The sequence below is a fragment of the Microvirga sp. jy35 genome, assembly GCF_056148915.1.
In genome coordinates this window covers 1-114,984 of sequence record NZ_JBWBEW010000009.1, presented here as the reverse complement: position 1 = coordinate 114,984, position 114,984 = coordinate 1, and the positions used below count along the sequence as shown (strand labels likewise).

Genomic DNA, 114,984 nt, shown 5'->3' with positions numbered 1-114,984 from the left:
TGATGATCATGCTCTTCAGAGGCTTCGCATGACGGCGCTTAAAGGCAAACGCATCCTCCTGGTCATCGGCGGCGGCATCGCGGCCTACAAGTCCCTCGACCTCATCCGCCGCCTGAGGGAACGGGGCGCCTCCGTGCGCTGCATTCTGACGAATGGAGCGCAAGCCTTCATCACGCCGCTTGCCGCCTCGGCGCTCACGGGCCAGCGCTCGCACACGGATCTCTTCGACCGGGAGGACGAGGCCGATATCGGCCATATCAAGCTCGCCCGCGATGCGGATGTTATCGTCGTGGCCCCCGCCACCGCCAACCTCATGGCGAAGATGGCAGGAGGGCATGCGGACGATCTCGCCTCGACGGTGCTGCTCGCCACCACCTTGCCGATCCTCGTTGCACCGGCCATGAACGTGCGCATGTGGCTGCACCCGGCCACCCAACGCAATCTTGAAACCCTGCATGCGGATGGCATCCATGTTGTGGGCCCCAACGACGGCGCCATGGCGGAGGCCGAGTTCGGCCCCGGCCGGATGGCCGAGCCTCTCGAGATCGCCGCGGCCGTCGAGCGGCTGCTGGCGCCCTTAGGCTCGCTCACCGGCAAGCATGTGATCGTGACGTCCGGCCCCACCCACGAGCCTATCGATCCGGTGCGCTACATCGCCAACCGCTCCTCCGGCAAGCAGGGCCACGCCATCGCGAAGGCCGCAGCGGAAGCTGGCGCGCGCGTCACCCTGATCTCCGGCCCCGTGACCCTGACCGATCCCGCCGGCGTGACCACCATTCATGTCGAGAGCGCCCGCGCGATGTTGCAGGCCGTGGAGCAGGCGCTGCCGGCCGATATCGGCGTCTTCGCCGCCGCCGTGGCCGACTGGCGCGTGGCCAATGCGGGCGAGCAGAAGATCAAGAAGAAGGACGGCGCCCTGCCGAACCTGTCGCTCACCGAGAACCCGGACATTCTCGCCACCATTGCGCGCCGCACCGACAGCCGACCGCCGCTCATGGTGGGCTTTGCGGCCGAAACCGAAAACGTGATCGAGCACGCCAAGCAGAAGCTCGCCAGAAAGGGCTGCGACCTCATCGTCGCCAACGATGTCTCGTCGGAGACGGGCGTGATGGGCGGCGACAGCAACACCGTGCATCTCGTGACGGCATCGGACGTGGAGACCTGGCCGACCCTGTCGAAAGCGGATGTCGCGAAGAGGCTCGTCGAGCGGTTGGGCGTAATGGTCGGAGGCGGCAAGCCATGAGCCATCGCCTGCGCATCCAGCGTCTCGCCCATGCCGCCGATCTGCCGCTCCCCCGTTATGAGACCGCCGGTGCAGCGGGCATGGATCTCGTCGCCGCCAACCCGTCCGACACGCCGATCGTCCTGCAGCCGATGCAACGCGTTCTCGTTCCCACGGGCCTTGTGTTCCAGCTGGAACCCGGTTTCGAAGCCCAGGTGCGCCCGCGTTCGGGGCTGGCCTTCAAGCACGGCGTCACGGTACTCAATGCGCCAGGCACCGTGGATGCGGATTACCGCGGCGAGGTGCAGGTGCTGATTGTCAATCTGGGTGCGGAGCCCTTCACCGTCACACGCGGCATGCGGATTGCTCAAGTCATCGTCGCGCCCGTCATCCAGGTGGAGCCTTGGGAAGTGGAGCAGGTCGACGAGACGCCTCGCGCCGCCGGCGGCTTCGGCTCCACGGGATTGGACTAGGGGAGCATCCGCCATGAACTTTCTCTCGCGCCGCTCGCTTCTCGCCATCGCCGCCGTCACGGACATCGCTCTCCATGCCCGGCCCATGCCGGTTTCGGCCAAGGCGCTGGCGGCCCGGCACAACCTGCCGCCGCGCTATCTGGAGCCGGTGCTGCAGGCTCTCGTGCGCCAGGGAATCCTCAAGGGCGTGCGCGGGCCGCGGGGCGGGTATGAACTCGCCCGCGAACGGCGGCGGATCACGGCCGGCGACATCGTGCGCATTGCCATGGCGGCCCTGGAGGAGGATGGCGCGTCGCCGATCCCTGAATCCCGTCTGGCCGAGGCTGTGGTCAGCCCCCTGGTCCAGCGCGGCACGGAGGCATTCCTGAGCGAGCTCGACAAGGTTACCATCGAGGACCTGTGCCAGAAGGCGCAGGCGGAATCGGCTGTCGAACCGGTTTCGGCGGTTGATTTCACGATATAGTATGTGGATTATACCAAATATCGACACCTGCTGCGGAAAAGGTTAAGGTTCCTCCGACCTGAAGGAGGATTTCATGGCTGACACTCTCAACACCTCGGGCGCCGAGACCAAGCCCGGACGCGGCCGCATCTACGGCTCCATCACGGAAACCATCGGCAACACTCCGCTCGTGCGCCTGAACCGGCTGCCGCAGGAGCACGGAGTCGATGCCGAAATTCTCCTCAAACTCGAGTTCTTCAATCCGATTTCGAGCGTGAAGGACCGCATCGGCGTCAACATGATCGAGTCCATGGAGGCTGCCGGTCACATCAGGCCCGGTGCGACCCTGATCGAACCGACCTCCGGCAATACCGGCATTGCGCTCGCCTTTGTGGCAGCAGCCCGCGGCTACCGCCTGATCCTGGTGATGCCCGAAACCATGTCGCTCGAGCGCCGCAAGATGCTGGCGTTCCTCGGAGCGGAGCTCGAACTCACCCCCGGTCCTCAGGGCATGAAGGGCGCCATCGCCCGTGCGGAGGAACTGCTGCGCGAGATTCCGGGTTCGGTCATCCCGCAGCAGTTCAAGAACCCGGCCAATCCGGAGATCCACCGCAAGACGACGGCCGAGGAGATCTGGAACGACACCAACGGCCAGCTCGATGCCTTCGTGGCGGCGGTGGGCACCGGCGGCACGATCACCGGCGTCGGCCAGGTGATCAAGCCGCGCCTGCCGGGCCTGAGGGTGATCGCCGTGGAGCCCGAGGACTCGCCGGTGCTGTCCGGCGGCCAGCCGGGTCCGCACAAGATCCAGGGCATCGGCGCGGGCTTCGTGCCGGACGTGCTCGACCGCTCCGTGATCGACGAGGTGGTGACGGTGGGCAACCAGACCGCCTTCGACATGGCGCGCAAGCTCGCCAAGCTCGAAGGCATTCCTGGCGGCATTTCGACGGGTGCCAATGTGGCGGCGGCCCTCGAGGTGGCCTCGCGTCCCGAGTTCAAGGGCAAGCGCATCGTCACGGTCGCGTGCTCATTCGCTGAGCGCTACATCTCGAGCGCGCTCTTCGAAGGGCTCTGAGCTCTTCATTCAGTGAGTCATCCAAGGGCGGCCTTCGGGCCGCCCTTTTTGTTTGCGCCGGGCCCAAGCGTAGCCAGAACTTCGCCCCGCCCGCCGGGTTCTCCTTGCACGCACGAGATTTGAACGATGTTTCAAGGAGTTCATCATGGTGGAACGCAAGGCTCCCCATTCATTAAAAGACCAGGACGCGGACCAGATCCGCAACGAGCAGCGCGGCGGCATCGACAGCCCTGTCGACCCGAACCGGGACGGCGGCGTCGAGGGCAATGCCACCTTGCGGCGCGTGTGGAGCCAGCCCGGCGGCGAGGCCTATGCCTATCGCCAAGGACAGACGGGCCAGACCAGCAAGGCCGGCCATGACGGCCATGACGAGCTCACCGCCGCTGAGACGCCTGAGGCCACCAAGCACCTGAGCGACGCCACCCTGTCGCCGGACGACAAGGACGCGACCGCCGAGGCCATCGAACGGATGACAGCCGTCAACGGCAAGAACGAAGGCTGACAGGAGAGCGTCATGGGCAATGCAGGCTACGGCAACCACACCGAAGACACGAAGAACTACGTCGACATCAAGCGGAGCGATCCGCGGGGTGATGAGCAGGCTGCACCTGACAAGCAGCCCGGCGGAAAGCAGCCGGCGGCGGGCCCTCACAGCAAGCCGTCGCTGACGAATCCGGATTCAACTCCGGGTACCGGCTCCCTACCGGATGTGGGCGACCAGGATGCGACCGATTCAACAAGCTCATGAGGGACAGGCAGCGATGACAGCACCCGACAAAAAATCGAACATGGCCACCGAGGAGGATATCAGCGCCCCCCGGTTGACCCCGCAGGGCCGCGAGAACCCCGAGGCCTCGGGCGAGGATTCGACTAATCCGATGGGCGAGGGCGCCAAGAAGGGACAAAGCGACAAGGCCGAGGGCTGAACGGGCTTCAGCCGGCACTACTGAGAGAGGCCATGCCGGCCTCTCTTATAATCCTCCGTCCCTTCCATAGACCCGAAAGCCTTCACGCTCGCAGAGACGGTCGTAGTAGCGCTCGACCTCACGCAGGCTGGGCCGCTCGAGCGGAATGCTTTTCCAGCGATGGATCGACAATCCGATGACGATGTCGGCGCAGGTGAAGGTTGGCCCGGCGATGTAGGCGCCGATGCGGGCGAGTTCCCGGTCCAGCACCTGAACGGCGGCGCAGAACGAATTCCACGATGAGGCGATCTGCTCCCGATCCTGAAAGTTCGGGTTCTTGCGCACCGTCGCCTGGAAAACATAGCGCCAGGTGTTGTTGAAGTCGGAGACCTGCCAGTCCATCCACTTCTCGACCTGCGCCCGTTTGGCGGGATCGGCGGGAAGCAGATCGTCGCGGCCTTCCCGCGCCGCCAGATAGCGGACGATGCTGTTCGATTCCCAGAAGAGCTGGCCTGCATCCTCGAGCACCGGGATCATGCCGACAGGATTGAGCTTCATAAACTCAGGGTCGGCAACAGGCCGCGTTCCGCCGCCCCAGTCGACGCGCTCGAAGGGGAGATCAAGCTCCGCGCAGGTCCAGAGCACCTTCCGGACGTTGATGGATCCCGCATATCCGTGGATCTTGAGCATGGCGCACCCGTGCCTCCGTTACAGCAACGCTTGTAGAGGGCGGCGCACGAAAACGCCATGTGGGATCGACAACGCATGAAAAAGGCCGCTCCGAAGAGCGGCCTTTCGATTGCTGCCTCAGGCGCTGCCCTTAGGCGCTCAGGGCTTCCTTCGAGCGCTCGGCGCGCTTGCGGTCGTTCGGGTCGAGGATCGCCTTGCGGATGCGGATCGACTTGGGCGTCACCTCGACGAGCTCGTCGTCCTGGATCCAGGCGAGCGACTTCTCCAGGGTCATGCGGATCGGGGGCGTGAGGCGCACCGCCTCGTCCTTGGAGGTCGTGCGGATGTTGGTGAGCTTCTTGCCCTTGAGCACGTTCACCTCGAGGTCGTTCTCGCGGTTGTGCTCGCCGATGATCATGCCCTGATAGACCTTCCAGCCGGGCTCGATCATCATCGGGCCGCGATCCTCGAGGTTCCACAGGGCATAGGCCACGGCCTCGCCGGAATCGTTCGAGATCAGCACGCCGTTGCGGCGTCCCGCGATCTCGCCGCGATAGGGCTCATAGGCGTGGAACAGGCGGTTCATGATCGCGGTGCCGCGGGTGTCGGTCATCAGCTCGCCCTGGTAGCCGATGAGGCCACGGGTGGGAGCGTAGAACACGAGGCGCTGGCGGTTGCCGCCGGAGGGGCGCATCTCGACCATGTCGGCGCGGCGCTCGGACATCTTCTGCACCACGACGCCGGAATGCTCCTCGTCCACGTCGATCACCACTTCCTCGATGGGCTCGAGGAGGTTGCCGGCCTCGTCCTTCTCGAAGACGACGCGGGGACGGGACACGGCAAGCTCGAAGCCCTCGCGGCGCATGGTCTCAATCAGGATCGCGAGCTGCAACTCGCCGCGGCCCGAGACGTAGAACGAATCCTTGTCGGTGGCCTCCTCGATCTTGAGGGTCACGTTGCCTTCCGCTTCCTTGAACAGGCGGTCGCGGATCATGCGGCTCGTGACCTTGTCGCCCTCGGTGCCGGCAAGCGGGCTGTCATTCACGATGAACGACATGGTCACGGTCGGGGGATCGATCGGCTGCGCCTGGATCGGGATGTCGTTCTCCGGCGCGCAGAAGGTGTCGGCCACCGAGCCCTTCACGAGGCCCGCGATGGACACGATGTCGCCCGCCTCGCCGATCTCGATGGGCTGGCGCTCGAGGCCGCGGAAGGCCAGGATCTTGGACACGCGGCCGGTCTCGACCACCTTGCCCTCGCGGTCGAGCACCTTGATCGACTGGTTCGGCTTCACGGTGCCGGAGGAGATGCGGCCGGTGACGATGCGGCCCAGGAAGGGGTTGGCCTCCAGAAGCGTGCCGAGCATGCGGAACGGGCCTTCCTCGGTCTTGGCCGGGGGCACGTGCTCGAGCACGAGGTCGAAGAGTGGGGCCAGGCCCTGATCGCTCGGGCCTTCCGGGGACTTGGCCATCCAGCCGTTGCGGCCGGACCCGTAGAGGATTGGGAAGTCGAGCTGCTCGTCGCTGGCGTCGAGGGCCGCGAACAGGTCGAACACCTCGTTGATGACCTCCTGATGGCGGGCATCGGGACGGTCGATCTTGTTGATCGCCACGATGGGGCGAAGGCCGATCTTGAGGGCCTTGGACACCACGAACTTGGTCTGGGGCATCGGGCCCTCGGCCGCGTCCACGAGAACGATGGCGCCGTCCACCATGCTCAGGATGCGCTCCACCTCGCCGCCGAAATCGGCGTGGCCGGGGGTGTCGACGATATTGATGCGGGTGTCCTTCCAGACGACCGAGGTGGCCTTGGCCAGGATGGTGATGCCGCGCTCCTTCTCGAGGTCGTTCGAGTCCATGGCGCGCTCTTCCACGCGCTGGTTCTCGCGGAAGCTGCCCGATTGCTGGAGGAGCTTGTCGACGAGGGTGGTCTTGCCATGGTCGACGTGGGCGATGATGGCGATGTTGCGCAGCTTCATAGGCTAGGACTTTCAAAGCAAAATGGCCCGGTTCGCGGCAAGCGTAGCCGCGCCCCTGGCTCGAACCGGGCGGAAATTCTGATGCGCTGCAATATAATGATAAGAGAGCGGCGGCAATAGGGCAGCTTGTCTTCTCTGCTTTAAGTAAAGGTCAGCGCCTTCGGGCCCGCGGCGTGAGCTGCGAGCCTGAAGGTTGATCGAGGGTGGCGCGTTGTGCAGCCCGGCTCGATGGGTGTGGTGGTAAGTGAGAGCCGAACTGCTCGTCACGCGCGGTTTGTTTCAGCGGACCTGGAGGCATGCCAGATCGGCCACCCGCGAGCACAGGCGTGCGAGACCTGCGGCGGGACCGCTCCTTGCCCCGTTCCTGCGACGCCTCGCGAGCGCGCCCCTCGACAGGAACAGGTCTGACAAACGATATAGCTGAGCTTAGCAGAACTGTCAAGAACAAAAAGAGAACATTACACTGCCCCACCGCGTCATGGCCGACCTTGAGCCGGCCATCCACGTCTCCAGTCCAAACCCTCTGACCTCATCCTGAGGAGGTCAGAGCAAGACAAGATGTGGATCCCCGGGACGAGCCCGGGGATGACGGTGCGGGTGGCAGTGGGGGTGTTACTCCCGACGAGCGCAGCCGAAGGGAAGGGAATCCCCCACGCGCTCAGCACTAGGGAATCTCCTCCCTCATCGGGGATGACGACCCCGCATAGAAACAGCCACGAGGTTCCTGACGGCGGAGGCACGGGCGGACCTGCTCCCGCGGTGCAAAGATCATCGGTCGGGGCATGGTATGTTGCGCGTAATGATTGAAGTCGCGAGGCGGGAGCCTAAATGGTTGACACTCCACGCCGCTCCAAAGCTCCGCATGCTCGACAGGACGACCTTGAACGCTTTCCGCATGCCCGAGCCTGGATGTCCCGCCGCGGCCAAGGCCGGGTCTGAAACCTGTCGTCGCGTCCTCCACATGGTGCCGGTCATCCGCCGGCTGCCCGACCGGCCGAGCCGGATCGGTGAACGGAAGGCCCGGACATCTCCGGCAGGCGGGCGCGATGCACGATAATCTCCCCTCCAGTTCGGACTTTCTGATCGGCGGCGGTGAGATGGGTGCGCTCATGCGGGCCCATGACTGGTCCGCTTCGCCGCTTGGCCGACCTGAATACTGGCCCCAGAGCCTCCGGTCCGTGGTGAGCCTGATGCTCACCTCGAAGTTTCCCATGTTCATCGCCTGGGGGCCTCACCTCACCTTTCTGTACAACGACGGCTACCGGCCGATCTTCGGCGCAAAGCACCCGCATGCCCTTGGACTGCCCTTCCAGGAGGTCTGGTCGGAGATCTGGCCGGACCTCGAACCGCTGGTGACCAAGGCGCTTGCAGGCGAGTCCACCTATCATGAGGACCTGCACCTCGTGATGGAGCGCAACGGATACCCGGAAGACACCTGGTACACCTTCTCCTACTCGCCCGTCCGCGACGAGACGGGCGGAATTGCCGGCATGTTCTGCGCCTGCACGGAGACCACGCAGGAGGTCAAGCTGCGCGCGGCCCTGAGGGAGGAGCAGGACCGGCTTCGGGAGCTCTTCAAGCAGGCTCCGGGCTTCATGGCCATGCTGCGCGGCCGGGATCAGGTCTTCGAGCTGGTGAACGATGCCTACCTTCAGCTGGTGGGGCATCGCCCCGACATCGTCGGCAAGCCGGCGCGCGAGGCCTTGCCCGAGATCGAGGGCCAGGGATTCTTCGAGCTGCTCGACAAGGTCTACACGAGCGGAAAGCCCTTCGTCGGCCGGAACCTTCGTGTAGGGCTTCAGCGGGAGCCAGGAAGCCCCGTCGATGAGCGCTTCGTCGACCTGGTTTACCAGCCCGTGACCGACGGTGAGGGGCAGGTCAGCGGCATCTTCGCCGAAGGCTACGACGTCACCGAGCGCGTGCAGGCCGAGGAGAGCCTGCGCGAGAGCGAGGCGCGGTTCCGCAACCTCGCCGACAACGCCCCGGTCATGGTCTGGGTGACGGAGGCGGATGGCCGCTGCACCTACCTGTCGCGCTCCTGGTACGAGTTCACGGGCCAGACACCTGAGACAGGATTGGGGTTCGGCTGGCTTGATGCCGTCCATCCGGAGGACAGGCAATGGTCGGGCGACGTGTTCCGCACGTCCAATGCCCGGCAGGGGCCTTTCCGCGTGGAATATCGATTGCGCCGGGCCGACGGCACCTACCGCTGGGCCATCGACGCCGCCGCTCCGCGCTTCGGCGAGGACGGCACCTTCCTCGGCCATGTGGGCTCGGTGCTCGATATCACCGACCGCAAGCAGGTGGAGGAGCATCGCGAGCTTCTCATCAACGAGCTGAACCACCGGGTGAAGAACACCCTCACCATCGTTCAGTCCATGGCGTCGCAAAGCCTGAAGCAGATGAGCGAGGAGAACCGCCCCAAGGTTCAGGCCTTCGAGGATCGCCTCTTCGCCCTGGCCCGCGCCCATGACGTTCTCACCCGGGAGAACTGGGAGGGAGCGGAGCTTCGCGAGATCATCAACGAGGTGGTCGAGCCCTATCTCCGGCAGAAGACGAAGCATTTCGAGATCGAGGGGCCGCGCCTTCGCCTGATCCCGAGAACGGCGCTCGCCATCGCCATGGCGATCCACGAACTGGCCACGAACGCCGCCAAATACGGCGCGCTCTCCGTCCCGTCCGGATGCGTCTTCATCACCTGGTCGGTCACGTCCGGGGCCGTCCCGCACCTGGAGCTGCGCTGGCAGGAGCGGGGCGGCCCGCCGGTCTCACCGCCGACCCGCAGGGGCTTCGGCACGCGGCTGATCGAGCGGAGCCTGGCCACCGACGTGGGCGGCGACGTCCGCCTGACCTACGAGCCCGCCGGGGTCGTGTGCGTGATGAACGTGCCGCCGGGCGATGAGGGCGGAACAGTGGAGAGCCACTCGCAACATCACACAGGAAGTTGAGATCGATGCGGGTCAGTATACCAGCAGGGCACCCGAGATTGATTGAAAGCGCCTCAGGGTAGGGTGATGACCTTTGTCTGGAGCTTCACCCGAGATTCAGGCGTAGGCAGCGGACGCGGTCCGCTCTCTCAAACCACGAAAAAGTCGTCGTATTTGAGAGACACTCCCTTCTTGATCTGAGCAAATTCGACGGCTGCTTTCGATCCCGAGCCATCAGGATCGTAGGATAGTACCCCGGTCTTCCTGTTGTAGACGATGTAATCGTCCTTATCTCTCGCCTTGTCGCTCACGATGAAGAAGTTCTTGTTCAGTTTGACTGGGCTTGTCTCGGAAGCTTTCTTCCCGAGTGCCTTCAAAGCCTTGTTGTTGAATATCTTGTCTTCGAACCAGATCGAATCCGCCGGGACATTGAAGTCTGTGATCTGATCGAAATTCACTTTTCGATCTGTCTTGGACGTGCCGAGCTTCGCATTGAAAACGAAGATGTCGCTGCCCCCGCCACCCGTCAGTGTGTCGTTTCCCAAGCCCCCATATAAAAAGTCTCTCGCATCGGTGCCGCTGAGACTGTCCTTTCCCTTCGTGCCTATAATTCGACTGTCGGGGGTAGGATAGAAAGGAACAGGATCCGTGCTTTCACGGACGTTCGTCACGTTGATGGTCAATGTTGCCGGGATGCCGTCCTGTACACCATCATTAGCAATGACGGTGACCGTGTGCCTCATTGCTTGCTCAAAGTCGATCGGCGCTTTGCCGGAAACGACCAGCTTGTCCTTGTCGATGAGGAATCGCCCTCCCGCATCATCAGTCAGCCTGTAGCTGATCGGATCCCCATTGGCGTCCGTGGCTTTAAGTGTGCCGACGACTGTACCGGCAGCGGAATTTTCCGTGACGGAATTGCCTACTAGATAAGGTTGAGTAGGCGTCCAGTTGTTTTCGGCGGTTACATAAAGGACAGCTTCCGCTTTACGAAATCCTTTGTCACGGGCTGTGATCGTAATACTTATATTCTCGTAGTGAACGAAATTCCCGGGAGTATAAGAAAGGCTTTTCACAAACTCATTGATCATTTCGGCTGTAGCCGATTGATTGAACGTAATACTTGCTCCATCGCCGTAGGCGGTTCTGTCAATCGACCCAATCAAGGAGCCCTTGTACATAAGCGATTGATCGAAGGAGTTGTCTAGAATCCTGAAGTCGGAACTATATTTGAAGTGGCTCATAGGGAAGAAGTAACCACTGCCGGACAGGACGATATCCAGAGAACTGATACGGCCCTCAGCATCTGAGACGTTGGCATTGCCATCAGGATCTAGGTGTACGCTTTCACCTTCGCGAACGTAAAAATGGCCTCCAAGGCCAGTGAGAACAGGTGATGCGTCGGTCCAGGTATTTGAACCCTCAATGATCGTATCGAAGCCTCTGTTATGGAGATCGGCTCGACTGGTCGTGGTTGAGACGGGGCCATTCAGGATGACCGTTTCCCCCTGCCGCTCGAAAGCTGCAATCTTAAGGGCAAGCGGCAGACTGTTGACCGTGACGGTCGCATTGTCTTCATCCAAATAGATTTGTCGAAGGCCTTCGAACGCCTTGTTGCTGAGATTGAGGTTCTTTCCCGTCAAATAGAGAGACACATAGTCGAAGGTTGTTGTCGCGTCAGAATTCCTGAACGACGACACACCTGTAAGCTGCTCTCCAGAAATCCGGACGGTTGCAAACTTGTTTGCTCCGCTTTCAACTACGATTTCGGAGAAGCCCGACAGCGTTACATAAGCAAAATCAAATGTGCCGCCACCGACAAGAACAAGAGTATCAGTTCCGGAGCCCTGCAGGGCGGAACCCGAAAAATTGGCGGCGGTGACTTCAATGCGGGCCATCGTTCCCTCACGGCAAAAGCAGTAAACGCCATGATGTAACATATAAGATTTGCAGTGTATATTGAGACTATGTCACAACCCTTAGCTATTGACATAATCTCACTTATGAAGGTGCGGCCGAACGTAGGTCAGCCGCAACCTCGGAGGCGAAGCTATGGTTTAGGCCTGAATATAGATTTACAGCCCCAGCTTCTTCTTGCGCTGCGCCAGAGTGCGCAGCCTGAGCGCGTTGAGCTTGATGAAGCCGGCCGCGTCCCGGTGGTCGTAGGCGACGGCGCCTTCCTCGAAGGTGACGAGGTCTTGGTCGTAGAGTGTGTAGGGGCTCTGGCGGCCGATGAGGTGGACGCCGCCCTTGTAGAGCTTGAGGGTCACTTCCCCGGTGACGAATTCTTGGGATCGGTCGATCATAACTTGCAGCATCTCGCGCTCCGGCGAGAACCAGAAGCCGTTATAGATGAGCTCGGCGTATTTCGGCATGAGCTCGTCCTTCAGGTGCGCAGCACCCCGGTCCAGGGTGATCGACTCGATGCCGCGGTGGGCCAGATGCAGGATAGTGCCGCCCGGGGTCTCGTACATGCCGCGGCTCTTCATGCCGACGAAGCGGTTCTCCACCAGGTCGAGGCGGCCGATGCCGTTGACCCTGCCGAGCTCGTTGAGCTTGGCCAGGAGATCGGCCGGGCCCATCTTCTGGCCGTCGATGGCGACCGGATCGCCCTTCTGGAACTCGATCTTGATAATCGTCGGCGTGTCGGGCGCGGATTCAGGCCCGTCGGTGCGCGAATAGACGTAGTCCGGCACTTCCATGGCCGGATCCTCCAGCACCTTGCCCTCGGAGGAGGCGTGCAGGAGGTTGGCGTCGACGGAGAACGGGGCCTCGCCGCGCTTGTCCTTGGCAATCGGGATCTGATGCTGCTCGGCGAAGGCGATCAGCTGCTCGCGGGAGCGCAAATCCCATTCGCGCCAGGGGGCGATCACGGTCACGTCGGGCTTGAGGGCATAATAGCCGAGCTCGAAGCGCACCTGGTCGTTGCCCTTGCCGGTGGCCCCGTGGGAGACCGCATCGGCGCCGACCCTCTCGGCGATCTCGATCTGCTTCTTGGCGATCAGCGGCCGGGCGATGGAGGTGCCCAGCAGATAGAGGCCCTCGTACTGGGCATTGGCCCGGAACATCGGGAACACGTAGTCGCGCACGAACTCGTCGCGCAGGTCCTCGATGAAGATGTTTTCGGGCTTGATGCCCAGAAGCTCGGCCTTCTTGCGGGCGGGCTCCAGCTCCTCGCCCTGGCCGAGATCGGCGGTGAACGTCACCACCTCGCAGCCATAGGTGGTCTGCAGCCACTTGAGGATGATGGAGGTGTCGAGGCCGCCCGAATAGGCGAGCACGACCTTGTTCACGCGCTTTTCAGCCATAGCGAAGGTTCCAGAGAGAAAGGGTGCCTGCGACTTAAAACGGAAGCCTTTGCCGCGCAACGGGCAATTCTCGAACCGTCATGCCTGGGCTGCATTCCAGCCCGGAGAGCCGAAGGCTGCCGTAACCTCACGGAATGTCCTAAGTCTTCTCCATGGAGCGAAAGGCCGGCCTCGGGAGTTGGCATGGTTCCCTCCGGGTTTTCTGGTTGCGAAGGACGCCCATGCACCGTCAGCCGGTTCTCGAATTCTGGTACGAATTCGCCTCGACCTATTCCTATCTCGCCGCCATGCGCATCGAGGCGGCGGCGGAAGCGGCCGGGGTGGAGATCGTCTGGCGGCCGTTCCTCCTGGGGCCGATCTTCAAGGCTCAAGGCTGGGACAACTCGCCCTTCAGCCTCTATCCGGCCAAGGGCCGATACATGTGGCGCGACATGGAGCGGGAGGCCGCTCGGCTCGGGCTGCCCTTCTACCGGCCTGCAACCTTTCCGCAGAACGGGCTCCTCGCCGCCCGTGTCGCGCTTCTGGGCTCCGACTGGGGCTGGATGCCTTCCTTCACCCGGGCCGTCTACACGGCCCAGTTCGCCGAATGCCGCGACATCGCCGACCCGCAGGTCGTCACGGACATCCTGACCGCCCTGGGCCTCGATGCCGAGGCCGTGCTGGCCGAGGCGGGGGCCGAGACCAACAAGATGCGCCTGCGCCGGATGGGCGAGGAGGTGCAGCCGCGGGGCCTCTTCGGCGCGCCCACCTTCTTTGCCGAGGACGGCGAGATGTTCTGGGGCAACGACCGGCTGGAACAGGCTCTCGACTGGGCCCTGACCCAGGCGCGGCGGGCTGAATGGCCGGGCTGAAGCGGTCATCGATTCAAAGGGTTGAAACCCTTGTGATCCGGGGCCAATTGGGTTAAGAGAACCCCCATCCGACAGGACAGTGACGGTTTCGAGTGTGAGGGTGCGTGTTCCGCGCCCTCGCGGCGTTCCGAAGAAATCCTGTCGGACCAAGCGTTTCCATCCGCTGATGATACGCCGGCCCGCTCGCATGAGCGGCATGCCCGGGACATGGCCCTGAAGGGGCGTCTCAGGCAGCGGCGGCTGGAAACGGCCCGTTAACACGAGCCGCCGGCGTTGCCCCTTGAACGAGGGCCATTCAGGAGAACCTATGTCTGCAGCTTTGCAACAGCCGAGCCGTGAAGATTTCGCGGCCCTGCTCGAAGAATCCTTCCGCACGAACGAGATCAGCGAAGGCTCGGTCGTGAAGGGCAAGGTGGTCGCGATCGAGAAGGACGTCGCGGTCATCGATATCGGCGCCAAGACCGAAGGTCGCGTCGCCCTGAAAGAATTTGCCGGCCCGAACCGCGACCAGACCGTGGTCGTCGGCGACGAGGTCGAGGTCTATGTCGAGCGCATCGAGAATGCCCTGGGCGAGGCCGTCATCTCCCGTGACAAGGCCCGCCGCGAAGAGTCGTGGGTGAAGCTCGAGAAGGCCTTCGAGGCCCAGGAGCGCGTCAACGGCACCATCTTCAACCAGGTGAAGGGCGGCTACACCGTCGACCTCGACGGCGCCGTGGCGTTCCTGCCGCGCTCCCAGGTCGACATCCGCCCGGTGCGCGACGTCACCCCGCTCATGGGCGTGGCCCAGCCGTTCCAGATCCTCAAGATGGATCGCCGCCGCGGCAACATCGTCGTGTCGCGCCGCACGGTCCTCGAAGAGAGCCGCGCCGAGCAGCGTTCCGAGCTCGTGGCGAACCTCGAAGAGGGTCAGGTCATCGACGGCGTGGTCAAGAACATCACCGAGTACGGTGCGTTCGTTGACCTCGGCGGCATCGACGGCCTGCTGCACGTCACCGACATGGCATGGCGCCGCGTCAACCATCCGTCCGAAGTCGTAACCATCGGCCAGACGGTGAAGGTGAAGATCATCAAGATCAACCACGAGACGCACCGCATCTCGCTGGGCATCAAGCAGCTGCTCGCCGATCCGTGGGAGGGCATCGCCGCCCGCTACCCGGTCCAGGCGAAGCTGAAGGGCCGCGTCACGAACATCACCGATTACGGCGCGTTCGTCGAGCTCGAGCCCGGCATCGAAGGCCTGATCCACGTCTCCGAAATGTCCTGGACCAAGAAGAACGTCCACCCCGGCAAGATCATCTCCACCTCCCAGGAGGTTGAGGTCGTGATCCTCGAGGTCGATCAGGTGAAGCGCCGCATCTCGCTGGGCCTGAAGCAGACGCTTCAGAACCCGTGGGAGGCCTTCGCCGAGAAGCACCCTGTCGGCACCGTCGTCGAGGGCGAGGTGAAGAACAAGACCGAGTTCGGTCTCTTCATCGGCCTCGAGAACGACGTGGACGGCATGGTCCACCTCTCGGACCTCGACTGGAACCGTCCGGGCGAGCAGGTCATCGACGACTTCAAGAAGGGCGACGTGGTGCGCGCCCAGGTTCTCGACGTGGACGTCGAGAAGGAGCGCATCTCGCTCGGCATCAAGCAGCTGGCCGGCGATCCCTTCGCCGAGGCCGGCGAGCTGAGGAAGGGCCAGATCGTCACCTGCGAGGTTCTCGAGGTGAAGGACGGCGGCCTGGAGGTGAAGATCGTCGACACCGACCTCTCCACCTTCATCAAGCGCAACGAGCTCGCTCGTGACCGCGCCGACCAGCGCCCCGAGCGCTTCGCCGCCGGCGAGAAGCTCGATGCCCGCGTGACGCAGTTCGACCGCAAGGCCCGCCGCGTCACCGTCTCCATCAAGGCCCTCGAGGTCGCTGAGGAGAAGGAAGCCATGGCTCAGTACGGCTCGGCCGATTCGGGTGCGTCCCTCGGCGACATCCTCGGCGCCGCCCTGAACAAGGCCGGCAAGAAGTAATCGAACTCCGCACGTCGGAATTCAATGGATCCCCGGGCCGCAAGCCCGGGGATTTTTTGTTTCAGGTGTCCGGCTCCTCTTTCCCTCCCCCTTGCGGGGAGGGGTAGGGGTGGGGGTGGTCCGATCGGGTGAGTGGCTGCTGAGGCAGGCGCTGTATCAGCCTCTGCACTGACTGAATGAAGCGCGCCACTCCGACTTTTCGACCCCCACCCGGCCGCTACGCGGCACACCCTCCCCGCAAGGGGGAGGGAAACACGTGCGAGCCATCGCGCGGGTTTTTTGTTGGCCCTCTGTCTTGCCGCCCTATCTGGCTTCGCAATAGGGTGCTGCCCCTCGCACCCGGTGCGAATCCAGCACGAGCCGATTTCGAGAGACGAACAGATGTCCATCGATGCCGAAGCCATTGCCGACCGCCGCCGCCTGCGCCGCAAGCTCTCCTTCTGGCGGGTGGCGGGATTCTCAGGCCTGATCGCTGCGGTTGCGGCCATCGGCTATGCCGCCGCCGACCGGGCCGGCTATGGGGCGATCCAAAACCAGATCGCCCGCATCTCCATCGACGGGGTGATCACCGGCAATCAGCGCCTCTCCGACCTGATGCGCCGGGTCGGCGACTCGAGCGCGGTCTCCGGGGTGGTAATCTCGATCAACAGCCCCGGCGGCACCACGACGGGATCGGAAGAGCTCTTCCGCAACATCCGCCGGCTCGCCGAGAAGAAGCCCGTGGTCACCTTCGTGGACGGAACGGCGGCCTCCGGCGGCTACATCACGGCGATGGCCACCGACTACATCGTGGCCCGCGAAACCTCGATCGTGGGCTCCATCGGCGTGCTCTTCCAGTATCCGGATCTCTCCGGCCTCATGGGCCAGGTCGGCGTGAAGCTGGAAGAGGTGAAGTCCACGCCCCTCAAGGCGGAGCCGAGCCCCTTCAAGCCCACCTCGCCGGAGGCGCGAGCCGCCATGCAGGCGGTGGTCAACGACACCTATGACTGGTTCAAGGCCCTGGTGCGCGAGCGCCGCCGCCTGAACGAGGGCGAGCTTTCCACCGCATCGACGGGCCAGGTCTTCAGCGGCCGTCAGGCCGTGCCCCTGAAGCTCGTCGACAAGATCGGCAGCGAGCGGGACGCGGTGGCCTGGCTCGAGCAGGAAAAGGGCGTGGCCAAGGACCTGCCGATTCGCGATTGGGAGCCGCGGTCGGATCGGGATCTCTCGGTCTTCGCCATGAGCGCGACCGTGGCGGACCTCTTCGGCTTCGAGCGGGTGGCCGAGGCCCTGCGCCGGACATCGGCCCATGCGGAGATCGCGCGGCTTGACGGCCTCCTGGCTGTCTGGCAACCTTTGGAAAAATAAAGCAACGTCAAAGATATAGCTCATCCATGATAAAATCCGAACTCGTGCTCAAGATCGCTGAGCAGAACCCGCATCTCTACCAGCGCGACGTGGAGAAGATCGTGAATGCGATTCTCGACACCATCGCGGATGCGCTGTCCCGGGGCGACCGGGTCGAGCTGCGCGGTTTCGGGGCCTTTTCGGTCAAGAAGCGCGATGCCCGCACGGGCCGCAACCCGCGCACGGGGGAGTCCGTTTCCATCTCCGAAAAGGTCGTCCCGGTCTTCAAGACGGGCAAGGAAATGCGTCAGCGTCTCAATGCCCCGGCTCCGAAGGTGATGAAGGCGGCGGCCGCCCAATAAGTCTCGCCAATAAATTTCGAGAGGTGTTCGTGATTCGCTTTCTGAAGGCGCTCATTCTCCTGCCGGTCGCCATCCTGATCGTCCTGCTCGCAGTGGCGAACCGGGCTCCGGTGACCCTGTCCATCGACCCGTTCTCCCAGGAAGCGCCGGAATTCGCGTTCCAGCTGCCCCTGTTCGCCGTCATCTTCGCGGCCGTGATGCTGGGCGTCCTGATCGGCGGCACGGCAAGCTGGCTCGCGCAGGGGAAATACCGCAAGTCCCGCCGCCGGCTGCGGCGGGAGACCCGGCAGCTGCGCTATGAGACCGAGCGGCTGAAGGCGCAGAGCCCCTCCACGAACACCTTGCCGGCGACAATCGTCCCCTCCCAGGCCCGCAGCATCTAAGACCATCTCCATCATGCGCGTCGTCACCTCTGCCGAGATCGATCGGGTTCTCACCTTTCCGGCCCTGATCGAGGCCTTGGCCGAGGCCTTCCGCGGCAGCATGGTCACGCCGGTGCGGCACCACCACGAGATCGAGCGTCCGGGGGGCCACGGCACGCTCCTGCTCATGCCGTCCTGGACCGGACCCGCGATGCAGGACGGCTTTCTCGGCGTGAAAATCGTCACGGTCTTTCCCGAGAACGGCGCCAGGAGCCTGCCCAGCGTGATGGGTTCCTATCTGCTGATGGACGGCAGCACGGGCGAGCCGGTCTCCGTCCTCGATGGCGCCCGCCTCACCGTCTGGCGCACCGCAGCCGCATCGGCGCTGGCGGCACGATATCTTGCCCGCGAGGATGCAAGCCGCATGGTCATGGTCGGAGCAGGTGCCCTGGCGCCCTTCCTCATCCGTGCCCATATGAGCCAGAGGCCTATCCGCGAGGTGGCGCTCTGGAACCACCGGCCCGAGAAGGCCGAAAGCTTGGCCGCGGAGCTCGCGCGCGAAGGCCTGCCCGTCACCCCTGCGACCGATCTGGAGGCGGCCGTGCGCGCGGCCGATCTCGTGTCCTGCGCGACGCTCTCGACCGCACCCGTCGTCAACGGTGCCTGGCTCAAGGAGGGGGCGCATCTCGATCTCGTCGGCGCCTTCAATCTCAGGATGCGCGAGGCGGACGACGAGGCCCTGCGCCGGGCTCAGCTCTATATCGACACGCCTGCCGCCAAGATCGAAGGCGGCGATGTGGCCGTGTCTCTCCAGAGCGGCGCGATCCCTGAGAGCCATGTGCGCGGCACCCTGACCGACCTTTGCCGCACTGCGCCACGCCGTGACCCTCAGGCCATCACCGCGTTCAAATCCGTAGGCACCGCGCTGGAGGATCTGGCTGCGGCGATGGTGGTGTGGCGCTCGCTGGCGAAATCGTTGTAAACTACCTCCTATGGATAACCTGGTGAAAATCTGCGGGCTCTCCACGTCTGAGACCCTCGATGCCGCCCTGAGCGCAGGCGCGGACATGGTCGGCTTCGTGCGATACCCGAAGAGCCCCCGCCACGTCAGCCTCAACCTCGGCCATCGTCTGGCCCTGCAGGCCAAGGGCCGGGCGCAGCGCGTCGTCCTTCTGGTCAATCCGGGTGATGAGGACATTGCCCAGGCGGTCGAGGCCATCAATCCCGACCTGATCCAGCTGCATGGCAGCGAGACGCCTGAGCGCGTGGCCGAGATCCGCTCCATGGTGAAACGGCCGGTCATGAAGGCCCTTGGCGTTGCGGAACCGTCCGATCTCCGGGCTCTGAGCCCTTATGCCGGCGCCGACCACATCCTGCTCGATGCCAAGCCGCCCCGCACGGCCGAGGCTCTGCCCGGCGGCAACGGGATCTCCTTTGACTGGCGGCTGCTGAACGGGCTTGACCCCAAGGTTTCCTTCATGCTGTCAGGAGGCCTCACCCCCGACAACGTGGCGGAGGCGATCCGGCTCACGAAGCCCAGGGCCGTCGACGTGTCGTCCGGGGTGGAAACCGGACCGGGTCTCAAGGATCCGGCCAGGATCGAGGCCTTCATCAGGGCCGCCCGGTCAGCATTCGCTGCTGCCCATCACTAGAATAGGACGGCACGTTCGCTTCCAGGCGTGCCTTAGCTCTTGAAGGCAGGACAGGCCGTGTCAGCTCAAGCCCAACCCAATTCCTACCGCACCGGTCCCGACGAGCGCGGACATTTCGGCCAGTTCGGTGGACGCTTCGTCGCCGAAACCCTGATGCCGAACATCCTCGAGCTGGAAAAGGCTTATGAAGCGGCGCGGAACGACCCGTCCTTCCACGCCGACATGGCGAGCTACTCGACCCATTACATCGGCCGCCCGAGCCCGCTCTATTTCGCCGAGCGCATGACCGAGCATCTTCGTGAAGTTTCGACGGCCTCCGGCCTATCGGGCGGCGCAAAGATCTACTTCAAGCGCGAGGAGCTGAACCACACCGGCGCCCACAAGGTGAACAACGTGCTGGGCCAGATCCTTCTCGCCCGCCGCATGGGCAAGAAGCGCATCATTGCCGAGACTGGCGCGGGCCAGCACGGGGTTGCCACCGCGACGCTGTGCGCACGCTTCGGGCTCGAATGCATCGTCTATATGGGCGCGGTGGACGTGGAGCGGCAGAAGCCCAATGTGTTCCGCATGAACATGCTGGGCGCCAAGGTGGTGCCGGTGCAGTCCGGCACCCGGACCCTCAAGGACGCCATGAACGAGGCCCTGCGCGACTGGGTCACCAACGTGGCCGACACCTTCTACTGCATCGGCACGGTGGCCGGTCCGCACCCCTATCCGGCCATGGTACGCGACTTCCAGTGCGTGATCGGCACCGAGACCCGCGAGCAGATGATGCAGGCGGAGGGCCGCCTGCCGGATTCCCTCGTCGCATGCATCGGCGGCGGCTCCAACGCCATCGGGCTGTTTCACCCGTTTCTCGACGACAAGGACGTGGAGATCTACGGCGTCGAGGCGGCCGGTCACGGCCTGTCGAATCTCCATGCCGCCTCGCTCTCCGGCGGCCGCCCCGGCGTGCTCCACGGCAACCGCACCTACCTGCTCATGAACCGGGACGGCCAGATTGCCGACGCCCATTCCATCTCCGCCGGCCTCGATTATCCGGGCATCGGACCGGAACATGCCTGGCTGCACGAGATGGGCCGGGTGCAGTACATCTCCGCCACGGACGACGAGGCGCTCGCCGCCTTCCAGCTCTGCTCGCGGCTCGAGGGCATCCTGCCGGCGCTGGAGCCCGCCCATGCGCTCGCTAAGGTGATCGAGCTCGCGCCGCAGAAGCCCAGGGATCACCTGATGGTGGTGAACATCAGCGGCCGCGGCGACAAGGACCTGTTCCAGATCGCCGAGCATCTGGGCAACCAGATCGTTTGACATAGGGCGAATCCCAAGCCCTCCTCCCCCTTGTGGGGAGGAGTTGGAGGTGGGGGTGTGAGCGATAGCCTATCAGGCTCTGGCGCCCACACCCCCACCCTTGATCCCTCCCCACAAGGGGGAGGGGAACGCGTTTCATCTCGCAGGTTTCGAACCTTTTCCCCGCATGCTAAAGACGCAGCCCATGACACAACGCATCGAAGCCCGCTTCCAACAATGCCGCCAGGAAGGTCGTGCCGCTCTCGTCACCTATGTGATGGCCGGCGACCCGGATCCCGAGACCTCGCTCGCAATCCTCAAGAGCCTGCCAGGGGCCGGGGCCGATATCGTCGAGTTCGGGCTGCCGTTTACCGATCCCATGGCCGACGGTCCGGCGATTCAGGCGGCGGGTTTAAGGGCGCTGAAGGTCGGCCAGGACACGGTCAAGACCCTTGAGCTCATCCGCCGCTTCCGGGCTGAGGATTCCGACACGCCCGTGATCCTCATGGGCTATTTCAACCCGATCTACGTCTACGGCGTCGACCGTTTCCTCAGCGATGCGAAAGAGGCCGGCGTCGACGGCCTGATCGTGGTGGACCTGCCGCCGGAGGAGGACGACGAGCTGTGCCTGCCGGCGCTCAAGGCCGGCCTTGCCTTCATCCGGCTCGCCACCCCGACCACGGACGACAGGCGCCTGCCGGCGGTGCTGACCAATACAGCGGGCTTCGTCTATTACGTGTCGATCACCGGCATCACCGGCGCCGCGACTCCGGATTTCGGCAAGGTCGCGACCGCCGTGGAGCGGATCAAGCGCCATACGCCCCTTCCCGTCGTGGTGGGCTTCGGCGTCAAGAGCGGGGCGCACGCGGCCGCGGTGGCGCAAGGCGCCGACGGCGTGGTGGTGGGCTCGGCTCTGATCGATGCCCTGAAGGGCACCCTCGATGCGGAAGATCGCGCAACGGCAGGCACCGTCGAGGCGGTGACGAAGCTGGTGAAGGAATTGAGCGAAGGCGTGCGCTCGGTGGCAAAGCGCGCCGCGGCCTAATACATAGCAACAAGGCCCCTCATCCTGAGGAGCAGCGAAGCTGCGTCTCGAAGGAGGGTCCAGAGAGCATGGGAGACGCCCTGATGCCCGGACAAAGTCCGGGACCTTGAGACGGTCGCTTAAGCGACCTCCTCAGGATGAGGGCTTCCGGTGTGCTCCTGACATGGAAGGGTAAGCGATGAACTGGATTTCCGAAGTCGTCCGTCCGAAGATCAAGACGCTCTTCAACAAGCGCGAGACGCCGGACAATCTCTGGATCAAGTGCCCGGAGACGGGCCAGGTGGTATTCCACAAGGACGTGGAGGCGAACCAGTGGGTGATCCCCGGCTCCAACCACCACATGCGCATCTCCGCCACCCAGCGCCTGCAGCTCATGTTCGACGGTGCCACCTGGCTCGACGTGGCCGTGCCGGAGGTTCCTGTCGATCCCCTGAAGTTCCGCGACGAGAAGCGCTATATCGACCGCCTGAAGGATGCCCGCGCCAAGACCGGCCAGCAGGACGCGTTCAAGGTGGGCTTCGGCCGCGTCGAGGACCTGCCCATGACCATCGCGGTGCAGGATTTCGGCTTCATGGGCGGCTCGCTCGGCATGGCGGCCGGCGAGGCCTTCATCAAGGGCGCCGAGACGGCCCTCGACAAGAAGACCCCTTACGTGCTCTTCGCCGGTTCGGGCGGCGCGCGCATGCAGGAGGGCATCCTCTCGCTCATGCAGATGCCCCGCACCACGGTGGTGATCCGCCGCCTGCGCGATGCACGGCTTCCCTACATCGTCGTGCTCACCAACCCGACCACGGGCGGCGTGACGGCGTCCTATGCGATGCTCGGCGACGTGCATCTGGCCGAGCCCGGCGCGCTCATCGGCTTTGCCGGGCCCCGCGTGATCGAGCAGACCATCCGCGAGAAGCTGCCCGACGGGTTCCAGCGCGCCGAGTATCTCAAGGAGCACGGCATGGTGGATGCGGTCGTGCATCGCCACGACCTCAAGTCGACCGTTGCCCGCCTGTCGCGCCTGTTCATGAAGGCGCCTTCTGCCAGCGCTCCTGTAGCGCCGGCAGACCCTGAGGTGACGGCCGCCGCGGCCGAGTGATTTGTTGTTGTCGCATGATCTTGCTGAAAAACCGCTTCCCACTTTTTCGGATCATGCTTGGAGCAGGGCGATGGATTCCTCCGATGCGCTGATCGGGCGCTTTCTCGCCCTGCACCCGAAGACCATCGACCTGTCGCTCGGGCGCATCCAGCGGCTGCTCGCCCAGCTCGGCCATCCCGAGCGCCGCCTGCCGCCGGTGATCCATGTGGCGGGCACCAACGGCAAGGGCTCGACCATCGCGTTCATGCGGGCGATCCTGGAGAGCGCGGGGCTCGCCGTCCACGTCTACACCTCGCCGCACCTCGTGCGCTTCCACGAGCGCGTCCGGTTGGGGAAATTCGGCGGCGGGCAGTACGTGACCGAGGACCGGCTCGTGGAGGCCTTCCGCCGCTGCGAGGCGGTCAATGCGGGCGAGCCGATCACCGTGTTCGAGATCACGACGGCGGCGGCCCTGCTCATCTTCTCCGAGGAGCCTGCCGACGTTCTCCTGTTGGAGGTGGGCCTCGGCGGCCGGTTTGACGCCACCAACGTCATCGACAGGCCGGCCGCCGCCGTCGTCACCCCTATCGGGCACGACCATGCGGAATATCTCGGAACGACGCTGAGAGCGATTGCCGGTGAGAAGGCCGGCATCTTCAAGCGCGGCTGCCCGGCGGTGATCGCGCCGCAGGATTACAGGGAAGCCGACCAGGCCCTGCGCGACGAGGCCGAGCGCATCGGCGCGTCTCCGCTCCTCGTCGGCCAGCAGGATTTCTCCGTGCATGAGGAGGGCGGGCGCCTCGTCTACCAGGACGAGAAGGGGCTTCTGGACCTGCCGCGGCCGAAACTCATCGGCCGCCACCAGTTCGTCAATGCCGGAACGGCGATCGCAGCGCTGCGCGCCGCGGGCTTCGAGCAGTTCGAGACCTCCGCCTTCGAGGCGGGGCTCACCCGCGCCGATTGGCCGGGCCGCCTGCAGCGCCTCAACCGGGGGCGCCTGCCGGAGATCGCGCCGTCCGGGTGCGAGATCTGGCTCGACGGGGGGCACAACCCCGATGGCGGCCGTGTTCTGGCCGCCGCCATGGCCGACCAGAGCGAGCGCTCGGACGCCCCCCTCGTGCTGATCGCCGGCATGCTCGGCACCAAGGATTCCCAGGCCTTCTTCAAGAACTTTTCCGGGCTGGCCCGGGAGGTGATCGCGGTGCCGATTGCCGGTCAGATCGCCGCGCGGCCTGCGGAAGAGGTCGCGTCCATCGCAGGCAGCGTGGGGCTCACCACCTCGATCGCGTCCAGCGTCGAATCGGCCCTCGCGTCGCTGCACAACTACGTCTGGGACCGCCCGCCCCGCGTGCTCATCTGCGGCTCGCTCTATCTGGCCGGCGAGGTGCTGGCGGCAAACGGGACATTGCCGGAGTAGCAAGCTGCCGGCTGGCCCGAGCTAATCCGTATCCAGCGCCGGATCGGGCAGGTTGTACCTGTCCCATAAGCGTTTCGGGATCGCTTCGCCGACAGAGAACTCGAAGCTCTGCACCGCCTGTCGGCTGCCGCTGAGCCCGCATCTGAACGTCAGGCCGTACCATCGTCGATGACTGCGGAAGGCTGCTCCTTCGGCTACGACAAGATTGTTCTCGATCTTCACATCCGCCTTTGCATAGGCGACGATCCGATCAGGATGAAACTGCTTGAGAGAGGCAGCGATCTGGGCCATCGCTTCAAGGCCGCAGAGCTGCTCCAGTCGCGTCTCCTCTTCGAAGAGAGGCAGCACTTCCCGCATCTTTCGGCTGAGGGGATGAGCAAGCGCGTCTCCGGACAGGATCTTGGTGGCGCGGATCGTGGTGCCTGGCCGAGCAGGGTCCTGATCGCCAACCCCAGCAGGGTTGGTGAGGGCCTGCACCTGCTCAGGCGTCCAGACCTCCACTGCAAGACCTTCCTGCAGAGGCGAGGGTGTGGGTCGATGATCAAAAGGCAGTGCGAAGATCAGAAGCAGGAGAGCATGCACGGCTGACGAGACAATGATCCCGTATGTCCCGACATGAGGGAGAGGCATCCACGTCGCCCAACGCCGTACGATCTCTGTAGACGACGCCTGCTCCAGAATGCCCTCATGCCATAGCCGAGCTTGGCCTTATCCGGATACATTGTAGCAGGAGTGCGGCAAGCACTGATGCGGACGGGACGTTGCCGGAGTCATGCGCCGTCATCCCGGGACTGCGCAGCAGAACCCGGAGTCCATAACCATTAACGATGCAGAAAGAGGCGCAACGCGGTTCGCCCTCTGCCGGTACGTCGGCGGTGATGGATCCCAGCCTGCGCGGGGATGACAGTGTTGAGCGGCTGGCGCTCCGTCCTGCTGACGATACTCAAAAGAAAAGGGGCCTTTCGGCCCCTCTCATCAACTCAAGATCGCAACTGGATCAGGCCGAGGCCTGGATCCAGCGGGAGAGCTCGCCCTTGGGGGCGGCGCCGACCTTCTGGGCGACCACCTTGCCGTCCTTGAACACCATCAGGGCCGGGATCGACCGGATGCCGAGCTGGGAGGAGATCTGCGGGTTCTCGTCCACGTTGAGCTTGGCGATCTTCACCTTGCCGGCCATCTCGTTGGAAATCTCTTCAAGAGCCGGGCCGATCATGCGGCAGGGGCCGCACCACTCGGCCCAGAAATCGACCACGACGGGCTCGGAGGATTGCAGGACGTCCTGCGCGAAGCTCGAATCGGTTACCTTTACGGTCGCCATACCATCACCTTTGACGTTGAACGCGACTCATCCCGAGCCGCCTGGCTATAGGGCCAAGGTAAGAACCGGCCTCGATGGAATCAAGCAAGGGCGCCGGCCCTCACGCCGCTTTGATGAGGGTAAGTGCCGATTCCAGCTCCGGTTCCATGAGCTCGTGGATCACCGGCCCCGAGGTCCAGATCAGGAAGGTGCGGATGCGCCTGTCGGGATAGATCTCGGCGAGCAGCCGCCGGTAGAGGGCGAGCTGCGCCACGTAGGAGCGCGGCGGCGGCTGGCCGGGGCGAGGCGGACGCGCCGTGGTCTTGAAATCGGCCACCAGCACTTCCCCGTCGAGCACGGCGAGGCGGTCGATCTGCCCCGAGACCATGAGCTCGCCCTCGCCTGTGAGCACGCGCCCGGCGATGGGCGCCTCCGCCCGGGAGCCCTTGCCGAACAGGGGCTTGAGGTCCGGATGGTCGAGGACGTCGAGGGCGTTGGCCAGGATCGCTTCCCGCAAGTCGCCGGCGAGCCGCGGTGCGCGGGCCTTCACGTAAGATCGCGCCATGCTCTCCCGGTGCTCCGGCGACAGGGCCGGCAGGCGCTCCAGCAGGGCATGGACCAGGGTGCCGCGCAGCCGCGCCTCGGGCGCATAGGGGCCGTCGCCGGGCTGGGTCATGCGGTCGGCGGCGCCCAGCGCGCTCGATGGGCGGATCGGGGGCAGGGGCTCGGGCTCCGGCGCCGCGGCTGTCAGCAGCCAGTCCGGCACGGCGATGGGATCGAGCGGCGCGACGTCCGACTCGGCTGCGAGCGTGCGGGCAAGCGGCGAGCCGTCGCGCCAGACGGAGATCGGACCATAGGGAGCCTTGTCGAGCTCCAGGCCGCCGGATTTCTCAATGAGCCCGTGACGGATCATCTCGCACCAGGCTTCCTGCGGCGATTCCTTCTTGCCCGTGAGATAGGGGGCGATCACCAGCCGGTCCTTGGCGCGGGTCATGGCCACATAGAGCAGCCTGTTGTGCTCCTCATGGCCCTTCGCGTGCAGGAGATCGCGGGCTTCGGTCATCACGCTCGAATCGGAATTCTTGCCCGGCGACCAGACCGGGATCCTGTCGCCCGATGCGGTCCGAAGCTGCAGCAGCGGCGGATCGCGGCCCAGCACCTCGCAGCCGTCGATGAGCACCACGACGGGCGCTTCCAGGCCCTTCGCCCCGTGCACGGTCATCACGCGCACTTCGTTGTTCACGGAATCGAGGTCGCGCTTGATGGTGTGGTCGGCGGATTCGAACCGGCTGAGGAAGAAGGTGAGCGAGGGCGTCTCCGTCATCTCGGATTGATGCGCGAAGCACAGGAACGCGTCGATGGCGTCGCCCGCTTCGCTGCCGAGCCGCGCCACGAGCAGCGAGCGCCCGCCGCGGGGGCCGAGCAGGGTGGCGAAGAAGCCGAAGGGGCCGTGGATGCGGGCGAGCTCGCGCCACGCGGACAACGCCTCGCATCCGCGCTTCGCCTTCGCGTCGCCGTTGTCCGCGTGGCGCATCAGCGCCGCATGCAGAGATTCCTCGTCCGGGCGGTCGGCTGCGATGCGGATGAGGTCGTCGTCGTTCAGCCCCACGAGCGGCGATTTCAGCGCCGTCGCAAGGGTGAGATCGTCATCCGGCAGCAGCGCCGCGCGGCCCGCCGCCACGAGGTCGAGCACGGCGATGTGCTCGCCGATGTTGAGCCGGTCGGCGCCCGCCACCGGCACGCCTGCTTCCTTCAGGGCGCGGATCACCGCCTCGAAGGCCGCGCCGCGCTTGCGCACCAGCACGAGGATGTCGCCGGCCTTCCACAGGCGGCCCATCTCGTCGCCTTTGGTGGTCCAGCATTTGACCGCCTGGGCGATGCGGCGCGCGACCACAACGGGCGGCGATTGCTGTTCGGGCTCGTCGACGGGCAGAACCCAGGCCTCGGGCTCCTCTTCATCGGCAGGGGTTTCGACGGGCCACAGCTCCACGAGGCCCGGCGCATGCGGACGCGCGCTCTCGTGCACGGTGCCCACCGCCTTGTCCTCGAAGGACAGCCCCTTGAAGTGCCGGTCGACCGCAAACGTAGCGTCCACGGCCGACAGCACCGCTTTTCCTGAGCGGAACGACATGGTGAGCGACACGTCCTCGAAGGCGAGCTCCGCCTGGCGCACCTTCTGCGACCAGCTGCGGCGGGTCGTCTCGAACTCCTGGGGGGCGGCGCCCTGGAAGCCGTAGATCGACTGCTTGGGATCGCCCACGGCGAAGAGCGTGCGCACGCGCCCGCCCGCAGCACCGGCGCCGGCGGTGAAATCCTCAGTGATCTTGCGCAGGATCTCCCATTGCTCCGGATTCGTGTCCTGCGCCTCGTCGATGAGCACATGGTCGATGCCGCGATCGAGCTTGTAGAGCACCCAGGCCGTGTCGCCGCGGGAGAGGAGCGCGAGAGTCTTGTCGATGAGATCCTGGAAATCGAGGGCGCCGAGGCGCATCTTGGCCTGCTCGACACGCGCGTGGATCTCGGATGCCAGGATGAACAATGCGTGCGTGCGCTCGGCCGCGCGGGCGGCCTTGCGCCTGTCGATGAGCGAGCACACGCGCTCCTGCTCGCGCAGCAGCTCGTCCTTCAGGCTCTCGCTCACATCCTTGGTGAGAAAGGCCGAGCCCTTGCGCGGCGTGCCGCCATCCGTGAGAAAGACCGACAGATAGTTTTCCAGCTTTTCGGAAAGATCCGTGGCTTCAGCCGCCGCAATGAGAGAGGCGGCGCGCTTCTGGTCGGTCGACTTTCCGCCGAGCAGCCCCTGGGCGACGGCAGGCCAGCTCTCCGGCTTGAGGCCGCCTTCCAGCATCGTGCGCTCAATGGTTTCGAGCGTCTCGTCGGGACCCAGCCCGAGTTCCCTGCGCAGCCGAGCAGGACCGGTCGGATCGTGCAGGAACGTCTTGCATTTCAGGGCCGCGCCGATGGCGGAGGAGAGCGCATCGCCCACGGCGTCGACGCTGATGATGTCGAGGGCCTCGGCCAGGGCCGGGAAGCTGCCGCTCGCCGCATCCGCCATCACGTTGGACGTGGCCTGCGCCAGCATCTCGTCGGTCTGGCTCTCGTCGAGCACGGCGAAGCGCGCCGGCACGTTGGCCTCGAAGGGCACAAGGTGCAGAAGCCGCTCGCAGAAGGCGTGGATGGTATCGATCTTGAGACCGCCCGGCGTTTCGACCGCCCGGGCAAAGAGCGTGCGGGCGAGCTTCACCTGTTTGCGAGTGGGCTTCTCGCCTTCCAGCTCCGTGAGTTCCTGGATGAGGCTTTCCTCGTCGAGGGTCACCCAGCGCCCGAGACGCTCGAAGACGCGGATCGCCATGTTGGCGGCGGCCGCCTTGGTGAAGGTGAGGCATAGGATGCGGCCCGGCAGCGAACCGGCAAGCAGCAGGCGCACGACCCGGTCGGTGAGCACCTTGGTTTTCCCCGCGCCCGCATTGGCTGACACCCAGGCGGAGGCGCGCGGGTTGGCGGCGCGGCGCTGCGCGTCCTTGGTGTATTGCGGGATGACGAGATCGGTGCTCATTCGAAGCCCTCGCCGCCGCCCGCGCTCGCGAGTGACCATTCCTTCACGCGCGCCAGATGATCGTATTCCGAGAAGCGCCGCGCATATTTCGGGAAGGGCCGCGAGAGATAGGCGGCCTCGCCCTTGGCGTAGCGCACGATCATGCCCTCGAAGCGGCGGCGATGCTCTTCCACGATCTCCGCCACGGAGCGTTCCTCTCCACGACCAGGCTTGATTTCACGCGGGTCGACAGGCGTGCGTCCGCCGGTGGTGTGGATGTAGACGAGGTCCGGAGTCTCCTTGGCCTTGGGCAGGCCTTTGAACGCGCCCTTCATCAGCATCATGGCTTCCAGTGTGAGCTGCGGCGAGAAGCCGGCATAGACTTCCCGGATGCCGGGCGGTTGGCCCGTCTTGAAGTCGATGATGGCAAAGCCGCCGTCGCGGCGATGCTCGATCCGGTCGGCGCGGGCGCGCAGATTGAAGATCGTGCCGTTCGGCAGCGGGATCGACAGGGACCCTGAGCGCTCTGCATAGACGTCGACCAGGGCAGGACGGCGCGCCTGCTCCCACACCACGAATTCGGTGGCAAGCCGCGTGAAGCGCGGCCACCATTCGGCATAGAGTTCGGGATAGGCCTCCGCGATCTCCGCGAAGGCGTCAGCGCCCAGCGCGAGCAGGATTTCCTGAGCATGAACAGGCAGGGTCTTCGGGTATTGCTGGGCGAATGTCCCGAGCACCTCGTGAATGATCGTGCCGCGCTCCGCCGCGCTCGGCGTGACGGCGATCGCATCGAGGGCATCGAGCTTGAGGATGTGGCGCGCGAAGATCGAGTAGGGGTCGCGCACCAGCGTCTCGATTTCCGTGACGCTCAAGGAACGTGGAAACAGCGCCGGATCGGGCTTCGGCCGCGGTCGGGCCAAGGGCGGCGCGGGCTCGGGCGTATCGAGGGTGCGGGCGAGGCGGCGGTAGTGTTCGCCCGCCTTCGTCATCTGCTCCCACGTGTCCTTGCCGGTGAAGGCCTTGAGCCGCTGCAGGAAGCGCGAGGGCACCATGGGCGAGCCGTCGCGCTTCTGCGCGCGGGTGATCACCACGTCATGGGTGCCGAGCGCCTGCACGAAATCGTGAGCCGTCTGGCCGATGCGCCGCTCCGGGGGCATCAGGCCCACGCGCGAGCGCATCGGCCGGTTGAGGAACGCATCCGTCACCGTGCGCGGCGGCCAGGTGCCTTCGTCCAGCCCGCCGAGCACCACGCGGTCGACGGAGAGCAGGCGCGCTTCGAGAAGGCCGAGGATCTTCAGGCGGCGATGGGTCGAGCGCGGCGAGGGGCTCAATGAGCGCTGCTTGGCGAGCGCGTTGAAGAAGGTGGGATAGTCATTGAAGCGGCCTGCGAGCGGATGGCCTTCCTCCGCGCGGATGTCGGAATGCTCCAGGTCGTCGAAGAGCGCGGCGAGCGCTTCCCTAGAGACGTCCTCGTCGGGTTCATCCGGGGCATCGTCGGGTCCGGTCCAGAGCCGTTCGACTGCTCGGCGATGGTGCTCCACCAGCGCCATGAGATCGAGTCGGCCCTCGCCGTGCGCGGCAGGCGTGAAGGTGTCGAAGGCGACGCCGAGGCGCTGAAGCAACTCGTCGGCGAGGTCCCAATCCGCGTCCGTCAGGCGCTTGCGCGGACGGGGCGCCCGTCGGTCGTTCTCGGAGCGCCGGCTGGCGAGCGCCGCGCGCATGCCCTCGATGCCGAGCGCGGGAGCAGGCCCGCGCAGCACGCCGATCTCGAGCACGCTTGCCGCGTGTTCCACGGTCTCCCGCGCAAGCCCGAGACGCACCAGGGGATGCGCGAGCAAAGCGAGCAGCCGCACGGGCCGCAAGTCGTCGGCCGCCGCTTCCGCAGCCAGGCGTGCGAGGCGTCCGGCCGGCGTGTCGGAGAGCGGAATGCCGGCGGAGTCTTCCACGCTCAGGCCCCAGCGGGCGAGCTCCGCCGTCACGCGCGCGGCAAGAGCCCGGTCGGGCGTGATGAGGGCTGCCGTTTGTCCCGGATGAGCGATGGTTTCGCGCAGGGCGATGGCGATGGACAGCGCTTCTTCGCGCTCGTCCGCCGCCTCGATAATGGCAAGGCCCTCGCAGCCGCTGTGGCTCATGGCAGCGCGCTCTTGGGCTGAGATCAGCGACCAGCGGTCCGTGGTGTCGGCCGGGCGCAGGGCTTCCGAGAGGAGATGATTGCGGGCTCTGGCAGCTTCCGGCAAGGCGCCCAGAATCGTGACGGCGGAGCGCGGGACGCGCAGGTGCCGGTCGAGAAGGCGGCGGAGCGAAGCCTGCGGGTGGCTGTGCACCGGATCGGTCTCGTCGTCGCCGTGGCCGCCGATGGTGGACCAGCTCTCCTCGTCGAGATCCGTGTCGAGGCCGGGCAGCACGATGGCGCCCTTGGGGAGCCGCGCGATCACCCCCATGAGGCTGGCGCTCGCCGGCACCGAGCCGGTCGAGCCCGCCACGATGATCGGATGCTCCGGACGCTCGCGGGTCAGGCGCCGCGCCTCCGCCTCGAGCAGGGCATTGCGCCGCTGTGCCGGGTCGCTCGCCTGCCGCTCGGCCAGGATCTTCGGCCAGTTCTCGCTGGCGATCTGCACGAAGTGGCGGGTGATCTCGAAATACTTCGAGTAGTCGGCATCCACGGCGAGTTCGAGGGCGTGCCAGTCGATGCCCTCGGTGGTGAAGGCATCCATCAGGGTCTCGAGATCGCCCGCAAGATTCACCGCATCAGCCGGCGAGGCCGGCACCATGAAGGGCACTTCGGGACCGAGCTGCAGGAGCGCACGGTCCACTTCCGCCGACCAGCGCTGCACGAGGCGCGTGAGGATGAGGCGGCGCTCCAGGGGCGGGATCGGAGGTTTTAGGCTCGCGGCCTCCTGCAGGGGCGTTCCCTCAAGCCCGGTCAGCTCGAACTCGGCCTCGTCCGTTTCGCCGAGCGGCACGATGCGCGGCAGGAGCTGCGCCCGGCCGTCGCCGCGTTCGGCGAGGAGCGCGATCAGCGCCCGGGTGGCGCGGCGGTTGGGAACATAGATGGTGATGTCGGCGAGAGCCGCGGGATCATCGGCTAGAGCATCGGACCCAAAAGTGGATTCCATTTTTGGGATCCATCCGATGCTCCCTTCCTTGATGAGCGCATCGTTCGGAGCGGACCCAGCGGGCCGCGTCAGCGAAAACCGGGACCACTTTTCGCTAGCGCGGCCCGCTGGGTCCGCACGATGCGCTAAGGGGCCGACGAGGCTGGCGTCGAACAGCGCGTCCACAAGGGTCGGCAGGAAGGCACAACCCGGAGGGATCGAAAAGACGCGCGATACGCTCGACACTACGAAACCTCATCGCTTGCCGGCGGCAAGGCACTGTTCGGCCTCGGCAATGGCCTGCGGCTCTCCAACATGCAGCCACTGCCCCTCCATGCACAAGCCGTAGAGGCGGTTCTTGGCGATGGCGCGGTCGTAGAAGGCGTTCGCCGAGAACGGCCCGTCCGGCGTGCCGTGAACCAATTCCGGCTTCACGATGGCGACGCCCGCGTAGGCGAATGGGGCGCTGTCATCGGCCCCGCGGCGGCGCAGACGGCCATCGGGATCCATGTGAAAATCGCCGTGGCCTTCGAAACCGATGCTTGTGGATAACGGGGCGACGAGCATCAGGATGTCCATCCGGGCCGGATCCCAGGCCCGCACGAGGCGCTTGAGATTGGGCTCCTGCCCTTCGATCCAGAGCGAATCGGAATTGAAGGTGAGGAAGGGATCGTCGCCCAGCAGGTGCAGGGCCTTCTTCACGCCGCCGCCGGTTTCCAGCAGCTCGCCCCGTTCGTCGGAGACGACGATGCGGGGCGTCTCGCGGCTGCTCAAATGCCCTTCGAGCATGTCGGCGAAGTGGTGGACGTTCACCACCACCGTGTCGATCCCAGCCTCGTGCAGCTTGTCGAGGGCGAAGTCGATCAGGCTCCGGCCCGCCACCTTCACAAGGGGTTTCGGCATGGTGGCCGTGATCGGCAGCATGCGCTTGCCGAGGCCTGCAGCCAGGACGATGGCTCTGTGGGGCGCACGCGGAGGGGTCTGGGACAAGGGCGGGCTCAGGATTCGGGAGGGGGTTCATCCACCGGCGGGATCAGCCGCGGCAGATAGGTCTCGTACCAGCCCTTGAGCTTCCCCAGGGCCGGATGGGCGAGGTTGCGGACGAGGTAGGCTTCGATCCGCGGCAGGTGCTTGAGGTAGTGCGGCTTGCCGTCCCGCCGGTCGAGGCGGGCGAAGATGCCGAGGATCTTGGTGGCGCGCTGGCCCGCCATGATGGCGTAGGCGCGGGCGAAGGCCGAGACGTCGAAGGCGGGATCGGCGGCTTTCCGGTCGCGGGCATAGAGGCCGATGAGCTTGAGTTCGAGTTCCGGCGGCACGGTCACGCGGGCGTCCTGCAGGAGCGAGGCGACGTCGTAGGCCGGCGAGCCCAGCACCGCGTCCTGGAAGTCGATCATGCCGACGCGCTGCAGGCCTTCGCGCTTGGGCAGCCAGATGAGGTTGGGCGAATGATAATCGCGCAGGGTCCAGGTGGCAGGCGCGGAGAGAACCTCGCCAAGAGTCTCGGTCCACAGATTGACGAACTCCGCCCGTACCGAACCCGAGAGCTGCGTGCCGATGATATGCGGCACGTACCAGTCGAGCAGGAGCTCCACCTCGATCAGGAGCGCTTCGAGATCGTAGGGCGGGATCGCATGATCGACGCCCTCGGCCACGGGCAGCACCTGCGGCAGGGTCTGGCCATGAAGCTGCGCAAGAAGGCGCGTGGCTTCCGCATAGCGGTCCGGGATCGGGCCGTTCTCGTCGGTCACGGGCTCGGCGCCGAGATCCTCGATAAGGAGCAGGCCCGCGTCCAGATCCTCGCCGTAGATGTAGGGCGCGCTGAAGCCCAAGGCCCGCAGGCCCTTGTCCATGGCGACGAAGGCATGAACCGTCTCGGCGAGCTTGGCGATGGTGGTGTAGGGCTTGCCGCGGCGCACGGCGGGTCCGACCGGTCGCGGCGGCGAGATCATCAGCAGCGCGGTCGAGCCGTCAGGCCTCACGAGGCGCTCGTAGGAGCGGATCACCGAGGCATCGCCCGTCATGGGACGACGGGCGGCATCGCCCCAGCCGCAGCGCTCCACGAGGTTGCGGTAGGCCTTCATGCGCTGAAGCCGCGACGCGAAGGCGCCCGTGCCGGTGAGCATGACGAGCCGGCCCTTGCCCTGGCCGCCGGGGACGAAATCGAGGCGGATGTCGAGATGCTCGGGCTTCAGCGCATCTTCGGCGCGCTCCGGCCATTCCACGAGGGAGATCGCGTTCTCCGTTGTCTCGTCCCAGCCCAGCTCCACCAGCTCATAGCCGCCGGACAGGCGGTAAAAATCCGCATGGACGATGGGGCTGCGCGGGCCGTCATAGACCTGCATCAGGGTGAAGGTCGGGCTCGGGACCTCAAGTTCCGGATCGCCTGCGAGAATGCGCACGAGGGCGCGGGCAAGCGTCGTCTTGCCGGCCCCGAGGCCGCCTGAAAGGGTCACGAGATCGCCGGCCTTCAGTTCCTCGGCCAGGATGCGGGCGAAATGCTCCGTCGCCTCGTGGTCGGGAAGCGTCACGATCCATGCGGCCTGGAAAAGTTCCTGCTCGGGCATGAGGGCCAATCCATTCACCATCGCTGTTCCTACTCGGCTGCGATGGGAGTTAGCGCAGATTGCGCGGATCGGCCATCGGACGGGGTCTCGTGCCGCTCGTTCGGGAAGACGCAGGTGACCGTGGTGCCCATGCCCGGCGAGGACGAGATGTCGATGCGCCCCCCATGCAGTTCCACGAAGGAGCGCACGATCGAGAGCCCCAAGCCCACGCCGCGGTGGCGGGTGCCGAGAGTATGGCTCTCGAACCGCTCGAAGATGCGTGCCTTGATCTCGGGCGGAATGCCGCGGCCCTGGTCCTTCACCTCGAAGACCACCTCGCCGCCACGCTTGCGGGCCGTGACCCGGATGGTCTGGCCGGGGGAGGAGAAGCCGACCGCGTTGGACAGGAGGTTGAACAGGATCTGGCGCACCCGCTTGCCGTCGGCTACAAACGTGCCGATGTCGTCCGGAGCGTCGATGACGAGGTTCAGCGAGGATTCGGCGAGACGATCCTCCAGCCCCCGCATCGCAGCCTCGATGGTGGAGCGGATGTCGACGATCTCGGGGCTGAGCTCGAGCGAGCCCGTATCGATGGATGCGAGATCGAGAATGTCGTTGAGGATCGCCAGCAGGGCTGCCGAGGAGCGCATGATGTGATCGGCATAATCGCGTTGGCGCGGATTGAGCGCGCCCACGGTCTCGTCGCCGAGAAGCTGCGTGAACCCGATGATGTTGGTGAGCGGGGAGCGCAGCTCGTAGGACACGTGGTGCACGAACTCGTCGCGCAGGCGCGAGGCGCGCTCCAGCGCATCGTTGCGCTCGGTCAGGGCGCGCTCCACGTTCACGCTCGCCGTCACGTCGGTGAAGCTCAGGAGCGTTGCGCCGTCGGGCAGGGGCTGCGCCGTGCAGTCCAGCGCAGAGCCGTCCTGCCGCTCGATGCGGCAGGAGAGGCCCATGCGCATGTCGGCCAGTCCCGCCACCGCGCCGCGGATGTCGATCCACGGCTCGTCGCGGGGCGCCAGCGGACGGCAGGCCTTGATCACCGTGTCGATATGCGGGTTCGCGGCCGTCATCTCGGCCGCGAGGCTCCACATGTCCGCGAAGGCGCGGTTGTGCAGCTTGAGGCGCCCGTCCGAGCCGAACACCGCGACGCCTTCCTTCAGGGTGTCGAGGGTCTCGCTCTGCACACGGGTGAGCGAGTGAACCTGGGAGGCAAGCTCGAAGCGCTCGCTCACATCGTCGAAGAGATAGGTCACGCCGCCCTGAGGATTGGGATTGACGACCACGCGCAGGGTCCGCCGGTCCGGCAGGTGCCACCAGGTCTCCTGCTGCTCGACGGAGCGGTAGCCCTGCAGGAAGTCGGTCTTCCAGGCACGGAAATCCGCCTGCTCGGGAAGCTTGCGTCCTGCACGCAGGCGGTCGAGAACCTCGCTGTCCGACGGGCGGGAGGCGAGAAACGCCGCGTCGAGCCCCCACAGGCGCTGGTAGGCGGAATTGCTGAAGATGAGGTTCTGCGCGCCGTCGAAGATCGCAACCGCCGTGGGCAGCTGATCGAGGGTGCGCACATGGGCGTCCATCTGGCGCTGCAGGTCGGTGCGTACCGCCTCCAATTCCGACACGTCGACCGCGATGCCGGCACTGCCGCCGGCGGTCGGGCGCTCGATCACATCGAGCACCGCACGGTGACCAGCCACCACGGCGGTGACGCGGCCCGAGTAGGTGGCGCCGGATTCGCGCTGGCGACGCGCCTCGTCCCGGGTCGGTGCGCCGAGAAGCTCGAGGGAGCGGCCGATCGCATCGTCGAGATCCTTGGCCTCGACCGAACGCAGATAGGCCTGGTTCGCCCAGAGAAGCTTGTCGTCCACATCGCGGATCCAGAGGGGATAGGCCACGTCGTCGAGCAGCATCGTCATGGATCGCAGATCGCTGCGCGCCGTGGCCAGCTGGCCCTGGACCTTCAGGAGCTCGGCCCGGTCGCCGGTCACGTCGCGCAGCCGCAGGATGGCCCGGCCGCCGATGGTGCGGCCTTCCACGTCGACGAAGCGATTGCCGAGGCAGCGTGCGGTGAGGCGAAAGACCTGCCCCCGTTCCTTGAGCTGCTCCAGGGCGCTCTCCACGGCAGCCGCATCGGCGGGGCTGAGCCAGGTGCCGAAGGCGAGCGCCCGCTGGGCGGGAGCGTTCTCACCGATGATGGAGGGATCGCCCTGGAAACGCGGTTCGCCGTCGCGCCCGTGCCAGCTGACGAGCAGCTGGCGCTCCGAGCCCATGAGCAGGGCCGCAAGATCGTCGGCGCCGCGAAGGGCCGCAAGTTCGTTCCTCAGGGAGCGCTCGACACGCGCCGCGCGCTTCTGCTCGCGCATCAGCAGCAGGGAGGTGGTGGTGGAGAAAGCCACGAGGCCCATGAAAAGGCCGAAAGAGACCGCGTTGTGCAGGTCGAAGCTGTTCAGGAAGCCGAGGAGGTCGGTGGCCTTCTCGGTGATGGGCGCAAGCAGGTCGTCGGCCAGGGCGGCGTGGGAGGTGCCGGCGAGCAGAATCAGAGGCAGGGACACACGGGCCGGCCCGACGAGATTGCTTGTCCCGTCTCCGCTGCGGTCGTGTCGCTCCCCGTGTCCGGCCATGCCGCTGCTGCCCTTCCCTTGCTGGCGGCCCGACAACCAGGCCAAGTTGGATCAATCCCCGGCTGCGTCTTCCGACGCCGCAGAGGTCAACCGTCTACGCATGAACGGAACTGCCGGCGCAGGTTCGATGCCGAAGCACAGCCGGTCGATTCGTGTTCACTCTAGACCACCCCCGACTCCGCCAGGAAGAGGGTTAACACCCGCTTAAACTTCCTTTGGAGAACCTGTGCGCAATTCGTCGAACCATATTGCAATCGGGTCACACACATGCCGGTGCGACACTCTGTCGATTCGCTTGCCGGCAGGCAAAGAAAAAGCCCGGCGGAGAGCCGGGCTTTCGATGGTTCATAAACGAGGGGCCGATCAGTAGCGGTAGTGATCCGGCTTGAACGGGCCCTGCTCGGACACGCCGATATACGAAGCCTGGTCGGGGCGCAGCTTGGTGAGCTTCACGCCGATCTTTTCGAGATGCAGGGCGGCGACCTTCTCATCCAGGTGCTTGGGCAGGGTGTAGACCTTGCGCTCGTACTTGCCCTGGTTGGCGAAGAGCTCGATCTGGGCCAGCGTCTGGTTCGTGAACGAGGCCGACATCACGAAGGACGGGTGGCCCATGGCGTTGCCGAGGTTCACGAGGCGGCCTTCCGACAGCAGGATGATGCGGTGCCCGTCGGGGAACTCGATCTCGTCCACCTGCGGCTTGATGTTGTTCCACTTCAGGTTCTTCAGGCCTGCGACCTGAATTTCGTTGTCGAAATGGCCGATGTTGCAGACGATGGCCCGGTCCTTCATCGACCGCATGTGGTCGAGGGTGATGACGTCCTTGTTGCCGGTGGCGGTGACGAAGATGTCGGCGCGGGGAGCCGCGTCCTCCATGGTCGTGACCTCATAGCCTTCCATGGCGGCCTGAAGGGCGCAGATCGGATCCACTTCCGACACCAGCACGCGGCAGCCGGCCTGACGGAGCGAAGCGGCCGAGCCCTTGCCCACGTCGCCGAAGCCCGCCACCATGGCGACCTTGCCGGCCATCATCACGTCCGTGCCGCGGCGGATGCCGTCGACGAGGGACTCGCGGCAGCCGTAGAGGTTGTCGAACTTGGACTTGGTGACCGAGTCGTTGACGTTGATCGCCGGGAAGAGGAGCTTGCCCTCCTTCTCCATGATGTAGAGGCGGTGGACGCCCGTGGTGGTCTCTTCCGACACGCCCTTGATGGAATCGGCAAGCCCGGCGAACCAGCCCTTCGGCTTCTCGGAGAGCAGGCGCTTGACCAGGGCGAAGAACACTTCCTCCTCCTCGGAGCCCGGTTTGTCGAGGAAGGCGGTGTCGCCCTGTTCGGCGCGCAGGCCGAGATGGACCAGCATGGTGGCATCGCCGCCGTCGTCTAGGATCATGTTGGGCATGCCGCCGTCGTGCCAGTCGAACAGCTTGGCGGTGTACTCCCAGTATTCCTGCAGGGTCTCGCCCTTATAGGCGAAGACCGGGATGCCGGCGGCCGCGATGGCGGCGGCGGCGTGGTCCTGGGTCGAATAGATGTTGCACGACACCCAGCGGATGTCGGCCCCGAGAGCCTTCAGGGTCTCGATCAGCACCGCGGTCTGGATGGTCATGTGGAGCGAGCCGGCGATGCGGGCGCCCTTGAGGGGCTGCTTCGGGCCGTATTCCTCGCGGACGGCCATGAGGCCCGGCATCTCGGTCTCGGCGATCGAGATCTCCTTGCGGCCGAACTCAGCCAAGCCGATGTCTTTGACGATGTAATCCTGTGCCATGATGGCCTCTCTTTCGCACCAGTTCCGGGTGAATTGGCGCCGTCTCTACCAGAGACCCGCGACAGAGGCAATCAAGATATAAAGATGTCTTTATATGTTTTTCGGAGAGCCTTCAGGACTATCATGCCGGGGCGAGCGGCAGCGAGAGCCCGGAATCCATAAACACCACGCTTCAAGAAGGGTGATGGGCCTTCCGCCTCTTCCTGCATCCTCAGCGGTTATGGATTCCGGGCTCCGCTGCCCGGCCCCGGAATGACAGTGGGGAAGCCGAGAGTGACCTTGAGCCTACTCGTCCTCGCCGAACCTGTTCGCGAGGAGATCGCCGATGGCCTGCAGGCAGGCCGATGCATCCGTTCCTGTGGCGGTGACCGTGATCGTGGTGCCTTGGGCGGCCGCGAGGGTGAGAAGGCCCATGATGGAGCGTCCGCCCACGGTTTCGCCGCAGCGAGTGACGGTCACGTCGGCATCAAAGCGCTCGACGGTCTGGACGAACTTGGCCGAGGCGCGGGCGTGCAGGCCGCGGCGGTTGATGATGGGCAATTCGCGCACCATGGCGCCATCAGGCACGACGACCGGCGGGCAGTCCTGATCGAGGGGCCTGTCCATGGCGGTTATTTTCCCGAGAGAACGCGTGAGGCGATGTTGATGTATTTGCGCCCCGCCTCCTGGGCATGGGACACCGCGTCGGTCAGGGGCTCCTCGTCGCGGACGCTGGCAAGCTTGATGAGCATGGGCAGGTTGATGCCGGCCACCACCTCGACGGAGCCGCCATTCATGCAGGACAGGGCCAGGTTCGAAGGCGTTCCCCCGAACATGTCGGTCAAGACCACAACCCCCTGGCCCGAATTGACCCGGCACACGGCGTCCATGATGTCCTTGCGCCGTGTCTCCATATCGTCGTCGGGGCCGATCGTGATCGTTTCAAGCTGCTCTTGCGGTCCCACCACATGCTCGAGCGCCGCCTTGAATTCCGTCGCGAGCTGCCCGTGGGTGACGAGCACCATTCCAATCATAATGTTACAGGTCCGAACGCTCCGAGAGCGGAGCCGCTATTTTGTGCACCGCGAAGCCAAGCGCAAGAGCAATGCGTGCAAAAGTTCATCACAGTGTCACGACCGTGTCGCAAACACCACTCAGGCAGGCTAGGGCGATGTCCGCCGAGACTGCTCCGGCCTGCATGCGAATGCGAGGGACCATGACGCCGCAGATGACCACGTGCCCGTCCTGCTCTTCCGGGTAGCGGGCCAAGTCCTCGCAGAGGTCGACCACGAGGCGGATCACGGCGGCCGGCTCATGGGGCTGCCGGACGATCCCGAGGCCGAACACCTCGATGCACCCGTCGAGCGGCTCCACCGGGTGGGCGACGAGGCGGCCGTGCCGGACCTCGATTCTGGTCTGGTCGTCGCTGACGAGGCGTCCGAAACGGCCCGCCTGGAAGGCGCGGGACACCACCTCTCGGGCTAGGGTCGACTTGCCGGAGCCCGATGCGCCGCGGATCAGGAGACCGGCCTCCCCGAGGAGCACGCAGCCGGCATGGATGGTCCCTGCGTCGGTCACGGCCCGCTCTTCTCCGCCTCGCGCCTGTCGCGGTCCTTCCCTCTCTTCCCCTGCTCCTTCCTGGCCCTGGCGCCCTCGACGGGAAGGCGGATGACGAAGCGGGCGCCGAGGCGCCGGGGCTCGCCGCTCTCATCGGGCGCTCCAAGGCGATTCTCGGCCCGGATCGTGCCCCGGTGAGCCTCAATGATCTGGCGGGAGATGGACAATCCGAGGCCCGAGTTCTGGCCGAAGCCCTGCTCGGGCCGGTCGGTGTAGAAGCGCTCGAAGATCCGGTCCAGCGCATCGGGCTCGATGCCGGGCCCGCTGTCCTCGACCAGAATCTCCACGTCGTTCCGGCGCCGGCGCATGGAAACCCGCACGGTTTCGTCAGGCGGCGAGAAGGAGCGGGCATTGTCGAGCAGGTTGTTGAAGATCTGTCCCAGGCGGCTGTCGTGACCGAGCACCAGGAAGGCGTCACGATTCTTGGCCGCGTTCTCGATGTTCAGCGTGATGAGCGGATCGTGCTCCTGGCGGCGCTCGTTGGCCACCGACACCACCGCCTCGAGCAGGCGCACCATGTCCACCGGCTCCGCATCGGCGCGGGCGAGCTCCGCATCGAGGCGCGAGGCGTCCGAGATGTCGCTGATCAGCCGGTCGAGGCGCTTCACGTCGTGCTGGATGATCGACAGGAGTCTCTGGCGGGAATCGTCGCTGCGGGCGAGCGGAAGGGTCTCCACGGCGCTGCGCAACGAGGTCAGGGGGTTTTTCAGCTCGTGCGCCACGTCCGCCGCGAAGCTCTCGATGGCGTCGATGCGGTTGTAGAGTGCTTTCGTCATGTCGCGCAGGGCGCCCGACAGGTGGCCGATCTCGTCGGCCCGGGCCGTGAAGTCGGGAATCTCCTGACGGGATTTCGTGCCCCAGCGCACCCGCTCCGCGGCCTCCGCCAGGCGCCGGACCGGGCCGGCGATGGCGCCGGCGAGGAACAGGGACAGGACGATCATCACCATTGCGGCGACGAGGAAGACCTGAAGCAGGGCGAAGCGCTCGGAGGCGATGATGGCGTCGATGTCGCCTTCCTGGGTCGAGAGCAGGAGAGCGCCCTGAACCGCGCGGAAGCGCTGGATAGGCACGGCCACCGACACGATGGTCTCGCCGCGGTTGTTGACGCGCACCTCGCTCGCCTGCTGGCCCGAATAGGCCTGCTGCACTTCCGGCAGGGACTTGCCGTTCACGGGTCCCGCTTCCTCCTGCACCGGCCGCTTGGTGCGCCGGAACATCTTGCGGATGCTGTTCCAGGTGCGCTCCATGGCGGTCATCGTGTCTTCCACGGTGGCCACAGGAGGAAGGTCCATGCGCAGGATGTCGCCGCGGGAATAGAACGACCTGGAATCGAGAAGCAGCATGCCCTCGCGGTCGAAGATGCGGGCGCGGGTCTTGGTCGGCGTCACCAGCCGTCTCAGGAGAGGCGCGACCCGCTCGGGGCTGATGGAAAACTCAAGCGCCGGAAAGGACTCGTCGCCGAACCGCTCAGTCTCGCCCGCCTGCATCTGGAGCAGCTGCTCCGGATCCAGGGTGATAGTGTTGGTCTCCACCGTCGCGGAGCTGGCGATGGCGCCGGCGATGATCTCGCCCTGCGTGAGAAGGCTCTGCACCCGGGCCTCGATCAGGCCCTCACGGAACTGATTGAGGTAGAGGAAGCCCACGAGCAGGGCCACGAGCCCGGCCAGGTTGAGCATGACGATCCGGCGCGTCAGGCTGGACGAGGCGCGCTGCACGAGCATGCGGCCGAAATGCTTCAGCCGGGTCAGGACGCCATGGGGAGCAGGCGGATCGTCGATGCCTGCTTCAGCGTGGATGGGATCAGCCTTCATGCCACTCGCTTGACCCATGCCCCGATGAAGGCATCGGGCCATGACGGTCTTCCCAGGTTGCGTGAGCATCGAACCCTAAAGCGGACACCGCTTCCGGGCCGATCCGATGCTCCCTCTTTCAAGCAGCGCATCGTTCTTCGCGGAAAGCAGGATCCCCCTTTTCCGCATGATGCGCCAGCGCCGTCAAAGCGTCAGGCTTCCTTGAAGCGGTAGCCTACGCCGTAGAGGGTCTCGATCATTTCGAAACTCTGGTCAACCGACTTGAACTTCTTGCGCAGGCGCTTGATGTGGCTGTCGATCGTCCGGTCGTCCACATAGACCTGGTCGTCATAGGCCGCATCCATGAGCGCATTGCGGCTTTTCACCACCCCGGGGCGCGTGGCGAGCGCCTGCAGGATAAGGAATTCCGTCACGGTCAGGGTCACCGGCTCGCCCTTCCAGGTGCAGGCGTGGCGCTCCGGATCCATCTTGAGCTGGCCGCGCTCCAGGGCTTTCGGATCGGCCTCCTTGGGGGCGCTCTGATCCTTGGGGGCGAAGCGGCGCAGCACCGCCTTCACCCGCTCCACCAGGAGACGCTGGGAGAACGGCTTCCGGATGAAGTCGTCGGCGCCCATCTTGAGGCCGAACAATTCGTCGATCTCCTCGTCCTTCGAGGTCAGGAAGATCACGGGAAGGTCCGATTTCTGCCGCAGACGGCGCAGCAGTTCCATGCCGTCCATGCGCGGCATCTTGATGTCGAAAATGGCTAGATCCGGCGGGGCGTGCTTGAGCCCATCCAGGGCGGAGGCCCCATCCGTGTAGGTCTGAATGCGGTAGCCCTCTGCCTCGAGGGCGATGGAAACAGAGGTCAGGATGTTGCGATCGTCATCGACAAGGGCGATCGTTGGCATGAACTCTTCCTTAGCTTGGCACGAACGAATGTCGGCTTTTTTGCCCCGTGTGACAACGCAGAAGGCCCAAAAACGTCCCCAACTGCGCCTTTCTCGTGGCATAAATATGGTTTTCCCCCAGGCGATGACCAGGGAGGTCCTGATAGTGGGGTCTAGGGATAGCCGCTTCAACCGGAGATGAACGCCCCTCGACGGACCGGGCAGGTTCCTCCGGGACACATGGCAGGCCGGTCTCTCGAGCGTGGGAGCGTCTGACTTTCCGCACGGGAAGTGTGTCAATCATACGAAAGAACTCTCCCAAAGCCGGAAAATCCTTGAAGATGGGGCTGTCGGACGTCTGGTTCTGACGAAAATAGAATGCAATGAAACGGCTTGAGTTGACGGGCTCGTCAGCTGACCTAAAGAAGGTTCTATGTTCAAGCGAGACGGCAAAGTTTCGGCCGCGTTGTTTGATCCACCCCATGTGACGGCATCGGACGGCGGCACATCCGGCTGCGCGATGACTGGCAATCAGGAGACATCTTCCGTGGAAAATATCGGCGTCTTCAACAGCGCGCAGGGCGCGGAGGTCTTCGGCCTCCGCAACCTCAAACGGATCTACTGGAATCTCGAGGCACCCGCACTATACGAACAGTCCCTCACCCGGGGCGAGACCAAGCTCGTGAAGGGCGGCGCGCTCCTGGCCGAGACCGGGATCCATACGGGCCGCTCGCCCAAGGACAAGTTCGTGGTGCGCGACGAGGCCACGGAAAGCACCGTCTGGTGGGATAACAACGGCTCCATCACCCCCGGCCATTTCGACACCCTGCTGGCCGACTTCCTGGCCCATGCCGAGGGCAGGGAGCTGTTCGCCCAGGACCTCTACGGCGGCGCCGATCCGTCCTATCGGGTCAAGGCGCGGGTGTTCACGGAATTTGCCTGGCACTCGCTCTTCATCCGCAATCTCCTGATCCGTCCCGAGCAGGGCGAGCTCGCCGATTACGTGCCCGGCCTCACCATCATCGACCTGCCGTCCTTCAAGGCCGATCCCGCCCGCCACGGCTGCCGCACTGAGACGGTGATCGCCTGCGACTTCAAGCGCAAGATCGTGCTGATCGGCGGCACGTCCTACGCGGGCGAGATGAAGAAGTCGGTCTTCACCTACCTCAACTACGTGCTGCCCTCGCAGAACGTGATGCCCATGCACTGCTCCGCCAACGTGGGCAAGGAGGGTGATGTGGCGGTGTTCTTTGGCCTCTCCGGCACCGGCAAGACCACGCTCTCCAACGATCCGAACCGCATCCTGCTCGGCGACGACGAGCATGGCTGGGCCCCTAACGGCGTCTTCAACTTCGAGGGCGGCTGCTACGCCAAGACCATCCGCCTCTCCCGCGAGGCGGAGCCCGAGATCTTCTCGACCACCGAGCGCTTCGGCACGGTGCTGGAGAACGTGATCGTCGATCCGACCACCCGCATCCCGGATTTCGACGATGCGTCGCGGACGGAGAACACGCGCTGCGCCTATCCGCTCGACTTCATCCCCAATGCGAGCTCCACGGGGCGCGCAGGCATCCCGAAGAACATCGTGATGCTCACCTGCGACGCCTTCGGCGTGCTGCCTCCCATCGCGAAGCTGACGCCGGCCGAGGCCATGTACCACTTCCTGTCCGGCTACACCGCGAAGGTGGCCGGCACGGAGAAGGGCGTGAAGGACCCGGAGGCCACCTTCTCCACCTGCTTCGGCGCCCCGTTCATGCCGCGCCACCCGTCCGTCTACGGCAACCTGCTGCGGGACCTCATCGCCAAGCACCATGTGGATTGCTGGCTCGTGAACACGGGCTGGACCGGCGGCAAGTACGGGGTGGGTCGGCGCATGCCGATCCGAGTCACCCGCCGCCTGCTCACCGCGGCGCTCGACGGCTCCCTCTCCCGCGCCGATTTCCGCCGCGACCCGTATTTCGGCTTCGCGGTGCCGACCTCGGTGCCCGGCGTCGAGCCGCACATCCTGTACCCGGTCAAGACCTGGCAGAACAAGGCGGAGTTCGCCGAGACCGCCAAGCGCCTGATCGACATGTTCAACGAGAACTTCAAGCGCTTCGAGGGGCACGTGGATTCCGACGTGCGCTCCGCAGGGCCGCAGATGTCGATCGCGGCCTGAGCCCTGGAGTTATCTCTTTCCTGAAATCGTGTAGAAGGCGGCCTCCGGCCGCCTTTTTCGTTTGGTGCCCCTATGACCGACACCCCTTCCGATCTTCTGGATGTCCTGTCCGCGAATCTTGGAGCCCGGCAGATCATCCGCGACCCGGCCGCCATGGAAGGCTACCTCGTCGAGAAGCGGAAGCTCTATCGCGGCACCGCCCTGGCGGTCGTGCGGCCCGGCAGCACGGAGGAGGTGGCCCTCGTCGTGCGCGAATGCGCGAGGGCCGGCGTCGCCATCGTCCCGCAAGGGGGCAATACGGGTCTCGTCGGCGGCGGGGTGCCGCACAAGGGGATCGTCCTGTCGCTTGCGCGCCTCGACCGCATCCGCGAGGTCGATCCGTTCAACGCCACCATCACGGTCGAGGCCGGCTGCATCCTGAAGGCCGTGCAGGACGAGGCCGATAAGGCGGACTGCCTGTTTCCCCTGACGCTCGCCTCCGAGGGCTCCTGCCGCATCGGCGGCAACATCGCCACCAATGCGGGCGGCGTGAACGTGCTGCGCTACGGCAATACCCGCGACCTCGTTCTCGGCCTCGAGGTCGTGCTCGCCGACGGGCGGATCTGGAATGGGCTGAAAGGCCTGCGCAAGGACAACATGGGCTACGATCTCAAGAACCTGTTCATCGGGTCGGAGGGAACGCTCGGGATCATCACGGCGGCGGTGCTGAAGCTGTTTCCGCGGCCGAAGAGCCGGACGGTGGCCCTCATTGGCTGCGCATCGCCTCATGCGGCGCTCGACCTCTTCGGCCGCCTGCGCCGGCAAACAGGCGATCAGCTGACGGCTTTCGAGTTCATGCCGCGCTTCGCGCTGGAGATCGTGCTCAGGCACGCGGCAGGCGCCGTTCCTCCGCTCGCGGGCGAGCACGAGGCCTATGCCTTGATCGAGCTGTCGTCGCCGGATCCCGAGATCGACCTGCGCGGGCGGCTCGAAAGCGCCCTGGGCGAGGCCCTGGAGGCCGGCATCGTCGAGGACGCGGTCATCGCCGCTAGCGAAGCCCAGGGCGACGCGCTCTGGTTCCTGAGGGAAAGCCTGTCCCACGTGCAGCGGCTCGAGGGCGGGTCGATCAAGCACGATGTCGCCGTGCCCGTGTCGCGGGTGGCGGAGTTCATCGCCACCGCCACCCGGGCCTGCGAGAAGGCGCTTCCCGGCGTGCGCGTCTGCGCCTTCGGGCATTTCGGCGACGGCAACATCCACTTCAACCTGAGCCAGCCCGTCGCCATGGAGAGGGCTGCATTCCTGGACCAGTGGGAGCGGTTCAACCGGATCGTCCACGACATCGTCCATGCCATGAACGGCTCCATTTCCGCCGAGCATGGGGTGGGCCTCATCAAGCGCGAAGAGCTCGTGCTCTATAAGGATCCGGTCGCTCTCGACCTGATGCGGACGCTGAAAAGAACGCTCGATCCGCAGAACATCCTGAATCCCGGCAAGGTCCTGGCCTTGGAGGCGGACCGGCCGTCCGCTCTGCCCGGATCGGGCAAGGCCTGACGGCGTCCCTGGGAAGAACCGGCCGGCCCGCCTTGACCGGCCGATGCCCGTGCCTAGGATGGCGCGGCCGGGCCTGAGGGTGCCGGTGAACGCCGATTTGGAAGGAAGCCCCGTGGCCTCGGTCGAGATTCGCAACATCAGCAAGAACTTCGGACCGGTCTCGGTCATCCAGGGCGTATCCTTCGACATCCGGGACGGGGAGTTCGTCACTCTGGTCGGCCCGTCCGGATGCGGCAAGTCCACCCTGCTGCGCATGATCGCCGGGCTCGAGAACATCTCCGGCGGCGAGCTGCGCATCGGCCCGCGGGTGGTCAACGACGTGCCGCCGAAGGAGCGCGACATCGCCATGGTGTTCCAGAACTATGCGCTCTACCCGCACATGACGGTGGCCGACAACATGGGCTTCTCCCTCAAGCTTAAAGGGGCGTCGAAGGCCGAGATCAAGACGCGGGTCGACCGGGCCGCCGAGATCCTCGGGCTGACCAAGCTTCTCGACCGCTATCCGCGCCAGCTCTCCGGCGGCCAGCGCCAGCGCGTCGCCATGGGCCGCGCCATCGTGCGCGATCCGCAGGTCTTCCTGTTCGACGAGCCGCTCTCCAACCTCGACGCCAAGCTGCGGGTTGCCATGCGCACGGAGATCAAGGCCCTGCACCAGAGGCTGAAGACCACCACGATCTACGTGACCCACGACCAGATCGAGGCCATGACCATGGCCGACAAGATCGTGGTGATGCACGACGGCGTGGTGGAGCAGATCGGCGCACCGCTCGAGCTCTACGACCGGCCGGCGAACCTGTTCGTCGCGGGCTTCATCGGCTCGCCCGCCATGAACTTCTTGAAAGGCCGCCTGCAGGGAGGCCGCTTCATCGCGCAGGACGGCACCGCTTTCCCGGTTGCCACTCCGCCGGCGGCTTCCGACGGAAAGCCTGTGGTCTACGGCATCCGGCCGGAGCATTTCATGCTCGACGAGGTCAACGGCCTGCCGGCGGAGGTCGCCGTCGTCGAGCCGACCGGATCGGAGACCCAGGTCTTCGCCAGACTCGCCGGAACGGACGTGGTGGGCGTGTTCCGCGAGCGCGTCGACGCCCAGCCCGGCCAGCAGATCCGCATCACGCCGGATCCGAAGCTCGTGCATCTCTTCGACGAGCAGACCGGCCAGCGCCTCTGATCAGCAGCGGGAGGCTGTCATCGAAATTCTGGTCATCGGAGCCGGAGTGGTGGGCCTCGCCGTCGCGCGGGCGCTCGCCCTGCGCGGGCACAGCGTGATCGTGGCGGAATCCACCGGCGGAATCGGCAACGGAATCTCCTCGCGCAACAGCGAGGTGATACATGCGGGGATGTACTATCCCTCCGGCTCTCTGCGCGCCCGCCACTGCGTCGAGGGGCGGCGCATGCTCTACGCTTTCTGCGAGAGCCACAGGGTGCCGCACGCGAAATGCGGCAAGCTCATCGTCGCCACCAACGACCTCGAACAGGCCAAGATCGAGGGCATCTACGAGCAGGGGCTGGCCAATGGCGTCGAGGGCCTCTCATTCCTCACGGGCGAAGAGGCGCGGCGGCTTGAGCCGAACCTCTCCTGCACCGGCGCGGTGCTGTCCCGAGAGACCGGCATCGTCGACAGCCATGCGCTGATGCTGGCTCTGCAGGGCGATCTGGAGGATGCGGGCGGCGCAATCGCCGTCCACGCTCCGGTCGAGCGCATCGCGCGCAGCGGCGCGGGTTGGAATGTGCAGGTGGGCGGCGCGGACCCGACGGAGATTGCCGTGGATGCCCTCGTCAATGCGGCGGGGCTCGGCGCCCAGGCGCTCGCCCGCGTGACGGAAGGCTATCCGGTGGAGCGCGTGCCGCCGCTGGTTCTGGCCAAGGGAAACTACTTCGGCTGCCTCGGCAGGCCTGCCTTCTCGCGGCTGATCTATCCGGCCCCTGTCGACGGGGGCCTCGGCACCCACGTGACCCTCGATCTCGCCGGCCGCATGCGCTTCGGGCCCGACGTGGAGTGGATCGACAGGGAGGAATACGAAGTCGACCCTCGGCGGGCCGAGAGCTTCTACGCCTCCATCCGCCGCTACTGGCCGAGCCTCCCCGATGGCGCTCTCGTCCCGGATTACTCCGGCATCCGCCCGAAGCTCACCGGACCGGGCGAGAAGGCCGCCGACTTCATGATCGACGGTCCGGCGGAGCATGGGCTTTCTGGACTGGTTTGTTTGTTCGGCATCGAGAGTCCAGGGCTGACGTCGTGCCTTTCGCTGGCCGAGGATGTGGCGGAGCGGTTGACCGCGTGAGAGCAGTGCGCGTGTTCCCTCCCCCTTGCGGGGAGGGGTAGGGGTGGGGGTGGAACGACCGGGTGGGACATCTCCGTCATGGCCGGGCTTGTCCCTGCCATCCCGATGGGAAGAGTGTTGCGCTTCAAGCAGTCGGGATCACCGGCACAAGGCCGGTGATGACGTGGTAGGACGAGTGTTGACGCTCTTGTCGAGCACAACGTTCCGACTTTGCGACCCCCACCCTCAGTCCCTCCTCGCAAGGGGGAGGGAAGAGGCGGTCTTGCACAAGGCAACGCGAATCATATGGATCGCGCGCTTAACACATTCCGGAACGAATTATCATGCCCGCATCTCAGGGCATGATCGCAGTGAGCTCAAGTCACTATTCTGCCTTTGAACTGGAAAGGGCAGAGCTATGCGGATTCGGATTGGACGATGGATGGAGGTAGAGGGTACGGGGGCATTGGAGGTCCTCTGCCTTTCTTGCATAGCTTTTGCTGCACTTGTAATTCTAAGCTTTGTTCAAAAGCTGTAGGGGGAATGCAGTACTTTACCCCCTGAAGAACACCAGCGTCAGCAGCAGGAAGGTCGGGATCAGGATCGCGCCCGACCAGAGCAGGTAGCCGAAGAAGCTCGGCATCTTCACGCCGCCTTCGCGGGCGATCGCGTAGACCATGAAGTTGGGCGCGTTGCCGATATAGGAGTTGGCGCCCATGAACACCGCGCCCGCCGAGATGGCCGTGAGGGTCATGGCGCCCGCCGTCATGAGCTGCTGCGGATTGCCGCCGGCAAGCTCGAAGAACACGAGATAGGTCGGCGCGTTGTCGAGGAACGACGACAGGCCGCCGGTGAGCCAGAAATAGGCGGCGTTGTCGGCGCTGCCGTCCGGGTTCGACACGAGCGCGACGAGGGGCGCGAACGCGCCGTCGGCACCGGCCCGCAGCATGGCCAGCACGGGAATGATGGTGATGAAGATGCCGGCAAACAGCTTCGCCACCTCCTTGATCGGCCCCCAGGAGAAGCCGTTCTCGATCCGGTTGGCTTTGGAGGTGACTTTCAGCGAAATGACCGTGACGGCGATCATGATGAGATCGCGCAGCGCATTCGCCAGCTCGACCTCCGTGCCGAGCACCGTGATGCGCCCCAGATCCACCGTCGCGCTCATGAGGATCGCCGTGATGATGATGAAGATCAGCAGGAAGTTGAAGCCGCCCACGACGCGCACCGGGTTGTCCGGTGTCGGATCGGGCCGCATGCGGCCTTCACGACGGTAGATCACGAGATCGATCACGAAGAACAGGGCGAGCAGAAGGCCGCTCGCGAACAGCGTTTCCGGCAGGAGGTGCGTGGTCGTCCAGAAGAAGTCGACGCCGCGCAGGAAGCCGAGGAAGAGCGGCGGGTCGCCGAGCGGCGTCAGCGAACCGCCGATATTCGACACCAGGAAGATGAAGAACACGATCACGTGCACGTTGTGCCGCCGGTCGTCGTTGGCGCGCATCACCGGGCGGATCATCACCATGGAGGCGCCCGTGGTGCCGATGAAGCTCGCCAGCACGGTGCCGATGCCGAGAAGGATCGTGTTGGTGCCCGGCGCGCCGTGGATGTTGCCGCGCACGAGAATGCCGCCCGCCACCGTGAACAGGGCGAGCAGGAGCAGGATGAACGGGATGTATTCGAGCAGCGCCGTGTGGGCCAGCGCATGGATCGCCGCCGTCGGCCCGAAGGCAAGCGCCATGGGAACCAGCACCAGCAGGCCCCAGAGGGCTGCGATCTTGCCCTGATGGTGCTCCCAGAAATGGGGCGCCAGCAGCGGGAAGAGAGCGATGGACAGGAGGATGCCCACGAAGGGCAGGGCCCAGACGAACCCCAGGCTCGCCCCTTCGAACTCGGCCGCCAGGGCCACTTGAGGCAGGAGGGTCAGGGCGGCGGCGAGCGCCAGGCTCAGAGGGCGTAGCATCGTAGGGTCCCCAGCAGTCCGGCCCGGCCGGCTCGTTCTTCAGGATTTGAGAACAGCTTTAGGGGAATGGGTTTGAGGCTGCAACGGCGTGGCCGTTAACCGGCTATTCACCATAAGTCAAAGATAGTACAACATCATTACAAAGTCTTGCCGCGCTTGAGGGTTGCTGAAGCCGATGTGCCGCTTTCTCGCCTACCGGGGGGAGCCGATCTTCCTCGACGAACTCGTCTGTGCCCCGGCCCATTCGCTGGTGCACCAGTCGCTGCACGCGGTCGAGGCCAAGACCGGCACGAACGGGGACGGGTTCGGCATCGGCTGGTACGGGGAGCGTCCGGAGCCGGGCGTCTACCGGGAGGTCCGCCCGGCCTGGTCGGACGAGAACCTGAGGAGCCTGTGCGAGCAGGTGCGCTCAAAGCTCTTCTTCGCCCATGTGCGCGCCTCCACCGGCACCTCGACCACCCGGGCGAACTGCCACCCCTTCACCCATGGCCGCTACCTGTTCATGCACAACGGCCAGATCGGCGGCTACGGGCGGATCAAGCGGCGCCTCGAAGCCCTGATCCCGGACGAACTCTACGACCGGCGCCTCGGCACCACCGATTCAGAGGCGATCTTCCTCACGGCCCTCGCCAACGGGCTGGCGGAGGAGCCCGTGACGGCCATGGCCAGGACGCTCAAAGTGGTGCGCGGCCTGATGACCGAGGCCGGCATCCAGGAGGCCCTGCGCTTCACCGCCGCCTTCACCGACGGCGAAAACCTCTGGGCTTATCGCTGGGCCTGTGATGCCAAGCCGCCGACCCTGTATTTCCGCGAGGACAACGGCAACCTGCTCATCGTCTCCGAGCCCATCGACGACAAGACCAAGGGCTGGCGCGAGGTGCCGAAGGGCTGCAGCCTTGTCGCCAAGGGCGGCACCATCGCGGTGGAATGCCTGAACGAGGCGATAGGCCGCCTGGCGGCCTGACAGCCTCAGGCGTTCAGCCGCCCCACGGGCTGGGAGATCAGGGGCAGGAGCGCGCCCTTGAGCGCTTCCATCTGCAGGTCCGTCTCGGCCTGGGCGATGCTCTCGTCCGGCACCTGGAGGGCGCGCAGGCGCGCATTCTCGGCCTCGAGCCGCTCAATCTCCGCCATCAGGATTGCCACCTTCTCGTGGGCGATGCGAAGACGGGCCTGCGCCTCGTTGCGCTCCTCCTCGCGCAGCTGCGCGCGATCGCGCCAGAGACGGACGGCAACGCTGCCTGCTTCATCACTCATGGCCGGCTCCTCACAGGATCTGGGTCGTTGCGGAAGCGCGACTCTAGAGGCCAGGTCTTAATCGATCGTTGGCGGCAAGCTATGGCTCGAAGACGGGCAGGGCCGAGACGCTCTCGCCCGACAATGCCAGCCTTGCATGGCGATCGTGGGCCCGCTCGACCCACTCGGCCGCGACGGACTGATCGAGAAAGAACGGTAACAGGCGGCCGTCGTCATGGGCCTTGAAGAACTCGGCCAGAGCCGCATGCTCGATCTGCTTGTCCTGCGCGGTCTGCAGGCTGCCGACGCGATCCGCCGAATGCTCCTCGGCCAGGAAGAAATAGGCCGGAGCGTAATCGGGGTGCTTCTCGATCAAGGCATGGAGCCTCACCTTCCGCTCCGGGCCGTCGAACTGCAGGGCATGGACCAGGGCCGTGGCACGGGTCGGCGCGTCCTCGTTCAATTCGGCATAGACCTGCCGCGCGATGAACCGTCCCTCGTGAGCGCGCACGAGCGCCGCATAGCGCAGATGGGGATCGACGAATTCCAGGCCCATCCGGGCCAGGGCGTAGTACGCGCGGTGTGCTCCGATGGACTCGCCCTTCGCCTCGAACAGCAGGGCATTGTGATGTAGGCCCGGCGCGGAATGCGGATCGGCGATCTGTCCTCCCCGTTGCACGAGCCCTGAGAAGGCCTCGACCGGATTGGCGGGCAGCACGAGAATCTGGGCGGTCTGTCGAACCGGAGGGAGCGCGCCGAGCTCCAGCGGCCGCCAAGGCTGGCGTTGCGAGGCGAATCCTCCCGCGCCGATGAGCACGATCAGGCACGCCCCTGCCACGGACAGGGCGGACCCTGCCAGGATCCTTGCGGAGAGCGCTGCGGGGCCACGGAAACCTCCCCATCCGGGCCGGTGATCGCGAAGGCATGGACCGGAAAGGGAATGTTCTTCACCTGCCGCTCGCCAATGTCGAGGAAGGGCACGGCGATCTGCCCGGAGACGGCCTCGTGCACGGCCCGCGAGAGGCAGATGCCTCCCGGCGAGGCCAGGGTTTCGAGCTGGGCCGCGATGTTGACCGCCATCCCCAGAAGATCGTCCTGGCGCTCGACCACCTCGCCCACCGAGATGCCGATGCGGAACTGGACCCGCCTGTTCTGGGCCAAGGCCAGGTTTTGGGCCCTCATGTAATCCTGGATGTCGATGGCCGCGCGGGTAGCCTCCACGGCGCTGTCGAATTCGCACATGATCGAATCGCCGGCCGTGTTGAAGACGCGCCCGCCATGATGGGCCACGAAATCGTCCAGAACGTTGCGGTAGGCTGCGAGCTGCCGCAGCGTTCCGTCTTCATCCTCCGCGATGAGCCGGGAGAAGCCCACGATGTCCGCAGCCAGGATGGCGGCCACCTTCCGCCTCATGGGTGGACTCCGCGGCGCTTGAAGGCTTCAGAGCGAAGCTGTGATGGTACCCTGCGTCCCGGCAAGATGAGGCCCCGGTGTTTTCATGTTACAATATAGCGCCTGACGGAAAGGAAGGAAAGGGGCCTCTGCGGAATTCCCGTTCCTCCGACATTGCCCGGCTCGCGCTCAGCCGTCGAGTTCGGGATAGCGCCGGAAGATTCCCTCCTCGTTGAAGGGAATACGCCGCGGGCTTGCGAGATAGGCTTTGAGGCGCGGCCTTTCCGCTACGGCATGATGCAGGGCCGCCACCCGCGGCGCCTGGTTCAATGCGCGCTTGGTGGCCTTTGGGAGCGCGTAGAACAGGCCCTCGACCGCCTGAAAGAGGGACAGGTCGACATAGGTGAGCGACTTGCCAACGAGATGGCCGGAACCGGCCGGGTTGCGGACAAGGATCGTCTCGAACCAGTTCAGAAACTTTGGAATGCGGTTGTCACGAAACTCCTGCGCGCGCCGGAGCGCCTCGGGCTTCTGGTCCTCGTAATACAGGCTGACGGCCATCGGGTGATGGGTGTCGTGCGCCTCCGAAATGAAGTCGCCGAGCGTGAGCTGGATCTGATGCGTCCAGAGGCCCCCATCCGGGTCCTTGGGCGCGAGCCCATGCCGCGCCCCGAGATAGAGCAGGATCGCCGCCGTCTGGCCGATGACGGTCTCGCCGACCTTCAGGAAAGGCGGGGCGAAAGGCGGATGCCCGGCATGCTCCATCATGCGCATCATCACGGCAATGCCTTCGGATTCGCGCGCCGCATCGATGTAGTCGGCGCCGGCTTCCTCCAATGCAAGCCGCACGAACTCGCCGCGCCCCTGGATCGTGGGCCAGTAATAGAGCTCGTAGGGCATGGGGTGCTCCGGGTTCTCATTGGCGATGCTCGCGAAGAGAGTGGAGCGTCCCGGGTAGAAGTCAAAGAGCCTCGTTGGCCAAACGCACGAGTGCCTCACCGTCCACTCGCATGTGCCGATGATGAAGATCGCGGATGCCGATCGCCTCGTAGAAGCGGATGGCAGGCCGCTCTTCCTCGACGAAGAGTTCGACCCTGGTCCAACCCCGCTCCAGTGCAATCTTCGCAACGGCCGCCATCAGCGCGCGCGCTGCTCCTGTGCGCCGCTCCTCCGGCAGAACATAAAGCGCATGAACGATGCCCATTGGCTTGCCGCGCCAGCCCGCATAGCCGCGGAAGAACGACACGAAGCCGACAGGCTTGGTATCTCGCTCGGCAATGAGTGCCTCGAAGAGGGGATCGGGACCGAAGCCGTCAGCCCTGATCCGCTCGGCCGACGTCCAGGGCGTTTGACCGGGCAGGTGATCGTCAATCAGGCCGGACACGAAGCCGAAGATGGTTTGGTCATCGTCAATGACAGCCCTTCTTATGCGGAGCCTACTCGTGATGGACCTCAATGCGCCTCGTCCCAGTTCTGCGCGGCGCGCGCGTCCACCGCGAGGGGCACCTTCAGCGACACGGCCGGGAAGGGGGCCTCCGTCATGACGCGGGAGATCACCGGCAGGCTGGCCTCGACCTCGTCGTCCGGCACCTCGAAGACCAGTTCGTCGTGCACCTGCAGCAGCATTTGCGCGGAGAGGCGCTCGGCTTTGAGCGCGTCCTCCATGCGCACCATGGCGCGGCGGATGATGTCGGCGGCGGTGCCCTGGATCGGCGCGTTGATGGCCTGGCGCTCCACGCCCGCGCGCTCGGACGGGTTGCCGGATCGGATCTGCGGGTAGTGGCAGATCCGCCCGAACAGCGTGGTCACGTAGGACTTCTCGCGCACGAACTTCTTGGTGTCGTCGATATAGGTGCGAATGCCCGGGAAACGCTCGAAATACTGCTTGATGAAGGCGGAGGCCTCCTGGTTGCCGATGCCGAGGCGCACGGCAAGGCCGAAGGCCGAGATGCCGTAGATGATGCCGAAGTTGATGGTTTTCGCCTGGCGGCGCAGATCGCCGGTCATCTGGTCGAGGGGCACGCCGAACATGGCGGACGCGGTCGCCGCGTGAATGTCGACGCCGTTGGCGAACGCTTCCTGCAGCTGCGGAATGTCGGCGATGTGGGCCAGCAGGCGCAGCTCGATCTGGCTGTAATCCGCCGAGATGATCTTGTGGCCTTCCTGCGCCACGAAGGCCTTGCGGATCTTGCGGCCGGCTTCCGTGCGGATCGGGATGTTCTGCAGGTTGGGATCGGACGAGGACAGGCGCCCCGTTGTGGTGGAGGCCAGCGAGAACGAGGTGTGCACCCGCTTGGTCTCAGGGTTCATGTGCTCCTGGAGCGTGTCGGTATAGGTGGATTTCAGCTTCGAGAGCTGGCGCCATTCGAGAATCTTGGCGGGCAGCTCGTGGCCGGCCTGCGCCAGTTCGTCGAGGAGCGTCGCGGGCGTCGCCCATTGGCCCGACGGGGTTTTCTTCGCGCCGGGCAGACCCATCCGGCCGAACAGGATGTCGCCGATCTGCTTTGGGGAGCCGAGCGAAAACTTCTCGCCCGCCATCTCGTGGATCTCGTCTTCGAGACGCGCGAGGGATTGCGAGAAATCGCCCGAGAGGCGGCTCAGGATCTGCCGGTCGACGAGAATGCCGCGCATCTCCATGCGCGCCAGCGTGTCCACCATCGGGCGCTCCAGCGTCTCGTAGACGGTGGCGCGCCGCTCGGCGGCGAGGCGGGGCTTGAGCACATGCCAGAGCCGCAGGGTGACGTCCGCATCCTCCGCCGCGTAGGCTGTGGCCTTGCCGATCTCCACCTTGTCGAAGGTCACCTTGTTCCGGCCCGTGCCGGCCACATCCGAGAAGCTGATCGGCGAGTGGCCCAGATGCCGGCGCGAGAGCTCGTCCATGCCGTGCGAGCCCTTGCCCGCATCGAGCACATAGGAAATCAGCATCGTGTCGTCATAAGGGTGCACCTCGATGCCGTGGCGCTTGAACACGATCCAGTCGTATTTCATGTTCTGGCCGATCTTGAGAACGGAGGCGTCCTCCAGCATCGGGCGGATCACGTCGAGCGCGTCGGTGACGGGAATCTGCCCCTTCACGAGGCCGCCGCCGAAGAGATCGGATTCGTCCCGGTGCTGCAGCGGCACGTAGCAGGCCTTGCCCGGCTCCAGCGCCAGCGAGAAGCCGACGAGATCGGCGCGGTTGGCATCGAGATCGCTCGTCTCCGTATCGACCGCCACATGACCCTGCTCGCGGGCGAGCACCACCCATTCCTGCAGGCGTTCAAGGCTGGTGACGGTCTCGTAAGCCGTCACGTCGATGGGCACGGAGGAGGCTTCCGTCGCGCGCTTTCCGGCGAGCTGCGACGGGGTGCCGAGGCCCTCGACGGGCTTGCGGAGGGTTGCGGTCTCGGGCAGGTCGAGGCCTGCGAAGGGATCGACCTCCCCCGAGGCCGGGTCGGCCTTCTCGAAGAACGGCACGGCGTCGTCGGTGGGCGCCGTCACGCCGGTGCCGTTGCCGGTCCAGCGGATCGCTTCGCCGCCCGGCATGAGGCGCGGGTCGGGCGGGATCGCCGAGGGGTCGGCCTCGTAGAGCTCCGCCACGCGCCGCGTGATCGTGTTGAACTCCATGGCCTTGAGGAAGCCCACCAGCGTCTTCGGATCGGGATCCGGCACGCGTAGATCATCGAGCGGCACCGGAACGGGCGCCTCGCAGTCGAGCGTCACGAGCTTCTTGGACAGGCGCGCGATCTCCGCATTGGCGATCAGGCTCTCGCGGCGCTTGGGCTGCTTGATCTCGGGCGCGCGCTCCAGGAGCGTTTCGAGATCGCCGTATTCCTTGATGAGCTGCGCCGCGGTCTTGAGCCCGATGCCAGGCACGCCCGGCACGTTGTCCGAGGTGTCGCCCATGAGCGCCAGCACGTCGCCGATCTTTTCCGGCGGAATGCCCTCCCACTTCTCGGTGACGGCGGCTTCATCAAGGTTGCGCTCGGGCCGGTAGCCCGGCTTGCCCTTGGAGCCCGACTCGAAATCGTAGAAGCAGACTTTGGGCCCCACGAGCTGCATCAGGTCCTTGTCGGAGGAAATGATGAGCACGTCCGCACCGCGTTCTTTCGCCTGCTGGGTATAGGTGGCGATGAGATCGTCCGCCTCGTAGCGCTGCAGCTCCACGGGCTCGAGCCCGAAGGCACGGATCGCCTCGCGCATGATCGGCATCTGGACTTTGAGGTCGTCGGGCGCGTCCGGCCGGTGGCCCTTGTAATCCTCGTAGAGCTCCTTGCGGAACGAACCCTCGGACTTGTCGAGCACGATGGCCAGATGCGTGGGCTTCAACCCCGCCGCCCCATCGCGCATGAACTGCAGGAGCTTCGACACGAAGAGCCGCACGGCCCCCGTGGGCATCCCGTCCGAGGAGCGGGAATTGTACTTCTGGTCCTGGTTCATGGACTGGAAGTAGGCCCGGAAGATGAAGGACGAGCCGTCGACGAGAAACACGTGATCGCCGGCTTGGACAGGACGGGAGGAGGGCATCGGGTCTCGGGGGCTTTTGGAACTGCTTCACGGCAAGAAATAGCGGCTCCCGGGGCGGATGGCTATGGGGCGATCGAGCTGGCGAGGCTGTCTGCCCGGCTCCCCTCCTTCCGCCTAAGGTCAGGAGAAGGTGCGGCTCTAAGGCCGCACCCCAGGATGCCGTGCGGGCAGAGCAGAACGCCTCGGCCGGGAGGCGCCAGTTCCGGTAAACCACTGATGCTGAAGGAAGGTGGCTCTCCTAGAGGAGCATCGCCGACCGGCAAGATGATGCACGTCATTCTGTGCGGCAGCGCACCTTAGGAAGTCTTTAAAATTATATAATATTGCAAGCAACTCCCAGCCTGTTCTATTCAGGGCATTAAGTCAGTTATTCTATATCAGTGCTTGGGTGTGATCGCTGACAACGTGAGGGACGGCTATGGCTATCGATTTATGGGGAACGCACGGCATTGCGTTTAGGCGAGACCAAGGTGACTCGGATCAGAGTTCAGTAATGGCTCTGCCAAACGGCTCCTATGTGGTTGTTTGGCGTGATGTACATGAAAGCAAGATCAAATTTCAAATTGTTGATGCTGCTGGGGTTACATCTGGTCCTATTCAGACGATCACGAGCACGACGGGTGCGCCCACAAACTTCGATATTGTGGTTTTCACTCATTCCTTTTCCATTATCTGGAGTGGAGCGTCCACTGCCATCCAAAGCCAGAGCTTCAATATTGATGGAGCACCCTGGGCCGATCAGGACGGCATTCCTTTTCCTCCGAGGGTCATTGCGGCACCTGAGGACGGCCACAATAAAGACTTCCCTGCAACTGCAGGCTCAAGTGAGCCTGCCCAGGTCTGGGTCGATACGTCGTCAGGAGCGGACACTATCAAGTTCCGGGGCGACCTCGGCAATCCTCAACTGATCAATGTGATCACGAGCAACGATGTCAATACACCTGATATAGCTCAACTCACCGACGGCCGTTATGTCGTGACCTGGGTTGAAGGTAATGGTGGAGCCATCAGGGCCGCCCTGATCTCCAAAAGGCAAGATGGCGTTTTCGAAGCCGATCTGATTGGGGACTCTCCGACCAACCCTCGCGGGTTCAGCCCTGGCAATGGCTATACACCCTCAGTGACGGCAACCAGCGACGGTGGCTTCGTCATTGTAGCCCGAAGCTCAGATGAGCTGACAAAGGATGAGGTATGGGTCAGAAAATTCAATAAGGATGGAAACCCTACTCCAGGTAATTTCGGGATCAACGACGATGGCGGTACAACCAATCCTCCTCAAATCGTTGCGCTTACGAAAGGTGGATATGAGGGCGGCTTCGCAGTCGTGTTCGAACGAGGTAGCCAGATCTTCATCCAGATGGTTGATCAGAATGGTCAGCGGGGTGCAGAGCAGCCCATTCCGGTCCATCCTAAAGTTGGGATTCTTAGAGGCACCATTTCGTCCGTGACGGAACTCGCCGATGGGCGGCTCTCGATTGCTTGGGACAACCCGAGTGACGGCGCTACTGCAATCTACTATCAGATCATCGATGGACGGAAGGAGGAAGTCACCGTCAACGGCACAAACGGCGCCGACTACTACATCGGCACCCACTACGCCCACGACATTCTCGATGGCTCCGGTGGCGATGACCGTCTCGAAGGCGGTGCCGGCTTCGATGAGATCAGAGGCGGGGAGGGGAACGATACGGCGGAGTTCCGCTTTGCCAAGGAGGAGGGCGTAACCGCGAGCCTGACCCCCAGCGACGGCATTTACGGCAGTTCTGGCGACGCTGCCGGCGACAGATATATCAGCATCGAGAACTTCTATGGCTCCCGGTTCGACGATACGCTCGTGGGCGAAGCAGGCGTCAACCGCCTGACAGGCTGGACCGGCAACGACGTGCTCGATGGCAGAGCCGGCGCCGATGTTCTCGACGGCGGCGCCGGCAGCGATACCCTGATTGGCGGGATCGGAGCCGACATTCTCGATGGCGGGAGCGAGGCCGACACGGTCGATTACTCCGGCGCCACAGGGGCCGTGACAGTCAACCTCGCCATCGGCCGGGGTTCCGGCAATGACGCCGAGGGCGATACCTACAGCGGAATCGAGAACGCTATCGGTTCCCGGTTCGGTGACACCTTCTTCGGCAACGCCGCCGCAAACGCGTTCAGGGGCGGCGTCGGCGATGATGTGTACCATGTCAGCACCGGAGATGTGGTCGTTGAGAGCGTCACTGAAGGCAACGACAAGGTCGTTACGGATGTCAATTTCACCCTCGGCGCCAACGTGGAGATCCTCGAAGGCACCGGCGCCGGCGCGCTGGTGCTTACCGGCAACGAGTTGAACAACACGATCACGGGCAATGCCGCCGGCAACTGGATCGACGGCGGCGTCGGGGCCGACACCATGGCGGGCGGCGCGGGCGACGATACCTATGTCATCGACAATATCGGCGACAGGATCGTCGACGGCCAGGGAAACGACTCGGTGGTGCTCACCATCGACTACGACTTTGCGCTCCTGCCGTCCTCGGTGAGGAACATCACCGCAGCCGAGGGCCTGGTGCTGAACCTGACCGGGACGAACGGCGCCAACGTGCTCATGGGCAACGCGGCCGCGAACACCCTGAAAGGAATGGGCGGCAACGACACGATCTATGGCAAGGCGGCCAACGACAAGCTCTATGGCGGCACGGGGCGGGACACCTTCGTGTTCGACACCGCGATGCACAAGACCCGCAACGTGGACAAGATCTACGACTACAAGTCGCGGGACGACAGCATCTGGCTCGACAACAAGGTCTTCACCAAACTGGGCTCCGGCACGGCCTCCCGGCCGAAGAAGTTCAAGTCGGATATGTTCACCGAAGGCAAGAAGGCGCAGGACCGCGAAGACCGGATCGTCTACGACAAGAAGACTGGGGCGCTCTACTACGACAAGGACGGCACCGGCTCTGCCGCCCAGGTGAAGATCGCCACCCTCACCAACAAGACCGCCCTCAAGTTCGACGACTTCTACGTGATCCGAGCGACAACGAAGGATCAGAAAAGGGCCGCCCGGTGATGAGCCAGGCAGCCTCTTCCGTTTCACGCTGCCTTCAGTCGCGCCAGATCGAGGTCGAGTTCGCGCAGGGCCTGCATCACAACGCCCTCCGTCAGGAGGTCCATGGAGGATTCCACCACGTGGATCGTGGCGAGCGCGCGCAGCTCCGGAATGGTCTGGGATTCGAGCGCCGCCTCGAAGGAGGGGCGCAGGAGGTCCATGGCCCGGGTGCCGGGGCCGCAGATGACGATGTGGTCGGGCTCGAGCGTCTGGATCAGGATGCCGACCGCATCGCCCAACACCTCGCCGGCCGCGTGAAACAGGTTGAGCAGGGCGGGGTCGCCTGCGCGGGCCTGGTCCACGATGGCCCCCATGGCCTCTTCGCCCGGCAGCAGCAGGGTCGGGGCAGGGCGGTGGTCGATGAGCTGCGCATCCCGGTGCAGGGCATAGTCGGCGAGATAGGCCTCGATGCAGCCGCGCCCGCCGCAGCGGCATTGCGGCCCGCTCCGGCGCAATCGCACATGACCGAACTCGGAGCCGCCGAAGCGCGCGCCGCGATAGAGCTCGCCCTGGATGAGAAAGCCGAGGCCCACGCCGTCGCCCACCATCAGGCAGGCGGTGCGGCCGGAGCGCAGGTCGGCGCTGCGCTGCGCGATCGCGAAGGCCATTGCGCTGGCGTCGTTCTCCATGAGCACGGGCTTGCCGAGGCGCTGGCCCAATCCTGAGGCGAGGGGCAGGTCGCGGGTGCCCAGCACCGGGCTCCAGGCGACGATCCCGTCGCGGGTGTCCACATAGCCCTGGCAGGCGAGGCCCACGGCCTTCACGTTACGGGCGCCGCTCTCCTCCGCGAAGGCCGCGATGGTGTGGGCCAGCACGTCCATCAGCTGCTCGGCCTCAAGATTGCGCAGGGGGCGCTCCACGTGGCGGCTCGCCCTGGTGCGTCCGGCGCTGTCCACGAGCCGCAGCTCGATGCGGTTGAACCCGGTCCAGACGCCCACCACGGAGCCCAGGGTCTCGGCGAAGTAGAGGCGGGTCTTCGGCCGTCCCCGGAGCAGCCCAGGGCTCTGGTCCGGGCTGTCCTCCGCCACCAGCACCCCCTCGTCGAGAAGGCCTGCGGCGAGTTCGGAAACACTGGCCGGGCTCATGCCGAGGTGCTGACCGATCTCTACCCGCGCCATGGGTCCTTCCCGGCGCAGGGCATCGAGCAGGCGCCGGCGGGCAGTTTCGCGGGGGGAGAGAGGCAGCGGGATCATGAGAGCACTTTATTCACAGCTTGAATAAATCAAAACTGAGAGATGATGGTATCCGACCAAAATATTAGACGTCAGGCGCTTGAAGGAGACATGGCCTCGTATAATTATTTCCGCGCTCGAACAATAACGCATGGCATGTTGAGCCACGTCCGTCGGTCCTGAGGGCCCGACAGCTGCCATGAGCGCGGCGCTTTCCAAAGGTGGCGCCGCCCAGGAGGAAAACCGATGCTTTCGAAGAAACACGCTCTCATCTCGCTTGCCGCTCTGGCCCTGTCCGCCGGCGCCGCCTTCGCTCAGGGTAAGGGCCCGGTGGTCGGCGTCAGCTGGTCGAACTTCCAGGAAGAGCGCTGGAAGACCGACGAAGCCGCCATCAAGGCCGCGGTCGAGAAGGCCGGCGGCACCTACGTGTCGGCGGATGCCCAGTCGTCGCCCGCCAAGCAGCTCACCGACATCGAGAGCCTCATCTCGCGCGGCGCCAAGGCGCTAATCGTGCTGGCGCAGGATGCGGACGCGGTCCGCCCTGCCGTCGAGAAGGCCGTGGCCGAAGGCATCGCGGTCGTGGGCTATGACCGCCTCATCGAGATCCCGCAGGCCTTCTATCTCACCTTCGACAACGTCGAGGTCGGCCGTCTTCAGGCCCGCGAGGTGTTCAAGCTGAAGCCTGAAGGCAACTACGCCTTCATCAAGGGCTCGGGCTCGGATCCGAACGCCAACTTCCTGTTCCAGGGCTCGATGGAAGTGCTGAAGGCCGCCATCGATTCCGGCAAGATCAAGAACGTGGGCGAGGCCTACACGGACGGCTGGCTCCCCGCCAACGCGCAGCGGAACATGGAGCAGTTCCTGACCAAGAACAACAACAAGATCGATGCGGTGATCGCCGCCAACGACGGCACCGCCGGCGGCGCCATCGCGGCTCTTGCCGCGCAGGGCCTTGCAGGCTCCGTGCCCGTGTCGGGCCAGGATGCAGACAAGGCGGCGCTCAACCGCGTGGCGCTCGGCACGCAGACCGTGACGGTGTTCAAGGATGCCCGCGAACTCGGCCGCAACGCGGCGGAGATCGCTCTGCAGTTGGCCGGCGGCAAGAAGCTCACCGAGATCCAGGGTGCGAAGTCCTGGAACCTCGGTCCGAAGAAGCAGAACATGACGGCTCTCTTTCTCACGCCGGTTGCGGTCACGAAGGATAACCTCGACGTCGTGATCAGCGCCGGCTGGGCCTCGAAGGACGTGGTCTGCCAGGGCGTGAAGGCCGGCACGGTGAAGGCCTGCAACTAACTCCAGCATGTCATTCCGGGGCGCGCTACCGGCGCGAGCCCGGAATCCATAAGCATAACATTTCAAGAGGGGCGGTGAGCATGCCGCCTCTTTCTGAACCGTTAGCTATCATGGATTCCCACGCCACCGGCGCGGCCCTTCGGGTCCGGTTCCGCCGCGCAGCCCCGGAATGACGCTTTTGCACGACGAGCCATTCCCATGACCGCACCCATTGCCACTGCCGCCCCGCCGCCTTCCGCCGCGTCCGGCTCGTTCCTGTCGAAGCTCGAGATCGATGCCCGCATGCTCGGCATGCTGGCGGCGCTCGCCGCGATCTGGATCGGGTTCGATCTTCTCTCGGGCGGCGTCTTCCTCACCCCGCGCAACCTCTGGAACCTGTCGGTGCAGACCGCCTCCGTGGCGATCATGGCCACCGGCATGGTGCTCGTGATCGTCACGCGCAACATCGATCTGTCGGTGGGCGCGATCCTCGGCGTGACCGGCATGATCATCGGCGTCGCGCAGGTGCAGTGGCTGCCGGCCTATCTCGGGCTCGAGCATTGGCTCACGGCCCCGATCGCCGTGGTGCTGGCTATGGTCGTCGGCGGATCGATCGGGCTCTTCCAGGGCTGGGTCATCGCCTATCTGGGCATCCCATCCTTCATCGTCACGCTGGGCGGACTGCTGGTGTGGCGCGGCGCGGCCTGGTGGGTCACCACCGGCCAGACCATCGCGCCCATGGACACGCGCTTCAAGGCCTTCGGCGGCGGCGTGGAAGGGGCGCTCGGCGCCACCACCACCTGGGTCATCGCGGCCGTCGCCTGCGGGTTGATCATCATTGCCCTCGGCTTCTCGCGCCGCCGCCGCCTGCGCTTCGGCTTTCCCGTGCGTCCGGGCTGGGCCGATGCGGTGATCGCGGCGCTCGCCTGCAGCCTCGTTCTCGCGGCGGCTGCCATCGCCAATGCCTATCCCCTGCCTGCCGGCACTGCGCGCCGCTGGGCGGAGGCCAACGGTCTCACCTGGCCCGAGGGCGGGTTGTTCATCCCGCATGGGGTCGCGCTGCCGGTGCTGATCGCCGTCATGGTCGGGTTGGTGATGACCTTCATCGCCACGCGCCGGCGCTTCGGCCGCTACGTGTTCGCCATCGGCGGCAACCCGGAGGCGGCGGAGCTGTCGGGCATCAACACCCGCTGGACGCTCATGAAGGTGTTCGGCCTCATGGGCCTGCTCTGCGGCATCTCCGCCTGCATCTCGACCGCGCGCCTCAATGCGGCGACGAATGCGGCCGGCAGCCTCGACGAGCTCTACGTGATCGCCTCTGCGGTCATCGGCGGCACGTCGCTGGCGGGCGGCGTCGGCACCATCGCGGGCGCGATGCTGGGCGCCCTCGTCATGCAGTCGCTGCAATCGGGCATGGTGCTGCTCGGGGTCGACACGCCCCTGCAGAACATCGTGGTCGGCGCGGTGCTCGTGCTGGCGGTGTGGGTCGACAGCCTCTACCGCCGCCGCATCAAGTAAGGATAAGCGCATCATGCAACCGAACGGAACGACGCCTCTCGTCGAAATGCGCAACATCTCCATCGCCTTCGGCGGCATCAAGGCCGTGGACGACGTGTCGGTCGATCTGCGCCCCGGCGAAGTGGTGGGCCTGCTCGGCCACAACGGCGCCGGCAAGTCGACGCTGATCAAAATCTTGTCCGGCGCCTACAAGCCCGATGCGGGCGAGATCTACGTGAACGGCGAGCATGCGGACATTGCGACGCCGCGGGACGCCAAGCGCTACGGCATCGAAACGATCTACCAGACCCTGGCGCTTGCCGACAACATCGACGCGGCCGGCAACATCTTCCTCGGACGCGAGGTGCTCACCCCCTACGGCACCCTCGACGATGCGACGATGGAGGCCGAGACCCGCAAGGTGATGGCGCGCCTCAACCCGCATTTCCGCCGCTTCAAGGAGCCCGTGAAGGCGCTCTCCGGCGGTCAGCGGCAATCGGTGGCGATCGCACGCGCCATCTACTTCAACGCCCGCGTGCTCATCATGGACGAGCCCACGGCGGCGCTCGGCCCCGCCGAGACGCAGCAGGTAGCCGATCTCGTGCTGCAGCTGAAGAAGGAGGGCATCGGCATCTTCCTCATCAGCCACGACATCCACGACGTGTTCGGTCTCGCCGACCGGGTGAGCGTGATGAAGAACGGCAAGCTCGTCGGTTCCGCCAATGTGCAGGACGTGACGCAGGACGAGGTGCTCGGCATGATCATCCTGGGAAAATGCCCGCCGGGCGCAACGCCGGGGCCGGGCGCGAGTTGACCGGCTGCGAGCCGGCGCGTCCCTTATAGCGCCTTATTGACATCAAAAAGAGAGTTCCATGACCCAGACCCTTTACGGCTCCCTGAAAGGCAAGTCCGTTCTCATCACCGGCGGCGCCAGCGGCATCGGCGAGAGCATCGCGCGTTCGTTCCATGCGCAGGGCAGCAAGGTCGCCATCCTCGACTACAACGCCGAGGCGGGCCAGGCGCTGGCGCAGGAGCTCGGCGAGGGCGTACATTTCGAGCACAGCGACGTGCGCGACATTCCCGCCTTTCAGGCGGCGATCCGGCGCGCGGGCGAGGCAATCGGCCCTATCACCATTCTCGTCAACAATGCGGCGCGAGACGATCGCCACACCATCGATCAGGTGACGCCGGAATACTGGCGCGAGCGCTTCGCCACCAATCTCGACCACCAGTTCTTCGCGGCCCAGGCCGTGCTGCCGGACATGGAGAAAGCAGGCGGCGGCTCGATCATCAACATGGGCTCCACGAGCTACATGGTGAGCGACGATTCGTTTGCGGCCTACAAGACCGCCAAATCCGCCGTGGTGGGCCTCACCCGCGCGCTGGCGCGGGAGCTCGGGGACAGGAACATCCGCGTCAACTGCGTGGTGCCGGGCTGGATCATGACCCAGCGCCAGATCGACCTGTGGCTCACACCGGAGGGCGAGGCGGAACTGCTCAAGCGCCAATGCGTGAAGCGCAAGCTCGTGCCGCAGGACATTGCCAACTTCACGCTGTTCTTAGGGTCTGACGATTCCAGCGCCATGTCGGCCCAGACCTATCTCGTGGATGGCGGCTGGGTTTAATCACAGCTTGATGATGCGTCATCCCGGACGCCGGAGGGGATCCGGGATCGCCATCCGTGCCTAGCGCTTCCTTCGTCCAACGATACCGGGTTCTGCTGTCCAGCCCGGGATGACACTAGACGTCAGGCTCTCGATCCCACGCCAACGGCTGGCGCTGCCTCCTCAATCATCTCATCCCTCTCGGCCACCGTCTTCATCGTATCCCGCCTCACCACGAAGCACAGGATCACCAGCGGGATTCCGATGCTGGCCGTGGCGGTGAAGAGGAGCGGATAGCCGTAGGCGTCCACCACCGCCCCGGACGCGCCGCCGATGAGCTTGCCCGGCAGGGCGTAGAGCGAGCTCAGGAGCGCGTATTGCGTGGCGGCAAAGCCCGGCGAGGTCAGGCCCGACATGTAGGCGATGAGCGCGGAGCCGGCGAAGCCCGAGGCGAAGTTGTCGATGCTGATCGAGAGGATGAACAGGAGCTTGTCGGCCCCCTCGAAGGCAAGCCAGGCGAACATCAGGTTCGACGAGGCGGCGATCACGGCACCGATCAGCAGCGTCCACCACAGGCCGAGCCTCGTCAGCGCCAGGCCGCCCGCGAAGGCGCCGGCGATGCCGACCCAGATGCCGTAGAGCTTCGACACGTCGGCAATGTCGGTCTTGGAGAAGCCGAGGTCGATGTAGAGCGGGTTCGCCATGACGCCGGCGACGAAATCCGGCAGGCGGAAGCAGGCGATGAGGGCGAGAATCGGGATGAGGATCAGCCCCTTGCGCCGGAACAGATCCGCCAGCGGCTCGGTGATCGCCGCGCTGAACGGAAGGCGCTCACGCACCGCGCTCTCGTTGCCGCGCGGGGCCAGGAGCGTGCCCATGAGGCCCACGCCCATGAGAACGGCCATGGCAAGATAAGCGCTGCGCCAGTTCACGAACTCGGCGATGTAGAGCGCGCCCGCGCCTGCGCAGATGAGCGCAAGCCGGTAGCCGAGCTGATAGGAGGCGGCCATCATGCCCTGGCGCTCGGTGGAGGCCACGTCGATGCGCCAGCCATCGACCACCACGTCCTGCGTGGCCGACGCAAAGGCGACCAGGAGCGCCGACGCGATGGTGAGGGTAAGGCTCGTCTGCGGACTGCTGGATGCGATGCCCACAAGCCCCAGGGCGACGACGATCTGCGACAGGGCCATCCAGCCGCGCCGGCGTCCGAGCAGGGCCGACAGCCCCGGCACGTCGTAGCGGTCGACGATGGGAGCCCAGAGGAACTTGAAGGAATAGGCCAGAGCCACCCAGCTCAGCATCCCGATCTCGGTGCGGGAGATGCCGGCCTCCCGCAGCCAGGCCGACAGGGTGCTGAAGACCAGCAGGAAGGGCAGGCCCGAGGAAAACCCCAAGGGCAGCATGAGCGCGATGCGCCCGTCGGTCAGGACATCGCGGAGCGATAGACGGCGTTTTTCTGCGGCAGCCATGAAATCATCTTGCAACCATGAGGGCCGGCACATTGGCACAAGGCAGTGCCGGTGCCAATCAGACGCCGGCCTCGTCCTTCTCGACGGCCTTGCTGAGCTTGGTGAGGAACTTCTCGAGCGCCTTCTCCGGCGGGCATTCCTTCTCCATGAGCACCTGCAGGCCCCATTGCTCCAGAACGGCCTGCTCGACGGGGTTGGCGCGCAGCATGAACACGTAGGATTGCGGCCGGTCGCGCTCGTAGCCAGACCCGGCCCAGGTCTTCCAGAGCCGGTGCATCAGGAAGCGGATATTGAGATCCGTCATGCTGTAGCCGATGAACAGGATGGTCTTGCCCAGCGAATCGGAGCGGAACTTGATGTCCAGGGGCGATTCGAAGGACAGGCGCTCCAGATAATCCGTCTCGGCGATCACGATGGAGCCGTCGTCGTCGAAGTCGCCGTGGTACTTCACGATCTGCGGCAGGCCCTCACGGACGCGGGCAATGTCCTTGGCGTTGACGATCTTCACGTAGTCCTTGCCGTGCAGGTCATAGGCGGTTTCCAGATTCCGGTCGAAGTTCGTGGTGTAGACGATCGGGAAGTCCAGCTTGCAGATCAGTTCGTGGACCCGCGACTTCTTCAGGGTCTCCTCGGGAATGGTCCAGTTCCGGTCCATCCAGCTGCGCAGGGGCCCGATGCTGCCCTGCTTGAGCCGGTAATATTCCGCCAGCGTCAGATAGTTGAGGTCCATCTCCTTGAAGTCCGACAGGTCGATCTTCAGCTCGTCGGCGATGTGCTCGATCAGGGTGCTCCAGGAGGGCAGACCGACGGTCATGGAGACGCCGGCACCGGCGAACAGGATCGCCTGCTTTGTCCTGATGGCGGAAACCAGATCCTCGAGCACGCTACTCTCCGTGGCGGTGTCTTGCCTTAACGCATGAGACTGCTCTTAAGCTTCATCACGGGATAAGGGATAACTTGAGCGTTTCGCGTGTTGTCACAGGTCGAGTGCCGTCGAACAGGAGAGAGCAGGACGTGGCAGGCTACAAGATCAATCAGGTCGAAACCGTCTACGAGGGCTGGCGCAAGCTTCTCAAGCTCACGGTTCAGATGCCGGACGGCCGCACCATGGTGCGGGAGATCCTCAACAGCGCCGATGCGGCGGCCGTGCTGCCCTATGACCGGCAGGCTCGCAAGGTCATCCTGATCCGCCAGTTCCGTGCGCCTGTCATGCATGTGGAGGGGCGCCAGGACTTCCTGGAGGCCGTGGCCGGCCTGCTTGACGAGGATGAGCCCGAGGCCTGCGCCAGACGCGAAGCCATGGAGGAGGCCGGCCTGCGGGTCCAAACATTGGAGCCGGTGGGAAAAGCCTGGTCGGCTCCCGGCATCACGACCGAGCGCCTGCACCTGTTCCTGGCCCCCTATACGGCCGCCGATCGGGTGGAGGAGGGCGGCGGGCTCGCGGACGAGCACGAGGACATCGAGGTGCTGGAGATCGGCTTCGACGAGCTGATAGGCATGCTGCAGCAGGGCGCCGTCACGGATATGAAAACCCTGATTCTCATCCAAGCCCTCCAGCTCCGGCACCCCGATCTGTTCGGGAAGGCTTAAAACAGTTTTGCAAGTTCCGGTCATTCAGAGTTTGTCCGAGAATGACACCCTCCACGTCATGGCCGGGTCAGGCCCGGCCATCCCAATCCATGAAGCGCCGCGCTTTTCAGATCAAGATCACCGGCACAAGGCCGGTGATGACGACAGAGATAGACTGCGGGTCAGTCTCTTAGACGCCGAGGCGCTCGGCATGCCACCGCAGGTGGCTCTCGATGAAGCTCGCGATGAAGAAGTAGGAATGGTCGTAGCCTTCCTGCCGGCGCAGGGTCAGGGGCTGACCGGCCCTGGCGCAGGCCTCCTCCAGCAGGTGCGGCTTGAGCTGGCTTTCGAGAAAGCTGTCGGCGGTGCCCTGGTCGACCAGGAGGTCGGGCAGGCGGGCGCCCCCTTCAATCAGCGCGCAGGCATCGTAATCGCGCCAGGCCGAGCGTTCGGGGCCGATATAGCCCGACAGGGCCTTCTCGCCCCAGGGGCAGTTCATCGGCGAGGCGATGGGCGCAAAGGCCGAGACCGCCTTGAAGCGAACCGGATTGCGAAGCGCAATAGTGAGCGCCCCGTGTCCGCCCATGGAATGGCCGGTGATGCCCTGGCGGCTCATGTCCGCCGGCAGGCTTTCCGCAATGAGATCCGGCAGCTCGCGTTCGATGTAGGAGCGCATGCGGTAGTGCTTTGCGAAAGGCATCTCTACCGCATCCACGTAGAAGCCGGCCCCGAGGCCGAAATCGTAAGCGCCTTCCGGATCGTCGGGCACCCCCTCGCCGCGGGGGCTGGTGTCGGGGGCAATCAGCATCAGGCCGAGCTCCGATGCGGCCCGCTGCGCGCCCGCCTTCACGGTGAAGTTCTCCTCCGTGCAGGTGAGCCCGGAGAGGAACCACAAAACCGGCACCTTCGCGTCCTGTGCCTGCGGCGGCACGAAGACCGCCAGCCGCATGGGCGTGGATGTTTCACGGGAAACATGGCGGTAGACGACTTGCGTGCCGCCGAAGCAGCGCGATTGCGAGACGGTCTCGAAGCTCAACATCCCTCTCCCGATCAGTAGACCACGACCGAGCGGATGGACTTGCCTTCGTGCATGAGGTCGAAGGCTGTGTTGATCTCGTCGAGCGGCATGGTGTGGGTGATCAGGTCGTCGATGTTGATCTTGCCCTCCATGTACCAGTCCACGATCTTCGGCACGTCCGTGCGCCCGCGCGCGCCGCCGAACGCCGTGCCCTTCCAGACGCGCCCGGTGACGAGCTGGAACGGACGGGTGGCGATTTCTCGGCCGGCTTCCGCCACCCCGATGATGATGCTCTCGCCCCAGCCGCGATGGCAGCATTCGAGCGCCTGGCGCATCACGTCCGTGTTGCCGGTGGCGTCGAACGAGAAGTCCGCGCCGCCGCCCGTAAGATCGACGATCGCCTGCACGACCTTGTCGTTGCCGATCTCCTTCGGGTTGATGAAGTCGGTCATGCCGAACTTCTTCGCCATCTCGACCTTGGACGGGTTGATGTCGACGCCGATGATCCTGTCGGCGCCTACCATGCGGGCGCCCTGGATCACGTTCAGCCCGATGCCGCCGAGGCCGAACACCACCACGTTCGCGCCGGGCCACACTTTGGCGGTGTAGATCACCGCGCCGATGCCTGTGGTGACGCCGCAGCCGATGTAGCAGATCTTGTCGAAAGGCGCGTCCTGGCGCACCTTGGCGAGCGCGATCTCCGGCAGCACGGTGAAGTTCGCAAACGTCGAGCAGCCCATATAGTGGAACACCGTCTCGCTGTCGCAGCGGAAGCGCGAGGTTCCGTCCGGCATGAGGCCCTGCCCTTGCGTGGATCGGATGGCGGTGCACAGATTGGTGCGGCGCGACAGGCAGGATTTGCAGCTACGGCATTCGGGCGTGTAGAGCGGGATCACGTGATCGCCGGGCTTCAGGGTGGTGACGCCGGGGCCGACCTCGCGCACGATGCCTGCGCCCTCATGGCCGAGGATCGCCGGGAACTTGCCCTCCGAATCAAGGCCTGAGAGCGTATAGGCATCCGTGTGGCACACCCCCGTGGCCATCACCTCCACGAGCACCTCGCCGGCCTTCGGGCCTTCGATGCGGATGGTCTCGATGGTGAGCGGCTTGCCAGCCTCCCACGCCACGGCGGCCCTGGTTTCCATGCTCGTGTCCTCGCTTATGATTCGATGAGGGGACTATGTGAACCGGGGTGTCGGAAGGTCAAGTGAAGCACCCGTGATCACGCGCCTTCCCACCAGTCCGCCCAGGGCCTATGTCTGTTCCCGATCAGATGAAGGAATCCACCGTGCCAGACGTCCGCGCCGCCATCATTCCCGTGACGCCGTTCCAGCAGAACTGCACGCTGCTCTGGTGCGAGAAGACCAAGAAGGCCGCCGTGGTCGATCCTGGCGGCGATCTAGACCATATCAAGCAAGCCATTGCGCAGAACGGCGTCACGGTCGAGAAGATCATCCTCACCCATGGCCATATCGATCACGCCGGCGGCGCCGCAGAGTTGCGGGAGGAGCTTGGCGTACCGATTGAAGGGCCGCACGAGGCCGACCGATTCCTGCTCGACCGGCTCGCGGAGCAGGGACGCACCTACGGGTTCGAGGCGCGCGCCGTCACGCCCGACCGCTGGCTCAACGAACAAGACACGGTCACGGTCGGAGATCTCACCCTCGACGTGCTCCATTGCCCCGGCCACTCACCGGGCAGCGTCGTCCTCGTGTCAAAGGATCAGCGCTTTGCTCTTGTCGGCGACGTGCTGTTCCAGGGCTCCGTCGGGCGCACGGACCTTCCCGGCGGCGACGGCAAAGCGCTGATCCGCTCGATCAAGGACAAGCTCCTGCCCCTCGGCGACGACATCGCCTTCATCTGCGGCCATGGTCCCATGAGCACCATCGGCCAGGAGCGGCAGACCAACCCGTTCCTGCAGGGTGAGGGGTTGATTTAGTATCAACCTGAAGCGCTGACGGTTTCTCCCCACGTCATCACCGGCCTCGTGCCGGTGATCCCGATCGTTTGCGACGCGGTGCTCTTCCGATCGAGATGGCCGGCACAAGGCCGGCCATGACGTCGAGAATTGTGAACTGACATCTAGAGAATAAAAAACGGCCCCGGCTATCTCCAGAGCCGCTCGCTTTGCCCCCTACGGCCTTAGTTTATTCCGCAGCCTGGATCATCACGGCGCCCTTGAGGCCCATGCGGTCCGCCACGCCGAGGCCGTAGGCCTTGTCGGCGAGGTAGAAGTGCACGATCTGGCGGCGCACGATGTCCTGCGGCACGCCCTGCATCGCCTCCGCGATGTTGTCCATGAGCTGGCTCTGCTCGTCCGGGGTCATGAGTCGGAACAGGTCGCCCGGCTGCTTGTAGTCGTCGTTGCCGGCCCGGTGATCGTAGCGGTCGGCGTCGCCCGAGATCTTCAGCGGCGGCTCCGCGGCGCGGGGCGTCTGCACCGGACCGTTGAAGGAGTTCGGCTCGTAATAGGCCTCACCCCGGTTCGGGATGTCGAACAGCATGCCGCCGTCGGCATGGTAGTGATGCACCGGGCAGCGCGGGCGGTTGACGGGAAGCGCCTCGTAATGGGTGCCGACCCGGTAGCGGTGCGCATCCGCATAGGCGAAGATGCGGCCCTGCAGCATCTTGTCCGGCGAGAAGCCGATGCCGGGCACGATGTTCGACGGCGAGAACGAGGACTGCTCCACTTCCGCGAAGTAGTGCTGCGCATTCCGGTTGAGCTCGAGCACGCCGACCTCGATCAGCGGATACTCCGCATGCGGCCACACCTTGGTGACGTCGAACGGGTTGTAGGAGGTTTTCTCCGCATCCATTTCGGGCATGATCTGCACGCAGAACTTCCAGCGCGGGAAGCTGCCGCCCTCAATCGCCTCGTAGAGGTCGCGCTGAGCGCTCTCGCGGTCCTTGGCCACCACGGCCTCGGCCTCGCGGTTCGTCCAGGTCTGGATGCCCTGCATGGACTTGAAGTGGAACTTCACCCAGAAGCGCTCACCGGCCTCGTTGATGAACGAGTAGGTGTGCGAGCCGAAGCCGTGCATGAAGCGGTAGCCCTGCGGCAGGCCGCGATCCGAGAACAGGATCGTCACCTGATGCAGGGTCTCGGGGCTGAGGGACCAGAAGTCCCACATGGCAGTCGGCGAGCGCAGGTTCGTGGCGGGATGGCGCTTCTGCGTGCGGATGAAATCGGGGAACTTGACCGGATCGCGGACGAAGAACACCGGCGTGTTGTTGCCGACGATGTCCCAGTTGCCCTCTTCCGTGTAGACCTTCAGGGCGAAGCCGCGCACGTCGCGCTCCGCATCGGCCGCGCCGCGCTCGCCGGCGACCGTCGAGAAGCGCAGAAACACCTCCGTCTGCTTGCCGATCTGCGAGAAGACCTTCGCCTTCGAATACTGGGTGATGTCGTTGGTGATGGTCAGGGTGCCGTACGCGGCCGAGCCCTTGGCGTGCACCACGCGCTCCGGAATGCGCTCCCGGTTCTGGTGGACGAGCTTCTCGATGAGCTGGTAATCCTGCAGCAGCAGCGGGCCGCGGGAGCCGGCGGACAGGCTGTTCTGGTTGTCGGCGATCGGCGCCCCGGCCGTGGTGGTCATTGTGGTTGTTTTTGTCATGGTCGTCCCTTTTGAGGGGCAGACCATGCCGGGACTGGCCGATCAGATCCAATTGTATTGATTACAGACAGCGATCAGATATTCTTATCGCATGGTCACCTTCCGGCAACTCCGTTACTTCGCAGCATTGGCCAGGACGAAGCATTTCGGCATGGCGGCCGATCTATGCGCCGTCACGCAGCCAGCCCTTTCCATGCAGATCAAGGAGCTGGAGCGGGAGCTCGGCGTCGAGCTCGTCGAGCGCCGCGGTAGCGCCATGGCAGTGACTCCAGCCGGGCAGGAGATTGCGGCGCGGGCCGAGGCGATACTCAGCCAGGTGCGGGAGCTTTCCGATTGCGCGCGCCAGCATCAAGGCGTCCTCACCGGACCCCTTCGTCTCGGAATCATTCCTTCGGTCGCGCCCTACCTGCTGCCGGACATTCTGACCGAGGCCACGCAGCACTATCCGCACCTCGACCTTCAAATCCGCGAGACGCAGACGAACGCCCTCGTGGAGGAATTGGTCCGGGGCGAGCTGGATGCCGTGCTCGTCGCCCTGCCGGTGCAGCAGCCGCAGCTCGAAACCATGCCGCTCTTCGAGGATCGCTTCCTCATCGCCGTCCAGAGTCAGGCGGCTCCCGGGTGGAGGGCGGGTGACCTGCGCGCCCGCATCGGGCGGGAGCGGCTCCTGCTGCTGGAGGAGGGGCATTGCCTGCGCGATCAGGCGCTTCAGTTCTGCCAGATCGCCAACATGCAGGCCCGCAAGGCGCTGGGCGCCGCCTCGCTGACAACCATCATGCAGATGGTGGCGGCGGGTCATGGAATCACGCTGCTTCCGGAATTATGTGCCAAGAGTGAGGTGGACCGGCAGCGGGTGGCGCTGATCGCGTTCCCCGAAGAGCCGCCCATGCGCATTGTCGGGCTGGCCTGGCGCCGCAACTCCTCTCGGGCGAGCGACTTCCAGGCGCTCGGTGAATTGATCGGGTCCCTCAGGCCCGATGAGGCGGGCGCAGGAAAACCTGCGAACCTCTGATGCGTTGTCACTCAGGTGAGGACCGACCAGGTTCTGGAAGGGAGCACGCCGATGCCAAACGACAATCCTGTCCGGATCCTGGTCTGGAGCGACTATGTCTGCCCATTCTGCTATCTGGAACGGCCGATCCTGGAGAGAATCAAGGCCAATCTCGGTGAGATGGTCGAGATCGACTGGCGCTCCTTCGAGCTGCGTCCCGAGCCGGAGCCGACGCTCGACCCGAACGCGGAATACCTGCACCGGGTCTGGAGCCAGTCCGTCTACCCGATGGCTCGAGAACGGGGCCTCGACATGATGAGCTTGCCGCCGGTCCAGCCCCGCAGCCGCAAGGCCCACCAGGCAGCTGAATTCGCCCGCGAGGCAGGCCTGCTCGATGCCATGAACCACGCCCTGTTCAAGGCCTTCTTCGAGGACGGGCGCGACCTCGCCGACCTTGAGGTTCTGATCGAAATCGGGCGAGCCGTCGGGCTTGACGAGGATGGATTGCGCACCGCTTTGGAAAGCGGGCGTCATGAGGAGCGGGTGCTGGAGGATGAGAAGCTGGCACGGCAGATCGGCATTTCCGGCGTTCCCGCCCTGATCGTCACCGCCGGGGCGCAGGCCTACTTGGTCTCCGGAGCTCAACCCTATGAGACGGTGACAGGCGTGATCGCGCAGGCCAGGAGCGCGGTGAAGGCAGCATCCTAAGACCACCCCCATCTCTTGCCCCGTGTCTTGGCCCCGTGTCTTGCGCAGCGCGACTGCGCTTCGTAAGGAGCCGCCCTGTTCTCCAGCCATGACGAGCCCTCGATGATTACACCCGACATTCCCGCCGCCATCGGCAACACGCCCCTGATCAGGCTGCGCCATGCCTCTGAGCTCACCGGCTGCACCATTCTGGGCAAGGCCGAGTTCATGAATCCAGGTCAGTCGGTGAAGGACCGGGCTGCGCTCTTCATCATCCGGGATGCGGTCAGCCGCGGGGCCTTGCGCCCCGGCGGAATCATCGTCGAGGGGACGGCGGGCAATACCGGCATCGGCCTGGCGCTCGTGGCCAATGCGATGGGCTTCAGGACCGTGATCGTGATCCCGGAGACGCAAAGCCAGGAGAAGAAGGACATGCTGCGGCTTGCGGGCGCCGAGCTGATCGAGGTGCCGGCCGTGCCCTATGCCAATCCCAACAACTACGTGAAGGTCTCGGGCCGCTTGGCGGAGCGTTTGGCGAAAGAAGAGCCGAATGGTGCCATCTGGGCCAATCAGTTCGACAACGTGGCCAACCGGCAGGCGCATATCGACACCACGGGACCGGAGATCTGGGAGCAGACGGACGGCAGGGTGGACGGCTTCGTCAGTGCGGTCGGCACCGGCGGTACCCTCGCGGGCGTCGGCATGGCATTGAAGGAGCGCAACCCGAAGATCACGATAGCTCTTGCCGATCCGATGGGCTCCGCCATCGCGAGCTGGGTTCATACGGGCGAGCTCAAGGCGGCAGGAACGTCGATTACCGAGGGGATCGGCCAGGGACGGGTGACGGGGAACCTGGAAGGCGCGCCGATCGACGTGGCATTCCAGATTCCCGACGAGGAGGCGCTGCCGATCATCTTCGACCTGCTGGCGCACGAGGGACTCTGCCTCGGCGGGTCGTCGGGCATCAATGTTGCGGGTGCGATCCGGCTCGCAAAGCATCTGGGACCTGGGCACACCATCGTCACCGTGCTCTGCGATTCCGGCACGCGCTACCAGTCCAAGCTCTTCAATCCCGATTTCCTGCGCGCCAAGAACCTGCCTGTTCCGGCTTGGCTCGAGACGAAGAGCGCAATCGATCCGGGTCTCGTGTAGCGCAGGAACGTTGCGGTCTGCATTCATGCGCCGCGCCCGAACGGATCAGGCGCGGCGTCATTTCATCATGCAGCGGACGACGTGCTCGCCTCCGCCGTTGAAGGCGTATTGGCCGTCTCCTCGGAGCGCTGCTGCTGGGGTCGGCTGAGATTGGCGGGCGAGCGGCTTGTCGAATGGGTTGCTGCGGCCGGCGCCTTCGCATGCAGCGAATGAAGATCGGCCTGGATGCTGTCGATCAGATCGATCAGCCAGGTTTCTCCGTTCTGAATGCGCTCGCGCAAGGCGGATTTGGCGATATCGAGCTTTGCCGAGACCTCCATGGTGTTGCGCGAGGGCAGGTCGCTGAAATCCTGCTCGATGGTGGAGAGTTCGCGCAACAACTCATCCCGCAGCGGCCGCTGTTCCTCGACCATGATCAGCGGCGAGTTCAGCATGCCGCGCAAGGCAGCCCACCGCAGGCCGAGGGCGCTCACCGATTGCGTTCCGTCGAGTCCTGACATGTTTTGGGATTCAGCCACGGTCATTTCCTTTTTGCGAAAGCTCAGAATCGAGTGGTGCAGGAAGGAGCATGGTTGTGGCGTGAATCGGGCAGCGGCCGGCAAAAAGCCGCTTGGGATCGGGCTATTTCGAATATGGTTATCGAATTCAGCGGATAAAGAAATACAGTGTCAGTGCAGCCCCCACGGCAATGACGAGCCAGCGGATCATGCTCGCCGGCAGGCGCCGGCCGAAGACCACGCCGAGATAGCCGCCGATCACGGAGGCTGTGCCGACGATGACCGTCTCCGGCCAGCTCACGAGACCCGCGATGATGAACAGTACGACAGCCACGAGTTGGATCAGCGTGGAGCAGAGATGCTTGGCGGAATTGATCAGATGGAAGTCGTCGCCCTCGGTGATGGCGAGCGCCGCCAGCATGACGATGCCCATGCCCGCGCCGAAGAAGCCGCCATAGACGGCCACACCCGTCTGAAAGGCGAGACCGGCAGCCCAGGCCTTCGTGGAGGGGTGGTCGCCCTCGTGCTTGCCGATGGCGCGCGCCAGCGCGACGATCTTCGGGCTGGCGGCAAAGAGCAGGGTTGCGAACAGCAAGAGCCACGGCACGAGCAGCCGGAAGGCATCGTTGTTGGTGACGGTGAGGATATACGCTCCGCCCAGGCCGCCGATGAGGCTGACGATCCCGAGCGCCGCGAAGCGCCGGGCATTGGCTGCGAGTTCCCGCCGGTAGGCCCAGGCGCTGGAGAGATTGGCCGGCGTCACGGCCACGGCACTGGTGGCATTGGCCACGACGGGCGGAAGACCTGCGGCCACAAGAGCCGAGAAGGTGAAGAAGGTGCCGCCGCCCGCAATGGCGTTGACGAGGCCGGCCGCGAGGCCCGAGGCGGCCAGCAACGCCGCAGTGGACAATTCCATGATGATCAGTCTGGTAATGAAGACGGCAGGGCAGGATGGATCGACGGGGCGGTTACGGCAGGCTATGCCCCACGGGATGATCGTATAGCCATAGGATGGACGCCCGGCGAGCGCAATCAGGGGACTCGCCGGACGGTCGGTCAGGCGGCGGAAAGCTGCTTGTAGAACACGGTCGTGTCGCAGAACCCTCCTCTCGGCCAGAGGGCATAGTTCGGGATGGTGCCCGACCTCACCCAGCCGACCCGCTCATACAGGCGCTCCGCATCGCCGCCGGTCACCGTGTCGAGCACGAGCACGGTCTTGCCGGCTTTCGCAGCCGCCTCTTCGGCTGCCCGCATCAGGGCGGCGCCGACGCCCCGCCTCCGGGCTTGGCTGTGGACCAGCATCTTGGCGATGTCGGCCCGATGAGGCTGATTCTCGGGCTGCCTGAGGATGACCTGGACGGTGCCGACAACCCTGTCGGTGGACGGGTCCTGCGCGACGAGCAGGATCCGCTCCCCGGCAGCAACGCCTTCGGCGACTTCTCGCCAAAAGGCGTCAGCCCTGTCCCGGGTCAGAGGGGACATGAAGCTGACCGACGCGCCCCCTTCGACGCAGTCGATCAGAACGGCCGACAGGGCGCCGATCTGCTCGCGGGCTTCCTGCGGGGTGAGCGGCCGGATGGTGACGAGGTCTCTCATAGGTTCTGTCTCAACGGTAGGGGTTCGAACCGGCACGCGGATCGGTGGCCAGGGCCACCACGTAGCGGGCAGGAGCATCGGTCGGGTTGCGGAAGAGAGTCGGCTGGTCGAGCCGCATGGAGAGGCAGTCACCTGGGTCGAGGCGATAGACCCCCTCGCCGAGTGTGAGCTCGATGGAGCCTTCGACGATCCAGATCTGCTGATGAACGGTCGCGGCGCGATGGCCGGTATCATAACCCACCCGCGCACCGGGAGGGAGGACCACCTCCACCAGCTCGATAGGGGAGAGGAAGCCTGGCGCGGACAGGTTGCGCCGCATGTAGCCGCTCTCCGGGTCGCGCCAGACCCGCTGGTCAGCGCGGCGCGACAGGGGAGTGGCGGCGGCGTCCGCCTGTTCTGCGAAGAGGGACGCTAAGGTGACGCCGAGTCCTGCCGCGAGCTTGTCGAGAACGGCCGCCGTCGGGCTGCTTTCGCCGCGCTCGATCAGGGAGATCATGGAACGGCTGACGCCTGTGCGCTCCGCCAAGCCGTCGAGGGTCATGCCCGCTCCCGTGCGGAGGTCGCGCAGGCGCACGGCAAGATGCAGGCCTATAGCTGAGGCGTTTTCCATAAAGCTAGAATGACTATCCAATATAATGGAGTCAAGGCGCAGGATAGAGCATCCGAGAGTGGCTGAGTCTGTGAAAAAGGTGTCGCCAAGAAGCGTGGCGGGCCTTATGGCTGCGGTTTGCTGTGGATCACGCAGGGGCAGTCCATTGCCCTCGGCAGAACAAAAGAAGATTTTCAGTCCATGTCGAACGTGATCCCTCTCGCCCCCCGCCTGAAGCCGGGCAGGTCCCCTGCTGCGGAAGCAGAGGAGAGGGCTGCACTCGCGGCCGATCTGATCGAACTCATCGAGCGGGTCCGGGACCTGACGGAGCACGTGGCAGACCTGCCCGGCCCTCCCTTGCAGATCCAGCAGACGGCGCAGCAACTGCTCGATGCCGGCACCGCCCTCGAGCGCGCGGTGGATTCGCTGACCGAAGGCGGAGAGTGGGTGCCGTTCTAGGGTCCGGGTAGCTCAGCGGCCTTCTTAGCCTATCGCAAGGCCTCCAACCGTTCCCGGGCCTGAGCCATGCCGAGGGTCTGGGCCTGCGTGTAGAACTCCCGCGCCTTGGCCGCATCACCCCTGATCCCCATCGTTCCGAGCTTCGCGAGCACATTGGGGTCGAAGGTTTCGGCCAGCAGGAAGGCCGCTCGGGCATGGCCGCCCGCAAGGGCGCGCTCGAGCAGGAGACGAGCCCCGCTCACGTCGCCCGTGCGGAAGAGTTCCTCGGCGCGGGAGACGAGCCGGTCGTCCGCCTTTGGGGTTTCGGCCGTGGCCGGGGGGGCGCCTCTGAGGGGCGGCACGCTCATCATGGGCAGCGGCTGGATGCTTTCCGGCAAGGCCGCGACGACCACTGGAGCCGGAGCCCTGACGGGCAGTGCCGACGTGGCGTCCAGCACTGTCGGCGGGCTTTCAGGAGGCAGGGGCTTCGTCTGGGCTGCCGGGGGAGTTGGTGGAGGCGGTGCAGGAACAGGTTCCGGCTGCGGCGAAACCAGGGGAGGCTCCGCACCTGTCGCTGCCAGCCGGAACATCACGGGAGCAGGACCTGGCTGACGCGGCTCCTTGAAGGCACGCAGTTCATCCGTTGCGGCGACCAGCTCCTGCATCAGCACATCGTCCCGCATCTGGGCGCGCGCCAGAGCCTTTTCCAGCTCGGACATCCGGGATGTCGCCGAGGCTACGATCTCTTCCTTGAGAGCCTGCAGCTCGCGCAGGTCCTTGAGGGCGACGGCGAGCTGGCGCGCCGTCCGTTCGTTTTGCTCGCGCTCCTGCCGCAGACGATCGTCCGCGGCGGCGATTTCGGCCGGAGCAGCGGCCTGCTCCCTTGCGGCCTGGAGGGTCAGGAGCTCCTCCTTGAGCCGTTGCAGTTCCTGCTCAAGCATTCCGCTGCGCTCCTGCTCCCGCTGCAGAGCCTGCTGCATCTCGACCGACTTGATATCCTGAGAGGCCGTGTCCGATTCCAGCCGGGCCGAAAGAGCGTTGTGCTCCTGCATCAGGGCCGTCAGCGTCAGCGAGATCATCCCGCCGTAGGATCGCTCCTGCTCGAGAGCCTCCTGCAGTTCGGCCAGGTTGGCGCTGCTGACGTCAGCCGCTGTCGTGCAAGCCTCCGGCGGGGCCGACGCAGGGGATTGCATCAGGGATGATCGATGGGCAGCGTCTTGAACGTTGAGATCCTGCAATGCTTTGAGCAGGTCCGGATTGTTCAGATGGTCGGAGAGAACGATGGCAAGGGTGCCGACCTCGATGGCCGTGTTGAGGCTGGTCTCGGCCGCTTTCAGGTCACCTTTGCGGATGGAGGCTTCGAGATCGGACGCAAGCTGACGCCGATCTGCGGAGGTCAGCAGGAGGGGTAGAAGATTCTGCAGGTTCTTCTGCGCAAGAGCGCTGTCGAGGGGGCTGCCCACCGCCTCCGCAGGGGGCGCGGCAGAGGGATCAACGCGGGGGGAATCCTGTGCGGCTGCGGGAATGACGAGCGAAAGGCCAAGACATGTCGTAGTCAGTAATGCAGTAAGCAAATGTTTCGATTGAAATGATCTGTACCCAATCACGTCGGACCTCCTTCTGTGATCACCGAAGGCTTGAGGAGCAGCCTTCGGCTTCGGGTCCTGCCTGCGATGTCAATCCTGCTGGGTCGCTCTGCGAAGCGCCCGCTCCCGGTTGCCCTGCCAGGCCAGGAACTCACGGAACAGAACTTCCCGTTCCTGTGCCGAGACATTGATCCCCCGATTGCTCATGAAGAATTCGAAGCTCTGAACCTGCGGAGAGGGAGTGCGGGCAGCAACCGCACGATCGAGCCAATCCTGCGCCGGCTTGACACGCTCCCAGCCGGGCACGTCGGCCGCGAGATTGACCTCCTTCCATTTGGGATGCCGTCCGGGCTGCAGGAACTCGTCGAACCGGCTGAAGAACGCGTCCACGAAGCGCTTCACGCGATTGTAGCGGTCGGAGTTCTCTGGCCAGTTGAACACGGCAAGCAGGCTGCCGACGGCCAGGGTCTCGACAGGCTTGGCCGCATCGACGAGCTGGGGATAGTCGGCATTGGCAAAGCGCGCCGGGAAGTAGCTTTCGGCAATCTCGCCTTCGAACGGAATCGGCAGAAGGTGGAAGCGCCCGTCGGTCTGGAATTCCGCGATGGCACGCACCGGTCGCCCGGCCACGTAGACCGCGGCCTGGATCTCGCCGGACTTGAGCTTCGCATAGGACGAGGCCTGATCGAAGGTCGTCACCTCGGGCTTGATGCCGAGCTTCTCGAAAATGAGGCGCGAGGTCAGGTTGGTGCCGCTGCCGGCCTTGTCGATATTGACCTTCTGACCGTCGAGCTGCCGGATGTCCGTGATCTGCCGGCTGGCGATGATGTGCACCTCCTCGTTGTAGAGGCGGGTGATGAAGCGCAGGCGCCGCACGGCGCTGTCCTGGAGCTTCTCTGCCTTGAGCTGCTCGCGTGCATCCATCTGCACGATGCCGATGTCGACGCCGCGCAGGAACATGATGTCGCGAAGGTTCTGCAGGGAGCCGCGGCCGATCATCGGCAGCACGCGCAGATCCTCGCCGTCGAGAACGTTGGCGAGGTCTGCCGCGATGCGGATGTAGGTGCCGTCCGCGCCGCCTGAGATCACCCCGAGCGTGCCTGCATTCGCCCGAGACGGATTGAAGGTCGGTGCTGTCTGGGCCGACGCGGCCGTCAGACCGGACACGATGAGGGCCGCGACGGCAGCGGCTTGGGCGAAGGAAGAACCGAAACGAAGACGTATGGATGAGAAAACGGAAACCCGACCCGACATTCTTGTCCTCCCCGGAGGAGCCTTATGGCTGTTTGTCTGTTCGATCGCTTTGTTTTCTCAGGGCTTATGAAGAGTTGAAATCGAGCAATGAAAAAACGAAACGAAAGAACGGCCATCGTATGCTTGTGAAACCCATGGTCAATCATGCTTTGCGTCCGGATTAGTACTCATGAAGTGATAGGGAATAATCAAAAAGAGATAGGTTTTATCTTTATATTCCTTGCGGAAGCTGAATTTCTTATCCCCCACCCCAGTATTTCGGGAGTAGGTTTCGTGCCGGATCGGCTGCGGCATTAAGAAAATTATGAGCGCCCTGCCTCCCCTTTAACCGTCCGTTAACCATAAGCGGTCGAAATCATAGGGCATTAAAGGAATCTGAACTCCCGTGACCATTGCCGTTCGAAATCGTCCGTCTCTTCGCTTCCGCGGCAGGTCCTTCATGGCCCTGGTCCTCGCGCCCGAAGTGCCGCTCAGGGACTGGCTCGAGGATCTCGATGCCGTCTCCGAGCGCTCCCCCGGATTTTTCACCGGGCGTCCCATCATTGCCGACGTTTCCTCCCTGAAGCCGTCCAAGTCCGAGCTGAAGTTCCTGCTGGCGGCCTTCAAGATGCGCAACATCCGGGTCATCGGACTCGAGGGGGCCGCGCCCGAGAACGTCGATGCGGACATGCCGCCGCAGATCAGCGGCGGAAAGCCCACCGGCGACATCGATGTGCCGGACGCAGCCAACGCAGCCGTGGCCGCAGCAGGCTCGCCCTTCGGCGATGCGCCCGTGCCGGAAAAGTCTCTCCTCATCGAGGGCTCGGTGCGCTCGGGCCAGTCCATCCTGCACCCTGAGGGCGATGTGACGGTTCTGGGATCCGTCGCCTCGGGCTCTGAGATCGTCGCAGGCGGGTCGATCCATGTCTACGGCAGCTTACGCGGCCGGGCCATCGCCGGATGCACGGGCAACGGCAAAGCCCGCATCTTCTGCAGAAAGTTCGAAGCCGAATTGATTGCGATCGATGGGCTCTACAAGACCGCTGACGATCTGGGGGGCAAGTTCCTCGGTCAGCCCGTGCAAGTGAACCTGGATGGCGATTCCATCATCCTGAAAACCATGGATTAAAGAAAGAGAGACGACAATGGCCAAAGTCTTGGTCGTAACTTCCGGCAAGGGTGGCGTTGGCAAGACAACGTCATCGGCAGCTCTGGGCGCGGCGCTGGCGCATGGCGGCGAGAAGGTCGTCGTCATCGATTTCGACGTCGGCCTGCGCAACCTGGATCTCGTGATGGGAGCCGAGCGCCGCGTGGTGTTCGATCTGATCAACGTGGTGCAGGGCGATGCGAAGCTCAATCAGGCGCTCATCCGCGACAAGCGGCTGGAGAACCTGTCGCTGCTTCCCGCCTCGCAGACCCGCGACAAGGACGCGCTGACTGAAGAGGGCGTCGCCCGGGTGCTCGACGAACTGCGCCAGAAGTTCGACTGGATCATCTGCGACAGCCCGGCCGGCATCGAGCGCGGCGCCACGATGGCCATGCGCCATGCGGATGTGGCCGTGGTCGTGACGAACCCGGAAGTGTCTTCCGTGCGCGACTCCGACCGCATCATCGGCCTCCTCGACTCCAAGACGGAGCGGGCCGAGAAGGGCGAGCGCATCGAGAAGCACCTGCTGCTCACCCGCTACGACCCCGTCCGCGCGGAGCGCGGCGAGATGCTCAAGGTCGACGACGTGCTGGAGATTCTCTCCATCCCGCTCATCGGCATCATCCCCGAGAGCGAAGAGGTTCTGCGGGCGTCGAACGTCGGCTCGCCGGTGACGCTCAACAATCCTGCCAGCGCACCGGGCCGGGCTTATTTCGACGCCGTGCGTCGCCTCAAGGGCGAGACGGTCGAGCTCACCATCCCGACCGACAAGAAGGGCCTGTTCGGCAAACTGTTCGGACGGAGGGCCGCATGAACCTCCTGAGTTTCTTCAACCGGCGCACCTCCGCGCCCGTGGCGCGCGAGCGCCTGCAGATCCTGCTGGCGCACGAGCGCGGCATCGTCGGGGGCAAGCCCGATCTGGTCGCCCAGCTGCGGGAGGAGATCCTGGCCGTTGTTCGCCGCCACGTGATGGTGGAGCAGGACAACGTTCAGGTGAAGATGAACCGGGATTCGGACATCTCGACCCTCGAGATCGAGATCGAGATCCCTGCTCCGGTCGCAGCGCGCGCCTGAGATGCAATCCCTCGAAGAATGAGCGGCCCCGGCATTCGGGGCCGCTTTCTCATGGCTGCTGCTTGCCCCAGACGCCGATCCTGGCTTCCCTGGCCTTGTCGGCTGCGGCCTTCAGCTCCGGCGTCGCATCGTTCGTCGCCCGCCCGCCGCCATTGAACAGCACGACTCGCGACAGGTCCTGATTGCCGACTTGGCACCGGTAGACATCGTTCGAGCCAGCGGGCTCGCAGGCGACCTCGCGGCCATTGAGATAGCGGGTCAGATCCTCCGGCTTGCCGCCGCCGGGTGCCCATTCAACGCCGAACAAGCGCACCACTTCTCCCTTCAGGGACAGGGTGGCGGTGTCAATCACATCCGGCACGCCGCGCAGCGAAGCCGACGACGACGTGGAGCCGGTGGTCGACGGCTCGGGATCCTGGAGGGGACTGGCCATTTCATTGCTGGCCGTCTCAGTGCTCGCCGCGGCGGTCTCGGCCACCTGAGGAGCGGCCGGCTCGTCGCCCTGGAACAGCAATGCCCCGACGCCCAGAAGGGCCAGGAGAGCAACGGCTCCCAGGGCGACGCTCGGACGCGCCCAGGAGCGTGTGCGCATTCCGCCGAAGACGGTCTGCTCATGCTCGGCTGCCACCGGAGCGGCGTGGCTCCCGGGTTCGGCTCTTGAGCCGGCCTTTGACGCAAGGGGGCTCTTGAGGCTGCCTAACGTGTTGCGGGACCATTCGTGAATGCGCAGCTTCCCGCTTCGGGGATTCTGAAGGGGCGTGGGCTCTGCCGGCGATGGAGGGGCTTCTGCTTCGGGCTTAGACGTTCCGCCGTCGAGCTTGAGCCAGTCCCGCTGCGGCTTCTCACGATTCTGGGCGCGTGCCTCGGGCCGCGCGAGAGTGCCCGCGTCGGGCTTAGCCGACCTGAACAGCACTCCATACCTGACGCGCAGTTCCTCCAGGAGGTCCTGAAGCGTGAATTCCCTCTGCTGCCCGTCCTTCTCGATCGTCCGGGGCTTGCCGTCCTGGTCGATGACGGTGAGCTTGAGGGCGCCATCCACCTCCGACGGGCGGAGCGAGGACTCGATGATAAGTTCGAGCGCTCGTCTGGCATCGTCGGTCGGGTTGATCCTGTCGAGCTCTGCGCGAATGGTCTCGCGCATTCTCTCCCGCGTTTGATTCCAGTTGCGGCGCGGATCCGCGGACGGATCGTGGGTCGTGGTTTCATCAATCATTCGAGGCACCCTCCAGGGCAAGATTTCGCTTGCGCTCCTGACCAAGCAGCGTGCTGTGCTCCGCGACGATCACGGGCCTGTCGCCGATGAAATGGACGACGAGCTGCAGGGCGCCCGTACCCTGCGAAACCCGCCGGCGCCTGGGATGCGACGCCGTATAGTCGAACACCGCATGCACCGTGCAGATCTCGCCCGCCGGGTTGCACACGGTGCCGACCCCGTCCTCACGCGGGCGGTAGTCTCGTTCCGGCCAGCGCTTGACGAAGCGGCGCTTCTCATCGAACAGCCGCTTCATCGTCACCTCGCGCCCGTGAAAGAGCACGCGCGGCGCATAGAACGCTGCCGTCGATTCGAGAGCAGCGTCGTTGGGGGCAGACCATGAGGTGAGGTAGTCGACCGCGAATCGCTTTGCCGTGGCGGCGCGCATCCCCCGCTTCTCGTCGGCAGGATCCTGCTTCGGCTGAGCGGTCGTCACAGGCGGCGGGGCAGCGGGTGAAGGCGCGGCTGGAGCCGCCTCGGGCTGCTGCGCCTGGCGGGTCACAGGCGCGTCGGGCCGGACGATGGGTGCTTGGGGCTGGGCCGTTTGCGCCGGCGGTGCCGCGGGCGCTGGCGGCGGCGAGGCGACCTGTGGCGGCGGGGCTGCGGGAGGAGCCTGCCTGACAGGGTCAGGTGCTTGAGAAGGGGCCGTTGCGCCCTCGGCAGGAGGATCGACCCAGGATCGACCCGTCTGCGCCGCAGCCACGGAACTGACGGTGATCAGCAGGGTCAGGAGAGCGGGTTTCGTTGCTAGAGGCCAGCCGATCTGCATGCGTTTCCAAAGCCTCTTCTGGAGAAAAGGGACTGGGGAAAAGCGGGTGAATGGCGTCCCGGTTCCATGAATATCCTGGCCGGAGGCTCCGGCCAGGATGGATGGCAACAGCTAGGTGATGAAATAATCAGGTCGTGAAATGAGCTTGGCTGAAACGATTAGGGTCAAAGCTGAGCGAGGGTCACGGAACCAACGCCTGAGATCCCGAGCGCCTGCGCGGACGCTTTCGAGAGGTCGATCACGCGGCCATGGGCATAAGGACCGCGATCATTGATGCGCACCACCACCGACTTGCCGGTCTTCTTGTTCACCACCTTCACCTTCGTGCCGAAGGGCAGGGTGCGGTGGGCGGCGGTCATGTCGTTGGTGTTGAAGGTTTCGCCACTGGCAGTCTTGCGTCCGTGAAAGCCCGGTCCGTACCAGGAGGCGGGACCGCTCTGAATGACCTTGCTGGAGGCGTTGGCTGGTTCGGCCTGCGCAACAGGAGCAGAGATAAGAGCCGATCCGGCGATGAACAGACTTGCGAGTGTGAGCGTTACCTTGCGTTGATCCACGATGCATTCCCTTGTTTGTTGTGTCGGGTGCGCAAAATGGAGGCTAATGGGGCAACAATAAGACGTTCTTCATGATAGAAGGTCGATTATTGTAGCCTCAGACTATGCGGATACGCCTGGATTCATCATTCTTATATTATAACAGTTTGTAGATATAGCCTTGAAGATCCGCAGGAATCCCAAGAACGCAAAGACGTTGCTGCGCGGCTAAGAATCCCTGGAGCCCGAAACGGCGCGGCCGGATGGAAGAATTGCCAGCCACACGGCGAGAGCCAGGGCTGCGAGGAGCAGAGCGGCGACGAGACCGGCGACCCCGGGCCATGCACCACGAGCCCAGAACAGACCGCCCAAGGTGCCGATGGTGCTGGAGCCGAGATAATAGCAGAACAGGTAGAGCGCCGAAGCCTGCGCCTTCGCGCTCGCGGCCCGGCTGCCGACCCAGCTGCTGGCGATGGAGTGTCCGCCGAAGAATCCGAACGTCACGGCGACGATCCCCGCAATGATCAACAGGAGATGGTCGAAGAGGGTGAGCGCCACGCCCGCCAGCATGATTGCGATCATGACCCAGAGCACCCGCCTGCGACCGAGGCGGTCAGCCAAGCCCCCGATCCAGGCGGAACTCCAGGTTCCGATGAGGTAGGCCGCAAAGACGGCCCCGATGGCGCTCTGGCTCAGGGAATAGGGTGGTTCCGTCAGGCGGTAGGCGAGATAGTTGTAGAGCGTGACGAAGCCGCCCATGAGCAGGAAGGCTTCGGCGAACAGGGCGCGCAGGCCCGGATCCCGTAGGTGCTCGCCCATGGAGCGCAGCAGGTCCACCGGACGGGCCCGTCGTGGCTGGAAGTGGCCCGAGGCCGGCAGGCTCCGCCAGGCGGCAAAAGCCGACGCCAAACCGATGCAGCCGATCAGCCCGATGGCGAGCCGCCAGGAACCCAGATCCGTCAGCACGCCGCCGATGATCCGACCGGACATGCCGCCCACCGCATTGCCGCCGATGAACAATCCCATGGCAAGGCCGATGGATTTCGGATCGACCTCCTCGCTCACATAGGCCATGGCGACGGCCGGCAGCCCGCTCAGGGTGATCCCGATCAGCATGCGGGCCAGGAGCAGGCTGGTCCAGTTGGGCGCCAGGGCGGACAGGATGGTCAGAACGGCCGACAGCAGGAGCGAGGCCACCATGACGGGCTTGCGCCCCAGCACCTCCGACAGGGAGCCTGCAACCAGCATGGCCACGGCGAGAAAGCCGGTGGAGAGCGACAGGGACAAGCTGCTCGCGGCGGCGCTCACGTGGAACTCGCGCGAGAATTCCGGCAGCAGGGGCTGGACGCAGTAGAGGATGGCGAACGTCGAAAAGCCGGCGGCGAACAACGCCAGGTTCAGGCGGCGAAAGGCCGGTGTCCCGCTCACCAGGCGGTTCGGCATCTCCGGCGAATGATCCGTCATCTGGTCTTCCCGCGCCGGCCATACGGGCTCGGCATCTTCATCGGCCTCAGGAGTGCTGAGCTTCCGTTATCCTATGCTCTTGATGCAAGTGTACGTGTGATTGCCGCATCGACCATTCGCCTGAAGCATGCGGTATGTGCCGAGATTGCACTTCTCCGCCGGCGAAAACAGTATTCTATGAGGGGCATTACCCTCCAGACTCGACCCCCTCAGGCTCGTCGCGGTCCCCGCACGAGCCTCATTTTTTCGAGCGCGTCATGATCTCCTCTCCCGCCGCTCGGGCGACCGCTTCTCCCCTGGAGCCATCCAGCCTGCCGGCCTCGTCCCCGCTGCGGGGCATTCTGTTCCTGATCGCCTCCACCATCGTGTTCTCGGTGGCGGACGTGATCACCAAGCAGCTGGCCTCCACCCTGCCGCCTCCGGAGGTGGCGTGGATGCGCTATGTCACCTTTGCCCTGGTGGTCATCCCTGTCGTGCTTCTGAAGGGGGGACCTGCGCTTCTGCGTTCCCGGCACCCCAAGCTGCAGGTGCTCAGGGGGATCGGCATGGTGGGCTCCTCGCTCCTGTTCATCGAGAGCCTGCCCCATCTGCCAGTAGCCGACGCCACCGCCATCTTCTTCGTCTCGCCCATCCTGATCATGGCCCTGTCGGTTCTCTTCCTAGGGGAGACCGTGGGCTGGCGGCGCTGGACCGCGGCCGCGGTGGGTTTCGTGGGAGTCATGATCGTCGTTCGGCCCGGAACGGAAGCCTTCCAGTTCGCTGCGCTCCTGCCGATGATGGCCGCCTCGAGCTGGGCGGTGGGCGCCGTGGTGACCCGCAAGATCGTCGGCGACCATGTGTTCACGACGCTGGCCTATTCAGCCCTGGTCGGCACCGTCGTGCTGAGCGCGCTCATGCCGTTCAACTGGGTTACGCCGGATGCGCGGGAGATCGGCCTAGGCTTAAGCATGGGCGTGCTGTTCGCCATCGGACACTGGTTCATCGTTCTTGCCTACAGGCACGGCAATGCGTCGATGATCGCGCCGTTCTCCTATGTCCAGCTCATCTGGGCCGGCAGCCTCGGTTATGTGGTATTCGGGTCGGTTCCCGATGCCTGGACGATCACCGGTGCCGGGATCATCGCGCTCAGCGGCCTCTACACGGCCTATCGTGAGCGCGTGCGCGCTATGGAGAGAAAGTTCTCGGCCTGACGCGCCGGGACGATGCTTCAGGCTCCCGAGTGGACGACACGAAGGCGCGGGCGAGCCGTCCGGCTGAGGAAGTTGATCTCGATGAAGTCCCCGTCCTCGGAGCCTTCGACGAGGCGGTAGCCGAACTGCTCCACCAGGGCGCGCACCTGGCCTAGGTTGTCGCGAGAGATCTTGCGGGTGAATTCCGTCAGATCCTGGCTCATCAGCGCCGCCACGATCCCGATCTCGACGCCTTGGTCGAAATCGGCGCTGCGCGCCGGAAAACGAAGCCGCATACCCTCAGCGAGATGAATGTGGTGCATGGGACCCTGATCGGTTCACGTCCTGTCGGGCGGTGTTTATCGGGCCAAAAATCCTACTGCTTGCTTAAAGCCGGTAGGGAGGCTCCAAGGTGTTCGGGGCGTGGTTAATCCTTCGTGCAGCGTGGATCCCGAAGCTGAGCTTTGCATTGTTCCTGCAGGATCTCTCCGTCTGCCTTTCTCGTGCGGGGATGAACGGGCGCGGCGAAGCAATGCAATGAGGCGCAGCATGAAGCAGCTTTTGGTGGGAATGGCATTCGCCACAGGTCTGTCGGGTTCGGCGGCTCTGGCGGCGGATGTGACGTCGGTGGTCGGGGTTCAGTCCAGCCGGGTCCAGACGCTCCCCATTGCGAGGCTCGCCGATCAGGGGCTTGGCTATTCGGTGCTGCATGACGTGCCGGGCGTTCCCCAGCGGCGCTACCGCGTGCACGTGACCTGCGCCATCGACGAGAGCTTCATGCAGACCTATTGCCCGACGCCGGTCTATGTCTCCGCCTGTCCACGGGCCCGGATCACTTGTGAGGGCGCAGCCCAGGAGGTTCGGGCGCTGCGCCTGAAGTACTGAGGCAGGCCCCCGATGCGGTCAATGCAGGTGCGCCCGCGCCACGCGGCGAGCCTGCAAGGAAGGCTTTCAGGGTGGTGTCCGCTCTTTCTCGCGATTGCGCCTTGTATTTGGGGTGCAGGAGCCCTACATCAGGATCATCGACATTTGGCCGGACAATTGGGCCGTTACGCCTTGGCATGCCAGGCGCACGTTCAGACGCTCTTCCCAAACTTCGACGAACCCGAGCCTGAGGTCGTGCTTTCGCACGTGCCCTTGGCTTACGTGCACTGATGCATACACTCAAGGAATACTGCCATGATGACGGGCACCGTTAAGTTCTACAACGATCAAAAAGGCTTCGGCTTCATCCAGCCGGACAATGGCGAGAAGGACGTGTTCGTCCACGCCACGGCTCTCGAGCGTGCCGGCATCCGCGGCCTGCGCGAAGGCCAGAAGGTCTCCTTCGACACCGCCGAGGACCGCCGTTCCGGCAAGGTCGCCGTCAACAACATCCAGACGGCGTAATCGTCCGCTGCAACGGGCGGCGCGGTGTACCGCGCCGTCTGGCAAAGCCGCTCCCCGAGAGCGGCTTTTTTGTTGAACCCAGAAGGAGTGTCCCGTGAGCCACAAATATTCGATGGGCCAGCTGGTTCATGCCACGGCGGCTCATTTTGCCGATCGCACGAGCGGCACCTACGAGATCATCCGCCTCATGCCCGAGGACAGCACGGGAGAGCGGGGCTACAGGATCCGGGAAACCGTAAGCGGCACCCAGCGCGCCGTCGGCGAGTCGGAGATCCGCCCGGCCGACGCAGAGCGGACCTCTCCAAGTCACTGAGGCTTACCTTCCGGACCACGGCATATTATGAACGCGGACGTTCAGCGTGGACCAAATCAACTTGCAAGATACGACACCAAGCGGCGTCTACGGGATGCCACCGGCCGAACTGACTGAGGCCCCGGACAGGGCGATCCAGTTCTCGCCCCTGATGCCAGGCTCCGCGAAGCTGGAGGATGAGGCTGACGGCTCGTTCGGCAGTTTCCTTGTGCTGGCGCCGCCCGGCACCGTGGAGCGGCGCTATACCACCGCACTGGCGCTGCGGGCGCTTGCTCCAGGCGGCGCCCTGACGATCCTGGCGCCCAAGGACAAGGGCGGCTCGCGCATCGCCAAGGAGCTTAAAACATTCGGATGCGCAGTTTCCGAGACCTCCCGGCGCCATTACCGCATCTGCACCTGCGAGCGGCCCCCGCTGCTGACCGGCATCGATGAGGCATTGGCTGAGGGCGGACCGCGCCTGGATGGGGCCTTGGGCCTGTGGACCTGGCCCGGCGTGTTCAGCTGGAATCGCCTCGACCCCGGCAGTGCGCTCCTGGAACAGAACCTGCCCGCGCTCAGCGGCAGGGGCGCGGATTTCGGCTGCGGCATCGGCGTTCTCGCTCGCACGATCCTGGCCTCCCCCACAGTGGAGCATCTTGCGATGCTCGACCTCGACCGCCGCGCTGTCGAGATGTCCGCCCGCAACATCGCCGATCCGCGCGCCGAGGCGCGCTGGGCCGATGTCCGGAGCGGCACCGGGCTTCAGGGGCTCAACTTCGTGGTCATGAACCCGCCGTTCCACGACGGCGGCGCCGAGGATCAGGGTTTGGGCCAGACTTTCATCCGCCGGGCGGCCGAGGCGCTGCGGCCCGGCGGCGTTCTCTGGCTCGTCGCCAACCGCCATCTGCCCTACGAGGGGGTGCTGAAGCCTCTCTTCCGGCGCGTGACGCTGAGGGTTGAGGCCGGCGGATACAAGATCTACGAGGCGATGAAATGAGCAAGACGCCGACCCTGCGTCTCGACCGGCTTCTGGCCAATCTCGGCTATGGTTCGCGACGGGAGGTGCAGCAGCTCGTCCGGGCCGGGCTCGTGACCCTGGAAGGGGAGGCGATCGAGGATTCCGATCAGCGCATCGCGTTAACCCGCGACCTCCCGCAGCGAATGCAGGTTCAGGGCAAGCCTCTCGATCCCCCGCCGGGCTTCATCTTGATGCTGCACAAGCCATTGGGGGTCACATGCTCCCACAAGGAGGCGGGACCCCTGGTCTACGGCCTGCTGCCCGACCGCTGGCGCCGGCGCGACCCGGCTCTTTCGACCGTCGGGCGCCTGGACAAGGAGACGTCGGGGCTGCTGCTCATGACCGACGACGGCAACCTCCTTCATCGGATCATCTCGCCCCGCGCCAACATCTCCAAGCGCTACCACGTGACCCTCGACCGGCCGCTGAAGGGGGACGAGGCCGGGATCTTCGCTTCTGGCACCCTGATGCTGGAAGGGGAGGACAAGCCGCTCCTGCCGGCGCAGCTGGAGGTGCTCTCCCCGACGAGCGCCCATGTCACAGTGATGGAGGGGCGCTACCATCAGGTCCGGCGCATGTTCGCCGCTGTGGGAAACCATGTCGCGGCCCTGCACCGTAACCGGATCGGAGCCCTGGAACTGCCGGAGGACCTGGAGCCGGGACAGTTCCGGCTGCTCGGCGAGACGGACCTTGCCCTGATCCTTCCGTCGGCTGGCGCCCCTTCGGGCCAAGCCTCATGAGCGGAGAGGTTGCCCTCAAGCCCGTAATCGGGTAGGGAAAGTGCAGGCGAACCGCCTCAAGCACCCGTAGCTCAGCTGGATAGAGCGTTGCCCTCCGAAGGCAAAGGTCACACGTTCGAATCGTGTCGGGTGCGCCACTCTTTTCAAGAACATAGGCCGCAACGGTCGGAACGATCGAGTACGCTGGTCCGCGGCTTGCCCGCGTAACGTACTTTGGCTCACTCACGCCAGACCGCCAGAAAAGCGAGACAACTTCGGATTTTTGGCCCCGCGCCCGGTAGATGGAGGCTCAAGGATCCTGCTGCGACGCCTTCTCTTAGTCGGTGTCGCAGCCCGATGGCGCTCAAACGATCAAGATCCGCTTCCCATGACGACAAGTTGACGGTGGGCGCCTGCATGGTCGCATGCACCTGCTGGGCCGAGACAATTGCCTCACAAATTGTACGTTCTGAGCCGGGGAGAATGGCCTCATGACCTATCTCCCATCGGCGTCAACCTCTGTCATGGCTCGTCGGATAGAGGCTCCGGACTCGCTCGATTTCTTTCCAGCACCGCCGTGGGCTGCCCGGGCCCTCCACAGCGCCAGCCCGTACCCCCATGGGCAATTCGATCCTGGGCGTCGATGTCGGTAAGAACGTTGCCAGTCAAAACTTCGGGGTGGTCCACCACAGCCTCGAGATTTGACGCCGGTAGGTTCTCGCGCGCTTGGTGCCGAGCCACCTGTTCAATCGCGGGATCAAGCCGCCCTTTGAGAGCCTCCTCAAGCGCAAGGTCCTGACACTAGCCCAGGGGGAGCAAGTCATCGACGCCGTCCGTGACATTGAGCGCCTACCGTTCCAGATCGAGGAGGGAAGAGGCCGCGCCGTGTTTGACCCGAAATCGACCTTCACCAGCTCATCTATGCAGCTATCCGTTTGTTAATCCGGAACAGTCGTTGCCCGCCCTCGGAGAGCCTCTCCAGGTAAAGATACAGGACAGGCGTGATGAAGAGGGTGAGCAACTGCGACAGGATCAGGCCACCGATCACCGCAATCCCAAGCGGCTGGCGCAGCTCGGAGCCGGCGCCCTGGCCAAGGGCAATCGGAACAGCGCCGGCCAGAGCCACAGCGGTAGTCATCATGATCGGACGGAAGCGGATCAGGCAGGCCTCCCGGATCGCGGCTGACGGGGAGAGGCCTTCGCGCTGGCGGACAACTGCATGGTCGACCATCATGATGGCGTTCTTCTTGACGATCCCGAACAGCAACAGGATGCCAATCAGCCCCATGATGCTCAATTCCATCTGATAGAGGTGGAGGGCAGCCACCGCTCCGATCGCGGCCGCCGGCAGACCCGCCAGGATTGTGATCGGATGGACAAGGCTTTCGTACAGCATACCCAGGACGATGTAGATCGTCAGGATCGCTGCCGCGAGCAGCAGCGGCTGATTGTGCACCATGTCCTGGAAGACGCGAGCTGTTCCAGCAAAGCCTGTTGTCACAGTGGCAGGAACGCCTTCTTCGAGCTTGAGCGCATTGATCCGGTTTATGGCGTCCCCAAGCGCAATTCCAGCCGGTGTATCGAAGGAGACCGTGACGACGGGCCGCTGCCCAAGCTGGGCAATGGAGCGCGGGCCGGCGGTTCGCTCAATCGTGGCAAAGGCTGAGAGCGGGACCAGAACGCCGCTTGCCGACCGAATGGTCACAAGGTCGAGCGGGTTCATGGTCCGGGCGAGGCGGGGATCAAACTCGATCAGAACCTGATAGCTGTCCGCCGGGCCGTGGATCGTCGCTGCCTGTCGGGTGGCGAAGCCGGTGTGCAGGGTCGAGCGCAACTGCTCAGCCGTGATCCCGAGCTGGCGACCCTTGTCATGGTCAACGCGGATTGTGGCCTGCAGGGCAGTATCCTGCGCATCGCTCGTAACGGCGATGAACATGGCATCCTGGCTCATCCGGTGAGTCAGCCGCGCTGACCAGTGCTCCAACTCGGCAAGTGTCTGGGCCTGCACCGTAAGCTGGAACGCGCTTCGGCCAGACTGGGTGCCCATCCGGGCATTCTGGGCCGTTATGACAAGGCTCTCGATGCCTGGGATCTGATCCAGGTTCCGCCGCAGATCCGTCAGCACCTGCGCAAGCGGCGGCCGCTTGGCCTTGGCTTTCAGCTCCACGAACAATCGCCCCTCATCAAGGCCCGTGATCCCCGTTGCGCCGATGTCGGAGACCACCTCGGCCACATGAGGCGAGGCGCGCAGCGCCTGCTCGACCTGATGCTGCAACTCGACCATGGCCGAGAGCGAGACATCCTGGCGCGCGCGGGTCGAGATCATGATCTGTCCGATATCCTCCTGCGGCAGGAAACCCTTCGGAATGGTTCGGAACAGCCAGCCGGAGGCGACAAGGCTGATGAGGAACAGGAGCAGTATCAGCGGGCGACACCGCAGGCTCATGTCCAGGCATACGCCATAGCAGCGTGTCAGCGCTGCCATAGCACGATCCGCCAGGTTGTGGCGGCCGGCTTTCTGCGGCCTGATATTGGGCAGGCGGGCTGCGAGCATCGGCGTGAGGCTTAAGGAGACAAGAGCGGAGATCGCCAGCGCGACCGAGACCGTGATGGCGAACGGGTTGAGGATGCGCCCGACCACTCCGTCCATCAGCAGCAGGGGGATGAATGCCGCGATGAGCGATGCAGTGATCGATATGACCGTGAAGGCAACCTCCTTCGCTCCCTTCATGGCAGCCTCGTAGGGCGAGGCTCCAGCCTCGATGTGGCGCACGATGTTGTCGGTCACGACGATGGCGTCATCGACCACGAGGCCGACCGAAAGGGTCAGGGCCAGCAGGGTGATGTTGTCGAGGGACAAGCCGAGGGCGTACATGGCCGCAAAGGCGGCCACAATCGAGACCGGAATGGTGACGCTGGGGATCAGGGTCGTGGCAAGACGGCCAATGCCGAGATAAAGGATCGCACAGACAAGGCCGATGGTGAGCACCAGGGTGAAGGTGACATCCTCTATGGCCGTGCGGATCGAGACCGAACGATCATTCATCGTGGTGAGGGATATCCCAGACCCCATCTCCTCCTGGATGCGAGGCAGGGCTGCGCGTACCTTGTCCACCACGTCGATCGTGCTGGCATCGGGCTGGCGCTGCACCGATACGACCAACGCGGGGAAGCCATTATGCCTGCTGGCGCGCTGATCGTCCTCGACAGAGTCGATCACCTTTGCAACATCGCCGAGGCGAAGCGGCCGACCATTGCGGTTTGCGATGATGAGATCGCGCCAGGCTTGCGCGTCACCAAGCTGGGTCGAGACCTCGATGTTGAATCGCTGGTCCGCGGTCGTGAGGGAGCCGACGGGCATATGAGCGTTGGCAGCACGCACGGCACGCTCCACCTCGTCTACGCCGATACCACGGGCCGTCAGGGTCAGGGGATCAAGCTGGATGCGCACTGCATACTTCTGGCTGCCTGAGATCGTGACCTGAGCGACGCCGGGAATTGCAGAAAGGCGCGGTGAGATCACGGTGCGGATGAACGCATCAAGCTGCCAGAGGGGCTTCGTGTCGCTTCTCAGAACAATCAGCACGACCGGAGCATCCGCCGGATTGAGCTTGCGGTAAACAGGCGGGCCCGCCATCTGGGCCGGCAACTGCGGCTGCGCGCGGGCAATAGCGGCTTGGACATCTGTCGCCGCCATATCGATGTCACGCTCAAGAGCGAACTCCAGAGTGATCGAGGATACGCCCTGAACGTTTGTCGCGCTGATCTCCCGAACGGACGGGATGGTCGAGAACTCCTTGATCAGTGGGGTCGAGACGGTAGTCGCCATGGTCTCAGGGCTTGCACCGGGCAGCGGGGCAGAGACGGAAATTGTGGGGATGTCGATCTGAGGCAGGGCGGCGACAGGAAAATGCCGGTAAGCCACAAGGCCGACGAGCGTCAGGGCTGCGGTCAGCAGGAGTGTGGCAACAGGCCGTCTGATGAAGGGAGCCGAAACATTCATCGGCGCACCGGTCTGGCCTCAGCGGTGCGGGAGCTCTGCGCCTGTGGCTTGGGAGCTAAAGTTGTCTCGGTTATCGAACTGCCGTTCCGCAGCCGTGCGTGACCTTCGACCACCACGCGTTCTCCGGGGGTTAGCCCTTTGACGAGGACGGCCTCGTCATTCTTCGTGTCGAGGGGCTCAACCCGGCGCACCTCGACAATGTCTTTTGGTCCGACGATGAAGACATGAGGGCCGATACCTCCCGTCTGCAACGCAACGTGCGGAACGGCTGCCGCCTCTAGATGCGTACCGAGGGTCAGTTCAACGCGAACATATTGACCCGGCCACAACCCGGTGCTGGCCTTCAGGATGGCTTTTGCGAGGATGGTGCCTGAACCGACATCAACCGAGGAATCGATGAATGTCAGGTCCGCCTCTGCTGAGGCTTGATCATCCTGGCCGGCGAGAACGCGCACATGGCCTTTGTCATTGGGATCTGCAAGAGCTGCGCGCAGCAGCGGAAGATCGCGTTCCGGCAGGGAGAACGAGACCTGCAAGGGTGACATCCGTGTGATGGTGACCAGTCCATCCCCGGACAGATCGGAGCCGCGCACGATATGCCCTTCGCCACCTTGCACGACACCGGCACGTCCGCTGATCGGTGCCGTGATCCTGGTGTGCCCCAGCTTGGTCCGCTCCATGGCAAGAGCTGCCTCGCTTGCAGCAACATTGGCGGCGGCGATCCTGACTTCGGCGTCGGACTCTTCGGCCTGGGCCTGACTGGCCACGGAGCGGGCCAGCAACTCCTGAGTTCGCTTGAGCGCAGCCTGCGCTTTGGCCAGTACGGCTCGGTCTCGCGCCAGGGCTGCCTCGCCGCGGGCGATCTGCGCCTGGAGCTCGCGATTATCGAGGCTGAACAGAAGGTCCCCGGCTGCGACCTCGGCGCCGTCATGGATATGCCGCTCGATAATGGTGCCATCGATGCGGGCACGCACTGTGACGCTCGCCGTTGGTTCGATCCAGCCGATACCGGTCCGGGTGATAGGCATTGCCTTTACACGAACAGGAGCGGTGATCACGGCGACTGGGGGCGGACTCTTCTGCGATAGGGAGGTCTGAACTGGTGCTGGGGGCTCAGGAGCAAGATTTGAGGTCTCCAGCAGTTTGAGAGCCGAAGTCCGAACCGCGGCCTGTCCCTCCGCTCCTGCCATCACATACCAGAGGCCTCCCGCGGACATGATCGTGACCAGGAGAAGAGCGCTGCGGATCATTGGCTATGCTCCATCTTCCACCCCGTCTGCACCCGCTCTTTCGGTTTGAGCACCAACCCGCTGAAGGGCAGATCGAGCGCCTTCCATGTCTCAATGAGAGCCTGCGTCAGCGTCTCGACATGAGTGTTGGTGTGGAGGGGCCCTGGAGTAATGCGCAGCCGCTCGCTGCCGCGGGGCACGGTGGGGTAGTTGATGGGCTGGATATAGATGCCGTGCTTCTCGAGCAGACGGTCCGAGGCCGCCTTGCAGGCCTCCGCATCGCCTACCATCACCGGCACAATATGGGTGGGGGTTGCCAGTAGGGGTAGGTCAGCGCGGATCAAGGCCTCCTTGACCTGAGCCACCTGGCATTGCTGCCCCTGACGCTCGGTGTGAGAAACCTTGAGATGCCGAACGGACGCCGATGCGGCGGCGGCGACCGCCGGGGGCAGGGCCGTGCTGAAGATGAAGCCCGGCGCATAGCTGCGGATGGCATCGATGACGGAGGCAGCGCCTGCGATGTACCCGCCCATGACGCCGAAGGCCTTGGCCATCGTGCCCTCGATCACGTCGATCCGGTGCATGACCCCGAGACGTTCGGCAAGACCTGCTCCGCGGGGGCCGTACATGCCCACCGCATGGACCTCATCGATATAGGTCATGGCGCCGTAGCGCTCGGCCAGATCACAGATCTGGCGGATGGGCGCCACGTCGCCGTCCATGGAATAGACGCTCTCGAACACGATCAGCTTGGGCCTCTCGCCGGCCGCCTGAAGCAGCTCCTCCAGGTGTGCAAGGTCGTTGTGCCGGAAGATCGCCTTGTCGCAGCCGGACTGGCGCACGCCCTCGATCATGGAGTTGTGGTTGAGCGCATCCGACAGGATCAGGCAGTTCGGGATCAGCCCGGCGAGCGTGGAGATGCCGGTCTGGTTCGACACATAGCCGGAGGTGAAGACCAGGGCCGCCTCCTTGCCGTGCAGATCGGCCAGTTCCGCCTCCAGCTCGACGATCGGGTGGCTGTTGCCCGAGATGTTGCGCGTGCCGCCGGCCCCGGTACCATGGCGGGCTGCGGCCTGGATCATCGCTTCGACGACCGAGGGATGCTGGCCCATGCCGAGATAATCGTTGGAGCACCAGACGGTGATCTCGCGTGGCCCCTGCGGCGAATGCCAGATCGCGCTCGGAAAGCTGCCGGCAACCCGTTCGAGATCGACAAAGGAGCGATAGCGCCGCTCAATCTTCAGACGCGCAATGGCGGCATCGAAGTAGCCCGTGTAGGTCCTGACCTCAGGAGCCTTCCAGATCGGTTCAGGCGCCGGCTTGACGATCCTGAGCGGCGCGGGACGGCGGGCCAGCAAGGCCGCGGCGGTCTCGCACCGGCCGTCCACCCCGTAGGTTTCCGTGAGCTTCGCCATACAGCGCGGAAACTGCGTATTGCCGTGGCATTGCCTTTTCAGGACCATTGGAGCCCCCGCCCTCTGCTCGCCTCGACCTCAGCTGGAAGTCGTCACCTTTTGATTGTGATTGAGCCGGCAAAGCGTGCAATTTGGACTGAGGTCTGAGATCCGAGGCGACTTAGGTCTGATCCGGGTCCTGGGGAGCGAGGAGCGGCAGGGTTCCTTTCTCATCCGCGCAGCAAATTCTGCCGGTGACGGCATTTGGCAAGAAATGGCCAATGTGAAGGCACTGCGCTCTGAAAGCTGCTGAAGGTCCGCTCAAGTGTGAGCAGCAGACTTTCCCGAGCCACCTGCCCCAAGCCATCTGTAATTTTCTGGGATGACGCGAACCGGGCTCTTACAGCCGGTACAGTCATTCACGCCAATGAATGCCGCCGAGGTACTCACATCGAGGCCTCAGCTGACATCTTTGGCTTAGGCGACCATGATCCTGATTTTGCACTGAGTTCTCGGGCCAAGCCGATAAAAGCCTTCAGGGCAGCCGATGGATTGCGCCGTCCGGGGTAGTAGAGACAGAGCCCACCGAAGGGTGGTGTCCAATCTTCCAGCACGCGAATGAGGCGTCCGGCTTCGATGTCGGCACGCACGTGTTGTTCCATGAAGAACCCGAGCCCTATGCCCTCCAGAACGGCAGCCCGTGCCAGGCTGGCTTCGTCCAACGTGACTGGACCGCTCACGTCGATTTGGGCCGTCTGACCGTCTTTCTCGAACTCCCATCGATACAGGGCGCCGTTGGGCAGGCGGACACGAATGCACGGGCGATGGAGGAGGTCAGGCGGCACCCGCGGCTTCCCATGCTTCTCGATGTACGCCGGCGAGCCAACGACGGCATACCGCTGTGGCCGCCCAAGGGAAACCGCGATCATGTCGTTGGGCACGAGGTCGGCCACCCGCACCCCTAGGTCGAAGCCGTCGGCGACAATATCGACCAGTCGTCCTTCGGTGACGAGATCGACATGCACCTTCGGGTAGCGGCGCAGGAACTCCAGCACCGGCGGCGAGAGGATCTCGCGCGCCGCCATGGCAAAGGTGTTGATGCGCAGCGTGCCTGACGGCGTAGCCTGCTGCGACCGCACGGCTTCCATGGCGCCGTGAATGTCCTGCAAGGCCGGGCCGACCTGTTCGATGAACAGGCGTCCGGCATCGGTGAGCGAGACGCTGCGCGTTGTTCGATTGAACAGGCGCACGCCAAGGTCTGCCTCGAGCTTGCCGACGGCATTGCTGAGCGCGGTCGTCGACATGCCCAGTTCGAGCGCTGCGGCACGGAACGAAGCCTTGCGTGCTATAGCGATAACCGCGTCGAGATCATTCAATCCAGGCCAGTACATTGTCCTGACTTTCGAAACGCCTCATCCATTTTTATCCTGCTTATCGAAACAAGTGTCCAGGCCTAAATTCGGGAGGACATTACCCTCTAACCGAAGGAGCAGCCGGATGAACCTGCCTTCCCCGATCCAGACCTATTTTGACGCTGACAGGAGGAGCGACGGCGACGCGCTGATCCACACGTTTGCACCCGATGCCGTCATCAGAGATGAGGGCCGATCCTATGCGGGCCGCCAAGCTATCGGCACATGGTGGCGCGAAGCGAAACTCAAGTACCGGCAGGTCATCGAGCCGCTTGCGCTGGTAGAGAAGGATGCTGTCACAAGCGTCCGTGCCCGCGTGACCGGCCATTTCCCGGGAAGTCCAGCCACACTCACCTTCTCGTTTCGGCTCGAAGGCGACCAGATCACGGGCCTGGAGATCGGCGCATGACCGGGTTCCTCACCCTCGAAGGCAAGCGCGCACTCATCACCTCCGGCACGCGCGGTGCGGGTGCTGCCACCGTCGCGCTGTTTCGCGAACTCGGAGCGCGGGTCCTGACGGCAGCGCGGTCCAGGCCAGACACGCTCTCCGAGACGATGTTCGTCGCCGCCGACCTCACGACCCCTGAGGGCTGCGCCACGCTCGCCGCCGCGGTGCACGAGAGGCTGGGCGGGATCGATGTCGTCGTCCACATGCTTGGCGGCTCCTCCGCTCCGGCGGGCGGCTTCGCAGCACTGGGCGACGCGGATTGGGCCAAGGAGCTCGATCTCAACCTGATGGCAGCGGTCAGGCTCGATCGCGAGCTCGTGCCTGCAATGGCAGCCCAGGGTCGCGGAGTCGTCATCCACGTCACGTCCATCCAACGGGAGCTGCCGTTGCCGGAGGCGACGACCGCCTACGCGGCCGCGAAGGCTGCGCTATCGACCTACAGCAAGAGCCTATCAAAGGAAGTCTCGCCGAAGGGAGTGCGCGTGATGCGGGTCTCACCTGGCTGGATTGAAACCGAAGCGTCGGTGCGGCTGGCCGAGCGGCTCGCACAGGACGCCGGCACCGATTACGAGGGCGGCAAACGCATCATCATGGACTCGCTCGGCGGGATCCCGATCGGTCGTCCCTCGAGGCCGGAGGAAGTGGCTAACCTGATCGCCTTCCTTGCCTCCGATCGCGCCGCGACGATTACCGGGACTGAGTATGTCATCGACGGCGGCACCGTTCCCACCGCGTGAGCGGTGCGGCATATCTTTTCATACTCATAGGGCCGGCGGCGGGAGCGGCGAGTTGAGTCGAGAGTTGCCGCGATCGCGCTCTGCAACCCGTTTCAAAAGCGGCCCTGCCTGAATTCGTGCCGCAAGCGATTGACGGGGAGCGCATGCAACAGCCTTTCGCATCGAAGGTCTCGAATTGGCACTCAGCGCACAGTTTCATCGCCGATGGCGAGAAGCCGCATAAGCCGGTGACTTGGTCGATGCGCGCGCACGTGCAGGCGCTCACCGATCTCGATCAGGAGCCCATGGAAGTTGTCAAAGTCCGAACGTGCGCAACCGTATCCAGGCATGAGCCATGTAACCTGCCTCTACGAGTTGCGCTGGTGTGCCGAGGGCAGGGGAGTGCTGACCTATCACTAGGGGGCGATACGTGTTTCGGTGAGATGCGGCATATTGAGAAAAGTTCTAGCGTCAACGAATCTGCCGCCGGCTTATTCCTCGCCCAATCTCGCCAGCTCCCTTGTCAATGCAGTTTCAGCTTGCCTTGAAGTTCACGCCACGCCTGTTTGGCGACAGCTGTTGCTTCGGTCCGGTTCCTACCCTTGAGTTTCTTGAAAATGTTAATCACGTCGTACTTGACGGTCTTCTCCTGTACAGAGAGTTGCTCACCAACCTCGCGGTTGGTCCGCCCTTCGGAGATAAGACCTAAAGTGCGTTTCTCATACTCAGAAAGCAGTGGCGACGGGTTGGCCTCCTCCTGAGCATTGCTCGACAATACACGAAGCGCCAAATTTGGTGAAATGAAAGACTCACCAGCCTTTACCCTTTGCACAGCCGCGATTAGATCTCCCGCGTCCGTCCCTTTAAGAAGATATCCTACAGCGCCAGCCTCAAGTGCGCGCATCACGTCGTCTTCATCCCCCGAAACGGTTAGCATTACAACGCGAGCGGCCGTTGGAAGGTCACGGATCGCGCGCGCAGCTTCGATCCCATTCCCAGGCATGGATATATCGAGCAAGATGAGATCGGGTGCGTACTGCGTGACAAGCTCTATTGCTTCCTTTGCCGAAGCGCCTTCCCCCACAACCTCAATCATGTCATCAAGAGTCAGCGCTCGGATCACTCCTCTGCGCAAGAGTGCATGATCATCTACCACAACAACACGAGTCTTCTCAGCCATTTTGGCTCTCCTCCGCGGTAACGACGTTCATTTCTACTCTAGTTCCGCCGCTCGTAAGATGGCTGACTCGAAAGACACCGCCGAGACTTTCCACGCGTTCCCGCATACCGGCTAACCCCAAACCGGAGTCCGGGGCTGCGGGGCCACCGACGCCCGTTCCCCCGTCATCCTGCACGACAAGCTGTAAAGTGGAGCCATCGAGTCTGCACGCCACCATCTGTCCATTGCCGCCCGCATGACGGAAGGCATTGTTGAGTCCTTCTTGGACAAACCGGTACACACAAATCTTGATGCCGTGCGTAAGAGGCTGCGTAATAGTACCGCAATGAACGGTGACCTTGGTTCCGGTCCGTTGCTCGTGATTGAGAGCTACTCGCTTGATAACTTCCGGAAGCGGCAAATCTTCTATCTCGGGCAGCATCAATCCCTTTGACATGGTTCGGATATCACGGAGGGCCTCTGAGAGGACAGAATTCAGCAACTGCAGCTCTTCTTCCCTTTTCTCAGGAGACTGGGCACGCCGGACGTGCTCCACGGTTAGAGCAGCTAAGCCGATGAGCTGCGCAGGGCCATCGTGCAAGTCAGCGCCGATCCTCCTCAGATAATTCTCGGTTAGTTCCGCAACTCGTCCAGAGGCACGCTGAGCTCGCTCTTTGAGAATGTGGTTGTGTTGGGAAGTATGCTCGATCTCGACCAACCGTTCATGAAGCTGGTGCCGCTGAAGGACAATGAGTTTGTTGCCCCGGTAAACGATCCCGAACAGGCCTAACATGATGAGCAAGGTTGCACCCACGACGGCAAGCCAGCTCTTCAATCGCACCCACCAGAGCCTCAGTTCGAGTGGTGCGGTGCTCTCATGGATCTCTGCAACGGCAACGACGCGGCCGGAGCGTTCCTCCCGGATGGGAACGTACACTTCAAGATACTTCTGGCTGCGGCCGCTGATCCGATGCTCAAGAGACTTCAAGTCAGCGTATTGCGCAGAAATATCTCCTGCCAAGGCCGTGACCAACCCAGGCGGTGGAGGAAATCTCCGGCCGATCAGACTCGGTGTCGTCGAGTAGACGATGAGCCCGCCTTCCTTCCAGATCTCCAGGTGAGGAAATCTTTCCTTGAACTGATTCGCCCCCAGTAGCCGGTTTAACTCAGCAGTCTCTGCGGCAGACAAGATCTCCTCACTCGACAAGCCTTTGACCAAGGGCTCAAGGAAGCTATCGATTAGGAGAGCTGTCGACGAAGCAGTATTCTCGATCGTCGCTTTTGAAACGATCTCGGCAGTGAACAGGCCGGCAGCGAGCATTGCTACGACCATGATGGCGCTGCCTGTCATTGCGAACTGGCGGGTCAGACTCACGGTTGTCGGGATTGCACTTCGATGGCCCAGCCGCGTCAACGGCGCTAACTCTGACATTCCTCGCCCCGAATGCAGTTCTGAGAAGTGTGAGGGTAAACAGCAATGAAGATCGGCAAAAAAGGTGCTCATCAACCGTGACGAGGATCTACACCAACCCATAAGAGGTTTGAACAGCTCAAGGAACATTGCGGTCCAACCGGGTAGGTGCGGCAGTATCCCGCCATCTATACCTTGATTCAGAGATAACCTGAATTCGCTCCGGCACCGTCTTTACGCAAGTGAATACCAAGGCCCTTCAACTTGTCTCTGTTGTCGGGCCCACGTAAGTTGACAACGCCGCAGGGGAGTTAAAGCTGATTTTACGGCTATGGCGTCACGTCAATGTCAAGTTGATGATGCGGTCGGCTGCTCATGTCAGTTTTTCCTTAAGTCAATGCGCTGCAGCCGGCCTAGGGCTCCTAATGACCCGCTGCTTGTATCGTTTCTCGGCAGGGCCGTATCGAACTCCGGGGATATGTCCGCTCTAGGCTGCCAGACTACACCTTGGGAGCGGGCAAATAGGGCTGCTTCGACACGATTGCGAACTTGCAGCTTACCAAGAATGCTTGTCACGTAGTATTTGACAGTACCTTCGTTGATGTCGAGCTTGACGCCAATCTCTCTGTTACTAAGCCCTACTGCCAGCATTGATGCGATTTGCAGCTCCCGTGGGGCAAGGGTCTTGAGGCGATCCTTGGGCTTCATCTTGTTGGAGCTGTCGTTGTTAGCGTGCATCAAGAGCCTGCTGGCAAGTGTCGGGGAGACACAACCAATCCCTTGGTCGAGTGCACGTACGGCACTAATCAGTTCGGGAGCACTGGTGCTTCTTGGAAGATATCCGGATAAACCCTCTGCGATGGCATTACAGATCCGCTCTTCGTCCGAACTGTCTGAAAGAACCAAAATTCTGACCGATGGGTACTTCGACACAATCACATCAAGAGCTTCGAAGCGGTCGATCGGTAGGCTCACGCCGACGATGACTACATCCGGTTGGTTGTCCTGAATTAGACGGATTGCGTCTCCTATCACCGCTGCGCAGCCGACAATTGCTATGTCTGGCTGAGCATGAAAGGCATCTATCACCCCATCCAGAAACAGAGGCTGATCTTCGATGATGCCTACTCGGATCGTCTTTGACATGAGCGCCCCCCGTTGCACAACATACGTATTTTAGGCAAACCTTCTCTTGGCATCGTAATCTTAGTCACTGCGCGTCTAATCCTGCTGATCCTCGTATGAGGCCCTGCAGTCTAGATCTGGCGCTATTGTTGTTGGGAGTCGAAGTAATGACCCAACTTCACTTCATAGGATTATCTAGGTTTTTAAGGTCTTTGAAAGAGAATGTTCTCAGTCGCGTAAAATATCAATATGAATAAGGAGAACTTGGAAATCATAGATCACACCAGAAGGGGTTAACCCTAATGGGGTATAACCCAGGCTGTAAGTAATTTCTCATGTGCAGGTTCTCGAGAACACCTGAGACTGGTGCAGATGCATAGCCCGACCTCTAAGGTTAACTGCGGCTCATGCGATCCTAAGCACGTAACCACTTTTCTTGGAGCCAAGCCTATTTAAGAGTGGAGTGCTTCTGTCAAAACATCAGCTGGTTGAAGGATTTACGGCAAATTCCGGTCGTAGGCCTCTACTCGCAAGGCGTCTCTGCAGCTGATCTCTGCTCATTCACCCGGAGGAGCAGAGCTAAATCCAGACGCGCCATGAAATCTGAGACGCGGTCAACCAAAGTCCGGCCTCGCAAGTAACTTTGGTCCTAAACAGTATAGACCTTAGATACACCAGGCATAGACCTCAGCCCAGATAGTAAAGCCCCTGCCTTCTTGCCCATGATGATTGTGTCCTTCTCAAGAACACAAGGGTGAGGGTTTTATCATGGTTGCCTATATTCGCTCCGATCTGGACTTCATTCTCGCTCAAATCAAGATCGCTGAGGCACACGCTGCTGGCCAGCCGCTCTACGGGGAGGGCGGCCTGATTCCTGCCTACAATATCGCCTGGGGCCTGCGCACTGTTGATGGCTCCTACAACCACCTCCTGCCGGGCCAGGAAAAGTGGGGTGCGTCCGATACGCCTTTCAAGGAGCTCCTGAATCCGACATTCCGCACGATCATGGTGGATCCCGACGGAGCTGGCCCCTCGCCGGCGATGCCGATGCAATACCGGCCAGGCATCGACAATGATGGTCCGACGACGACGCTGCCAAACGGCACTGTTGTCGGCAATCGTGCCGGTCCGGGTGATGTCATCGATCCTTCCGTCCGTGTGATCAGCAACCTGCTCGTCGACCAGACGCTTTCCAATCCGGCCGCCATCCTGACGGCGCTGCAGAATGCGGGAATCGATGATCCCGGAATGGTGATCACGGGTCAGATTGCCGCCCTCTACATCCCGCTCAAGCCCCTTTTCAAGGAGCTGGAAGAGGCCGCGCGCGACGAGGCCTCCGCCGCAGCAGCGGCAGCAGCGAGCCCCGGCAATCAGGCCCTCCAGGACGCTGCCGCAGCAGCGAAAGTTGCTCTCGAGGCCGCTCAGGCGGCCATCGACGTCGCGGGCGGGCCGACTCCGGATGGCAATGGCCTCTTCGGACTGCTCGCCACAAACGGCATCGCACTGGACGGGATCAACATCCATATTCCGAATTCCGCGCCGGACGAAGGTTTATCGGCCCCGTTCAATTCCTGGTTCACCCTGTTCGGCCAGTTCTTCGACCACGGCCTCGACCTCGTGAACAAGGGTGGCAGCGGCACCGTCATGATCCCGCTGAGCCCCGACGACCCCCTCTATGTCCCGGGCAGCAGCACGAATTTCATGGTCCTGACCCGCGCCACCGTTGGGGCCGGTCCGGATGGACAGCTGGGCACCAGCGATGACGTGCGCCCGGTCAACACCACGACGGCTTACGTCGACCAGAACCAGACCTATACCTCCCATCCTTCACATCAGGTCTTCCTGCGCCAGTATGCAGAGACCGCGAACGGCCCCGTTGCGACCGGCAACCTGATCGAGGGGGCCAATGGCGGCATGGCAACCTGGGGCGAGGTCAAAGCCCAGGCCAGGAACCTCCTCGGGATCCAGCTCACCGACCAGGACGTCGGCAGCGTGCCGCTGCTGCGCACCGACCCCTACGGCAACTTCATCCCCGGCTCCAACGGCTTCCCGTTGATCGTGGTCGGGATTGGCCCAGACGGTATCCCGAATACACCGGACGACCTTGTGGTTGAAGGCAACCCGGCGGCTAATGACGGGCTTGGTGTGTCCCTCGCCAACGCTGTCCGCACGAACCACGCCTTCCTGGCCGATATCGCCCACAATGCGGTGCCGAATGGCATTGCCGATGGCGATATCACCATCGGGCTCGAAAACCCAGGCAACCAGCCGGGCGTCTACGACAACGAGCTTCTCGATGCCCACTTCGTGGCCGGCGACGGCCGCGCCAACGAGAATATCGGCTTGACCGCGGTCCACCACGTGTTCCATGCCGAGCATAACCGTCTCGCCGAGCACACCAAGGTGACCGTCCTCGAAACCCGGGACCTCGCCTTCATCAACGAATGGCTTGCGGTCGATATCACCCAGACCCAGCTCAACGCCCTGCCCACGACACTGCCCACGGATGCCGCTGCTCTCAAGACGCTGCTCGACAGCTTTACCTGGGATGGCGAACGCCTGTTCCAGGCCGCCAAGTTCGGCACCGAGATGCAGTATCAGCACCTCGTGTTCGAAGAGTTCGCCCGCAAGGTCCAGCCGAACATCAACGTGTTCCTCGTGCCCGATGGCTTCGACACGATGATGGACCCGACAATCTTCGCCGAGTTCGCGCATGTGGTCTATCGCTTCGGCCACTCCATGCTGACCGAGTCGATCGACCAGTTCGACCCGAACTTCAACCCCAACCACATCAGCCTGATCCAGGGCTTCCTTAACCCCACGGCCTTTACCAGCCCCAATGGCGTTGATGACGGCATTGCCGCCGGGGCCATCATCCGCGGCATGACCCGCCAGGTCGGCAACGAAATCGACGAGTTCGTCACGAGCGCATTGCGCAACAATCTTCTCGGCCTGCCACTGGACCTTGCGACCATCAACCTGGCGCGCGGCCGTGACGTCGGTATGCCCTCGCTCAACGAAGCGCGCGCTCAGTTCTACGCCGCTACCAACCAGGATGCGCTGCTCAAGCCCTATGAGAGCTGGACCGACTTTGCCGGCCACCTCAAACATGAGGCATCGATCATCAACTTCATCGCTGCCTACGGCACGCACCAAACGATCACCGCACGGGTCCCAGCTCCGACTGACGCAAATCCCAACGCAACACGTGAGAAAACAGCGGCGGAGAAGCGGGACGCAGCGATGGAGCTCGTCCTCGGCGTCGACATGAATGGCGACGGCGTCGTTCCATCCGAACAGGATCGGTTTGACTTCCTGAATGCCACGGGCGCCTATGCCGGCGGTTCTCTTGGCGGTCTCAACAATGTCGACTTCTGGATCGGCGGCCTTGCTGAGGAAATCATGCCTTTCGGCGGCATGCTGGGCTCAACCTTCAACTTCATCTTCGAAGCGCAGATGGAACTGCTGCAGAGCGGCGATCGCTTCTATTATCTGCAGCGCCTCGACGGACTGCATCTCTTCGGCGAAATGGAGAACAATTCCTTCGCCGCCATGATGATGCGCAACACCGACGCGACGCACCTGCCGTCCGACGTGTTCTCAACACCCGGCCTGATCCTTGAGGTCGACCAAACCAAACAGTTCAACGACCTTGACGGTGATGGAGACCTGGAGACGGGCGATCCGACGGGCGGCGGGCTTCTGACCCAGGTGGTCATACGCAACAATCCGGCAACGCCCGGCACGGATACCAACTATCTGCGCTATAACGGCGACGAGCACGTCGTGATGGGTGGCACGAACCAGGCCGATACCATCATCGCCAGCGACGGCGACGACACTCTCTACGGCGATGGCGGGAACGATCGCCTTGAGGGCGATTTCGGCAACGACATCATCAATGGTGGTGACGGCGACGACATCATTGTCGACAGCGGCGGCGACGACAACATCAAGGCCGGCAAGGGCAATGACGTGGTTCACGCCGGCCCCGGGCTTGACCTGGTGATGGGCAATGACGGCCAGGACTTCATCTTCCTCGGCACCGACATGGGCTCGGAAGTGTTTGCGGGCACCGGCGACGACTTCATCTATGGCAACCGCAACGCCGAACGCATCCTCGGCAACGAGGGCAACGACTGGATCGAAACCGGCACCTTCGACGGCGCTCCCGGCGACAACTTCGATGAAGTCTTCGCGCATGACAGCATCGACGGACACGACGTGTTCCTGGGCGACGGCGGCTTCGACGAGTTCATCGGCGAAGGTGGAGACGACATCATGGTCGGTAGCACCGGCCGCGGCAAGATGGCTGGCATGTCAGGCTTCGACTGGGCAACCTACAAAGACAGCACCTTTGGCATCAATGCCGACCTGTCGCGCCCCATCGTCTTCGATGAAAGCCCGACTCTTCCACAGAATGCAGCACTCGACGAATATGCTTCGATGGAAGGTCTGTCTGGCTCGCGCTTCAACGATACTCTGGCAGGTTCCGACGCCCTGGGTTCCGAGCGCTTGCCGTTCGACCCCGCTGCCCCGGCCGGCACCACTGGCCAGGAAGGCTATCGCGGCAGCCAGATCACCAAGGAAAGCCTGGCACTGATTGCCGGTCTCGCTGAAGTGCTTGGCCTTACTCCCCAGCAGGTCACCGCAATGGCGGCCGGCACGGTGGTGTACAACGCCGGCGACATTATCCTCGGCGGCGATGGCAGTGATATCATCCAAGGCAATGCCGGCGATGACATCATCGATGGCGACAAGTGGCTCGACGTCCAGATCGCGGTATATGCGACAACCGACCGGACCGGCACGCCGATCGCCTATCACAACAGCATGACGACGCTGGCCGCCAGCATGTTCAACGGCTCGATCAATCCCGGCCAGCTCGGCATCGTCCGAACCATCAAAGCAGACACGACCGCTGGTGACGTCGATACTGCAGCCTACCGCGACGTCAGAGCAAATTACAGCTTTTCGAGTAATGCGAATGGCGCCCTCGTGATCTCTCACACTGTCGAGGACGCGATTGATGGGACAGACCAAATCACCAATATCGAGCGGGTGCAGTTCACTGATGGCAGCCTCGGCGTCGTCATGGGGACGGCAGGCAATAATACGCTCAACGGGTCGTCGGGAGATGACCTGATCATGGGGCTTGCCGGCAATGACGTACTGAATGGTCTTGGTGGTGATGACATCCTTGTGGGCGGAACTGGCAATGATACCCTGAACGGCGGCGCAGATGACGATACCTACGCTTTCGGTTCTGCTGACGGCAATGACGTCATTGTCGAAACGGGAGGTGTCGACAGGATCTCGATTGCAGCCGGGGCAGTTCTCACAACTCTCAGTTTCCAGGAGACCACCTTCGGGATTGGGAGCGATGATCTGGTCATTACCTACAACGGCCAGCAAATAACGGTTGTCGATCATTTCGATCAACTCTCCGAAGCGGTGGAATTCGTTAACTTCAATGGAAGCACGTTCAACGGATATGTTCTTGAAGGTGACTACGCCATTGCAGTCGACGACATCAATCCACGCACAGCCACTGTTCCGTTGCAGAACACCGTCCTCACAGGGACAACCGGAGATGACGACCTTCTTGGTAACACTGGAAACGATCTTCTCTTCGGTAATGGCGGAAATGATGATCTTTTTGGTAACGATGGTGACGATCTTCTGGTCGGAAGCGCTGGGAATGACGAACTGGATGGAGGCCTAGGCGCCGACGTCATGGTTGGCGGCGACAGCAGCGACGTCTACGTGGTGGACGACCTCGGCGATGTGGTTGTTGAAACCTTGACTGGTGGAACGGCAGACGCGGTTGAAACCCAAATGGTCGCGCTCTCCATAGAGCTCATGGCCAATGTGGAGAACCTTACATATACTGGAGGCGACGCCGATGCGTTCGTCGGCACCGGCAACGCTCTAAACAACATCATCACTGGAGGTGATCTCAACGACGCCCTAAACGGCTTGCTTGGAAACGACAATCTCAATGGCGGTCTTGGTTCGGACACGCTCACCGGCGGCGACGGCAACGACACGCTGAACGGTGGTGCTGACAACGACACGATGAACGGAGGCATCGGCAATGATGTCTATGTCGTCGATAATGCTGCAGACGTAATCGTTGAGGCAGCTGGAGAGACGGGTGGAACGGATCTGGTCGCATCGTCCATCAGCTTCACTCTTGCTGAGAACGTCGAAAACCTGACCCTGACTGGCTTTGATGCCATCAACGGGACCGGCAATAGCGTTGCCAATACGATCGTCGGTAATTTCAGCAACAACCAGCTGTTCGGTGGTGGAGGAAATGACAGTATCGATGGTGGTAACGGCAGCGATTTGATCGATGGTGGAGCAGGTGACGATACAATCAGTGGCGGCTCCGGCAACGATCCCGACAGCATCATTGGAGGTGCAGGTAACGATACGATCAACCTGCTTGCATTCGATGGCGGCAACGACGTTGTCATCTACAACGCAGGTGGTTTCGGTGCTGACATCATCAACAACTTCGATTTCACGGGCGGCAATGCGAGCAATCAGGATCTGATCAACCTCAGTGCTCTTGGCATCACGGCTGACAATCTAGCTACCCGCGTCATTGAGTCGACGGTCGGCGGTAACACGGTGCTGACCATCCGAGATGCAAGCCTCAATACGATCGGAACGATCCAGATAAACGGTGTTACAAACGCGAACATCGATGTTACGGACTACATTCTGGCATCCAGTGTTACACCGATTGGTGGGGCTACCAACGGTAATAACACCCTCAATGGCACTGGAAATAACGATACAATCATTGGTCTTCAGGGCAACGATGTGATTAATGCAGCAGGGGGTGATGACACGATCATCTGGAACGCTAACGCGAGTGGTGCAACAGACGGCCGGGACATCGTCGATGGTGGTACGGAAGCTGGCTTAGGCGACACCTTCGTGATCAACGGCAATACGAGCGGTGAGACTTACCGGATCTATACCCGGCAAGCCTTCGATGACGTCTTTGGCAACACTTTGGTTGGCATCAATGCTGCCACAGAAATTATCATCACCCGCAACGGCACTAACTCGACCTCAATCATTGCTGAACTGCGGGATATTGAGGAGATCCGGATCAACGGAGTCGATCCGACCGGATCAACCGGAGGAGCCGGAGCCGGAGATACGTTCATTGCTATCGGCAATTTCTCCGGCACGAGCCTCCGCCCGAACACCATCACGATCGATGGCAACAGCGGGAACGATACGATCGACATCGCGTCGCTGCAGTCGGCGCATCGGATCGTGTTCAAGTCCAACGGCGGCAACGACACCATCGTCGGCACGCTGCGGGCCCAGGACGTGATCGAGCTGGCGCCGGGGCTCACGGCTGCCAGCTACACCAAGACGGTGAACGAGAACGGCTCGGTCACCCTGACGAGCGAGGAGCACTCCATCACTTACATGAGCGATGAAGATCCTATTCTCCGGGAACATGGTGAGGAGGACGACGAGACCCCTGATAACAAGGACCCTGTTGTCACTGGCGAGCGGTATACGATCAAGAAGGGGGAGGCTCTTCAGCTGACCGCAGCCCTGCTGCTCGCCAACGACTACGATCCTGACAACGGTGATCTCTCGATCATTGAGATCGACGAGGA

General features: G+C 64.0%; 96 protein-coding genes and 1 tRNA gene (1 of these 97 only partly in view). 49 read left to right on the top strand and 48 right to left on the bottom strand.

Going from position 1 to position 114,984, the window contains the following annotated elements:
• The 8 genes from ubiB to AC0QTX_RS09790 form a co-directional block, all read left to right on the top strand.
• Positions 1 to 32: the end of a 2-polyprenylphenol 6-hydroxylase gene (gene ubiB / locus AC0QTX_RS09825; RefSeq protein WP_474603648.1), read on the top strand. Its footprint begins 1,543 nt before the window's first position; 32 of the gene's 1,575 nt are visible here — the last part of the coding sequence; its start codon lies beyond the left edge, outside the window; the stop codon is at positions 30 to 32.
• On the top strand, positions 29 to 1,243 hold the full coding sequence (gene coaBC / locus AC0QTX_RS09820) for a bifunctional phosphopantothenoylcysteine decarboxylase/phosphopantothenate--cysteine ligase CoaBC (protein ID WP_474603647.1): 1,215 nt from the start codon (positions 29 to 31) through the stop codon (positions 1,241 to 1,243). The genes ubiB and coaBC overlap by 4 nt, the downstream gene beginning before the upstream one ends.
• Positions 1,240 to 1,695, top strand: coding sequence for a dUTP diphosphatase (gene dut / locus AC0QTX_RS09815; protein ID WP_474603646.1), 456 nt, complete (start codon positions 1,240 to 1,242; stop codon positions 1,693 to 1,695). Before coaBC ends, dut begins: the two co-directional genes overlap by 4 nt.
• 13 nt (positions 1,696 to 1,708) lie before the next feature.
• A complete protein-coding gene (locus tag AC0QTX_RS09810) occupies positions 1,709 to 2,158 on the top strand; it encodes an RrF2 family transcriptional regulator (RefSeq protein ID WP_474603645.1) in 450 nt (149 codons plus the stop codon).
• Between the two features lie 73 nt (positions 2,159 to 2,231).
• Entirely contained in the window at positions 2,232 to 3,212 is a 981-nt protein-coding gene (gene cysK, locus AC0QTX_RS09805) for a cysteine synthase A (RefSeq protein ID WP_474603644.1), read from the top strand.
• Between the two features lie 145 nt (positions 3,213 to 3,357).
• Positions 3,358 to 3,714 (top strand): hypothetical protein, encoded by a 357-nt coding sequence (locus AC0QTX_RS09800; RefSeq protein ID WP_474603643.1) that lies wholly within the window; start codon positions 3,358 to 3,360, stop codon positions 3,712 to 3,714.
• Positions 3,715 to 3,726: 12 nt separating this feature from the next.
• Positions 3,727 to 3,960, top strand: a complete 234-nt coding sequence (locus AC0QTX_RS09795) for a hypothetical protein (RefSeq protein WP_474603642.1) — start codon at positions 3,727 to 3,729, stop codon at positions 3,958 to 3,960.
• Positions 3,961 to 3,973: 13 nt separating this feature from the next.
• Positions 3,974 to 4,138, top strand: a complete 165-nt coding sequence (locus tag AC0QTX_RS09790; RefSeq protein WP_474603641.1) for a hypothetical protein — start codon at positions 3,974 to 3,976, stop codon at positions 4,136 to 4,138.
• Positions 4,139 to 4,183: 45 nt separating this feature from the next.
• Here the strand turns inward: AC0QTX_RS09790 and AC0QTX_RS09785 are convergent, their stop codons facing one another.
• Together AC0QTX_RS09785 and typA are read right to left on the bottom strand one after the other, a co-directional pair.
• Entirely contained in the window at positions 4,184 to 4,807 is a 624-nt protein-coding gene (locus tag AC0QTX_RS09785) for a glutathione S-transferase family protein (protein ID WP_474603640.1), read from the bottom strand.
• A gap of 130 nt (positions 4,808 to 4,937) precedes the next feature.
• Positions 4,938 to 6,764 (bottom strand): translational GTPase TypA, encoded by a 1,827-nt coding sequence (gene typA / locus AC0QTX_RS09780; RefSeq protein ID WP_474603639.1) that lies wholly within the window; start codon positions 6,762 to 6,764, stop codon positions 4,938 to 4,940.
• A 1,046-nt stretch (positions 6,765 to 7,810) separates the two neighbouring features.
• On the opposite strand from typA, the gene AC0QTX_RS09775 reads away from it, so the two are divergent.
• Positions 7,811 to 9,712, top strand: coding sequence for a PAS domain S-box protein (locus tag AC0QTX_RS09775; RefSeq protein WP_474603638.1), 1,902 nt, complete (start codon positions 7,811 to 7,813; stop codon positions 9,710 to 9,712).
• Between the two features lie 128 nt (positions 9,713 to 9,840).
• On the opposite strand, the gene AC0QTX_RS09770 is transcribed toward AC0QTX_RS09775, so the two are convergent.
• Together AC0QTX_RS09770 and AC0QTX_RS09765 are read right to left on the bottom strand one after the other, a co-directional pair.
• Positions 9,841 to 11,586, bottom strand: coding sequence for a cadherin repeat domain-containing protein (locus AC0QTX_RS09770; RefSeq protein ID WP_474603637.1), 1,746 nt, complete (start codon positions 11,584 to 11,586; stop codon positions 9,841 to 9,843).
• Between the two features lie 177 nt (positions 11,587 to 11,763).
• Entirely contained in the window at positions 11,764 to 12,996 is a 1,233-nt protein-coding gene (locus AC0QTX_RS09765; protein ID WP_474603636.1) for an argininosuccinate synthase, read from the bottom strand.
• 221 nt (positions 12,997 to 13,217) lie between these two features.
• On the opposite strand from AC0QTX_RS09765, the gene AC0QTX_RS09760 reads away from it, so the two are divergent.
• The 11 genes from AC0QTX_RS09760 to AC0QTX_RS09710 all read left to right on the top strand — a co-directional run bounded on the left by AC0QTX_RS09760 (position 13,218) and on the right by AC0QTX_RS09710 (position 24,369).
• Positions 13,218 to 13,847 carry a DsbA family protein gene (locus tag AC0QTX_RS09760; protein ID WP_474603635.1) on the top strand — a complete coding sequence of 210 codons (630 nt, stop codon included), beginning with the start codon at positions 13,218 to 13,220 and terminating at the stop codon, positions 13,845 to 13,847.
• A gap of 307 nt (positions 13,848 to 14,154) precedes the next feature.
• Entirely contained in the window at positions 14,155 to 15,852 is a 1,698-nt protein-coding gene (gene rpsA / locus AC0QTX_RS09755) for a 30S ribosomal protein S1 (RefSeq protein ID WP_474603634.1), read from the top strand.
• Between the two features lie 381 nt (positions 15,853 to 16,233).
• Complete coding sequence (gene sppA / locus AC0QTX_RS09750) at positions 16,234 to 17,199, top strand: signal peptide peptidase SppA (protein WP_474603633.1); 966 nt, start codon at positions 16,234 to 16,236, stop codon at positions 17,197 to 17,199.
• Between the two features lie 26 nt (positions 17,200 to 17,225).
• Entirely contained in the window at positions 17,226 to 17,540 is a 315-nt protein-coding gene (gene ihfB, locus AC0QTX_RS09745) for an integration host factor subunit beta (protein WP_036354203.1), read from the top strand.
• Between the two features lie 29 nt (positions 17,541 to 17,569).
• The gene (locus AC0QTX_RS09740; protein ID WP_474603632.1) at positions 17,570 to 17,923 is read left to right on the top strand and encodes a lipopolysaccharide assembly protein LapA domain-containing protein; all 354 of its coding nucleotides are present in this window, start codon (positions 17,570 to 17,572) and stop codon (positions 17,921 to 17,923) included.
• Between the two features lie 13 nt (positions 17,924 to 17,936).
• The gene (lhpI, locus tag AC0QTX_RS09735; RefSeq protein ID WP_474603631.1) at positions 17,937 to 18,884 is read left to right on the top strand and encodes a bifunctional Delta(1)-pyrroline-2-carboxylate/Delta(1)-piperideine-2-carboxylate reductase; all 948 of its coding nucleotides are present in this window, start codon (positions 17,937 to 17,939) and stop codon (positions 18,882 to 18,884) included.
• A 10-nt stretch (positions 18,885 to 18,894) separates the two neighbouring features.
• Positions 18,895 to 19,554 carry a phosphoribosylanthranilate isomerase gene (locus tag AC0QTX_RS09730; protein WP_474603630.1) on the top strand — a complete coding sequence of 220 codons (660 nt, stop codon included), beginning with the start codon at positions 18,895 to 18,897 and terminating at the stop codon, positions 19,552 to 19,554.
• 57 nt (positions 19,555 to 19,611) lie between these two features.
• A complete protein-coding gene (gene trpB, locus AC0QTX_RS09725) occupies positions 19,612 to 20,862 on the top strand; it encodes a tryptophan synthase subunit beta (RefSeq protein WP_474603629.1) in 1,251 nt (416 codons plus the stop codon).
• 184 nt (positions 20,863 to 21,046) lie between these two features.
• The gene (trpA, locus tag AC0QTX_RS09720; RefSeq protein WP_474603628.1) at positions 21,047 to 21,886 is read left to right on the top strand and encodes a tryptophan synthase subunit alpha; all 840 of its coding nucleotides are present in this window, start codon (positions 21,047 to 21,049) and stop codon (positions 21,884 to 21,886) included.
• A 178-nt stretch (positions 21,887 to 22,064) separates the two neighbouring features.
• Positions 22,065 to 22,973 carry an acetyl-CoA carboxylase, carboxyltransferase subunit beta gene (gene accD, locus AC0QTX_RS09715; protein WP_474603627.1) on the top strand — a complete coding sequence of 303 codons (909 nt, stop codon included), beginning with the start codon at positions 22,065 to 22,067 and terminating at the stop codon, positions 22,971 to 22,973.
• Positions 22,974 to 23,043: 70 nt separating this feature from the next.
• A complete protein-coding gene (locus AC0QTX_RS09710) occupies positions 23,044 to 24,369 on the top strand; it encodes a bifunctional folylpolyglutamate synthase/dihydrofolate synthase (RefSeq protein ID WP_474603626.1) in 1,326 nt (441 codons plus the stop codon).
• 21 nt (positions 24,370 to 24,390) lie between these two features.
• On the opposite strand, the gene AC0QTX_RS09705 is transcribed toward AC0QTX_RS09710, so the two are convergent.
• The 13 genes from AC0QTX_RS09705 to AC0QTX_RS09645 all read right to left on the bottom strand — a co-directional run bounded on the left by AC0QTX_RS09705 (position 24,391) and on the right by AC0QTX_RS09645 (position 43,518).
• Complete coding sequence (locus tag AC0QTX_RS09705; RefSeq protein WP_474603625.1) at positions 24,391 to 24,999, bottom strand: DUF930 domain-containing protein; 609 nt, start codon at positions 24,997 to 24,999, stop codon at positions 24,391 to 24,393.
• 367 nt (positions 25,000 to 25,366) lie between these two features.
• Complete coding sequence (gene trxA, locus AC0QTX_RS09700; protein ID WP_009490441.1) at positions 25,367 to 25,687, bottom strand: thioredoxin; 321 nt, start codon at positions 25,685 to 25,687, stop codon at positions 25,367 to 25,369.
• A 100-nt stretch (positions 25,688 to 25,787) separates the two neighbouring features.
• Positions 25,788 to 29,222: a double-strand break repair helicase AddA gene (gene addA, locus AC0QTX_RS09695; protein WP_474603624.1), complete on the bottom strand. Its 3,435-nt coding sequence runs from the start codon at positions 29,220 to 29,222 to the stop codon at positions 25,788 to 25,790.
• A complete protein-coding gene (gene addB, locus AC0QTX_RS09690; RefSeq protein ID WP_474603623.1) occupies positions 29,219 to 32,317 on the bottom strand; it encodes a double-strand break repair protein AddB in 3,099 nt (1,032 codons plus the stop codon). Before addB ends, addA begins: the two co-directional genes overlap by 4 nt.
• Positions 32,318 to 32,551: 234 nt before the next feature.
• Positions 32,552 to 33,286 (bottom strand): nucleotidyltransferase family protein, encoded by a 735-nt coding sequence (locus AC0QTX_RS09685; protein ID WP_474603622.1) that lies wholly within the window; start codon positions 33,284 to 33,286, stop codon positions 32,552 to 32,554.
• Between the two features lie 8 nt (positions 33,287 to 33,294).
• Complete coding sequence (tsaE, locus tag AC0QTX_RS09680) at positions 33,295 to 34,881, bottom strand: tRNA (adenosine(37)-N6)-threonylcarbamoyltransferase complex ATPase subunit type 1 TsaE (RefSeq protein ID WP_474603621.1); 1,587 nt, start codon at positions 34,879 to 34,881, stop codon at positions 33,295 to 33,297.
• 8 nt (positions 34,882 to 34,889) lie between these two features.
• Complete coding sequence (locus tag AC0QTX_RS09675) at positions 34,890 to 37,457, bottom strand: sensor histidine kinase (protein WP_474603701.1); 2,568 nt, start codon at positions 37,455 to 37,457, stop codon at positions 34,890 to 34,892.
• 363 nt (positions 37,458 to 37,820) lie between these two features.
• Positions 37,821 to 39,221: an adenosylhomocysteinase gene (gene ahcY / locus AC0QTX_RS09670; RefSeq protein ID WP_474603620.1), complete on the bottom strand. Its 1,401-nt coding sequence runs from the start codon at positions 39,219 to 39,221 to the stop codon at positions 37,821 to 37,823.
• Positions 39,222 to 39,506: 285 nt separating this feature from the next.
• Positions 39,507 to 39,827 (bottom strand): HPr family phosphocarrier protein, encoded by a 321-nt coding sequence (locus tag AC0QTX_RS09665; RefSeq protein ID WP_474603619.1) that lies wholly within the window; start codon positions 39,825 to 39,827, stop codon positions 39,507 to 39,509.
• Between the two features lie 5 nt (positions 39,828 to 39,832).
• The gene (locus AC0QTX_RS09660) at positions 39,833 to 40,234 is read right to left on the bottom strand and encodes a PTS sugar transporter subunit IIA (RefSeq protein ID WP_183451906.1); all 402 of its coding nucleotides are present in this window, start codon (positions 40,232 to 40,234) and stop codon (positions 39,833 to 39,835) included.
• An 88-nt stretch (positions 40,235 to 40,322) separates the two neighbouring features.
• Complete coding sequence (locus AC0QTX_RS09655) at positions 40,323 to 40,778, bottom strand: HPr kinase/phosphorylase (protein WP_474603618.1); 456 nt, start codon at positions 40,776 to 40,778, stop codon at positions 40,323 to 40,325.
• The gene (locus tag AC0QTX_RS09650) at positions 40,775 to 42,628 is read right to left on the bottom strand and encodes a stimulus-sensing domain-containing protein (RefSeq protein WP_474603617.1); all 1,854 of its coding nucleotides are present in this window, start codon (positions 42,626 to 42,628) and stop codon (positions 40,775 to 40,777) included. Before AC0QTX_RS09650 ends, AC0QTX_RS09655 begins: the two co-directional genes overlap by 4 nt.
• Positions 42,629 to 42,819: 191 nt before the next feature.
• On the bottom strand, positions 42,820 to 43,518 hold the full coding sequence (locus AC0QTX_RS09645; RefSeq protein WP_036354150.1) for a response regulator transcription factor: 699 nt from the start codon (positions 43,516 to 43,518) through the stop codon (positions 42,820 to 42,822).
• 526 nt (positions 43,519 to 44,044) lie between these two features.
• Between AC0QTX_RS09645 and AC0QTX_RS09640 the strand changes: the two genes are divergently transcribed.
• From AC0QTX_RS09640 to AC0QTX_RS09625, 4 genes are all read left to right on the top strand, one after another.
• A complete protein-coding gene (locus tag AC0QTX_RS09640; protein WP_474603616.1) occupies positions 44,045 to 45,655 on the top strand; it encodes a phosphoenolpyruvate carboxykinase in 1,611 nt (536 codons plus the stop codon).
• Between the two features lie 72 nt (positions 45,656 to 45,727).
• Positions 45,728 to 47,185, top strand: coding sequence for an FAD-binding oxidoreductase (locus tag AC0QTX_RS09635; RefSeq protein WP_474603615.1), 1,458 nt, complete (start codon positions 45,728 to 45,730; stop codon positions 47,183 to 47,185).
• A gap of 112 nt (positions 47,186 to 47,297) precedes the next feature.
• Positions 47,298 to 48,353, top strand: a complete 1,056-nt coding sequence (locus AC0QTX_RS09630; protein ID WP_474603700.1) for an ABC transporter ATP-binding protein — start codon at positions 47,298 to 47,300, stop codon at positions 48,351 to 48,353.
• A gap of 19 nt (positions 48,354 to 48,372) precedes the next feature.
• Positions 48,373 to 49,467, top strand: coding sequence for an NAD(P)/FAD-dependent oxidoreductase (locus tag AC0QTX_RS09625; RefSeq protein ID WP_474603699.1), 1,095 nt, complete (start codon positions 48,373 to 48,375; stop codon positions 49,465 to 49,467).
• Between the two features lie 532 nt (positions 49,468 to 49,999).
• On the opposite strand, the gene AC0QTX_RS09620 is transcribed toward AC0QTX_RS09625, so the two are convergent.
• Positions 50,000 to 51,406: a sodium:proton antiporter gene (locus AC0QTX_RS09620; RefSeq protein ID WP_474603614.1), complete on the bottom strand. Its 1,407-nt coding sequence runs from the start codon at positions 51,404 to 51,406 to the stop codon at positions 50,000 to 50,002.
• A gap of 175 nt (positions 51,407 to 51,581) precedes the next feature.
• Between AC0QTX_RS09620 and AC0QTX_RS09615 the strand changes: the two genes are divergently transcribed.
• Entirely contained in the window at positions 51,582 to 52,370 is a 789-nt protein-coding gene (locus AC0QTX_RS09615; protein ID WP_474603613.1) for a class II glutamine amidotransferase, read from the top strand.
• Between the two features lie 5 nt (positions 52,371 to 52,375).
• Here the strand turns inward: AC0QTX_RS09615 and AC0QTX_RS09610 are convergent, their stop codons facing one another.
• From AC0QTX_RS09610 to polA, 6 genes are all read right to left on the bottom strand, one after another.
• Positions 52,376 to 52,660 carry a hypothetical protein gene (locus tag AC0QTX_RS09610; RefSeq protein WP_474603612.1) on the bottom strand — a complete coding sequence of 95 codons (285 nt, stop codon included), beginning with the start codon at positions 52,658 to 52,660 and terminating at the stop codon, positions 52,376 to 52,378.
• A 79-nt stretch (positions 52,661 to 52,739) separates the two neighbouring features.
• On the bottom strand, positions 52,740 to 53,477 hold the full coding sequence (locus AC0QTX_RS09605) for a hypothetical protein (protein ID WP_474603611.1): 738 nt from the start codon (positions 53,475 to 53,477) through the stop codon (positions 52,740 to 52,742).
• The gene (locus AC0QTX_RS09600) at positions 53,459 to 54,052 is read right to left on the bottom strand and encodes an adenylate/guanylate cyclase domain-containing protein (protein ID WP_474603610.1); all 594 of its coding nucleotides are present in this window, start codon (positions 54,050 to 54,052) and stop codon (positions 53,459 to 53,461) included. The genes AC0QTX_RS09605 and AC0QTX_RS09600 overlap by 19 nt, the downstream gene beginning before the upstream one ends.
• 168 nt (positions 54,053 to 54,220) lie before the next feature.
• Complete coding sequence (locus AC0QTX_RS09595) at positions 54,221 to 54,931, bottom strand: glutathione S-transferase (RefSeq protein ID WP_474603609.1); 711 nt, start codon at positions 54,929 to 54,931, stop codon at positions 54,221 to 54,223.
• A gap of 61 nt (positions 54,932 to 54,992) precedes the next feature.
• The gene (locus AC0QTX_RS09590; RefSeq protein ID WP_474603608.1) at positions 54,993 to 55,415 is read right to left on the bottom strand and encodes an N-acetyltransferase family protein; all 423 of its coding nucleotides are present in this window, start codon (positions 55,413 to 55,415) and stop codon (positions 54,993 to 54,995) included.
• Between the two features lie 68 nt (positions 55,416 to 55,483).
• Positions 55,484 to 58,537, bottom strand: a complete 3,054-nt coding sequence (gene polA / locus AC0QTX_RS09585) for a DNA polymerase I (protein ID WP_474603607.1) — start codon at positions 58,535 to 58,537, stop codon at positions 55,484 to 55,486.
• A gap of 1,324 nt (positions 58,538 to 59,861) precedes the next feature.
• Between polA and AC0QTX_RS09580 the strand changes: the two genes are divergently transcribed.
• Positions 59,862 to 61,583, top strand: coding sequence for a calcium-binding protein (locus AC0QTX_RS09580; protein ID WP_474603606.1), 1,722 nt, complete (start codon positions 59,862 to 59,864; stop codon positions 61,581 to 61,583).
• 23 nt (positions 61,584 to 61,606) lie between these two features.
• Here the strand turns inward: AC0QTX_RS09580 and AC0QTX_RS09575 are convergent, their stop codons facing one another.
• Positions 61,607 to 62,815: an ROK family protein gene (locus AC0QTX_RS09575; protein ID WP_474603605.1), complete on the bottom strand. Its 1,209-nt coding sequence runs from the start codon at positions 62,813 to 62,815 to the stop codon at positions 61,607 to 61,609.
• A gap of 225 nt (positions 62,816 to 63,040) precedes the next feature.
• Here AC0QTX_RS09575 and xylF point away from each other — a divergent pair, with 225 nt between their 5' ends.
• The 4 genes from xylF to AC0QTX_RS09555 all read left to right on the top strand — a co-directional run bounded on the left by xylF (position 63,041) and on the right by AC0QTX_RS09555 (position 67,188).
• Positions 63,041 to 64,087, top strand: a complete 1,047-nt coding sequence (gene xylF, locus AC0QTX_RS09570; RefSeq protein WP_474603604.1) for a D-xylose ABC transporter substrate-binding protein — start codon at positions 63,041 to 63,043, stop codon at positions 64,085 to 64,087.
• 198 nt (positions 64,088 to 64,285) lie between these two features.
• The gene (locus AC0QTX_RS09565; protein WP_474603603.1) at positions 64,286 to 65,584 is read left to right on the top strand and encodes a sugar ABC transporter permease; all 1,299 of its coding nucleotides are present in this window, start codon (positions 64,286 to 64,288) and stop codon (positions 65,582 to 65,584) included.
• Between the two features lie 13 nt (positions 65,585 to 65,597).
• Complete coding sequence (locus tag AC0QTX_RS09560; RefSeq protein ID WP_474603602.1) at positions 65,598 to 66,377, top strand: ATP-binding cassette domain-containing protein; 780 nt, start codon at positions 65,598 to 65,600, stop codon at positions 66,375 to 66,377.
• A gap of 58 nt (positions 66,378 to 66,435) precedes the next feature.
• Positions 66,436 to 67,188: an SDR family NAD(P)-dependent oxidoreductase gene (locus tag AC0QTX_RS09555; RefSeq protein WP_474603601.1), complete on the top strand. Its 753-nt coding sequence runs from the start codon at positions 66,436 to 66,438 to the stop codon at positions 67,186 to 67,188.
• Between the two features lie 122 nt (positions 67,189 to 67,310).
• Here AC0QTX_RS09555 and AC0QTX_RS09550 read toward each other — a convergent pair whose 3' ends face one another.
• Positions 67,311 to 68,636, bottom strand: coding sequence for an AmpG family muropeptide MFS transporter (locus AC0QTX_RS09550; protein ID WP_474603600.1), 1,326 nt, complete (start codon positions 68,634 to 68,636; stop codon positions 67,311 to 67,313).
• A gap of 58 nt (positions 68,637 to 68,694) precedes the next feature.
• Positions 68,695 to 69,519, bottom strand: coding sequence for an SIR2 family NAD-dependent protein deacylase (locus AC0QTX_RS09545; protein WP_474603599.1), 825 nt, complete (start codon positions 69,517 to 69,519; stop codon positions 68,695 to 68,697).
• A 131-nt stretch (positions 69,520 to 69,650) separates the two neighbouring features.
• On the opposite strand from AC0QTX_RS09545, the gene AC0QTX_RS09540 reads away from it, so the two are divergent.
• Positions 69,651 to 70,226 (top strand): NUDIX domain-containing protein, encoded by a 576-nt coding sequence (locus AC0QTX_RS09540; RefSeq protein ID WP_474603598.1) that lies wholly within the window; start codon positions 69,651 to 69,653, stop codon positions 70,224 to 70,226.
• A gap of 169 nt (positions 70,227 to 70,395) precedes the next feature.
• Here AC0QTX_RS09540 and fghA read toward each other — a convergent pair whose 3' ends face one another.
• Positions 70,396 to 71,241 carry an S-formylglutathione hydrolase gene (gene fghA, locus AC0QTX_RS09535; RefSeq protein WP_474603698.1) on the bottom strand — a complete coding sequence of 282 codons (846 nt, stop codon included), beginning with the start codon at positions 71,239 to 71,241 and terminating at the stop codon, positions 70,396 to 70,398.
• 14 nt (positions 71,242 to 71,255) lie between these two features.
• Positions 71,256 to 72,368, bottom strand: a complete 1,113-nt coding sequence (locus AC0QTX_RS09530) for an S-(hydroxymethyl)glutathione dehydrogenase/class III alcohol dehydrogenase (RefSeq protein ID WP_474603597.1) — start codon at positions 72,366 to 72,368, stop codon at positions 71,256 to 71,258.
• 128 nt (positions 72,369 to 72,496) lie between these two features.
• Between AC0QTX_RS09530 and AC0QTX_RS09525 the strand changes: the two genes are divergently transcribed.
• Entirely contained in the window at positions 72,497 to 73,162 is a 666-nt protein-coding gene (locus AC0QTX_RS09525; protein WP_474603596.1) for an MBL fold metallo-hydrolase, read from the top strand.
• 208 nt (positions 73,163 to 73,370) lie between these two features.
• On the opposite strand, the gene AC0QTX_RS09520 is transcribed toward AC0QTX_RS09525, so the two are convergent.
• A complete protein-coding gene (locus AC0QTX_RS09520) occupies positions 73,371 to 74,837 on the bottom strand; it encodes a catalase (RefSeq protein WP_474603595.1) in 1,467 nt (488 codons plus the stop codon).
• A gap of 91 nt (positions 74,838 to 74,928) precedes the next feature.
• Here AC0QTX_RS09520 and AC0QTX_RS09515 point away from each other — a divergent pair, with 91 nt between their 5' ends.
• The 3 genes from AC0QTX_RS09515 to AC0QTX_RS09505 all read left to right on the top strand — a co-directional run bounded on the left by AC0QTX_RS09515 (position 74,929) and on the right by AC0QTX_RS09505 (position 77,667).
• Positions 74,929 to 75,849, top strand: a complete 921-nt coding sequence (locus AC0QTX_RS09515; RefSeq protein WP_474603594.1) for a hydrogen peroxide-inducible genes activator — start codon at positions 74,929 to 74,931, stop codon at positions 75,847 to 75,849.
• A gap of 51 nt (positions 75,850 to 75,900) precedes the next feature.
• Positions 75,901 to 76,536 carry a DsbA family oxidoreductase gene (locus AC0QTX_RS09510; protein ID WP_474603593.1) on the top strand — a complete coding sequence of 212 codons (636 nt, stop codon included), beginning with the start codon at positions 75,901 to 75,903 and terminating at the stop codon, positions 76,534 to 76,536.
• Between the two features lie 102 nt (positions 76,537 to 76,638).
• Positions 76,639 to 77,667 (top strand): cysteine synthase A, encoded by a 1,029-nt coding sequence (locus tag AC0QTX_RS09505; RefSeq protein WP_474603592.1) that lies wholly within the window; start codon positions 76,639 to 76,641, stop codon positions 77,665 to 77,667.
• A gap of 65 nt (positions 77,668 to 77,732) precedes the next feature.
• Here the strand turns inward: AC0QTX_RS09505 and AC0QTX_RS09500 are convergent, their stop codons facing one another.
• From AC0QTX_RS09500 to AC0QTX_RS09485, 4 genes are all read right to left on the bottom strand, one after another.
• Complete coding sequence (locus AC0QTX_RS09500; RefSeq protein ID WP_474603591.1) at positions 77,733 to 78,185, bottom strand: hypothetical protein; 453 nt, start codon at positions 78,183 to 78,185, stop codon at positions 77,733 to 77,735.
• A 127-nt stretch (positions 78,186 to 78,312) separates the two neighbouring features.
• On the bottom strand, positions 78,313 to 79,080 hold the full coding sequence (locus AC0QTX_RS09495) for a sulfite exporter TauE/SafE family protein (protein WP_474603590.1): 768 nt from the start codon (positions 79,078 to 79,080) through the stop codon (positions 78,313 to 78,315).
• A gap of 140 nt (positions 79,081 to 79,220) precedes the next feature.
• Positions 79,221 to 79,760 (bottom strand): N-acetyltransferase family protein, encoded by a 540-nt coding sequence (locus tag AC0QTX_RS09490; RefSeq protein WP_474603589.1) that lies wholly within the window; start codon positions 79,758 to 79,760, stop codon positions 79,221 to 79,223.
• 10 nt (positions 79,761 to 79,770) lie between these two features.
• The gene (locus AC0QTX_RS09485; protein ID WP_474603588.1) at positions 79,771 to 80,370 is read right to left on the bottom strand and encodes a helix-turn-helix domain-containing protein; all 600 of its coding nucleotides are present in this window, start codon (positions 80,368 to 80,370) and stop codon (positions 79,771 to 79,773) included.
• A 180-nt stretch (positions 80,371 to 80,550) separates the two neighbouring features.
• Between AC0QTX_RS09485 and AC0QTX_RS09480 the strand changes: the two genes are divergently transcribed.
• The gene (locus AC0QTX_RS09480; RefSeq protein ID WP_474603587.1) at positions 80,551 to 80,808 is read left to right on the top strand and encodes a hypothetical protein; all 258 of its coding nucleotides are present in this window, start codon (positions 80,551 to 80,553) and stop codon (positions 80,806 to 80,808) included.
• Positions 80,809 to 80,837: 29 nt separating this feature from the next.
• Here AC0QTX_RS09480 and AC0QTX_RS09475 read toward each other — a convergent pair whose 3' ends face one another.
• Together AC0QTX_RS09475 and AC0QTX_RS09470 are read right to left on the bottom strand one after the other, a co-directional pair.
• Complete coding sequence (locus tag AC0QTX_RS09475) at positions 80,838 to 82,250, bottom strand: hypothetical protein (protein ID WP_474603586.1); 1,413 nt, start codon at positions 82,248 to 82,250, stop codon at positions 80,838 to 80,840.
• Between the two features lie 213 nt (positions 82,251 to 82,463).
• A complete protein-coding gene (locus tag AC0QTX_RS09470; RefSeq protein WP_474603585.1) occupies positions 82,464 to 83,627 on the bottom strand; it encodes a TAXI family TRAP transporter solute-binding subunit in 1,164 nt (387 codons plus the stop codon).
• Positions 83,628 to 84,066: 439 nt separating this feature from the next.
• Between AC0QTX_RS09470 and minC the strand changes: the two genes are divergently transcribed.
• The 3 genes from minC to minE are packed head-to-tail and all read left to right on the top strand — an operon-like array spanning position 84,067 to position 85,827.
• A complete protein-coding gene (minC, locus tag AC0QTX_RS09465) occupies positions 84,067 to 84,735 on the top strand; it encodes a septum site-determining protein MinC (RefSeq protein WP_474603584.1) in 669 nt (222 codons plus the stop codon).
• A 16-nt stretch (positions 84,736 to 84,751) separates the two neighbouring features.
• The gene (gene minD, locus AC0QTX_RS09460) at positions 84,752 to 85,567 is read left to right on the top strand and encodes a septum site-determining protein MinD (RefSeq protein WP_203441603.1); all 816 of its coding nucleotides are present in this window, start codon (positions 84,752 to 84,754) and stop codon (positions 85,565 to 85,567) included.
• Entirely contained in the window at positions 85,564 to 85,827 is a 264-nt protein-coding gene (gene minE / locus AC0QTX_RS09455) for a cell division topological specificity factor MinE (protein ID WP_036354060.1), read from the top strand. Before minD ends, minE begins: the two co-directional genes overlap by 4 nt.
• A 49-nt stretch (positions 85,828 to 85,876) precedes the next feature.
• Here the strand turns inward: minE and AC0QTX_RS09450 are convergent, their stop codons facing one another.
• The 4 genes from AC0QTX_RS09450 to AC0QTX_RS09435 all read right to left on the bottom strand — a co-directional run bounded on the left by AC0QTX_RS09450 (position 85,877) and on the right by AC0QTX_RS09435 (position 89,845).
• Complete coding sequence (locus AC0QTX_RS09450) at positions 85,877 to 87,040, bottom strand: thermonuclease family protein (protein ID WP_474603583.1); 1,164 nt, start codon at positions 87,038 to 87,040, stop codon at positions 85,877 to 85,879.
• Positions 87,033 to 87,848: a hypothetical protein gene (locus AC0QTX_RS09445; protein WP_474603582.1), complete on the bottom strand. Its 816-nt coding sequence runs from the start codon at positions 87,846 to 87,848 to the stop codon at positions 87,033 to 87,035. Before AC0QTX_RS09445 ends, AC0QTX_RS09450 begins: the two co-directional genes overlap by 8 nt.
• Before the next feature lie 164 nt (positions 87,849 to 88,012).
• A complete protein-coding gene (locus tag AC0QTX_RS09440) occupies positions 88,013 to 88,402 on the bottom strand; it encodes a septal ring lytic transglycosylase RlpA family protein (protein WP_474603581.1) in 390 nt (129 codons plus the stop codon).
• A 207-nt stretch (positions 88,403 to 88,609) separates the two neighbouring features.
• A complete protein-coding gene (locus AC0QTX_RS09435; protein ID WP_474603580.1) occupies positions 88,610 to 89,845 on the bottom strand; it encodes an MFS transporter in 1,236 nt (411 codons plus the stop codon).
• 257 nt (positions 89,846 to 90,102) lie between these two features.
• On the opposite strand from AC0QTX_RS09435, the gene AC0QTX_RS09430 reads away from it, so the two are divergent.
• The gene (locus AC0QTX_RS09430) at positions 90,103 to 91,035 is read left to right on the top strand and encodes a DMT family transporter (protein ID WP_474603579.1); all 933 of its coding nucleotides are present in this window, start codon (positions 90,103 to 90,105) and stop codon (positions 91,033 to 91,035) included.
• A gap of 17 nt (positions 91,036 to 91,052) precedes the next feature.
• On the opposite strand, the gene AC0QTX_RS09425 is transcribed toward AC0QTX_RS09430, so the two are convergent.
• Entirely contained in the window at positions 91,053 to 91,337 is a 285-nt protein-coding gene (locus tag AC0QTX_RS09425; protein ID WP_196263725.1) for a hypothetical protein, read from the bottom strand.
• 226 nt (positions 91,338 to 91,563) lie between these two features.
• On the opposite strand from AC0QTX_RS09425, the gene AC0QTX_RS09420 reads away from it, so the two are divergent.
• The 6 genes from AC0QTX_RS09420 to AC0QTX_RS09395 all read left to right on the top strand — a co-directional run bounded on the left by AC0QTX_RS09420 (position 91,564) and on the right by AC0QTX_RS09395 (position 94,590).
• The gene (locus AC0QTX_RS09420) at positions 91,564 to 91,899 is read left to right on the top strand and encodes a hypothetical protein (protein ID WP_474603578.1); all 336 of its coding nucleotides are present in this window, start codon (positions 91,564 to 91,566) and stop codon (positions 91,897 to 91,899) included.
• Positions 91,900 to 92,193: 294 nt separating this feature from the next.
• Complete coding sequence (locus tag AC0QTX_RS09415; protein ID WP_036357668.1) at positions 92,194 to 92,403, top strand: cold-shock protein; 210 nt, start codon at positions 92,194 to 92,196, stop codon at positions 92,401 to 92,403.
• A gap of 94 nt (positions 92,404 to 92,497) precedes the next feature.
• Positions 92,498 to 92,716, top strand: a complete 219-nt coding sequence (locus AC0QTX_RS09410; RefSeq protein WP_474603577.1) for a hypothetical protein — start codon at positions 92,498 to 92,500, stop codon at positions 92,714 to 92,716.
• Positions 92,717 to 92,810: 94 nt separating this feature from the next.
• Complete coding sequence (locus tag AC0QTX_RS09405) at positions 92,811 to 93,692, top strand: class I SAM-dependent methyltransferase (RefSeq protein WP_474603697.1); 882 nt, start codon at positions 92,811 to 92,813, stop codon at positions 93,690 to 93,692.
• Positions 93,689 to 94,453 (top strand): pseudouridine synthase, encoded by a 765-nt coding sequence (locus tag AC0QTX_RS09400; RefSeq protein ID WP_474603576.1) that lies wholly within the window; start codon positions 93,689 to 93,691, stop codon positions 94,451 to 94,453. Before AC0QTX_RS09405 ends, AC0QTX_RS09400 begins: the two co-directional genes overlap by 4 nt.
• A 60-nt stretch (positions 94,454 to 94,513) precedes the next feature.
• A tRNA-Arg gene (locus AC0QTX_RS09395) sits at positions 94,514 to 94,590 on the top strand.
• A 761-nt stretch (positions 94,591 to 95,351) separates the two neighbouring features.
• Here the strand turns inward: AC0QTX_RS09395 and AC0QTX_RS09390 are convergent.
• The 4 genes from AC0QTX_RS09390 to AC0QTX_RS09375 all read right to left on the bottom strand — a co-directional run bounded on the left by AC0QTX_RS09390 (position 95,352) and on the right by AC0QTX_RS09375 (position 102,449).
• Entirely contained in the window at positions 95,352 to 98,435 is a 3,084-nt protein-coding gene (locus AC0QTX_RS09390) for an efflux RND transporter permease subunit (RefSeq protein WP_474603575.1), read from the bottom strand.
• Positions 98,432 to 99,685 (bottom strand): efflux RND transporter periplasmic adaptor subunit, encoded by a 1,254-nt coding sequence (locus AC0QTX_RS09385; RefSeq protein WP_474603574.1) that lies wholly within the window; start codon positions 99,683 to 99,685, stop codon positions 98,432 to 98,434. Before AC0QTX_RS09385 ends, AC0QTX_RS09390 begins: the two co-directional genes overlap by 4 nt.
• Positions 99,682 to 101,079 carry a 5-aminolevulinate synthase gene (hemA, locus tag AC0QTX_RS09380; RefSeq protein ID WP_474603573.1) on the bottom strand — a complete coding sequence of 466 codons (1,398 nt, stop codon included), beginning with the start codon at positions 101,077 to 101,079 and terminating at the stop codon, positions 99,682 to 99,684. The genes AC0QTX_RS09385 and hemA overlap by 4 nt, the downstream gene beginning before the upstream one ends.
• A 425-nt stretch (positions 101,080 to 101,504) precedes the next feature.
• Positions 101,505 to 102,449 carry a LysR family transcriptional regulator gene (locus tag AC0QTX_RS09375; RefSeq protein ID WP_474603572.1) on the bottom strand — a complete coding sequence of 315 codons (945 nt, stop codon included), beginning with the start codon at positions 102,447 to 102,449 and terminating at the stop codon, positions 101,505 to 101,507.
• 106 nt (positions 102,450 to 102,555) lie between these two features.
• Between AC0QTX_RS09375 and AC0QTX_RS09370 the strand changes: the two genes are divergently transcribed.
• Both AC0QTX_RS09370 and AC0QTX_RS09365 read left to right on the top strand, forming a co-directional pair.
• Positions 102,556 to 102,879, top strand: coding sequence for a nuclear transport factor 2 family protein (locus AC0QTX_RS09370; protein ID WP_474603571.1), 324 nt, complete (start codon positions 102,556 to 102,558; stop codon positions 102,877 to 102,879).
• Entirely contained in the window at positions 102,876 to 103,655 is a 780-nt protein-coding gene (locus tag AC0QTX_RS09365) for an SDR family oxidoreductase (protein ID WP_474603570.1), read from the top strand. The genes AC0QTX_RS09370 and AC0QTX_RS09365 overlap by 4 nt, the downstream gene beginning before the upstream one ends.
• 502 nt (positions 103,656 to 104,157) lie before the next feature.
• Here the strand turns inward: AC0QTX_RS09365 and AC0QTX_RS09360 are convergent.
• The 3 genes from AC0QTX_RS09360 to AC0QTX_RS09350 form a co-directional block, all read right to left on the bottom strand.
• Positions 104,158 to 104,814, bottom strand: coding sequence for a response regulator (locus AC0QTX_RS09360; protein WP_474603569.1), 657 nt, complete (start codon positions 104,812 to 104,814; stop codon positions 104,158 to 104,160).
• Positions 104,807 to 106,225: a sensor histidine kinase gene (locus AC0QTX_RS09355; protein WP_474603568.1), complete on the bottom strand. Its 1,419-nt coding sequence runs from the start codon at positions 106,223 to 106,225 to the stop codon at positions 104,807 to 104,809. Before AC0QTX_RS09355 ends, AC0QTX_RS09360 begins: the two co-directional genes overlap by 8 nt.
• Positions 106,226 to 106,582: 357 nt before the next feature.
• The gene (locus AC0QTX_RS09350) at positions 106,583 to 107,350 is read right to left on the bottom strand and encodes a LuxR C-terminal-related transcriptional regulator (RefSeq protein WP_474603567.1); all 768 of its coding nucleotides are present in this window, start codon (positions 107,348 to 107,350) and stop codon (positions 106,583 to 106,585) included.
• 984 nt (positions 107,351 to 108,334) lie between these two features.
• Between AC0QTX_RS09350 and AC0QTX_RS09345 the strand changes: the two genes are divergently transcribed.
• Positions 108,335 to 114,984 (top strand): peroxidase family protein (locus AC0QTX_RS09345; RefSeq protein WP_474603566.1); only part of this gene is annotated, 6,650 nt, incomplete at its 3' end.

Excerpts from the sequence above, each read along its gene's own strand:
- coaBC (WP_474603647.1), top strand. The coding sequence starts at position 29 with ATGACGGCGCTTAAAGGCAAACGCATCCTCCTGGTCATCGGCGGCGGC.
- dut (WP_474603646.1), top strand. The coding sequence starts at position 1,240 with ATGAGCCATCGCCTGCGCATCCAGCGTCTCGCCCATGCCGCCGATCTG.
- AC0QTX_RS09810 (WP_474603645.1), top strand. The coding sequence starts at position 1,709 with ATGAACTTTCTCTCGCGCCGCTCGCTTCTCGCCATCGCCGCCGTCACG.
- cysK (WP_474603644.1), top strand. The coding sequence starts at position 2,232 with ATGGCTGACACTCTCAACACCTCGGGCGCCGAGACCAAGCCCGGACGC.
- AC0QTX_RS09800 (WP_474603643.1), top strand. The coding sequence starts at position 3,358 with ATGGTGGAACGCAAGGCTCCCCATTCATTAAAAGACCAGGACGCGGAC.
- AC0QTX_RS09795 (WP_474603642.1), top strand. The coding sequence starts at position 3,727 with ATGGGCAATGCAGGCTACGGCAACCACACCGAAGACACGAAGAACTAC.
- AC0QTX_RS09790 (WP_474603641.1), top strand. The coding sequence starts at position 3,974 with ATGACAGCACCCGACAAAAAATCGAACATGGCCACCGAGGAGGATATC.
- AC0QTX_RS09785 (WP_474603640.1), bottom strand. The coding sequence starts at position 4,807 with ATGCTCAAGATCCACGGATATGCGGGATCCATCAACGTCCGGAAGGTG.
- typA (WP_474603639.1), bottom strand. The coding sequence starts at position 6,764 with ATGAAGCTGCGCAACATCGCCATCATCGCCCACGTCGACCATGGCAAG.
- AC0QTX_RS09775 (WP_474603638.1), top strand. The coding sequence starts at position 7,811 with ATGCACGATAATCTCCCCTCCAGTTCGGACTTTCTGATCGGCGGCGGT.
- AC0QTX_RS09770 (WP_474603637.1), bottom strand. The coding sequence starts at position 11,586 with ATGGCCCGCATTGAAGTCACCGCCGCCAATTTTTCGGGTTCCGCCCTG.
- AC0QTX_RS09765 (WP_474603636.1), bottom strand. The coding sequence starts at position 12,996 with ATGGCTGAAAAGCGCGTGAACAAGGTCGTGCTCGCCTATTCGGGCGGC.
- AC0QTX_RS09760 (WP_474603635.1), top strand. The coding sequence starts at position 13,218 with ATGCACCGTCAGCCGGTTCTCGAATTCTGGTACGAATTCGCCTCGACC.
- rpsA (WP_474603634.1), top strand. The coding sequence starts at position 14,155 with ATGTCTGCAGCTTTGCAACAGCCGAGCCGTGAAGATTTCGCGGCCCTG.
- sppA (WP_474603633.1), top strand. The coding sequence starts at position 16,234 with ATGTCCATCGATGCCGAAGCCATTGCCGACCGCCGCCGCCTGCGCCGC.
- ihfB (WP_036354203.1), top strand. The coding sequence starts at position 17,226 with ATGATAAAATCCGAACTCGTGCTCAAGATCGCTGAGCAGAACCCGCAT.
- lhpI (WP_474603631.1), top strand. The coding sequence starts at position 17,937 with ATGCGCGTCGTCACCTCTGCCGAGATCGATCGGGTTCTCACCTTTCCG.
- AC0QTX_RS09730 (WP_474603630.1), top strand. The coding sequence starts at position 18,895 with ATGGATAACCTGGTGAAAATCTGCGGGCTCTCCACGTCTGAGACCCTC.
- trpA (WP_474603628.1), top strand. The coding sequence starts at position 21,047 with ATGACACAACGCATCGAAGCCCGCTTCCAACAATGCCGCCAGGAAGGT.
- accD (WP_474603627.1), top strand. The coding sequence starts at position 22,065 with ATGAACTGGATTTCCGAAGTCGTCCGTCCGAAGATCAAGACGCTCTTC.
- AC0QTX_RS09710 (WP_474603626.1), top strand. The coding sequence starts at position 23,044 with ATGGATTCCTCCGATGCGCTGATCGGGCGCTTTCTCGCCCTGCACCCG.
- AC0QTX_RS09705 (WP_474603625.1), bottom strand. The coding sequence starts at position 24,999 with ATGCCTCTCCCTCATGTCGGGACATACGGGATCATTGTCTCGTCAGCC.
- trxA (WP_009490441.1), bottom strand. The coding sequence starts at position 25,687 with ATGGCGACCGTAAAGGTAACCGATTCGAGCTTCGCGCAGGACGTCCTG.
- addA (WP_474603624.1), bottom strand. The coding sequence starts at position 29,222 with ATGAGCACCGATCTCGTCATCCCGCAATACACCAAGGACGCGCAGCGC.
- addB (WP_474603623.1), bottom strand. The coding sequence starts at position 32,317 with ATGGAATCCACTTTTGGGTCCGATGCTCTAGCCGATGATCCCGCGGCT.
- tsaE (WP_474603621.1), bottom strand. The coding sequence starts at position 34,881 with ATGGTGAATGGATTGGCCCTCATGCCCGAGCAGGAACTTTTCCAGGCC.
- AC0QTX_RS09675 (WP_474603701.1), bottom strand. The coding sequence starts at position 37,457 with ATGGCCGGACACGGGGAGCGACACGACCGCAGCGGAGACGGGACAAGC.
- ahcY (WP_474603620.1), bottom strand. The coding sequence starts at position 39,221 with ATGGCACAGGATTACATCGTCAAAGACATCGGCTTGGCTGAGTTCGGC.
- AC0QTX_RS09665 (WP_474603619.1), bottom strand. The coding sequence starts at position 39,827 with ATGGACAGGCCCCTCGATCAGGACTGCCCGCCGGTCGTCGTGCCTGAT.
- AC0QTX_RS09660 (WP_183451906.1), bottom strand. The coding sequence starts at position 40,234 with ATGATTGGAATGGTGCTCGTCACCCACGGGCAGCTCGCGACGGAATTC.
- AC0QTX_RS09650 (WP_474603617.1), bottom strand. The coding sequence starts at position 42,628 with ATGAAGGCTGATCCCATCCACGCTGAAGCAGGCATCGACGATCCGCCT.
- AC0QTX_RS09645 (WP_036354150.1), bottom strand. The coding sequence starts at position 43,518 with ATGCCAACGATCGCCCTTGTCGATGACGATCGCAACATCCTGACCTCT.
- AC0QTX_RS09635 (WP_474603615.1), top strand. The coding sequence starts at position 45,728 with ATGACCGACACCCCTTCCGATCTTCTGGATGTCCTGTCCGCGAATCTT.
- AC0QTX_RS09620 (WP_474603614.1), bottom strand. The coding sequence starts at position 51,406 with ATGCTACGCCCTCTGAGCCTGGCGCTCGCCGCCGCCCTGACCCTCCTG.
- AC0QTX_RS09615 (WP_474603613.1), top strand. The coding sequence starts at position 51,582 with ATGTGCCGCTTTCTCGCCTACCGGGGGGAGCCGATCTTCCTCGACGAA.
- AC0QTX_RS09610 (WP_474603612.1), bottom strand. The coding sequence starts at position 52,660 with ATGAGTGATGAAGCAGGCAGCGTTGCCGTCCGTCTCTGGCGCGATCGC.
- AC0QTX_RS09600 (WP_474603610.1), bottom strand. The coding sequence starts at position 54,052 with ATGAGGCGGAAGGTGGCCGCCATCCTGGCTGCGGACATCGTGGGCTTC.
- AC0QTX_RS09595 (WP_474603609.1), bottom strand. The coding sequence starts at position 54,931 with ATGCCCTACGAGCTCTATTACTGGCCCACGATCCAGGGGCGCGGCGAG.
- polA (WP_474603607.1), bottom strand. The coding sequence starts at position 58,537 with ATGCCCTCCTCCCGTCCTGTCCAAGCCGGCGATCACGTGTTTCTCGTC.
- AC0QTX_RS09575 (WP_474603605.1), bottom strand. The coding sequence starts at position 62,815 with ATGATCCCGCTGCCTCTCTCCCCCCGCGAAACTGCCCGCCGGCGCCTG.
- xylF (WP_474603604.1), top strand. The coding sequence starts at position 63,041 with ATGCTTTCGAAGAAACACGCTCTCATCTCGCTTGCCGCTCTGGCCCTG.
- AC0QTX_RS09565 (WP_474603603.1), top strand. The coding sequence starts at position 64,286 with ATGACCGCACCCATTGCCACTGCCGCCCCGCCGCCTTCCGCCGCGTCC.
- AC0QTX_RS09560 (WP_474603602.1), top strand. The coding sequence starts at position 65,598 with ATGCAACCGAACGGAACGACGCCTCTCGTCGAAATGCGCAACATCTCC.
- AC0QTX_RS09555 (WP_474603601.1), top strand. The coding sequence starts at position 66,436 with ATGACCCAGACCCTTTACGGCTCCCTGAAAGGCAAGTCCGTTCTCATC.
- AC0QTX_RS09550 (WP_474603600.1), bottom strand. The coding sequence starts at position 68,636 with ATGGCTGCCGCAGAAAAACGCCGTCTATCGCTCCGCGATGTCCTGACC.
- AC0QTX_RS09530 (WP_474603597.1), bottom strand. The coding sequence starts at position 72,368 with ATGGAAACCAGGGCCGCCGTGGCGTGGGAGGCTGGCAAGCCGCTCACC.
- AC0QTX_RS09525 (WP_474603596.1), top strand. The coding sequence starts at position 72,497 with ATGAAGGAATCCACCGTGCCAGACGTCCGCGCCGCCATCATTCCCGTG.
- AC0QTX_RS09520 (WP_474603595.1), bottom strand. The coding sequence starts at position 74,837 with ATGACAAAAACAACCACAATGACCACCACGGCCGGGGCGCCGATCGCC.
- AC0QTX_RS09515 (WP_474603594.1), top strand. The coding sequence starts at position 74,929 with ATGGTCACCTTCCGGCAACTCCGTTACTTCGCAGCATTGGCCAGGACG.
- AC0QTX_RS09510 (WP_474603593.1), top strand. The coding sequence starts at position 75,901 with ATGCCAAACGACAATCCTGTCCGGATCCTGGTCTGGAGCGACTATGTC.
- AC0QTX_RS09505 (WP_474603592.1), top strand. The coding sequence starts at position 76,639 with ATGATTACACCCGACATTCCCGCCGCCATCGGCAACACGCCCCTGATC.
- AC0QTX_RS09495 (WP_474603590.1), bottom strand. The coding sequence starts at position 79,080 with ATGGAATTGTCCACTGCGGCGTTGCTGGCCGCCTCGGGCCTCGCGGCC.
- AC0QTX_RS09490 (WP_474603589.1), bottom strand. The coding sequence starts at position 79,760 with ATGAGAGACCTCGTCACCATCCGGCCGCTCACCCCGCAGGAAGCCCGC.
- AC0QTX_RS09485 (WP_474603588.1), bottom strand. The coding sequence starts at position 80,370 with ATGGAAAACGCCTCAGCTATAGGCCTGCATCTTGCCGTGCGCCTGCGC.
- AC0QTX_RS09480 (WP_474603587.1), top strand. The coding sequence starts at position 80,551 with ATGTCGAACGTGATCCCTCTCGCCCCCCGCCTGAAGCCGGGCAGGTCC.
- AC0QTX_RS09470 (WP_474603585.1), bottom strand. The coding sequence starts at position 83,627 with ATGTCGGGTCGGGTTTCCGTTTTCTCATCCATACGTCTTCGTTTCGGT.
- minC (WP_474603584.1), top strand. The coding sequence starts at position 84,067 with ATGGCCCTGGTCCTCGCGCCCGAAGTGCCGCTCAGGGACTGGCTCGAG.
- minD (WP_203441603.1), top strand. The coding sequence starts at position 84,752 with ATGGCCAAAGTCTTGGTCGTAACTTCCGGCAAGGGTGGCGTTGGCAAG.
- minE (WP_036354060.1), top strand. The coding sequence starts at position 85,564 with ATGAACCTCCTGAGTTTCTTCAACCGGCGCACCTCCGCGCCCGTGGCG.
- AC0QTX_RS09450 (WP_474603583.1), bottom strand. The coding sequence starts at position 87,040 with ATGATTGATGAAACCACGACCCACGATCCGTCCGCGGATCCGCGCCGC.
- AC0QTX_RS09445 (WP_474603582.1), bottom strand. The coding sequence starts at position 87,848 with ATGCAGATCGGCTGGCCTCTAGCAACGAAACCCGCTCTCCTGACCCTG.
- AC0QTX_RS09435 (WP_474603580.1), bottom strand. The coding sequence starts at position 89,845 with ATGACGGATCATTCGCCGGAGATGCCGAACCGCCTGGTGAGCGGGACA.
- AC0QTX_RS09430 (WP_474603579.1), top strand. The coding sequence starts at position 90,103 with ATGATCTCCTCTCCCGCCGCTCGGGCGACCGCTTCTCCCCTGGAGCCA.
- AC0QTX_RS09425 (WP_196263725.1), bottom strand. The coding sequence starts at position 91,337 with ATGCACCACATTCATCTCGCTGAGGGTATGCGGCTTCGTTTTCCGGCG.
- AC0QTX_RS09420 (WP_474603578.1), top strand. The coding sequence starts at position 91,564 with ATGAAGCAGCTTTTGGTGGGAATGGCATTCGCCACAGGTCTGTCGGGT.
- AC0QTX_RS09415 (WP_036357668.1), top strand. The coding sequence starts at position 92,194 with ATGATGACGGGCACCGTTAAGTTCTACAACGATCAAAAAGGCTTCGGC.
- AC0QTX_RS09405 (WP_474603697.1), top strand. The coding sequence starts at position 92,811 with ATGCCACCGGCCGAACTGACTGAGGCCCCGGACAGGGCGATCCAGTTC.
- AC0QTX_RS09400 (WP_474603576.1), top strand. The coding sequence starts at position 93,689 with ATGAGCAAGACGCCGACCCTGCGTCTCGACCGGCTTCTGGCCAATCTC.
- AC0QTX_RS09390 (WP_474603575.1), bottom strand. The coding sequence starts at position 98,435 with ATGAATGTTTCGGCTCCCTTCATCAGACGGCCTGTTGCCACACTCCTG.
- AC0QTX_RS09385 (WP_474603574.1), bottom strand. The coding sequence starts at position 99,685 with ATGATCCGCAGCGCTCTTCTCCTGGTCACGATCATGTCCGCGGGAGGC.
- hemA (WP_474603573.1), bottom strand. The coding sequence starts at position 101,079 with ATGGCGAAGCTCACGGAAACCTACGGGGTGGACGGCCGGTGCGAGACC.
- AC0QTX_RS09375 (WP_474603572.1), bottom strand. The coding sequence starts at position 102,449 with ATGTACTGGCCTGGATTGAATGATCTCGACGCGGTTATCGCTATAGCA.
- AC0QTX_RS09370 (WP_474603571.1), top strand. The coding sequence starts at position 102,556 with ATGAACCTGCCTTCCCCGATCCAGACCTATTTTGACGCTGACAGGAGG.
- AC0QTX_RS09365 (WP_474603570.1), top strand. The coding sequence starts at position 102,876 with ATGACCGGGTTCCTCACCCTCGAAGGCAAGCGCGCACTCATCACCTCC.
- AC0QTX_RS09360 (WP_474603569.1), bottom strand. The coding sequence starts at position 104,814 with ATGGCTGAGAAGACTCGTGTTGTTGTGGTAGATGATCATGCACTCTTG.
- AC0QTX_RS09355 (WP_474603568.1), bottom strand. The coding sequence starts at position 106,225 with ATGTCAGAGTTAGCGCCGTTGACGCGGCTGGGCCATCGAAGTGCAATC.
- AC0QTX_RS09350 (WP_474603567.1), bottom strand. The coding sequence starts at position 107,350 with ATGTCAAAGACGATCCGAGTAGGCATCATCGAAGATCAGCCTCTGTTT.